Source organism: Methylicorpusculum oleiharenae (assembly GCF_009828925.2).
In the GTDB taxonomy this organism is placed as follows: domain Bacteria; phylum Pseudomonadota; class Gammaproteobacteria; order Methylococcales; family Methylomonadaceae; genus Methylicorpusculum; species Methylicorpusculum oleiharenae.
In genome coordinates this window covers 978,936-1,094,278 of sequence record NZ_WUTY02000001.1, presented here as the reverse complement: position 1 = coordinate 1,094,278, position 115,343 = coordinate 978,936, and the positions used below count along the sequence as shown (strand labels likewise).

The window sequence follows — 115,343 nt, the reverse complement described above, 5'->3', positions numbered from 1 at the left end:
TCTGCCACGTTTGACTGGATTCGCCCGGAAACCTTAACCATAAAGTCGCCATAAGCACCTTTAAATCGCCATTGGTCTCTTGGGGGTATGGCCCAGTTGATCAGGCAGCTATGCTCGGCCAAATCTTCCGGTGATTTTGGTTCTCCATGTTTTTCAAAATAAGCCGGTGAACCACAGATCACCAAAGGCGAACTGGCAAGTTTCCTGGCAATCATGCTGGTATCTTCCACGCCACCTAAATGTATTGCCATATCGATGCCTTCATCAATCAGATCACCTATATTCCCCTGTAAAATCATTTCTACCGATAAATCGGGATGCAATTTAAGAAACTCAGCGATAGCCGGTGCGATTTGAGTTGCACCAATGACCTGTGGCGCACTTATTTTAAGTAATCCTCGGGGCTCAGTCTGCAAATGTGTCACCGCAGCTTCCATTTCTTCGACTTCCTCAAGCACCTGCTGGCAACGCTCCAAATAAGAACCGCCTACTTCAGTCAAACTTAGACTGCGCGTTGTTCTATTGAATAAGCGTGTACCTAAATGGCCTTCCAATTGCATAATATGTTTTGTCGCCATAGCTCTGGAAATTCCCAGATCCCGAGCACCACCCGCAAAACTTCCTGCTTTTGCTACTTTTACGAAAACAGTCATGCTCGTTAGCTTATCCAAATTCCACTCCTAAATTTAAAGATCAGTCCAGCCAAAGTTTAATTTCTGCGGCTAGCAATTCAGACTAAACCTCTCAGCGGCACACAAATTTTAAACCTTTAAGCTTAAACCGTTTCAAGTTAACAAAAACCATAAAAACTTATTGACATTATGGTTTATTTAATCACAAGAAACAATCCATTTATCTTTTGGACTATTGTAAGCAAATTATATGTCTGTATAGTAGCCAGCAAGTGTTGATTGATCGTTTTTTTTCTTAGCAGCCATTTCGAACTAGAAACTATTGATTTACCCAGTATTATCCAGGTTAAATTTATAAGACCTAAATTAAAAACTTGATAGTATGGATTAAAACCCTAAATAGGGAATATTTAATCAAAGAGATGTTTTTTACCTTCTGGTGTAGTACCTGCAAGCAGTTCCTCCTCATAAACTCTGCTTGATCTTTCGCCTCCCCTTGCTGCAAAAAGCATTGGGAGGTTTTTTTTGGCCTGATATTCAGTTGATCTGATTTAGTTTGCGGATCTTTAACTGATTTACCCCGGACAGCTTGCCGGTCGTTTCAGTCCAAATCCAATCCTCTATGGTGCATTGTGGCGCAAAACCCGACACAACATCCTTAAAGATCTTTCTAACCTGTTCGTAATCATCTGCCAGAGTCGCTTTCTCCAATTCCTGCAGTTTTTGGTTTAGCATTTTCCACGGCACAATCTCTTCCTGCGCACGCATAATGCGGGGATGACTTGTCTCAGAAACATTCTCGCCAATCAGTAGCTCCTCATACAACTTCTCGCCGGGCCGTAATCCGGTAAACACAATCTCTATATCACCTGATGGCTGGGTATTGTTTTTTTCTGTAAGCCCACTCAAATGGATCATCCGCCTGGCAAGATCCAGAATACGGACAGGTTCGCCCATATCAAGCACGAATACATCGCCACCCCGCCCCAAAGCCCCTGCCTGAATAACCAGCTGAGAGGCTTCAGGAATCGTCATGAAATACCGGATTATTCTGGAATCAGTAACTGTAACGGGGCCTCCTCGTGCTATCTGTTCTCTGAACAAAGGCACAACTGACCCTGAAGAGCCCAATACGTTGCCAAACCTGACCATTGTGAAACGTATTTTATGATTTTCAACATTATCCACGCTCAGCGCTTGTAATATTAACTCGGCAAAGCGCTTCGTTGCCCCCATGGTATTGGTGGGTCTTACCGCCTTATCTGTGGAGATGAGCACAAATGTCTCCACTTTTGACTGAATTGCGGCCTTAGCCAGGCTTAACGTACCAAATACATTATTTAACACCGCCTCGCCCGGGTTCTTTTCCACCATTGGCACATGCTTGTAGGCGGCCGCATGATAAATAGTCTGAACACCGAATACCGTACAAATTTTCTCCACCCGCTTTTGATTAAGCACCGAACCTAAGACCGGCACAATGCGAAGCTGCGCATTCAAACGAGTTAAGCTGCTGAGTAGTTCCTTTTCAAGTTCATACAGCGAAAATTCGCTCATTTCAAACAGGATAAGTGCGGACGGCTTGAGGGCAAAGATTTGCCGGCATAATTCAGATCCAATCGAGCCCCCGGCACCGGTTACCATCACCACTTTGCCGGAAATATTAGCTGTCAACAGTAGGGGATCCGGCGTTACAGCATCCCTGCCCAACAAATCAGCAACATCAACTTCTTGCAGCTCATCAAATGTAACCTTGCCTTGCGCCATGTCGGCCATGCCAGGCATTGTTCTGACGTGAACAGGATAAGGTTCCAATCGTGAGATTATTTCGCTTCTCCGGGCTCTGGTCGCAGAAGGAATAGCCAATAACAAATCGGCAGCTTTATGGCGCTCAATCAAGTAGGTCAGCGCACTTAGAGGATAAATTCTTATTCCATTGATTTTTTGCTTATGCAATTTACTGTCGTCATCAATAAACGCAACTGGCCTATATTCTCTGCCATTGATTAATGCTGCCGCCAACTGTGCGCCGGCGCTCCCTGCACCGTAAATGATGACATTTTTTCTGCGGGTATTTTCCTTTTCAGTATTTGCCGTAAGACGGGCATATAAATCGCCAAACCACCACCTCGCCATGAACCGGCTTCCCGAGGCAAAAAACAACATGAGTAGCCAATTCAATGGCGGGACAGTTCTAGGAACAAGACCGAGTCTTAATTGGAAAACCAATGCGGCAAATATCAAAGCATAAAGCGTAACGGCTTGCGTAATGGTCGCGAGTGCCCTAACCCCGATATAACGAATAATTGCCCGGTATAAACCCATCCTGATAAAAATAGGAATAACAGTACACGGTGCTAAAACAAACAAAATCCAAATATGATCCGTGGGCACATAAAACACCCCGAGTCTTAACGAAAAAGCCAGCCACAGCGCAAAGACCGAAAAAAACACATCCGCACTCATCGTGATGACTGCCTTTTTGGGCCGGGACAGCATAAGAAACCAATAAGCTAGCCGTTCCATTTTCAATTCATTATCATAAAAAGATCACTCATTTCCTTATCATTAAAAGTTTAAAACTGACCGCCCAATGTATGCTTTGGAATTCCAAGCAAAGCTAACAATCGGTAGAACTGCACAAAACCTCAATCAATCATTCGTCGTCCCGGCACCCGCTGTATATGCTAAAAAAAACAAAGGGGTCATTGCCAGCAAACAAATTAATGGCGCCCATACCTCAACTTTCAAAGTTAAATAAGCCAAGGGTAACAGCCAGAAAATATTGATTAACAACACGCCAAGAGTCACTTTTTTATGCGAGGCCAAGCGCCTGGATAAAATTTGATATGCATGACTTCTGTGCGCCTGATGCCAAATTTCACCTCTTAACATTCGTATGATCAGCGTTGTTGTTGCATCCACTATAAATACCGCCAATAAAATCCACCAGCACCAGATATTCAAAGCCCCATTTATTGAGGTCATAATGGCCAGCAAACCTAACACAAACCCTAAAAATCCGCTGCAGGCATCACCCATGAATATTTTTGCCGGAGGCCAATTCCACACCAGGAAACCGCTTACGGAAACGAGCAATAATAAAGGGATCAATACCCAATCTATCTGGCCTTGAAACCACAACAGCAAAACAGCCGAACCAGCTGTTGTAAGTGCCTCAACGGCCGCAATACCGTCGATCCCATCCATAAAATTATACAGATTCAAAATCCAAACCAGCATCAATACATAGAGCAAAAACAAAACTACCTGGCTTTTTAAGGCAAACGAAAAAAAGTGAATCACAGGCAGTTCAGGTAAATAAAGCAATGCGCCCGTTCCCGCCAGAAAATGCACCAAAAAACGCCACTTAGCAGACAAAGGACGGTGATCATCCCAAAACCCGATGCCAGCCACCAATGTGCCGGCAAGTATCAATATGGGTATGAAAGCTGGATTAAATTCGGGTGAATACGTTAAAGCCAACCCGCCAATTCCCGACAAAAACACAATTACAACAGCTAAACCGCCGCCTCTTGGAGTAGCAACAACGTGTGAACTCCTCGCATTCGGAATATCCATCAGGCGTTGATTTATAGCATAACGCCTGATTATTCCGGTCAATAGGTAACTAGCTGCAAACACCAATAAACACACCGTTATTATTATATTCATGGTATGCCTACGATAAGGAGATCAGGTTTAGAGTTGCTAATTGCACAATGGTCATGCCCTTCGAAAAATTTTCAGCCCGCCTCAATGAAGCCATCTCGCTCACAACACATTTAAAATGACGCACTGGAATCTTATGGCTTAAGGAAACGCACTATCTCGGGTAACGCACTGAGCAAATCATGAACGGGTCTAAAACCCAATTCACGCTCAATTTTTGCCGATGAATACCAAGCCGAGCCGATTAATTTGTCCAGCGTATCAGAATCAAAGAAAAACCGGCGCCCGCGCAATCGACCTAACCCACCTCCAGCCTGAGCCAGAACTTGCAGCAAACCCAACGGCACGTTGAATGACGGCGATGATTGACCTAAAGCCTCACAAATCCAATCATATATTTCTCGGGTTGAATAGGGGCGGCCATCTGAAACAATATAAATCTGGCCTGCAGCTTGAGGATTTTCAGCTGCCAATAATGCCGCTTGCACCACATCCTCGACATGAACCATCGACCGCTTGTTATGCACCTCCGGCAATGGCGGAAAATAACCGCTCCGGATAGCGTTAATCATACGTGGCAAATTGCCTTTTTGCGTGTTGCCGTACACCATGCAAGGGCGAATGACGACAGGATGCGGCACATACCCGCCATGTAAAACGAGCTGTTCTGCTTCATATTTGGATCGACCGTAAGGGTCATCAGTTAGTTCTGTTATCGTTTCATCCATTGGCTGATTGAAACTGTTTCCTACTGCCTTGACGCTACTGAAAAACACAAAACGCTGAACACCTCCCCGCTTGCCCGCTTCTAGCAACTTGCGAGTACCTTCGGTGTTGATTTGGAAATATTCGGCTTTGTCTTGGTTAGTTTCGGCAAGGGAGTGAGCTTTACCGGCCAAATGAAATAGGGTGTCAATATCGGCACATAAACTGGATGGAAAGTTATCCTCAGCCAGATCGATTCGATATGACTCAATTGTATCGCCTGTCTCTCGCCGATTCAAAGCCCTGACCTTAAAGCCATTTTTCGATAAGTGCAGAGCGATTCTTTCACCGATAAAACCACTGGCCCCGGTTACCAAACAAATCCTCTTCATAAATCTCCATGTAACGATTTAGCCAGTTTCTTTAATGCACCCAACAAATCGCCCCTTATTGGTGATGCCTGCTACAAAGCTTTATAACAAACAACTGAAGACAGAAAAATACAAAAAATGTGATGAGTCGATTATCGGTTCGCAGCCAATGACTGTCCCATTAACACTGACAAATGTTCCAGCACTTTTCGCTTATCCGCTATTGGCTCATCAAGCAAGCGCCGGTTAACTAGATGCCGCACCTCGCCTAAAGCAACTCGGCACTCATCAAGCAATCGATGTGCAATTTTAGCCGTCAAACCACAACTCTCTACTGCAAAACGCAGCAAATAAGCCTGCGACCACCATCTTTTACTCCCCAACAAAGTCAGAGCAGCAATATCCTGTTTTAGATATACCGTGGTGCTCACCACATCATAGGCTGGAGCCAAGCGGATAGAGCTTAAATCATCATAGAGCAGGCCGAAATTTTTCAAATGCGCATCGCCATTTTGCAAACAATTATTTAACACCACCATTTTAAAAAACTGCTGCAACGAACGCATCTTATTAACCGGGCTGCAAAACAGCTTGATTGTTTTGGCGATTTGTTCATAACTGCCAACATATTTATCATCTCGCTGTTTACCTTGTAACACACACATATCCTCGAAACCGATACACTCACCTTGATCTGTCAAATCGAAGCGTTTCATCACAAACAACGCATCATCATCAGACAAATAAAACTCCGGCACATCAACACCAGCATGCTTTAAGACTTGCATGCAAAAATACTCATTTAAGGCCAACTGAGGATAATCCGGCCCCCAAGCTTTAACAATATAATCATTCAACTTTAGTGAGGCTTTATCAACCACCTTGGCCAAGACCTTGGGCTGGACCCCACTCAAGGCACTTTGCAAAGCAAATCGGCTAACCAGTTCGTCAAACAGATCGTCCAGTTGACTGTGCAACAACTCATCTAGATGTAATGGCACAGTCAAAGCAGATGACTCTCCCGGGTAATGAACCCTGCCCCTAATCGATGGCGACAGCAGACGTAACAATCCAAAATCGTCCGTGGCAGTTAACTTGGTGAAGTGTTTTTTGATGATTGATAACAAATAACCTTCAGGTAAATGCATCTCAAATATGGGATGTAATCGAGGATGTGCATAACTTTTATTCCGGACAGGCATTGTAAGAGATACAAAGTAATCGCTATCCGCATCGAGGTAATTAAAAATAAACTCCGAGCTTTCTTTTAACAAAAAACCAGCTGGTTGATTTTGCACATAGACACGCAAGCCATCATTCACCGGCCAGCTCCTCCAGAGTCGGAAAGGGGGACTTTTCTCTCAGCTTTACCTCATAACCAAGATAATCCAAAATACTCAGCACTTTCCGAACCCCAACATCGCCAGAACGCCCTTTTTCTAGCGCATTAATAGTTGCCCGGGAAATCCCCAAATCATCAGCAATTTGCTGTTGAGAAATGCCTCGTAGGCGTCTTAATTGTCTTATTTGCCGCCCAAGCTCGTAAAAATCCATGCTCAATGGTAATGACTAAAATATTTTACATATTAATAAATTTATTCTCATATGTAAAATATATTGCACTAAATCATACCGCGAGCAAAGTAAATTTGTTCAACCACTGACTGTAACCTAACGTAAGTATTCAAATAGTTTGAAAGGATATTTTGAAAGAATTTTAAGCCAATTGGTAGTTATTCCATTCTCACTACAAGCACGTAACACTTCCCGGTTTAGCAACATTGTATTACGCCATCCTCCCGTGCTAATTCCCCCTGTGCGCATTTTAACCACCACTTCCGGTAAATAACCATAGCGCAGGTTACCCTCCTTAAATATTCTAGCTACAAACTCGTAATCACCAGCTATTTTAAAATCGGTTTTATAAAAGCCATATTGTTCGAATACTGATCGTCTGATAAAAAGTGATGGATGTGCCGGCATCCAACCCCAGGCAATTTTTGAAGGTGAGAATTGCGCAGAACTAAAGCGGCGTTTGATAACATCCGGCTTATTAGGCGAAAAAAAAGCGATATCGCCATATAACACATCAAGGCTATCTCGCTCCATCTTTAGCGATATTCGTTGTAATATTTCAGTATTAGCATAAACGTCATCGGCATTTAATATTCCTATCACATTCCCTGTAGCCATAGAAATACCCTTGTTCATAGCATCGTAAATCCCTTCATCTCGCTCTGAGACATACCGGGTTACACTCCGTGCATTTTTTACGATATCCAGGGTGCCATCAGATGAGGCACCATCTACAATGATATGTTCGTAGTCACTGTATTGCTGAGATGCAACTGAAGCTATCGTATCCGCAATGGTTTCTACACTGTTGTAGCAGACTGTAATAATTGAGATTGTTGGGTAGCCATTCGTCATAATAAGCTGCTATATAAAGCTTTATACTTTTCAGCAATCACTTGGTAAGAAAAATTTTCCTCCGCATAAATCCTGCAATTGATGTTAATTGATTCCACTTCTGATTCACAACTAACTGACTCGTTGTTCAATTTTTTTTGTTCTAAGACCCAAACTATGCCAGCCGCCAAATCGCTGCAGTCAAATGCGCTTGCTAGGTAACCTGTCTTTTTGTGAACAACAATGTCTGACAAGCCCCCAATATCAAAAGCAACAACGGGTACGCCACACGCAATCGCTTCAAGCCCTGTATTAGGGAGATTATCTTGCCTAGAAGGAATTACTAACAGATCAGCGGCATTGTAAAAATCTCTTAATTCATCCTGGGAAGATAGGTGCCCTGTAAATATTGTCGGTATCTGCCAATGAACGTCCTTAGATGGCTTGACTTCCCCTACTACCACTACCGTCAAATTATTAATAGCACTGTAGTTTTGATCTAGCCTCTCTATAGCATCAATCAGTAGATCAAAGCCTTTCCTGGGGTCTTTGCCGCCACCAACGGCTCCAAACATTAAAACATCTTCGTCAGCTGACAACCCTAAATGCTGTCTACATCTTGATTTAGATAAAGGCTTCCAGAAATTAATATCAATCGGATTATGAATTACGCTTACTGGCCAATTAGATGTCAACTTAGATTTTTTTACGCATCTCGCCAACCAATTACTTGGGGATACAATATGAATCGGCTTTTTCCAAAATTTAATTTTCCTGCCCAACGTCCACATTTCTAAATCGAATTGCTTATTGGATGCACGGGCGTCACAAGAATTTAGTTCTAGCTCTTTTTCATCAAAGTAGTGACTTGCCCCAGATACTAGCCACATATCATGCATGGTCCAAACCAAAGGCTTAGTAATTCGAGATATATCTTTTATTGACATCATTTCGCCATTAATCCAATGAAGATTAATGACATCCATATCTGAGTCATTCAGGACATCTGGCCAGCAAGAAGGAATCACTGCGGGTGAAAGAGTTGTTGAATCGTTACGTTTGACCAGCCGGGCAAACCCTGTGCCAATCGAGTTTCTAATGTATGAAATGAACTCAGAAAAACGCACACCAGATAGTCTTTTTTTTATATTTGGATTATCAATTTCACCGGAATCTATATATTTAAGTACGGTAACGCCATCTGAGAGCAAAGCCTCAAACAAACGATCAGCAGCAATAGCTGCACCGCCTTTTTTGTGATGCTTGTTAACAATACCAATTTTCATCTGACGAATATTCTTCTTTTAACCTTAGATATCAAAGTGCTCAATGGCGAATTAACCATTCCGCCAACTTTGCGGGAAATATTCTCAGCTGCACGGGCTCGATCAAGATTTGGTTCAGCAACTTTCCTATAAACCTGGGCGTGATATGCCCCTTTAATAACACCAAGATATTTCAGACCCAGATTTTTAGACACAAATGAAAATGTATGTCTTAAATGAAATGTGGATGGAAGGTGACAATTGATATACGGATAAAAGCAGTTAGCAAAAACAATTATTCCACTTTTTTTTACTGCTTCGGTTAACTGAAACGCAAGTAATACTGGATCTTCAACATGCTCGAGCACGTCCTGTGCAATTACCGCATCATATGAATTATTGGTTATCTCTTGAACTTGTCTAACCCTTGTAAAATTCTGGAGTCGGTAAATACCCAACTTGGACGGATATGGCTCTATTATTGAAATATCAGCATTTGGCAAGACTTCACTAAGTGTAATAGCCATTTCACCAAACCCGCCACCATAATCAGCAATGTTAACTACTCCTTGCTTTTCAAGAAATTTAGCAATTGCAAATCTATGGTCTTTAGAGACCTTATCAAATTTTGTAAATAATCCATTAACTATCCATATTGGATGACCATAATAATCAGCTATCCGCTGGTCGGATAGGGGCTTGGTATTATCTAATTTGAGATCATTCCATACACGATCCATTTCCGACCAAATCCAATGGACGTCAGGAATATTTTTAGAGAATGTAGCCAGATAATCAATCTCATACTGGGATAGGACTGAACGAGGAATTTTTTCTCCCCAAATATCAATCGTTTCCATCTAAAAATAAGTCTCGCTGATCATTTGAATTTTTCTTAACCAATATATAGCTAGGTTTTGCCTTGCGTGTTTATCCAAAAAGCTTTTTATACGACATATAGCATCATCTGAGACGCTAACCAACTCAGGCAAGTCTATATCTTGTTTTTTATTAATTATCTGATGCATCGAAAAATGATCAGAATTTCGGCAATTTTCGCCTGTGCCATCATGACCAACATTCATGACATATGAGGATGTAGGATTAAGACACAAACCACCATGCGAAAAAATCGTCGCATACCAGAAAACTGCCCAAGTATTAATCTTACCTTTTCGATTCAACTTTACTTGACGCCAAAAGTTGTACGTCCCATCCAGGTTAAATGCATTGATTTTTTGCGGCGTCCAGCTTCTGATCATCTCGTCAGGTTTTTTGGAGAATTTATTCCATCTATTTGCCCATGTAGCCCAGCCCCAGCAATTCATTGTTTTCCAGAAAAATGCATCACCTAGTCCAGATGGCTCAATAGGGTAATTCCACCCACTTATATGCCAAACCAGTTGATTATCTTCATACATATTCAGCGCTGAGTTCATGTAGCCAAGAAAATGCTCACTAAAAATCAAGTCATCTTCAAGTACAATAGCCCTACCATACTTATCACATATCGCTGTCACACCGTCTATGATTGAGTTTGCGAGACCCCAGTTTTTCTCGCGCTCTATAATCGTGATAGTCTTAAACCCGGTTATCTGGTGTATCAACGCCCTAACCTCATTGACTGCCGATTGAGCACCTTCATGCTTTGCTGCATCTGAGAAAATAAACAGATCAGAATGCACAGCCTCGGCATTCTTGAGCAAAGCCTCGACTGTTTCACGGGTATGTTTAGGCCGGTTGTAAACAAATAATGCAATGGGTGATGTATTAGTTGCCACAATATCTAAACTAGTTAAGACTTCAAAATGGCGACAATATTTTGATAAGCAAATATTTCACAAAAAACCGGCTTATATTTTTCTATTTTAACCATGTCATTAGGCAGAAGACGATAAAAATCAAAATTCGGCAACAAATCCCAGAAATCCCAGAAATATGTTCTGCTTGCCACATTCATCTCATTAAACTCAAAATGGATTGCCGATATCTTTCCTGCTTCCAACTGTTTAGTGACACCTTTAAGCACATTGAGCTCATTACCTTCAGTATCAATCTTGAGCAATGCAATTTTATCAATATTGTTTGATTCAATAAAATCACTAAGCGTAATAACATTAACTTTATGTTCAATAGCTTTAGAATTATGAATATTCTCAATTACATCCTGGTAAAGAGAGGCATGAGAAGAGCCATCATTATCTTGATAATCATATAGCGACAACACGCCAGTCTGCGCACCAACAGCAGCATTAACAGCATGAAAGTTTTCGGCATTTATGTTTTCTTTTAACTTTAGAAAAGTCAATGGATGCGGCTCAAACGCATAGATAGAAATGGCCGGATTTGTCGCCAAGAGGCTCTTTGAGTAATTGCCTATATTGGCTCCAACGTCCAATACGACACCGGCCGGCCTATTCTTAAAATATCTTTTAACAAATTCAGCTTCACCGCTAACTTTATCGTTACTGGAATTCAATACTCCCAAACCACTTAGACTGCAGTAATAAAGCAGCTTATGTAATTTATAAAATGATTTTCTTGCGAATAAGTAACTGTATAATTTAAGCAGTAACATCATCTTGACAAGCTCTCCTTCGAATTGCTGGAATAAACGGTAACATTGCCGCCGATTTAAGTAAAAAAGAGCGTCTAGTATTTTTATTGATACCATCAAACAAATAAGCTGCTGTCACTTGCGATATTAGCGACGCAATAGCAGCTCCCTTGCCTCCGTATAAAGGTATCAAGAGAAAATTTGCGGCAATATTTACGATTAAACCTAGCGTTGTTCGATAAAAAGCACTAGTTTGCATATTTTCGATTAAAAACCATTTACTGCTGGTTACTCCGAAAAAAACAAAAACACCTGTCCATATATGAATCGCAAGCACGGTTCCAGCTTGCGCGTAAGCTTGACCAAACAAAACTATTACTAGCCAATCAGCCATAAAGGTCATTGGAACCGACACGATCAAGGCCAGGAATACCATTAAATCGTAAAGTTTTTGTAATCGCTGAAAATACAGTACATTGCTCTGTTTTTTCGTTTCTATCAGCGTAGGAAATACCGAATTAACAATGGCTATCGGTATGAAATACCAGACTTCGCTGATACGGACAGCGGCGCTATAAATGCCGACAGTTTCTTCTCCCAGCATTTGCCCCAGCATGATCTGATCAACGCGCATGTACAACGATATGGTTAGGCCCGACAGAATAAGCGGCCAACTATCGTTGAGCAGCTCTTTGGCTCTCTGGAAATTATTTTGCCAGGTCCGCAATCGACCAATCCGAATGGCGAACATGACCATTAAGCCAACTGCAATGGCTATACCTTCGCCAAGGATGATCCAAACAAAAACAATCAACTGCGCATGATGGACAATGAGTACCACTCTCGCGACTGCAAAAATCAGAAAAACACTGTTCTCAACCCAAACAGAATATTTTGACTCAACTTGAGCTTCAAAATAGAGTTTCACTACATCGGCGGCTTTGAATAGCATCGATAAACTAAGTATAGTCACCATGAGTTTGATTAATTCGTCACCAGGTCTAACAAAATCAATAGATACTATTGCAAGAATCGCCGCTAAGAAACCACCGAAAACCTGCAGCATGAATGCTGTACCCATGGTTAAAACAGCGGTTTCCGGAGTCTTGATTAAGTCTCTCACCACTATGCTATTAAGACCCAATCCGGCAATCGCTCCGAACAACGCCACAAATGCCGTGGTATAATTAATTAAACCAAATTGCTCCGGCCCTAAATAACGCGCCACCCATATACCAACCAGCAAGCCAATCCCCATGCGCAAAAGACGGTCGACAAAAAGCCAGCTGGTGTTGGCGAGTATTTTTTGCAGTTCGGGACGATGCACTATCCTATTCCTTAAAAACGCGGGTAAACACAGCCACCAATTAAATGTAGTAAATGTCATTGCCTAGCCATTCAATAACACATCCTGAAAAGAACAGATGGGGTCTGATTTAGGAGCTTGTCCGAGAATGGGAAACTTGAATAAACTAGCATAATTAGTAGTATCTATTTTAAATTTTGGCACTATATACTGTGTTATAAATTTTGAAACTCGTATTCTCGTACAACCTCCCTGTAATCATGCATTTTGATATTACAAATGCGCAAGCTATTACAGTAGTTGAGGATAGATTTTTAAAAATTATGCCGTTTTTTAAAGCTATTTAGTTAATTAATTCAGAGCTATAGTCAAATCTGGTGTATCACCCATTTGAATTAGGCGGCCATCTGCTGCGTTTCTTCTATTTTCTCTGCCTCCGTAATAATGGCAATGCCGTCCTGGAAACGGATGCCCTCAATCACTTCCGGTATTCGTTTAAAACCCTGTATCTTGCGCCAACTCTTCTCGGCCGTCAGCGCCAATTGAAACACCAATCCCATCAAGGTAGTGCGCGAGACGCAGTTTTTAGTGCGCGTGGTCCGATGGCGAAACGTCGCAAAGCTGGATTCAATCGGATTAGTCGTCCGAATGTGTAGCCAATGCTCAGCGGGAAAGTCGTAAAAAGCCAAGAGTGATTCGCGATCTTTTGCCAGCACTCCCACTGTCTTGGGATACTTGGCTTCAAAGTTACGCTGGAAGCTGTCGAAGGCTGTTTCCGCCTGAACTTTAGTTTCGGCCATCCAGATTTCTTTTAATCCGGCATTGGCTTTACCTTGGATAGAATCGGGTAGCGCCGCCAACACATTCGCCGTCTTATGCACCCAACACCGTTGATGCCGTGTCGTCGGCCAAGCCTCGTTGATGGCCGCCCAGAAACCCAATGCGCCGTCGCCGGTGGCCAGTTTCGGCGCTTCCTATAAGCCGCAAGCTTGCATATCTTGTAAGACACTCAGTCAGGACGCTTTTGATTCCCGATAACCGTCCGATAAGGCCAGCAAGCGCTTTTCACCTTGTTCGTTGACGCCGATGATGACCAATAAGCACAGTCGATCATCCTCGCCGCGCAGGGTCGAATAAATACCATCCGCCCACACGTAGACATAGCGTTCCTTCGCTAAATCTCGGTTATTCCAGGTTTTGTAGTCCTCAGCCCATTGGGCTTTTAAGCGACTTACCACCGCCGGCGACAAACCTTTGGCCTCGTCACCCACCAGTACCGACAAGGTCTCTTGTATGTCGCCGGTGGAAATGCCATGTAAGTACAGCCAAGGCAAGGCCGCTGCCACGCGTTGAGCTTTGCGCACATAGGGTGGCACGAGGGTTGAGTTGAATTTAACCCCGCCGCCGGAGCGATCCCGCACTTTGGGAATTTTGACCGTCACATTACCCACACCGGTGACGATCCCCCGTTCGGGCAAATAACCATTGCGCACCACAGTTAAACGGCCCTGCAGATCAGTGACCTTAGTATAGTCACTCAAAAACGCTTGCAACTCGGCTTAAATCGCCTGTTGGATCAAGGCCTTGGCCCCGGTTCGCAACAAATCAGTCAAAGGATCGATAATTGCCTCTGTATTTCCCCACTCTTTTGCTTTATCTTTGTTAATGGCGTTTTTCATTAGTGCTGTTATTCAATCTCGGTAATCTTATTTCAGCAGAGAACGCCACCTCTCTTCAAGCCGGGCTGTACACCAGATCTAGTTATAAAATTGATACCCAGCTCAAACGAAGCCTGGATAAAGCGAATTGTAATCCGGAAAAGAATGCTCAATATGTCTACTTGCCGCTACTTGTCAATCCTAACAGGCTGTTGATTTTATCTCCTCAGCAAGCCGCATTGCTTCGTTAAATTAATCGCGAGATTAATTCATAAGGCATTGTTATACATGGTAAAATAGTTCTATCATCAATAATTTGCATTGATTCCATGCGCGGCACCGACATCACTCAAGAAGAACTATTCAGTTACCGAACCCTGGAAGCGAGGATTCCGCAAAAGCATCCGCTCCGCAAGCTGCGCAAAGTGGTCGATCTGTTGCTCGCCACGCTGGATGACGAGTTCGACGCACTCTACGCACGCCGCGGCCGGGATTCCATTCCTCCGGAGCGCTTACTCCGCGCCAGTTTGTTGCAAGTCCTGTTTTCCATACGCTCGGAGCGGCAGTTGGTAGAGCATATCGACTTCAACCTGCTGTACCGCTGGTTCGTCGGCTTGACCATGGACGACGCCGTATGGGATCACTCCACCTTCAGCGCCAACCGCGACCGCTTGCTGAACGAGCGCATCACCCGTTTGTTTTTCGAGCGGGTTCTGGCCTTGGCGGACTGGAAGAATTTGGTCTCCGACGAGCACTTCTCTGTGGACGGCACCCTGATTCAGGCCTGGGCCTCGCACAAGAGTTTCGTTAAGAAAGACGGCTCGACCCCGCCGCCGGAAGATGGCGGTCGCAACCCCACGGTCAACTTCAAGGGCGAGAAGCGTAGCAACGAAACTCACGCCTCGACCACCGATCCTGAGGCTCGGCTGTACAAAAAGAGCGAGGGCGACAAGTCGCAGTTGGCGTTCCTCGGTCATGCCTTGATGGAGAATCGTAACGGTTTGGTGGTCGACGTCGAAGTCACCCAGGCCACCGGCACAGCGGAACGCGAGGCGGCCGAAACCATGGTCAAGCGGACAATCCATAAACCCGGCGCAACCTTGGGTGCCGATAAAAACTACGACACCCAAAACTTTGTCGCCGCCATGCGCCAGCGCAAGGTCACCCCGCATGTCGCCAGCAAGGACAAAGGCTCGGCCATCGATCGTCGTACCACGCGGCACGACGGCTATCGCAAAAGCCTCAAAATCCGTAAGCGGATCGAAGAAGTCTTCGGCTGGGCCAAAACCGTCGGCCCGCTACGGCAAACCAAATTTCGGGGCTTGAAGAAGGTCGCCGCGCAAACAATATTTACTTTTGCCGCTTATAGGCGCCATTTTCGGCTGGCGTTACAGTACTGCTTAGGCGGTAGTGTGCCTAAAATCCGCCAAAAGGCGGAGTTTAACCCCCTTCGGGGCGAATATAACCGGCTAAAACCGGTTTTTGAGGCTTAATCAGGCTTCCAGACCACCCGGCGCTTCAAAAAATGGCGTCGAAACCGAAGGTATATCGGCAAATTTCAACAGCCTGCTAAACGGATGGTCATTGCTCCGAACAACCTGGATTCCATCTTTACTCCATTCAGGCTGCTTGCTTATGCCTGATTTATATCCATATTTTGGAAAAATCGAACTGAATTCCACATTTTCCTAGGTCAAGCTCAATGCTCTCTTTGCTGGCATCCAGCATCTTGATGTACCGGCCCTCCTGCAAGTGATAGACCTTGGCAATTGAATCAATGGGATCTACGATCACATAAAATTTAACGCCTTCCCGCTCGTACAGTTTGAATTTGGTAGTACGATCCTTGTGTGCGGTGGCTTTGGAAAGAATTTCGAAAATCAAGATAGGAGCTTTGCTTAAATAAGCGCTTTTTTCCAATTCTCCGCAAACTACCAAATTATCTGGCTGGACCGTGGTTTCCTCGTCAATTTTCCAATCAACAGGCAGTAATGCATGACATTCCTGGCAATATTCCAAAGCACGCTCTAACTGACTGGCAATGTGTTGACTGATTGCCTGATGGGCAATGCTGGGTGAAGGACTCATAGCGTGAGCCAGTCCGTAAATGAGCTCCCATCGGCCTTCCCATTGCACATAGTCATCGTAAGTGTAATGAGGCAAATCTTCTGCGCTTGGCGTGCTCATAAGTTGGTTATTTTTGGAGACTGAGATCGAACAACCCGGGTTCCGTTACACTTCATTCAGGCAACTTTCTGGATTTTTTGCAATACGCACTTTTCTTACTGGTACTTATCAAAATCATCTAAAGATTTAACTATTTCGACTTCTTTAGTCAATAGTTCAATCTCTTGCTTCAAACTTTCGTATTCGGCTAGCTTGATATCGAGAAACCGTTTGGTCAGCAACCCTTTTTGCGCAATTCCCATTGGCGTTAACAAATACACATAGGCCATGCGGTTTTGACTATTACGAAAGTTTTGCATTTTGATAAATCCGCGATCAAGTAATGCCTTGAGGCAATAATTGATTTTTCCTACGCTCACACCCAAATTTTCAGCTAACTCGCGCTGATTCATCTGCGAATTGTTTTCCAATAAACGGAGTACGCGCAAATGGGTTTCTTCGTTTAAAGAACCTGACGGTTTATCGTCGTTTTCCATTGTAGTTATAAAATGTCGAACGAGAATTTGGCTTAAGATGATCTTACATTGTTTTACAAAAAACACGCTACCGCCCTACTGTGTCACGATCAGCAAGCGCGGCAATCTGTTCAACTATTGAACGCACTATACCACTGAATTTCCTTAAGGGAAATATTGGGGATAATCAATACGGATAGAAGTTAATTGAGTTCTGAATTGGGGGAGTAAAAGACCTATGATGGAGAGCACATAGGCTTATTGTTATCCGGAACTTAGCAGGATTTCTTTAAATGTACGATGTCAAATTTTGCCTTGGTAGGCTTACCGAGAAACTCCATCAAAACCAAAGCCCGTGACTCTCCGTCTGACATCTGATAAATGGCCTCCATACCGGAAAAAGGGCCTGTGATGATTTGTACTTTTTCACCCTGATTAAATAATTTATCAGGCTCACCCGTCTTCAAATTATTTTCAACATTTTGCAAAACATCAACTAGCTGATCGTCGACTTTTGCAATTTCTCCACCGAAAGAAACCAATGCCTGCACGCCTTTGGTAGATCGAATGGCGTTCCAATTCAATCCATTATCCGAACAGATAAACAAATAGCGGGGAAACAAAGGTTCGATACCAATGTATATTTGCCCTCGCCTAATTCGTTCAGCTTTAAATGTTGGCAAATAACACCGAAATCCTTGCCTTGCCAAGTTTTCAAGCGCTCGATTTTCTTGCCGAGGCTTGGTATGTATGACATGCCACGTCATGTTATTGGGGAGTTATAAGAAACCTGATGCAATGGGTTTACTTAAAATTGATGACGAGCAGGGTAGCGGAAACGACTAAGCCTAATGTCCAATACATCAATCGATCCAACCTTCGATTCATTTCCATAAAACCTGTATTCATATCTTTGCGCATTTCTTCAAACCGTTTATCCACAAGTTCGAAACGCTTATCAACTTGCTCAAATCGCTTATCAACCTGTTCAAAACGTTTATCGACCTGCTCAAATCGTTTATCAACTTGCTCGAAACGTTTTTCCATCTGTTCGAACCGCTTTTCCATTGCATCGAAACCTTTTATCATCAGGTCTCGCTGGTGTTTCAACTCTTCTTCAACTCTTACGGTCCGCTCTCTGAGGTCTAACTCATATCGTACGTTGGCATTATTTTTTACATCAGGCTGCCTGGCAATTATTTGCTCCACCATCCGCTCAATTTCCAACAGGTCTTCTTTGGCCAACATAAGATGTTATTCCTGATATTTTTAATGACTTTTACCACAAAAGAAGAATTTCAGACAAATGACTTATATATGCCCGAGATGATTTATCTATTTCTCTCAACAACAAACCGTTTTTTAATAAACAAAAAAACCAGACAGCTTTCCAGATGTCTGGTTTTCGTTTTGACGCTATGCTTTTATTTTTTTGGTGAGCTCGTCAATATAATATCTGCTTTATTTTTTTCTACAGTTTTTTCACCGATTCCCTTGACCTTAGCAAGATCATCAACCGATTTAAAATCACCTTCTTTTGTTCGATGTTCGATTATTGCCTCGGCTTTCTTGATTCCAATACCATTAAGTGAATTGGCAATGGTCTCTGCGTCTGCGGTATTAATGTTAACGGGTTCAGCAAAGGCGTTGAATGTAATGAGTGCGAATAAAGCCAATAAATATTTCATTTTCTACTCCAGGAGTTTTGATTGATACACCACAGCATTTAGTGATTGATGCTCGCTCAATGCCGCTCAATTAAAACTCTAGACATTCCTTCAGAAATTACAATTCGCCACAGAGTATTTACTAGATAGAATTTCAAATTATTGACTAAGTTCACACTCTAAATTTGCTCAACGGCCAATGGCGTAATAGCTCAGACCGCTATTTCTAACAATGTTAGGCTCATACATGTTACGGCCGTCGAAGATAACTTTATCTTTTAAATGGCGGCTGAGTTGATCAAAATCAGGACTACGGAACTGCTTCCACTCCGTCACAATAACCAGAGCATCTGCGTCAGTGAATGCATCGTTTTGAGTTTTGGCATAAACAAGCCCCGACTTATCGCCGTATATGCGCTCCGCTTCTTCCATGGCTTCGGGATCATAGGCTTTGACTATGGCACCGGCATCAATCAACGAATCGATCAATACCCGACTGGGGGCTTCTCTCATATCATCGGTATTAGGTTTGAATGACAATCCCCATAAGGCAAATACTTTACCCTTCACATTCCCTTGATAATGATCATTAATTTTTTCAAATAACCGCTGCTTTTGGCGATCATTGACATTTTCTACAGCGGACAAAAGCTCGGCATGGTACCCAACTTCCTTGGCGGTTCTTTCTAATGCTTTAACATCTTTAGGAAAACACGAACCGCCATAGCCACAGCCAGGATAAATAAAGCTGTAACCTATTCTGCTGTCGGAACCTATACCTTGTCGCACATGCTCGATATCGGCGCCTAATTTTTCAGCCAGATTGGCCAATTCATTCATGAAACTGATCTTAGTCGCCAGCATCGCGTTAGCGGCATATTTGGTCAACTCTGCAGAACGGACATCCATCGCAATGACTCGTTCCCTACTTCTATTAAAAGGCGCATACAACGCTTTGAGCAATTCCGCAGTTCTAGGATTGTCTGTACCGATGACGATACGATCCGGTTTCATAAAATCGTCAATAGCTGCACCTTCTTTCAAAAACTCGGGATTGGATACGACGTCAAACTCATAATCCTTACCACGGGCTTTTAATACCTCCAGCATTCTGTTTTTTACTTTATCTGCGGTTCCAACCGGTACTGTCGACTTATCTATGACAACTCGATAACCTTCCATGTGTTCTGCGATGCTTTTGGCTACCGCCAATACATATTGCAGGTCTGCAGAACCATCTTCATCCGGCGGTGTGCCAACGGCAATAAACTGAAACAGACCGTGTTCAACCGCTTCCTTTGCATCTGAAGTAAAACGTAATCGCCCGGCTGCTTGGTTTTCCTTTACCATGGCGTCCAATCCAGGCTCAAAGATAGGAATAATTCCTTGTTTCAGCTTTTCTGTTTTTACCTGATCCACATCCATACAAATAACATCATTGCCGACTTCCGCCAAACAAGTCCCCGTTACCAAGCCCACATAGCCACTGCCAAATACGGTAATTTTCATAACTGATATCTAACCCTTATCAATCCGGTTTAAAGTTAAAAACATATTTTAGTAATAAAATGGCTGTAGACTAACATGATTGCCAAGTTTTTCGAATCCGTTAAAATCTGACCATGGACAAAACTATAATTTCAGTTCAGCAATTGATGAGCGGCTTTTCGCAAACCGATTCGCTGAAAATAGAGAAGGCTCTCGCCATTGTCAGTCAGACTGATGCGAGCCCGCCCAGCCTCAGGCCCAGAGGGATTGATGTAGCCATGATATTGATGGCAGTACACATCGATGTGGAGACCATTTTGGCCGCTCTCCTTAGCGACTCGCGTATCGCTGGACGTATTAGCGAACCTGACATTGAAAAAAAATTCGGCTCGATCGTCGCCGCCCTTGTTAAAGATGTCAACTGGCTTAACAAATTAACCGTATACAACCTGGAAATGGCCAATCAGCCCAATCAGGCAGAGATATTACGGCGAATGTTGCTGGCCATGACCCATGATGTCCGGGCGGTACTGATTAAACTTGCATACCGTATTCAAAGGTTACGTAATCTTCACAGTGAAGATTACGATATGCGCCGTTTTATTGCGCAAGAATCACTGGATATTTACGCGCCACTGGCAAACCGGCTGGGGATAAATCAATTCAAATGGGAATTGGAAGACCTGGCTTTCCGTTATCTTGATCCTCAAAACTACCGCTTCATTGCAAAGTCTCTGGCGGACAACAGGAATCAGCGGGAAGCCTGTATTCAATCCTTCAAAGAAACATTATCTCAAGCGCTGGAAAATGAACATATTAACGCCAAGGTTTATGGAAGGCCTAAACACATCTACAGCATTTGGAACAAAATGTTCCGGAAAAATCTGGCGTTTGAAGATTTGTACGACCTGTTGGCCGTGCGCGTTATCGTTGACAATATGGCTACCTGTTATTCAGTACTAGGGCTGGTGCACAGCCTTTGGCAATACATCCCTAAAGAATTTGATGATTACATAGCAAACCCCAAAGAAAATGGCTATCAGTCTTTGCATACTGTCATTCTTGATACTCAGGGAAACCGGATAGAAGTCCAAATCCGGACACGCGATATGCATGAATTTGCTGAACTCGGTGTGGCAGCCCATTGGCGTTATAAAGAAGGCAGTCAGCACAATGCTGCAACCGCAAAAAACATTGCTTCATTGCGTAAGCTTCTCGATGAGCGTGATAATAATGCCATTCTGATCGAAAATTTCCGTACTGAATTATTCACCGATAGAGTGTTTGTATTAACTCCAGCGGGAAAACTGGTTGACCTGATCAAAGGAGCCACACCACTGGACTTTGCTTATGCCATCCACACGGAGATCGGGCATAGCTGCCGCGGAGCTAAAGTTGACGGCCAGATAAGACCGCTTACCTATCAGCTTAAATCCGGCCAACGGGTAGAAATTATCACCGTCAAAAACGGTTACCCCAATCTGAACTGGATAGATCCCAGCTTGGGCTATCTGAAAACATCCCGTGCCATCAGTAAAGTAAAAAGCTGGTTTAAGCAACAAAAGCAATGCGAAAACATCACTATCGGTAAACAGCTATTAGATAAGGAAGTGAAACGTCTGGGGGTTAAAGCACTGAACCTCGACGAATTGATTAAGCATTTCAAAATGGAAGATAGCAACTTCTTTTTTGAATCCTTGGGCCGCGGTGACATCAGTGTTCAACAAATCGCTCATGCGCTGCAAATACCTGAACTGGAACCCGCACAGCTAAGATACAGTCCCCAAAAAAACCTGCCCAGGTCACAAATAACTGTCGGCGGTATCGACAACATTGAAACATCGCTTGCAAAATGCTGCTCTCCTGTCAAAGGAGACAATATTATTGGTTTTATTTCTCATAAAAGAGGTATTACCATCCACCGCCGCAATTGCCCTAATATCTTGGCACTTGATCCGGAAAAGAAGTTACAGCTCATTGCTGCCGAGTGGAATAGTGGGCAGCAAACCCGCCATATCGTGCCCATCGTTATCCATGCTTATAATAGCCAAACCCTGTTAAACGATGTCTCGCAGATTTTGTTCCAATCAAAAGTTCATATTACTGATGCGTCATTGAGAACTCATACCGATTTATCTGCGATATTGTATATGTCAATTCTGATTGAAAATACCGCTCAACTGAGCCAGGTGCTGAGCAGGATCAGTCAATTGCCCACCATCACTGCAGTTAAGCGCAAAACCTGATTCCGCCGGCTTAGCATCGAGCCCCCCCTGAAACCTTCATACGCCATGTCTCAACAGCAATCACCCTATCTAGTTCTTATCGACGGTTCCTCATTTTTGTTTCGCGCTTATCATGCGGTACCGCCATTGACCAGTCCTCAAGGGTTACCGACCAATGCGATTTACGGTGTGACGAACATGCTGCGCAAGTTAATGAATGATTACCCAACCGAATACATTGCGGTAATTTTCGATGCCCCGGGAAAAACCTTCCGTCATGACTTATTTGATCAATATAAAGCCCACCGGCCGACTATGCCTGATGATTTAAGGGTGCAAATCGAACCGCTGCATCGGCTGATACAATGTATGGGCTTACCGTTAATCATGGAACCGGACGTTGAAGCCGATGACGTTATCGGAGCGCTTGCCCGGCAAGCTGAACAGCGCGATTTCAAAGTCGTCATCTCGACGGGCGATAAAGACATGGCACAATTAGTATCGGACCACATTACGCTGGACAATACCATGTCCAATACTCGCACCGATATTCAAGGGGTGATCGAAAAATTCGGCGTAAAGCCTGAACAAATCATTGATTATCTAGCGTTAATGGGGGACAGCGTTGATAACATTCCAGGCGTACCCAAGGTGGGTCCGAAAACGGCCGCCAAATGGCTGACTGAATACGGAACACTGGAAAACCTGGTAGCCCATGCCGATCAGATAACCGGAAAAATCGGTGAAAATTTGCGCGCCAGTATCGATCAGCTGCCTCTTTCAAAAGTGCTGACGACGATAAAATGCGATATTCCTTTGCATTATGAATTGGATGATTTGAAAATCAGGCCCATTGACAAAGACGATTTAAAATCTCAACTTACTGAACTCGGTCTTTTGTCCTGGCTTAAACAATTGAACAACACCAGCGATGTGAGTCGAGCCAGTCCTGAAACTTTAATCGAGGATTGTCCGCCTGTTGAACGGCACTATGAAACTATTTTGACTGATCAGGATTTCAACCGCTGGTTTGAACAATTGAATCAGGCTTCTCTGTTTGCATTTGATACTGAAACAACCAGTCTGGACTACAGTCAGGCAGAAATTGTCGGTGTGTCTTTCGCAATAGAATCCGGCAAGGCGGCTTATGTACCCTTAGCGCATGATTATCCGGATGTTCCAGAACAGCTGGATAGAGCCACGATATTGGAAAAATTGCGTCCGCTCCTCGAAAACCCTGAAAAATCCAAGCTAGGCCAAAATCTGAAGTATGACGCGAATGTACTCGCCAATTACGACATAGAACTGAAAGGCATCACTGAAGATACGATGCTTGAATCTTATGTGTTAAACAGCACAGCAACAAAACACAACATGGACGATTTAGCAAAAGAGTATCTGGGCTTAACCACCATTCATTATGAAGATGTGACAGGAAAAGGCGTCAAACAGATTTCATTCCGGGAAGTGACGCTGGAGCAAGCCACGCCTTATGCCGCTGAAGACGCCGATATCACCCTGAGACTGCATCACGTTCTCAGCGCTAAACTGAAAGAGCAACCCGCGCTGCTGGCGTTATATAAGGACATAGAAGTCCCGTTGCTGAGTGTCTTGTCCCGCATCGAAAGAAAGGGTGTTCTGATTGATTGTGCGATGCTGGCTCAACACAGCCTGGAACTGGCCGGTCAGATTACTTCCATTGAACAACATGCTCACAATCTGGCCGGTAAAACCTTCAACCTGGGCTCCCCCAAACAAATACAATCGATCATTTATGATCAGATGAACATACCGGTTATCAAAAAGACGCCCAAAGGTCAACCATCCACTGAGGAATCGGTGCTGCAGGAACTCGCAATTGACTACCCGCTACCCAAACTGATTCTGGACTACCGTAGCCTGAGTAAGCTCAAATCCACGTATACCGACAAATTACCGCAGCAGATCAACCCCAAAACTGGCCGGGTTCATACCTCATACCACCAGGCGGTAGCGGCAACAGGAAGGCTATCTTCCTCGGATCCTAACCTGCAGAATATCCCGATCCGCAGTAGCGAAGGCCGCCGAATCCGCCAGGCATTCATCTCACCTGACGGTTATAAAATCGTCGCAGCAGATTACTCCCAAATCGAACTGCGCATTATGGCCCATTTATCGGCTGACTCGGGATTACTGGCAGCATTCTCGCAAGGACAGGATATCCACAGTGCCACGGCGGCTGAGGTTTTTGGTGTTTCATTGGAACACGTAACATCGGATTTGAGGCGTTCCGCCAAAGCCATCAATTTTGGGCTGATTTACGGCATGTCTTCTTACGGCTTAGCGCAACAGCTCGGCTTGTCGCGTGGTCAGGCCCAATCGTATATTGATTTATATTTTGCCCGTTATCCCGGAGTAAAACAGTATATGGAAAGAATCAAAGCAGTTGCCAAAGAACAGGGCTATGTAGAAACCTTGTTCGGCCGCAGGCTTTACCTGCCCGAAATTAATTCTCGCAATGCCGCTCGCCGTCAATACGCCGAGAGAACGGCCATCAACGCACCTATGCAAGGTACTGCTGCCGATATTATTAAACGCGCAATGATATCGGTGGATGAGTGGCTTCAACATGATAAGCCTGATGCCAAAATGATTATGCAAGTACACGATGAATTGGTTTTTGAGATAGCGGCGGCCGATCTAAATCAATGCGTAGACCGGATTCGCTCGATTATGTGCTCGGCGGCTCAACTTGATGTTCCGCTGATTGTCGATATAGGTAGTGGGAATAATTGGGATGAAGCCCATTAGTAAAAATAAAATATTTTTTGGAACTTTTTTAAAAACCTTTTATCTCACCGTTACGCGTTACCCATACGCTGAACCGGATCAGACGTTCCCCCCTCAATGATCCGGTTCCTTTCCTCTAGCCCCCAGCACTATTACTCTGGGGGCTTTTTTTTGATCCCTCAATTATCTTATTCATTTAATGGATCCGGATTGAACCATTGATCCAGCAGCCCGTGAATTTCATCAATCCCAACTTTTTTAAGTGCTGAAAATAGCTGCACGGAAACTTGTATTTCAGAATTCGCTAGCTCTTTTTGAACACTCAATAACGTATTTTTGGCCGCGCCATAATTTAATTTATCCGATTTGGTCAGCAAGATATGCAAAGGTATTTTGGCGTGCCTGCACCAGTCAACCATCTGCTTATCAAATTCCATCATGGGATGCCGAACGTCCATAACCAAAACAATGCCGCACAGCGCCTTGCGACCGGTTAAATAACTTTCAATCATCACATGCCATTTCTTTTTGACTTGGACCGGTACCTTGGCATAGCCATAACCCGGTAAATCGACAAAGCGTTTATGCTCGTCAATAGCAAAAAAATTAAGCAACTGGGTACGGCCTGGTGTCTTGCTTATTCTTGCTAAAGATTTTTGTGAAGTGAGCGTATTGATCGCACTTGATTTTCCTGCGTTTGAACGGCCTGCAAATGCTATTTCGAGGCCTTTGTCCTCAGGAGCACTGCGTAAATCCGGCGCGCTGTTAATAAATTTTGCTTGATGATAAACTGGATTCATCGTTGTCTCGCTAAGCCTTACTAATTAGAGTAGAATTTCGACCAAAACAAAGAGCTTGAGCGCCTATAAGCCTTGTAATTCATACCTTTACACTTATCAAGACTAACATCACTGATTATTTTTTCCGAAGGGGAATCTGATGAAGAAAAAACTGCTGGCACTTTCAATTTCTCTGGCATCTGCGTTAACACCCAACTTGTTACATGCCGAAGCCAATAGTAACGCGGGTAAAGAAAAAGCCGCCGCTTGCGCTGGATGCCACGGCGAAGACGGTAACAGCATGGTATCAACATTCCCCAAGCTTGCACAGCAGCATTCTTCTTACTTGATTAAAGAATTAAAAGCTTTCAAGGCCGGTACTCGGGTTAATGCCATGATGAATCCTCTGGCTATGGGTTTGAGTGATGAGGATATCGAGGACATCGCGGCTTATTACAATTCAAAAAAGATTTCGGCAAATACCTTACCTACTCTCGAAGTAAATGAAGATGATCAAGCCGAAGCGGATCCCAACAAAGCAGCTGAGAGCGACATCAACCAATTGATTGCCGAAGGCAGCGATTTATACCGTAATGGCGATATTAAAAGAGAAGTCTCCGCATGCATCGCTTGCCATGGCCCCTTTGGTGAAGGTAACAAACCGGCTGCTTTTCCTGCGATTAAATCGCAACATGCTGATTACCTGATAAAAACCTTGAACGATTTTAAATCAGGGGAGCGTAGCAATAACCCTGACAATATGATGCATATGATTGCTAAAAAAATGACTGAAAAAGAGATCAAATCGGTATCCTATTATATTTCCATGATGAAACCTTAAAAAAGCCCGAGCTCTTTTAGAATATAGCCTGCTGTACCCACGCTGAGATTCAAGCACTGTTTGAATCTCAGCAATAAATGTATTTGTTATTAGCACTAATATTTTTCTTGATTATTATAAAGCCGCCCATTTACTTTGCTCCGTCGAATACAGACCCAACCTAACGCTTTTCTTTAACATACCAGCCCGGTCAGTCAGTTTGATAAATCTGGATTTTCTATAAATTCAACACCTTTAATAAAAGCTTAGTAGCTAATAATCTGCCCCAACTAAACAACTGGAGATCATTCAATGCTTATTAAAAAAACTCGTAACATACTGCTTATGTTTTTTTTGTTAGGTTTTTCAACATTACTGCAGGCTGAAAATCAGGGCTACGAAGTAATAAGTCCGGCACAGCCCACTCAAAATCCTGACAAAATAGAAATCATTGAGTTCTTTTGGTACGGCTGCCCTCACTGCTACCATTTGGAGCCCGATTTAAACAAATGGCTTAAAAGCAAGCCCGATAACGTTGAGTTCATCCGTATGCCTGCTGTATTTAGCAGCTTATGGGAAAAACACGCAAAAGCTTATTTCACGGCTGAAGCGCTAGGGGTTGTTGACAAAGTTCATGCCGATTTTTTTGATGCCATTCAGAACAAAAAACAAACTTTAGATACTGAGGAAGCGTTGCTTAAATTTTTTACTTCTCATGGCGTTAGCGAAGCGGACTTTAAAAATGCATATGGCTCTTTTCTTGTCGATGCCAAAGTTCGGCAAGCTAAAGCTTTAGCCCCTCGTTATGGTATTACTGGCGTACCTGCTATTATTATCAATGGTAAATATAAAACGAATGGACCTCTTGCCAAATCGCAAGAGAACATGATCAACGTAATGAATCAGTTGATTAAACAGGAAAGCGGGCAGTAGTTTTTTAATAAAGATTAAGCTGAACCTCCTCTTTACCATAATAAACAAACGGCAAAAAGGTATTTACCATCCGGATTTAACAAATAATTGTAATTCATTGAGTATGGCAACGTGTCCCTATACCACTCAAAATGCGCCTCATCATTTCAACTGCCGAGCTTACGTAAAAGCTTACTATTGCAGAGGTCAGCTTTATGAACTTTTTTAATAAAAGTGATGAAGATAAATGGAAAGAGAAGTACCTAAACCTTCTCGATCAGCAAGAATTAGCCGAAAAACTGAGCGTTGAGAATGAAGAACTTCTCTGTAAAACAGTTGTAAGACTGGCTTTAATCGCAAAGGGCTTCCAAAAGCCCCTTGATCCCTACATCGACAAGATTTATAACGCTGTTAAATCCGGATTACAAAATACCCAGCTAAAACAAGATTTAGAAGCACTGACCAGAGCAGTTTTAACGCTGAATGAAATTGAGGAGCCGGATAGTGCGGAAGTCACATCCTTGCTATTCGAATTTCTGGTTACGCTTTATTCAGATGAAACGAAAGTTGAAGCATTCAGGCAAATTGAGAAGAAACAACATCATAATGAGTTTAAATCTCGCAATGATTTGTTCAATGCACTATTGGCAGTCACAGAACCCACCAGCGATAGCAAAGAACTACATGCCCCGGAATCTGTAGATTCAACGGAGAGAATTGCAACAAAAACGGTATGCAGCCAATTGTTGATTTTACTCAACGACCTTGAAGTTCCCTTTGAGTTTGAGGCACGAGCACAGCTTCTGCGAGATCAGCTACAAACATCTCATAATGCTGCGTCGCTTAAATCACTGTTAAATCAGTTTGTGTCTTTATTGGTTTCCATCAAAAATCACATGGAATTGGAACAAAATGATATTCAGGAGTTTTTGTCTTATATCACCGATCAACTGACTGAACTGGGCTTACAAGCCAGTGATGCCAATGCCGCTTCACACCAATCCACATTAAGCCGAAACAAACTGGATCAGTTTGTCGCCGAGCAGATGCAAGACTTGCAAAAAACATCCGCAAGTGCAACCAATCTTGATCCATTAAAACAAATCATTAGTATGCGGCTTGAAGCCATAGCTCAACAAATAAAGCTGCATCGTGAACAAGAAGAACAACAGAGGCTATTTGCAGAAAAGCAATTGGATGAGCTTAGCTGCCGTATTCTGAAAATGGAAACCGAAGCTGTAGAACTCAAATCAAGTTTAGTGATGGCTCACAATAAGGCATTACGAGACCCGCTTACCGGCATAGGTAATCGTATTTCTTTCGATGAACGCATGGAAACCGAATTTTCACGCTGGCTTCGTTATAAAACACCGCTGTCACTCATTATTTGGGATATCGATAATTTTAAAAAAATCAATGACACATTCGGACATAAGGCTGGTGATAAAACGCTTAAGATCATAGCGCAATTATTGAGTGAAAATTGCCGTAATTCTGACTTCCTATGTCGTTTTGGCGGAGAGGAGTTCACTATGTTGCTGCCAAATACTGACAGTGAGTCAGCACTAACTCTCGCCAATAAATTAAGAATGATTATAGAAAGGACTCGTTTTTTATCGAGTGGTAAAACAATTGAAATTACCATTTCCAGCGGCATCAGTGATTTCAAAGATAACGATGTCCCGGAGACCGTCTTCGAAAGAGCAGACCAAGCTTTGTATCAGGCAAAAAACAATGGCCGAAACCAATGCATTATTGGCTAAGCCATAGCAATGTAGTGCGAATTAAATAACGTGCCTAAATCATAAATAAATTTTTTCAACTTTTTCAATATCCCCAGGCATCATAGGTTTACCGAACAAATACCCTTGATAAAATTGACAACCTAACTGCTTGAGTATGTTGAGTTGCTGAGTTGTCTCTACACCTTCCGCCAATGTTTTGATTCCAAGACTGTGGCCCATTGCGATTACTGCTTTTACTATCGCCTGATCATTTTCGTCAGTTCCCAAACCATCAACAAAACTCCGGTCAATTTTGAGCTTGTCCAAAGGAAAACGCTTCAGATAAGAAAGTGATGAATAACCTGTTCCAAAATCATCCACAGCAAGACTTACGCCTAATGTCTTTAAATTTGCCAGGGTTATCAGAGCCTGATCCGCTTGCTCCATTAAAATGCCTTCTGTAATTTCTAGTTCCAAATATTCTGCCGGCAGTCCGGTTTCATCCAGTGCTTTTTTTATCAGACAGACCATATCCTGATTTCTAAATTGAACCGGTGATAAATTTACAGCGACATACAGAGGAGGACGACCGTTATCCAGCCATGCTTTAGCTTGTGCGCATGCATTAAGCAGAACCCACTCGCCTAATATGATGATCAGCCCGGTTTCTTCAGTCAACGGAATGAATTGATTAGGTGAAATAATCCCAAACTCTGGATCATTCCAACGCAATAACGCCTCAACACCGACAATTTCATGCGTCAAATCGGCAATTAAAGGCTGATATTGTAAAAAGAACTCTTTTCTTTCCAGCGCACGTCTTAAACGGCTTTCCAAATTAAGGCGTTCATTTGCCAAGCGCGTAAGATCTTCCGTATAAAACCGGTAGGTATTTCGCCCCTGATTTTTAGCCAGATACATCGCCGAATCGGAATGCTGAATCAACTCAGTCACAGAGTCCGCATCATCCGGAAACAAACTGATACCAATACTTGCGCCAATAAAAACCGTCTGGCCATTACTTAAGGTAAAAGGTTCCGCAATACGATCTAATAGCGATAAAGCCAATTCGACGGCATCCAGCGTTTTTTCCATTTGTTCAATGACCACTAAAAACTCGTCTCCACCCAATCTCCCTAAACTGTCTTCCTCTCTGAGCCGCTTATTTAATCGTTGTGCGACCGTTGCCAGTAATTCATCACCTATCGGGTGACCCATGCTGTCATTAACCGTTTTAAAATGATCCAGATCAATAAATAAAACCGCTATGCGATTATCATGACGCTGAGCAACTTCAAGTGCATGTTTTAGTCTTGACTGTATCAACAAGCGGTTAGGTAAATGCGTCAGTGGATCATAATGAGCTAAATGTTCCAGGCGTTCTTTTGACTGTTTTATTTGGCTGATATCAGTAAAAACACCCACATAATTCGAAGCGTGGCCTAACTCGTCATGAATAGTGCTGATACTTAGAAACTGGGGATATAGCTCGCCATTTTTTCGTCGATTCCAAATCTCCCCCTGCCAGTGACCATTGTTAATTAAATCTTCCCATAAATCATGGTAAAACTTATTGTCATGCCGGCAGGACCTAAGGATACTCGTGCACTTACCCAAAACCTCTTCAGCCTTGTAACCGGTGATTTCACAAAACGCCGGATTCACGGCCACAATGATCGATGAAAGATCCGTAATTACTGCACCGTCCTTGGTATTTTCAAAGACCGCAGCAGATCGCTTTAATGCCTCTAGCGCCAATTTTTGTTCAGTTATGTCCAACCATGCGCCTAAAATCTCGACCGGCTCACCGTTATCATCATATAAAACATTAAAGTCGTCGCGAACCCAACGAAACTCACCTTGTTTATTAAAAAACCGGTATTCAAGAACAGAGTGACCTTCAGCAAGAAGAGAATCAACTTTTACTATCACTCTTTTTCTGTCGTCCGGATGAATTTTTTTTATCCACCAATCCTGGGCTAACGCCTCTATCTGACTATAACCGAAATCCTTAACAATATTTTCGCTTATCCAACTGGTGCTGTACGTTGAATCGTTAATCTTCAATGTGTACAAAACAATCGGGCTGGCAGCCAACAAATTCCTCAGCCTATCAGGCGAAGCTTTTAATGTCTGTTGTTCAAGTGATAATTCAGATTGATCTTTTACTTTTTTCAGAATTTCCACCTTCTTTTCATAAAAATAACTTTCATCTTTACGCTCATTTGATCGTGTCAACACGGCTTTTAGCTTAACCGGAAAATGAGTTTCAAAGTCTGTATCATTTGATAAATAATCATCTACACCGGCTTTAAATGCAGTTATTACTGATTCAAAATCACTTGTTTCGGTTATAACAATCACTGCTAGCGGTATGCCGTTTGATCGTATATAACTCAATAATTCCAAACTGTCTTTAGCTGGAAGTTTAAAATCAAGAAGAACTGCCTGATAACGCGGATATTGCTCAAGACGTTTTATTGCATCAACCAGCGACGTAACCCTATCAATCAAATAGACTTCGTTTATGTTTGCATTTAATACAGGAGGCACATTCGAATTAACCGAGCTATCTTCTAGGTACACTATTTCCATAAGACTCATAGTTATTGGTTAATTAACAAACACAGGACAATGTCATTTTCGAGGTAAAACTCTAGTGCTTTATTTCGTAAAAAAGACATTGGTAACTAGCTTATTCAAATATCTAAAACCACAAACCAACTGAATGAGTTGTCTGATAAATACAACGGTTGTTTGTTACTGACTCTATAGATCTAATTTTAGTTTGTAATCAACAAAGTTTCGCAAAACATATATAAACTCCTCTTTATAAACGTTATTTATCAACTTTTAAACCTTTTTGAGTTTGCCCGTTTTAATTTCTGTTTGGAATTTATTGGGCGGAATTTGCTGTAAAGAGCATGAGGAGAGAAATGTTTATTTGTAAATTCAATGTGATTTAATCCCTGCCGGTTAAACAAAAAAACACAGTTAATGACCAAAAAATACCATTAGCTCAGAACTCTTTCGAAGACTGTCATAAGCGTGAGGCGTTGATCGTAGCAGGTGCGTCTACCGGCAGGGATTGCCGGTATCCAGGGCATAAGGACGTGTTACAGCCTTTGCCATCCATGGCTTCTGGACCCTGGCAATCCCTGCCGGAACGACGGCATCTATTCATTCACACATAGCTTCAAATAATCCCGCGGATTCAACTAACAAGTGCAATTCATTTTGAATGATTAAGAAGGGGGTCAACTGTTGTAGTGCCACCCCCTTCTCAATCCGACCAAAGATGGATAAGCGATGACAGACTACAAACAGTTGACCGAAGCACAAAGATACCAGATTGCCGCCTTATTGAAAGCGGGACAGACAAATCCGAGATCATTGGCGTCTCTGAGGGTACGGTCAGCCGTGGTGAGCTAACCCGTAATCGCGGGTTACGTGGATATCGTCCTAAACAGGCCCAGATCAAATCGGACAGACGCAAACAGCAAGCCGTTAAGGCAGTTAAAGACTGCGCAAGTGATTAGCTTAATTGAAGCCCAAGTGCGCCTGGATTGGAGTCCTGAGCAAGTTTCGGGATGGCTGGACAAGGAGCACGGCACTCGCCTCAATCATGAACGGATCTATCAGCATATTTGGACGGACAAACGAGCGGGAGGCGATCTGTATAAGCACCTGCGCCAAGCCCACAAGAAGCGCCGCAAGAAATATGGCTCGAAAGACAAACGGGGGCAGATTGTCGGACGTGTCGGCATTGCAGAAAGACCGGCGATTGTTGACGAGAAGAGCCGTGTCGGCGATTGGGAGATTGATACCGTAATCGGTAAAAATCATGTGGAAGCCGGGGTTAAATATGTCAAACAGAATGGCTTCTATGGTGAAGAATTCAACGATTGGCAGGCACTGGAAAACTATTTAAAGGATTGGCTGGATACCCTTGCTAATCAGCGTCTCCATGGTTCAACACAGCAACAGCCTCAAGTGCATTATGACCGGGAAGAAAAAGACAAAATGCAGTCTTATTTGACGCCTGCCTGCTTACCGCATCAGGCGGTAGCCTCCGAAACCCGACAGGTTGATAAAACCAGCCTGATTTCCTGGCAATCGAATAAATACTCGGTGCCCATGGCCTATCAATCCGCCAAGGTAGGTGTAGCGGTTCATGCAGGGCAACTGCTGATTACTGATCTGGCCAGCGGTGACAGGATTGCTGAACACGTTATCTGCCTGGAGAAAGGTCACAGCTCATTAAAAACACCCATCATTACCGGGATAGGCAGCAGCGTGTTGAGGCGCTGGAAGCCGCACTAGAACAGCAGTTGGGCGCGCGTGCCAGTCAGCGGTTATGCGCGCTATTGAAGGCCACCTCACCGAAAATCTACAAGGATCAGTTAGTGGGCGCCAAGCAGATCATCGCCGCCCATCTGGTGAACTACGGTGCTATAAACGCTGATTTGTTAGCGCGTATTCTGACGGCACCGCGCTTAACGGCGACTCAGTTCCGCGCGCTGCTCGATGCTTACCAATTGAATCCTGAACGCGTGTCCGCAGCAAGGGTGGGGCACAACCTGACCCTGCCCAGGCAGCCAGCGCCTTGGCGCATTAAGCTGTCCTTAATGGCCAATTAACCGGTCAGGGAGGCAGCCATGTCGTCCATTGATAGCGTTGCCCATAAATATCGCGGCTTGTACCTATCGGCTATTGCCCAAGGTTTGGAGACGGTGCTTGGCCAAGCTGAAACCCATGCGGTCTCCTATCTGCATTTTGCAGAGACCTTGATAGAGCTAGAGCTACAGCAGAGGAATGGCAAGCGTATTGAACAAAACCAACGGCGGGCGGGCTTTCCCGTGCATAAAAGCCTGGATGACTTTGATTACGTCTTTCAAACCAGCATCAGCAAACGGGAGGTGAACAGTCTTTTAGACTTTGGTTTCCTTGATAACAGGGAAAACGTCGTGTTCATTGGTTCACCGGGCGTCGGTAAAACACATCTGGCTATTGGCCTGGGCCTTAAGGCCATAGCGTCCGGTTACAAAGTGTATTTCAGTACGGCGCTGACCTTGATTGAAGCCCTGGAATTAGCGGAATTAAAAGGCGAGCTGAAAAAGAAGATTAATCAGCTACTGAAATTTGATTTGTTAATCATCGATGAACTCGGCTATCTGCCTATGAACAAACAAGGCATGCATAACCTGTTTCAACTGATTAACGCCTTGTATGAATACCGGTCCATCATCTTGACGACGAACAAGGAATTTACCCACTGGGGAGAGTTCTTCTTTGACGGTAATGTCGCCGTAACCATCGTGGACAGAATCATCCATCATTCACACATTTTTATGCTGGGAGGGGAAAGCTATCGACTGAAATCAAAGCTGAATAATTAATTTTTCTCTGGAAAAGTGGCTCAAAATTAATGGCCGAAAATGGCTCAATTGTGTTGGCCATTGACAAGACAACACGATTAAACCACGGGTTAAGCTTTGAAACCAAAAGATCAGTTTTTTCAACTGTGAATTTATTGTTCCCAATAGTTTCACCCAGTTCTACGCCATAGGTATTTGTTGCATCGAAAACTGGAATGCTAAAGTGCTTAAATGATTTTTCCTGGGTATCTGCGGGATTAAGAGAGTCATTGCTGACATTGGTTATAGATGACAAAGGCGTTGCATTCCACCCCTCGGGGATTTCCCGTTTTAGGGTTGGGTTGTAGACCATTTTGCCGCCGGAGGATTTGTAGGGTTTGCCGTTGGAGGCGGGCTTGCCTTGGGCGAAATCGTAGGGAAAGTCGAACTGCACAAACCGAAAGTCATACAAAGTCTTAGCTATCGCTTCCAACTCGACGTTGATGCGGTTGTTGAGTTCGATTTTGGCATCTATCGTCGAGAGAACACCAGCAATGATTTTTTGTTCCATAAGGGACGGTAAGTCAAAATAAAATTCTTTAATTTGCCTACTACTTATATGAGGAACAAGAGAACCAGTGGTTATTTTTTGGATGTATTTTGAAAACCGAGGACTACCAACAACACTTGGATTCAAGTTATAAGTACCGATTATCTAAGTTATTTCCACCACGCATTCTTGCGGTACGTTGCACCAATAAACAAGGTAAATCACTTTTAGAAACTGCCGAAAACTTTAATCCTGCACCAGTCCAAGGCCGATCTATTGCAAGTACAATGTCATTAGCTTGTAGTTGGTAAGATTGATAGTTTGATAAATCAGTCTTAGGCCAACGCTTTACATCGTTCCAGCGCTAATTGCCTTGAATAATATTGTCTTCACCCAAAAGCTTAATATCGTCAGTCCGGTTTGAGTAATTTTTGCTTTCAAACGGAAACCCAGTTAAAAAATCGACTTCATCTCCTAATTTTACGGTACGTCTTTTATTCATACCGCAAACCCGCCAACTGCCTTTTAATTTGAGCTTCCAACTCCCGCGACAGACTGAACAAACTGTCCAAATTGTCATTAAACATCCGCATCTTAGCCGCAAACTGCTCCGGAGTTATATCGACTTATTCAATCTTCACATCAAAATACTGCCCGGCGCTGAGTGAGTAATTTTTGGCGATGATGTCGTCGTAACCAACCACCACCGAAAAATCTTCTTCCGCCTGCTTGACATTGAAGACGTTGATGATGCGCTGCTCTTCTTCCGGGCTGAGAACGGTTTTCTGGTTTTTACCTCCTTTAACTTTCTGCCCCAGATTGGAAGCGTCGATCAGCACGACTTTATCTTTATTGCCGGCGTCAATAAACAGAATGGAAACATTGGTACCGGTAGTCGCGAAGATATTACTGGGCATGGACACCACGCCGGCCAACATTTTATGTTCGACCAGATGCCGACGAATACCTTTGTCGATGCCGGCTTGGGCAGTGATAAAGCCGGTCGGCACTCCCACGGACGCCTTGCCACCTGTATTAAGCGAGTAAATGATGTGCTGCAGGAACAATTGGTAAATTTCCATCTTGTCCGTGGCTTTGGCTTTGACCTTGGGGATGCCGGCAAAGAAGCGCTGCTGGTTGGCTTTGCTATCCAACTCGTCGCGGTAATCGCTGAAAATCCAGCTTGAAGGGCGGGTTGGAAACGATGTAATCGAAACGTTTTAGCTCGCTGCCATCCTTATGGTAGGGATGCAGCAAGGTGTTGCCCTGGATCACTTGCGGAATGGAGTGCACCAGGTTATTCAGGATCAGGTTCAGGCGTAACAGATTGGAAGATTTTTGCGAGATATCCTGAGTGTAAATGCTGCACCGGTTTTCGCCGATGGCGTGGGCCACATTCATCAGCAGCGTGCCGGAACCGGCGGAAGGGTCGTAAACGCTGACGTTTTTGATCTGACCTTGCTGGGCTTTGGGCACCTGAATTTCCGCCATGATCCGCGCCACCGCATGCGGAGTAAAATATTCGGCATACTTGCCGCCGCTGTTGCTGTTGTAGTCCTTGATCAGGTATTCGAAGATCGTGGCGTAGAAGTCAAACTTCTGGGTGAAGATACGCTCGAAACTAAATTCCACCAGTTTGTTGATAATTGCGCGACAAAAATTATCACGTTTGGAATCGTCGGCGATATAGTTACTGAGGCGATCGAACAGCACTACCTTGGCGCCGCCGTCGGTTTTGACCGCGAATACGTCGTTATTGCTGATGGCGATATCCATCAGAGTGTCGTCGAACAGCTTGGCGAAATCCGGTGCGTTTTGCTGGCTGAACAGGTAATTGATGAAATGGCTGGGTTTCAGGAGCGCGGTATCCGGGCCCATGCGCATTTGCAGCATTTCCAGATTGTCTTCGCTGAGTTGAGTCTGCGCGGCTTCCCATTGATCAGCATTAGCGATGGTTTCATCGAGCTTTTTGGCTTCCAAGGCGAACTTGTCGTTTAAGAATTTATAGAGAAACGTTTGGGTAATGATCTTGAATTCATTGCCGTCATTGCCCAGGCTATAGTTGGCGCAGATGCTTTTCAGGCTGTCGATCAGGGCTTTGGTTTTTTGTTGAAATCTCTGCTCTACCAATGACTTGCTCCGGTATTAAATTCTTTCAGATAATCCGCGACAACCAGATGATTGATGAAACGTGAGGCGTCCGGGTTGAGTGTGATGTGTTGTTGATCCATAAAGCGACTAATGACCAACGGCATCATCGCCCGCTCGAAATAGCTTTCGTTATCCAATATCCGGGTATTTTGCAACACTTGCTCGTCGGCATCCTGTTTTATGCCAATCAGCGCTTCGAAAATTTTGCGTTCGGAATCTGAAATGCCACCGCGCTCGGTTAGACGTTTGTGGATCCGGGTGTATTTGGCATCGCCTTGGTATTTCTGCCGCAGTTGATTATTCTGCCGGTTCAGTTCTTTGATGCGCTCATGGATTTTGTTGAGGGCATCGATGTTGGCGGTCATTTCGTCTTGGGTGACTTCGGATAGATTCTTTTTCTTGAACAAGCGCACCAGCTCTTCTTTTAAAGTGACGAACGTGGGGTCTTGCTGGTCGATATTGCTGGCCAGCGCTTCGCGGGTGCGGCGCAGGGTGTTTTTTCAGCTTGTCGGCCAGTACCAGCTCTTCTTCGCCGATTATGATGAAGTTGAAGATCACTTCTTCAAGCGCCACGTTCAGCAGATTAGTGGTGTCTGTACCTTGTTCCAGGATTTCCTTGAGATTGAGTAAATCCAGGTGGTTGCTCGTTTCCCGGTAGAGTTGATTGAGTTTTTGAAAATCCAGCGTTTCCAAAAAGCCGTATTCACCCTGCAAGCGGATCAGGTTGTACAGACTTTTGGCATCGGCCAGGGCCTTTTTCAAAGCCAGTACGGTTTCCCGATCATGGATTTCATTGAGCTGCCGGGAAAACACTTCAGCGTTTTCGGTATCGTAACGGAACAATACGTCCTTGATGTGTTCGATTTCGGTAGCGATTTCTTGCTGGGATTTGAACAAGTGGGAGTAATGCTCCATCTCGTCGCCGAGTTCGGCTTGCAATTCGTCGAAATAGGCTTTGTTGGTGGCATCGAACTCCTTGCGGATGTCGGCAAAGTCCACCACGTAGTCGTAGCGAAAGTCTTTGTAGGTGCGGTTGACCCGCGTCAAGTCTTGTAACAGGTTGTGTTTGCGTATTACCCGTCCCAGGTAGAGTTTCTTCAGGCGGTTGGCATCAAAGCCTGTCAGCAGCATTTTATACACGAACAAGAAGTCGATCTTGCCCGCCTTGAAGTCTTCCACCCAGACCTTGCGTTCATCCTTGCTGCCGACATCATGCAGAATCAAGGCTGCCGATCTGACCTTGTTGTCTTGTTTGTGTTTGACACGATAAATGCCCGTCTCTTCTGCCGCCTGTTTTAGCCTGGGAAAGTCGGAGTCATTGGCAGCTGCTTCTGCCGGAATTGGGGCTTTTGCGTATTGGGCATTGAATAGCTCGAACAATTGCCGGGCCTGTTCCGCACTGTCGCAGATCACCATTCCGCCGATGCTGGCATAGCTCAAGGCGCCACGACTTTTTTCGAAGTCAGTGACGATGTATTCAAGCATTGGTTCAACGAAGGCGGGATGGGATGGGCATAGACCCGTTTTTTGTCGACGTCGCCTTGCATTACTTCCGCTTCCGCCAGTGCCTTTTGCAGGGCAATTTTATAGTGGGTTGCAATCTCTTCCCGAATCAATCGCAAGTTGTAACCAACCGTCGGCAATCGAGGCGTTGTAGTAATACTAGTGAATGTAGTCGCCGAACAGAGTGCGCGAGTTGTAATCGTCTCCTAGCAGCAGTGTGCCCGTCAGGCCAATTTTGACCGCATTGCGATCGGAATGATCCAGATTGGCCAAGAAGCTGCCTTCGGATTGTAGCTGCGGTGTACTTCGTCCAGAAAGTAAACCCGCTGAATGGCGACGTCATAATCCTTGCTAGATACTACATCCGGGTCATCCTTGAATTTTTGTATATTGACGACTGTGATCTCAGGCTTGCCGGAATGGTTGTGAATGACTTGTGTCGCTTTGATGTCGCTGCTGAAAGCTTCGCGCGAGTTGATGGTATGCACGGTCAAACCGGGACTGGTAAATTCCCGGTGCGCCTGAGTCAACAGATCAATCCGATCGACGATGAAATAGAACTTGGGACGATTTGCCGCTGTTGAAAGTAATCGGTCAAAATGCGTACGTTAAAGTAGGCCAATGCTGTTTTACCGCTGCCTTGGGTGTGCCATGATGCCTTTTTTAATCCCTACGTTAAGTTTACCGCTCAATGGCTTTGGTGGTGAATAACTGCGGGTAACGCATGACATGTTTTTGTACGCCTTCGGTTTCATGCGCGAAGACCACTGCGTAGCGCAGCATGAAAGCCAGCCGCTCGCGGCTTAGCAACGAGGTGCAAGTGCGATTGGTCTGCCCGTTGGGGTCTTTGTTGGTGATGAATTCCAGATTGCTAGGGATGACTTCAAGGTTATTGTCTTTCAAGACTTTGTGTTCCATCTCGTCTGATATGGGCTTGAGCAATGCTGTTAAATTCAACTTTTCTTCTTCGCGGAAGTAGTTGAATTTGGCCTCTTGATAAGAAGGAGTGACATAAAACGCACCCTGAATTGGTTGGACATCGGCGTCGTCATACTCCATGTTGTTAGAGAAGATCACCAACTGGGTGATGTTTGCAAAGCACTTGAATTTGGGGTTTTCGAACCGTTTATTGATACGGTCTCGTTCCGTCACTATACCCCTCACGGTTATTAGGTTTTTTAACCTCAATGAACACCAAAGGCATGCCGTTGATTAGCAATGTGATGTCAGGTCGAAACTCTTCATCACCGTTTTGGTAGGTCAGTTCGGTCACGACATGAGAGTCATTATTGTTGATGTTCTCGAAGTCGATCAGCCTGGTACCGGAACGGTCCGTAAGCTTGTTGTAGAAAGCTTGACCAAGATCATCGTTGTCTAAAGCGAGTTTCACATCTACCCACATACGATCAACATCGGCATCGGCCACGCCGGGATTGATCTTGCTGATTGCGGATTTAAACAAATCGGGAAAGAGGTTGGATTCCAAATCCCATCGCTGTTCCTTCAGCGATAAGTATTGGTAACTGAGGCGAACCAAATGCAGGATGACTGGAATCTTGACGCGCGTGTCTTCAGTGAACTTCATGTAATCCCTTATAAGAAAGTTAAGCTTATTTAACCAGCGCCGTCTAAATCAGATGTGGTCAGCAATTTTGGGTCCATTTCAAAACACACCCAATACATTATGAATCTGACATGATAATTCATTTCCTAAACATCTAAATTAGTCACGTCCAATGCATTTTTAACAATAAAATCTCTACGAGGCTCAACAACATCACCCATCAAGGTTGTAAAAATCTCATCCGCAGCAATAGCATCTTCTATTCTTACTCTGAGTAATCTGCGACTGTTCGAATCTAACGTCGTTTCCCAAAGTTGTTCGGGGTTCATCTCTCCCAACCCTTTATAACGCTGTATATGCTGACCTTTTTTTACTTCCCTCATCATCCAATCAAACGCTTCTTTAAAACTATTTATATTCTGTTTCTTCTCACCCATCTGAATGAAGGAGTCATCGCTGAACATACTGTAAGTATCTACTGCATATTGGGCAAATTTTCGATAATCATTACCTGTGAAAAAACTATTCTGCAAAACAAATGTTTTGGTATTGCTATGTAGCCTTTTATTCACAATGATTGAAAAATCATCCACGGAACGGTAATCCAATTCAATATTAAAGAGTGATTTTTCAACTGATTTTAATAATAGCGATTCCAGCTGTCCTATCCATGCAACTAATTCTCCTTTGCTTTGCTTGATTTCATCGGTAATGACAGGCATATATACAATATTTTCCAGAAAAATATCGTCGTACTTTCGCGATAATCGATTGATTATGCTAACCACCTCTACATACTGTTTAGCCAGTTTTTCAAGCCCTTGCCCTTGAATTGGCGGGGCATTTGGGACGGTAAACAACTGTGCTTTATCCAAAGCCATTTGGATTAAATATTCATTTAAACCGGCGTCATCTTTAACGTAATGCTCCTGTTTTCCCTTTTTAACTTTATATAAAGGGGGCTGAGCAATATAGATGTACCCTTTTTCAATTATCTCGGGCAATTGTCTATAAAAGAATGTCAGTAATAAGGTTCTGATATGAGAGCCGTCAACGTCTGCATCTGTCATGATGATGATGCGGTGATACCGAAGTTTTGCTAAATTGTATTCATCCTTGCCTATTCCACAGCCTAAAGCTGTTATCAATGTCCCTACTTCTTCTGAAGAAATCATTTTGTCGAAACGGGCTTTTTCTACATTTAATATTTTACCCTTCAAAGGCAATATCGCTTGCGTACGCCTGTCTCGCCCCTGTTTTGCAGAACCGCCCGCTGAATCTCCTTCCACTATAAATAATTCTGATAATGCCGGGTCTTTTTCCTGACAATCGGCTAATTTACCTGGCAAGCCGGCTATATCCAATGAGGTTTTTCGGCGTGTCATTTCGCGTGCTTTTCTTGCTGCTTCCCGAGCACGCGCAGCTTCAATAATTTTTCCTATAATTGTTTTAGCGGTTTGAGGATGCTCTAACAGAAATTCCTGAAACTTTTCATTCATAGCAGATTCGACTAATGGTTTTACTTCCGACGAAACCAGCTTATCTTTTGTTTGCGAAGAAAACTTGGGATCCGGAACCTTAACTGATAATACAGCTGTCAATCCTTCTCTTGAATCATCGCCGGAAGTTGCAACTTTTTCTTTTTTTGCAATGCCACTCGATTCAATATACTGATTGATAGTTCGAGTTAATGCTCCTCTAAATCCGGCTAAATGGCTTCCACCTTCACGTTGAGGAATGTTGTTGGTATAGCAAAATACATTTTCCTGGTATGAGTCATTCCATTGCATTGCGACTTCAATCGTTACGCCTTCCCTTTCTGCTATAAAATGAAATACATCTGGAAACAAAGGTGTTTTATTTTTATTCAGATGCTCAACAAATGCGCCTATTCCACCCTCAAACTCGAACACATCTTTTTTATCTGTGCGTTCGTCTTCCAAACTGATTCTTACCCCTGAGTTAAGAAATGATAGCTCTCTTAGCCTTTTCGCCAAAATATCATAATGAAACTCAACATCTGCGAATATTTGTGGACTAGGCTTAAAATTAATTTTTGTTCCGCTTCCCTCTGTTTCGCCGACTGCAGCTAATGGAGCAACCGGTTCACCCAGAATGTATTTTTGTTTATACAACTGTCCGTTTTTCCTGACCTCAAGATTTAGCTCTTCTGATAATGCGTTTACAACAGAAACCCCTACGCCATGTAATCCACCTGATACTTTGTAGGAGTTGCTATCAAATTTACCACCCGCATGCAAAACCGTCATAATAACTTCCGCAGCAGAACGACCCTCTTCTTCATGAATATCAACTGGGATGCCTCGTCCATCATCAGTAACTGTCACTGATCCATTGCTGTGAATAATGACTTTAACTTCTTTACAATGTCCTGCCAGTGCTTCGTCGATTGAATTATCGACTACTTCAAAAACCATATGATGTAAACCCGATCCATCGTCAGTATCACCTATATACATACCTGGTCTTTTTCTGACTGCATCTAAACCTTTGAGAACCTGAATACTCGTACTGTCATATTGCTGATTATTATTTTCTGTCATGTTTTATACTTTTATTATTGTAATGTTTCACGTGAAACCATTAACTTCATCAATTTCGCCCTGTTCCACGTGAAACATTTTGAAATTGATAAGTCTACTAATGTCACCAAATTCATTAACTTCAGAGGCAGTTAGAAAAACTTGAAAACTAAGTTGCGAGAGATAGCTAAGTAATTTATTTCGATTCACCCAATCTAATTCAGCAGTGAAATCATCAATTAAAATACAGCCATTATTTTTATGTTCCATAACCATAAGTTTAATTTGGGCCAGTTTAAGAGCCAAAACAATACACTTTAGTTGCCCTCTTGAAACAAAGTCCTTGGCCAAACGTTGACCAATCATCAATAACAAATCTGACCGATGAGGACCGCTATGTGTAAAACCATAGCGTATATCTTTTTCAAGATCATTGTTAAGACTCGATAAAAAACCTTTACTTTTATCCCAACCTAATTGAAACGAAAAGGTTAAATCATCAAGAGCAATGAATTGAGTTAAAACGTCTTTAAAAACGGGCAATAAATTCTGAACATAAAGTTGTCTATATTCGTTTACGATAGTGCCGTAATTAACTAATTCATTATTCCATATTTCCAATTGCTTGAAGTTTCTCATTTTTAACAAGGCATTTCGCTGTTGCAAAGCACGCTTGTAGTTACGCCAAGCGATTAAAAAATGTTCATTCCTATTGAAAATACCCCAGTCAATAAACTCTCTTCTAATTTGCGCTCCAGCATCAAGCAAACGATAACTTTTAGGATCAATCAACAAAATAGGTAAGGAATAAGCCAAAAGATCTCTAGATTGTTGAGACTGATGATTGATTCGTATTTCACTGGATTTTCCATCCAGTCGTATGCCTAGTTGACAATTAATCCCGTTTTTTAATAAGACGTTTCCGCTTACGGTGAGTTGATTTTCGTCATGCTTGATGGCGTGTCTAATCGTTGAAGTCCTATATGACCGGGCACGACCCAGCAGAAAAATAGCTTCAAGTAACGCACTTTTACCACCAGCATTTTTGCCAAATATCAGATTAAGGCCAGGTGAAGGTATCAGTGTGGCTTTTTGAATGTTTCTAACATTGTAAATAGTGAGTTTCTGTAAACTCATAAATTACAAATCTATCCACTTAGAGGCGCATGGGCATAACAATATATCGATAAGGCTGAGCTACGGGTTCTTCAAAAATGCAACTACTCAAGTTGCTTGCTATTGAAATAACAGCTAATTCAGAATCCATATTACTTACGGCATCAAGTAAATATTGCGCGTTGAATGAGATGGTTAGCTCATCTTGATATTCAATAAATAATTCTTCTTCAGCCTCTTCATGTTCTGGGTTATGCGCTGAAATCTTTAAACTGTTAGGCGATATCTCTAAAGAAATACCTTTGTATTTTTCATTAGACAAAATAGCAACGCGGGTTAGTGCATCTTTGAGAATTTGCCTTTGGACATAAATGGGGTTACGAAAATCCTGGAGAAATACTTTATTAAAGTCGGGATAACGTGCGTCAACCAATTTTGCAGAAAAAACAATATTTTTTATGGCAACTTTAATATTGTTTGAAGAAAATTGTACTAATAGATCCGTTTCAGGATCATCCAGTAGACGCAGCAATTCCATTACGCCTTTTCTAGGAATGATTATTCTTGCCTCATATCCGGTGGGCGACTGTAATTCATTTTCATAAACAGATAAACGATGCCCATCTGAAGCAACTATCCGAATTTTAGAATTAGAAATATTAAGCATCAAACCATTCAAGTAATAACGCACATCTTGATTAGCCATGCAAAAAACAGTCTTTTCCAAAGCCACTTTTAGCAGGCCGGCATTGATATCAAATTGATTTTCAAGAGGGGTTTCAGAAAACTCAGGATAATTTTCTGCGGGCAAAGTACTTAACGAAAACCGGCTTCGCCCAGAAAGAACTTTCATTTTGTCATTTGTAAGCTCAAATTTTATCTCAGCCTGACTAGGTAATAAGCGACAAATATCCAACAACTTACGGGCGGGAATTGTTGTTTCGCCAGGCTCTGTCGAAATATCAATTTTTATATTTGCCATAATTTGAATTTCGAGATCTGTCCCTATTAATTCCAAATTATCAGATGTTAATTTCATAAACACATTTGACAGAATTGGCATAGTCTGTCTTTTTTCAATAACACTGACAATTTGCTGCAATGGAATAAGTAATTGTTCTCTATTAATAATAAATTTCATATTCTTAAAATATTTTATTATTACTATTAAACCATTGAATTTCTGTTACTAATCTCATAATATATTTTATAATCAATAGTTTATGTAACTTAATAAGTTGTATAAAACCCTGTGTATAACCACTTAACAAACAATGGTTAAAAATCAATGCATTTTTAAATCACAAATAATCACAGCTTGTTCACAGTTAATGAGACAAAGTTCTCAACAGGTTCAAATAATCTTCTTCTATTTTTGAATCCGAATCTCTTAACTCGGCAATTCTCTTGCAGGCGTTAATGACAGTGGTATGATCACGGCCGCCAAACGCTTCACCAATTTCAGGAAAACTATGAGAGGTAAGCTCTCTTGCCAGGGTCATCGCAATTTGTCTTGGCCTGGTTATAGATTGCCTCCTGTTTTTTGAAGATAAATCAGCTACACGGATTTTAAAATATTCAGCCACTGTTTTCTGAATATTTTCAATGCTTACCAATTTATCTTGAAGCGATATGAGGTCATGTAAGGCCTCTTTAACAAACTCTGTTGTAATTTCCCTGCCGGTGAATTGGGAATTTGCAATAACCCTTCTTAGAGCCCCTTCTAAGTCTCGTACATTGGATGGAATTCGCTTACCAATAAAAAACGCTACATCTTGTGGTAACTCAACATTGACTAAAGCTGCCTTTTTCATAAGAATAGCAGCCCTTGTTTCGAGATCAGGCGGCTCAATAGCAACAGGTAATCCCCAACCAAACCTTGATTTTAGGCGATCCTCAAGACCTACTATTTCTTTGGGGTACTTGTCACAGGTTAAAACGACTTGGTGCTTATTTTCCAATAACGTATTAAACGTATGGAAAAATTCTTCTTGCGAACGCTCTTTTCCGGCAAAGAATTGTATATCGTCGATCAGCAGAGTATCTACTCCACGATAATATTCTTTGAATGTATTAATTGCATTTTGCTGCAAGGCTTTAACCATGTCCTGCACGAATTTTTCTGAGTGCAGATAGACAACGTTAGCCGATGGATTTTTCAATAATATGGCATTGCCAATGGCATGCATCATATGGGTTTTGCCTAATCCCGATGCGCCATAAATGAGAAGCGGATTGTATGCTTTTCCAATATTTTCAGAAACCTGAATGGACGCAGCTTTTGCCAGCTGGTTTGATTTTCCTTCTACAAAATTATCAAAGGTAAATGCGCGATTTAAAAAATTTGGTCTGGCTTTTTTTGTTTCACTTGATTTATTAGATTGCAATGGTAAAGATGTAAGGGTTTTTTTTGATCCTATTTCAAGCGTTAAGGTCAAATTACCATTTGAAAATTCATCAATTGCATTTTCAAGTTTATTTAAATGATGTTCTTTAACCCAATCAAGAACAAAACGGTTAGGCGCCAAAAGTTTGATATGATCGTCGCTTTCCAGCGCTTGTAAAGGCCTGATCCATGTGCTGAACTCGGAAGGTGCTATTTCGTTTTCAAGTTTGACTAGACAGTTATTCCAGATGGAGCTCATTAGTAATTTTGATTAACAGATTAAGTGTTGTGACGACAAAATATGGGTCATTGTAACATGAAACAAAGTCAGTTTAATTGACAAAATAGGTCAAGCTGATTTATTATCCCGAATCTTTTTATCCGTTTTTAATTAACAACCACTTCTTCAGGATACAGACCAATGAAAAGAACTTATCAACCGAGTAAAATCAAACGTGCAAGAACTCATGGTTTTCGTGCAAGAATGGCAACAAGAGGCGGTCGTAAAGTTCTCAACGCTCGCAGAGCGAAAGGCCGTGTCAAATTGTCTGTCTAGTCTTTGAATAAGATATTAAGTTTCCCTCCCTATTTAAGGTTAAGGAAGCCAGCAGAATATAAAAAGGTATTTGCCAATCCTGTAAAGTCAAGCGATAGCTATTTTACGCTACTAGCAATAAGCAATCAGACTTACTCCCCAAGGCTTGGCTTGGCAATTGCTAAAAAAAACATTAAGCGAGCTGTAGATAGAAACAGACTTAAAAGAACAGTTCGCGAGAGCTTTAGAATGCAACAGCATAAGTTATCCAATATTGACATAGTTGTTTTAGCACGAAGAAGTGCAGTTGATGTTTCTCCAGAAGTATTGAGAAAGTCATTGGAAAAACATTGGCTTAGGTTGGTAACCCGATGCGAATCTTGCTCATAGCAGTCATAAAGTTTTATAAATACTTTATAAGTCCGTTGCTAGGGAATAGCTGTCGTTTTCATCCAAGCTGTTCAAGTTATGCCTTAGAGGCGCTTCATGTGTATGGGGCGGCCAAAGGCTCCTATCTTACGATCAGAAGATTACTCAGATGTCACCCTTTTCATGAGGGTGGATTTGACCCAGTTCCAAAAAATTTTGGTAAAAAAAATGGATAACATAAGATTTATACTGATTGTCATTTTTGCAATGATAAGTTACATGCTGTGGCAAGCATGGCAAATTGATTACGGTCCAAAGCCTGCTGTAGCAATCTCTGATCAGCCTGAAGTAGCAACTAAGGGTGATTTACCAGCAACAGTAGATTCGTCTGATTTGTCTCAAACTCAAGACAGGAGCGACGTAAACGCGCCTTTGGCCTCTATTTCCACTGCCGGACAAATCATTAAAGTAAAAACGGATGTCTTGGCACTTGAGATCAATACTCAAGGCGGAACTTTACAAAATCTTGATTTAATCAACTATCCTTTAGAAAAATATAATACTGTTGTTCAAAGAATCAGAGAAACATTTGGCTTGTCTCCTTCTGTAAAAGACACCACTCCTATTCGTCTTTTCAATACTGATAAAGAAAAATTATTTCTGGCACAAAGTGGTTTGATTGCCGAAAACAGTACTTTAAGTGCTGCCAATCACCATAGTGTGTTCACGGCCGAAAAGAATAATTATGAAATGACAGAGGGGCAAGACACTATTGAAGTCCCTCTGACATGGACTGACGGTAAAGGCTTGGTCGTAACAAAGACTCTGGTATTAAAAAGAGGAAGTTACGAAATAAGCTTACTTCAAAATGTAAAAAATAATGGTGCAACTCCCTGGTCTGGCCGGCAATACAGCCAATTATTGAGAACCCCTTATACTGATGCATCTGCTAATAGCTTTATCAGAACATATGCAGGAGGAGTGGTTTACACGGACGAAGATAAATATCAAAAAGTCGACTTCGACGACATGGCTAAAGAAAATTTAGAGATCAAAACTTTAGGCGGTTGGAGCGCTATGATTCAGCACTATTTTGCTGCTGCTTGGGTACCCCCTAAAGATGAAGAAAATAATTTTTATACCAAAGACCTTAAAGACTTTCGCTATGTCATAGGCTCTTACTCGCCTATTAAAACAGTTGAACCTAATCAGCAAGTTGAATTTGCCGCACAATTGTTTGCAGGTCCTAAAATTCAACCTATGTTAGAGAAAGTTGCTACGGGTCTTGAGCTAACGGTTGATTATGGCTGGCTGACAATTGTAGCTAAACCTATTTACTGGTTATTGAACCAAATCTACGGGTTTACCGCTAACTGGGGTTTTGCAATTATCGGCGTAACACTTACTATTAAATTACTGTTTTTTAAACTGTCACAGGCCAGTTTTATTTCAATGGCCAAAATGCGCAAAATCCAACCTCGATTGAAAGAACTTCAAGAGAGATTTGCTGATGACAGGCAGCGGTTTAACAAAGAAATGATGGATTTATACAAGCGGGAAAAAGTGAATCCATTGGGCGGTTGTTTGCCAATTCTTGTTCAAATACCGGTATTCATTTCGTTATATTGGGTATTAGTAGAAACGGTGGAACTTCGCCAAGCCCCTTTTGCAATGTGGTTGCAGGATTTATCTGCTCAAGATCCATTTTATATTTTGCCAATTTTAATGGGCATCACGATGAAGATTCAGCAGAGTTTGAATCCAGCTCCCATTGATCCATTACAGGCAAAAATTATAAAGATGTTTCCTCTTGTATTTACAGTATTTTTCCTCTTCTTCCCATCCGGGTTAGTAATGTACTGGGTCGTTAACAATACGTTATCTATCATTCAACAATGGTATATAACCAAAGGAATAGAAGAAGCCAAGTAATACTGTGTGGATATTATAACTGTTGATACCATTGCAGCAATCGCTACACCGCCGGGAAACGGCGGTGTAGGCATCATTAGAGTATCAGGCTCTGATGTCACAAAAATAGCCCAACAAATCATCAACAGGCCCCTAAAGGCCAGATTTGCGCTATTCACAACCTTTAGTGATCAAGACGGATCCATCATTGATTCGGGTATCACTCTGTATTTTCCCGCCCCGGCCTCTTATACAGGCGAAGACGTTTTAGAACTTCAAGCTCACGGCGGCTCAATAATTTTAGATATTTTGCTAAAAAGAGTTTTATCGCTTGGTGCCCGTATTGCGAGGCCTGGTGAATTCACTGAACGCGCATTTTTAAATAATAAAATTGATCTGGCGCAAGCTGAAGCGGTTGCTGATTTGATTGAAAGCAGCACAGAGCAATCAGCGCGTTCAGCACAGAAATCCTTACAAGGATTATTTTCCAGGCAGATTAACGAAATGGTTGACCAACTGACTGAGTTGAGAGCCTATGTAGAAGCCGCCATCGATTTTGTTGATGAAGAGATAGATTTTCTATCAGATGGTATGGTGGAAAGTAAGATTGAGAATATAGCCAATCAAATTCAAACCATATTGAATACAGCGTATCAAGGAAGGCTATTAAGAGACGGTTATACGATAGTATTAGCAGGTAAACCCAATGCGGGTAAATCCAGCTTGTTGAATGCCTTAGCAGGCCACGATGCGGCAATAGTGACTGACATTGCCGGTACTACACGTGACGTGTTGAGAGAGAAAATCCAAATTGATGGTATGCCGTTACATATCATCGATACTGCCGGTTTAAGAGAAAGCGATAATCCCGTCGAAAAAGAAGGCATACGAAGAGCTCATGAAGAAATCAAAAAGGCAGATGAAATATTGCTTTTAATTGATGTAAAAGATCCCGAACACCAATCTATAGTAGCCAGCTTTTCATCTGATGCCCACATCACAAAAATTTATAACAAAATAGATCTGTTAGGCGTTGACCCTGAAATTAGTCATTCCACACAAGGTACACAGATTTATCTATCCCTTAGAACAGGTCAAGGAATGGAGTTATTGAAGCAACACTTAAAGGAAAGCGCCGGTTTTAAAGGCAATAATGAAAATGTATTTATAGCAAGAAGAAGGCATATAGAAGCTTTGCAAAAAAGTTTAAATTTTGTGCAATCCGCTTTAATGCAATTAAAAAACAGCAAAGCAGGTGAATTAGTCGCAGAAGACCTAAAGCTGGCTCAACAAGGTCTTACTGAGATAACCGGGGAATTTAGTTCGGATGACCTATTAGGAAAGATTTTTTCCAGCTTCTGTATAGGAAAGTAAAGCCTGTTAAACAGTGAAAACAAAGACTAAACAAAGAGCAATAAAACGATAATAACAATATTTATAACAAAGACTTACACAATATCAACACCCTTCTTAGTTTCTTTTCTTTATCCTTTACTTATCCTTTCTTTACACCCATACTACACCCAGGCATATTTTAGGTGTAAGAGGTGTAAACCCCATGAAGATTACCATTGAAAAGCGTCTCAACAAAACCGGCGACAAGCTAAACATTCGACTTGTTTACTGGTACGGCTCCTATACAGATGAAAACGGCAAACTCAAGCACACTCGAAAGCTTGAGCAGTTAGAACAATTTCTCTACTCAAAACCTAAAAATCCACTAGAAACGCAGTACAACAAAGACACCGAAAAGCTAATTGAAAATATCCGCGCCAAACGAATAACCGAGGCAGCACAAGGCCAGCACGGCTTTACTGATGCAGTAAAAACAAAGACTCAATTCTGGCCGTTTTTCGACGGCATCATGAAGGATAAAACCGGTTCTAATCATTCAATATGGCTTGGTTGTAAAGTCCACCTGAAAAAATACGCACCTGATGAATCATTATCATTTGAGCAGATAACCGCCGAATGGATAACGGGAGCGCGTGACTATTTAGAAAAGAAGGCCACCGGCAAAACTGGCAACAAGCTAAGCAAAAACACAGCAAGCACCTACTTCAACAAATTACGCACTGTAATCAACACGGCAGCGACTAAGGGCATACTGCACCGAAACCCATTAACCGAAATTCCAGGCATCAAGGCCGAAACATCTGAGCGGGTTTATTTGAGCATTGAAGAGGTGCGCGCGCTGGCTGTTACCGATTGCCGCTATGAAGTTTTAAAACGGGGCTTTTTATTTAGCTGTGTAACCGGCTTACGTTGGAGTGATATTCAAAAATTGGATTGGGAGCAGGTGAGCATTTTAAACGGCGGCCACAGGATAACATTCAGTCAACAAAAAACAAAAACCCTTCAATACTTGGATATCACCCCCCAGGCTTTTAAATTGATGGGCGAGCAGCAAAAGGCCGGACGTGTCTTTGAAGGCTTGCGTTATTCAAACTGGATGAATGTCGCACTCCTTCAATGGTGCATGGCGGCAGGGATAAGCAAGCACGTTACCTTTCATGCTGGTCGTCATACTTTCGCCGTTTCACTTTTAAGCAATGGCACCGATATTTACACCGTATCAAAGCTTTTAGGCCATTCTGAGGTAAAAACAACACAGATTTACGCTGATGTTATCGACAGTGTACGCCGTGACGCCATGCACAAGATACCGGACATAGGGCTTAATTATGGCGGATAACAGCTCTAACTATTACGATATTGAAGCAATAAAGGGCTTTGTTGATAAGGTCAGTGCGAATCACGACAAAGCCTATAACAATATGATTCAGGCCAAAAGGCTAGGCACTGAGCCACCAATAGATGATCTTACGGCTGATATCTCAAAAGATGAAATGCTGGCAGCTATGCGCGCATTAGCGGCGGTTGTTTATGCTGGGGCTGATTTAAAAAAAGAGCTGGGCCTAAGAAAAAAGAAGGCCAAAAAGCGAGCCAAAGCACGACTTCATGATGAAACAATTCACTCTGAAGAGTTTGGCATTGTTTGCGCGTACGTGGCAAAAGAGATACGGCATAAGCAAGCAGTCCAAGAAATTATTAGCCTTCGCCATGTTGGGGAAAGGGCAGCAGAAGAATTTATTGCAAAGATGAAGCCAGTGGCGATTCAAGTTAATGAGTTGCGGCGAGATGTAGAACGGCAGCTAGAGAAACCTGTTTAGTAAAATTGTTACCGCAGAGAAAAACGAAAAAACTAGCTCGTTTTTTAAATTCCATACAAGCATTAATTTACTGACTCCTTCAAATAAATGAAACCGGAGTCAATAAATGTCATCCCTCACTTTGCAAGATATCGCGTCCAGGCTAGATATTTTAACCACCGCGGTATTATCAAATAAATCAGCACTCACCATTGAAGAAGCAAGCGCCTACATGGGCCTAAGTCTTTCTCAAATTTACAAACTCACTTCAACGCAGGCTATCCCGCACTATAAACCGCGCGGAAAAATGCTGTACTTCGACAGAAACGAGTTAGATTCATGGTTACTACAACGAAGAGTTAAAACAGTTTCAGAAATTGAAGAGGCGGCAATCAATCACGTTAACGGATTGAGGGCTTAATCATGGAGAGAATAGGCACCACCCACGCGGCAAACGTGGGCAGCACAACAACAGGCAGAAAACATTCTACAGACGCAGCGAGTCAGCGGCAACGACTTTTAGAATGGTTGCGCCAACGTCCAATCACTACGATACAAGCAAGGCAGCGTCTCGACATCATGTCACCGGCTCCGAGAATTTTAGAGCTGAGACAGCAAGGCTTTAACATTGTCACGCACTGGACGACCGAAAATAACCACCGAATTGCAATGTATGTTTTGCTTGATGGGGGCTCTGATGAATAGTTTCATACATGGCGACATCATCGAGCAATTCAAAAATGCAATGCAAGAGTTTGGCATCGAGCCGCCAACAAACATTGTTGCAGATGGTAATTTGCACCGATTCAAAATAGATTCAAAATTAAACGGCGCTTATGTCCTGCATTTGGACAGTAAACCGGCTGGCTTTTTCCAAGATTTCAAAACCGGAGTCAAACAAACTTGGAAGGCGGCGGGCGGCTATATGCCTTTAAGCGAGTTTCAGAAACAACAGCTCACCAAAAAGCGATTGATTGATGAGCAATCACGGCAGGCGTTAGAAGTTTCAAAACATCGTGATGCAGCAATCAAGGCCAATACTATTTGGCAATCAGCTCCGGCAGCAACAGCAAGCAAAACCTATTTGGTAAAAAAACAGATTCAACCACATAGTGCACGATTGGGGCGTGACAATACGCTGATTATCCCGATTTACGCACCTAACAAGTCACTGGTAAACCTGCAATTCATTTCACCTACTGGAGGCAAGCGATTCTTAGCAGGTGGCAGAAAAAAAGGCTGTTTTGCTGTTATCCGAGGCACTGCCGAAAGGATATTGATTTGTGAAGGTTGGGCGACCGGAGCAAGTCTGAATGAGTCAACAGGTCATCAAGTCTTTATCGCTCTTGATGCTGGAAACCTTGCACCGGTTGCGGTCGAAATCAGAAAGCTTTTTCCTGATTCTGAAATAGTTATTTGCGGCGATAACGATCTATCCGGAGTTGGGCAAAAAGCCGCTCATGATGCTGCACTGGCTTGTAATGGCCTGTATCTGCTACCTGATACGGCTGGACATGACTTTAACGATGAAATCAATGCGGGGCGTATCTAATGGATGAAGCGCCACAAACAGATGATGTTATTGATTTCTCGAAAGCTGAAAAGCCAAACGACACTGATGATGCCACTAAAGAAAGTGACGACCAGGCCATAAAGCGATTATCGGCACTCACACCTATTGAATATGAGCGCGTAAGGGCTGAAGAGGCCGCAAAACTTGGTATCAGAGCGGCGATGCTAGACAGACTGATTAAAGGCTCACAAAAAGCGGACGAGTCAACCAACACGATGCAGATTGAGAGCGTTGACGCGTGGCCTGATTCGATAAACCCGGACGCTTTATTGACTGAAGTCTCAGATTGCATCAAGAGATTTATTGTTTGTCCACCTGAAACGGCAACGGCAGCAACGTTATGGATTGCAATGACACACTTTATTGAAGTCATACACGTAGCACCGTTAGCCGTTATCACGGCACCTGAAAAGCGCTGTGGAAAATCTCAACTTCTTACCCTCATAGGCAAGCTGGCTGATAAGCCGTTGGTTGCATCAAACATCTCACCGGCTGCACTGTTTCGCTCTATTGAGAAATGGGGGCCAACTTTATTGATTGATGAAGCTGATGCGTTTATGAAGGATAACGAAGAGCTTCGAGGGATTATTAATTGCGGACACACCCGGGACAGCGCGTTCATTATCCGCACTGTTGGCGATAATCATGAGCCTACAATTTTTAATGTGTGGGGGGCAAAGGCGATATCAGGAATTGGTCATCTACCAGGTACCATTATGGATCGGGCTGTAATTCTGGAATTAAGGCGCAAGCTACCGGGCGAGAATGTAAGCAGGTTACGCCATGCAACAGATTCATTATTCAAGACACTGGCGGCAAAACTGGTTCGTTTTTCGAATGACTACAGCGATAAAGTTAAAGCGGCACGTCCACACTTACCACCGCAACTGAATGATAGAGCGCAGGATAACTGGGAGCCATTACTAGCGATTGCTCAGGTTGCTGGTGGGCGCTGGCCTGAACTAGCAAAAAGAGCAGCTATTCAACTTTCAGAGACGGAAACATCACCTAGCGTTGGCGTGGAATTGCTATCCGATATTGAAGAGATATTTGAAATACAGCTTATCGATAAGATATTTACTTGTGACTTGATAGCGTCTCTTTGCGCTGATGATGAAAAATCTTGGTCGACTTATAACCGTGGAAAACCGATATCACCACGACAAGTTTCAACTCGGCTCAATGGCTACGGGATTAAGTCTAAAGATATTAGAATCGGATGTGACCATAAGAAAGGATATTACAAGGCACAATTTGAAGAAGCATTTAGCCGTTACGTCCATGGCAACAGCGTTACGTTAGCCGACCCCCCCTTTTCAAGCGTGACAACGCGACACTCCACGAATGACGCGGCTTACAGTGTCACGGATAGAAAACCTGTCGCGCGACATCCCGACTTATCCGCGACAACGCGACAAGTTGAAAATGTCACGGATAACCAGAATGTCACGGATAAAACGCGACAGCACGGATATGAAAATCTATCCGCGACACCCCAAGCCACGAACGGCGCGGGTTGTCACGTTGTCACGGATAAAACACCCCCACAGAGCAATGAAGCGTATGACGAAATGGAGTTTTTTTGATGAGCGCATTATCCAAAATCAGAAAAGAGGGTTTTAGCGTTACTTTGGTGGATGGCCTTATAGGGCTCGCTCCAAAAGAAAAGCTATCAGATGAACAGCGTAGTTATCTGAAAGAGCATAAAGCGGCAATCATTGAAGAGCTGCAACGAGAAACCAGTGAATTAGATTTATGGGTTGATTGCTTCACGCCAAACGGTGATTTGCTGAGAGTAAAGGCCGATAGCCCGGAGCATGCTCTTTGGTTGGCGAGAGTAAACCCCAGGCCAAAGGTTACGCATGAAGCGCAAGATTTGCCCTGATTGCGGCAGGACGTTTAACCAGGCTGGCAAGTGGCAAGTAATTTGTAGACGCTGTTATGCGATTTCAAAGTCTGGCGATTCTTTCAAGAAAGACGGTGTGCATATTGAGGTTGACCTACTAAAAAAGATTCGATTGCTTTGTCATCCAGATAAGCATGATGGTTCTGAATTATCAACCAGCGTCACGGCAGAGATTAATTTGCTGATGAACAAGATTAAATCGTTACACGATGGAAAGATTAAAAACGGACACGCGTGTCCGATTTGAGAATGACAGGGGCTATACCCCCCCTACCAGGGTAAAAAATCAAAGAGTTGTTTTATCCTGACCACGCCCGAAAGCTTTCTCATGCAAGGCTTAACTTTTCTGGCAATTTCGCCATAGTAAAAAACCAAGAGGTTATTGAAAATGATTAGAAAAACACCACGCCAATTGAGGCAAGAAAAACTGTTTATACCGTTAACAGTCAATCAAGAGGATATTGAAACAGCCGAAAGATTAAAACCCGACTGGCTAGATGCTGAAGAGGGCGCTATATGGGACAGGCTTGCACCGTTAGCCAGTTTTACCGGGCGACTAACTGAGCAATATTCCGAGGCATTTGCAGAGTATTGTTGCTTGCGAGTCAGAATCATAAACATCCGGCGCGAATTGAATAAAACAGGTTGGTTTTACGTGACAGAGGGCAGGCATGGAGAGCAAAGAAAGTTGAAACCGGAGGCCATGCAATACAACGACGACTACCGAAAATGGCAAGCCTTATCATCCAAGTTTGGCATGACACCCGGAAGCGTTAAAAATCTAAAGGTTGTTGAGCCTGAAGAAGATGACGGCTTTGATGCGCTGTGATGTGCAAGATTTAGTAAATAATCGATGATGCGCACATAGTCGCCAATAGGCTTGATGGGCGAGATTATGAATTTGTTGAGCTGGGATTTTGGGGCGGCCTAATCTTTGCGGCTATTGATTTTGAAAATGCCGAGCGCACAGATTGCACCAATGACGACTTTGATAGTGATATTCCATTCTAAGAATCTCTAACCACATTAAGGCCGGGATCATACCCCGGCTTTTTTTTGTCCGAAATTCAGTGAAACCCAGCTTTAAGCGAGAGCAGACCTACACGTTGGCATTGCTTTTTAATTGTCGTGGCGTGGTGGTGATATTTGGCGGCTGAGTTCTGCAATGGGGCGGCTTTTACACCTATATTACACTCAAGAATAAGTAAATGACGAGTAAGTTATTGTTTATTATTGTTATTTTTAAACTCTTCACTTAATGTATAGGCAAGTAAGCGGGAAACATAACTTTCAGAAGAAATCGGGACGTCTGAAAAAAACGTCCCGATATTTTATGACTTAAAGCATGCCTTTTAAGTCTTGAAATGCTTTTAATGCCATTTCAAGATGTTCTTTAGCACCTTTTATATCATCAACTTTGCCCGCTGAGCGAGCTTTTTTGAGGTGAAGGTTTGCACGTGAACGAGCGACATCCACTTTATCATTAGCGTTGATTTCCTTGCTCATATCAATTGCTTCTTTAGTGAGTTCGGTAACAGCAGGAGCATCACTCGCTTCAGCTGCAGTAATAGCAGCTTTGATTTTTTCAAGAGTCAGATCAATAGCTTTACCAGGTGCATAGGTAATTCTTCCAGCGTCCGCTTCTGCCATGACAGCTGTTGATACTGCGCCCATTGAACAGGCGATTGCTAAAGAAAGCACTAATTTTTTATAATTTTTCATTTTTTTATTTATCCTCATAATTTATTTAAAAGAGATTATTTTTAGCAGTTATGCAGCCTGACACTTCCACAGGGCATGCCGCCCACCGCCGAACATTCTTGCATCAGTCGATTAAATTCCATCCACACGGGTCATGGCCGAACTTAATCTAAAACCCAGGTAGAATGCGAGAGTTCGTTTATTAGGAAAATGTAAAGAATATGCTGGGTACCGCATAGTAATTATAAGAAGCAAATCCACTTACATTCCGCGCCGATTCTAACACAGACGTAATTAATAACAACCGAATAAAATAGGGTTTTTATTCATTATCGCTTTTTATAACAACATCGACACTATCACCGTTACAACTGATCAACAATAAGATTGGCGAGCAGCAAACCGGGCAATCTTCATAATAATCCTGATAATCAACGGAAGTATCGATAAGAATGGAAATATTTTCACCGCAATGCGGACAGTCAATTAAACATTCATCTAACAAAGACATGCTTAGACTTTTCTAAGTAATGCATCAAGCCAGCTAATTGGCAAAACGCGTTTCAAAAATGCAAATAGATAGGTAGGAAAAGTCACATAATAACGGAGTTTAGGTCTTTTAGATTCAAGAGCGTGTATCACTTTTTCAGAAACAGCTTCAGCAGGCAAAGTAAAGGGAACAGCAGGCCCTTCTTTTTGCAATCTAGTTTCCATTTTTAAGTACGTTTTTTGATGGAAACTCTTTGAAATATTGATATTTTTTTTGTAGAGAATGAAAGCGTTCTTTCTAAAATCGCTCAGAATCGGACCGGGTTCAATTATCGATAAATGGATTCCAGTTCCGTGAAGCTCTAATCTTAAAGTATCGGCTAGACCTTCCAAGGCAAATTTGCTGGCATTATAGGCTCCCCTATAAGTCATAGCGACAAGCCCTAATACTGAACTGTTGTAGATAATTCTTCCTGAGTTCTGTTGACGCATGAGCGGGATTACACGATTAGTCAATTCATGCGTACCAAACAAATTCGTTTCAAATTGCTCTCGTAATACTTCTCGTGATAAATCTTCTACTGCGCCAGGTTGGCCAAATGCACCGTTATTGAATAATGCATCCAGCTTTCCATTAGTCAAAACAATGATTTGATCTATCGCTTCCTGAATACTTCGACTGTCTGCCAAATCCAGTCTGACTGATTCAAAGCCCTCCTGAATCAATCGATCCACATCCTCTTGTTTTCTTGCTGAGGTAAAAACACGATGACCGCGCATCTTCAGTTGGGTGGCTGTTGTATAACCAATTCCAGTCGAGCACCCAGTAATCAGAATTGTTTTTTTGTCATTCATCTAAAGCGGGTAATCAAAGATAGACAATTTATTTCAATTCATCTTCAGTTAAAAAGATGCCTCTTCCCGTGCTGCAGTCCACTAAAATAACCAGTTTTTCTAATGTACTTTTGATGTTTAATTCAGAAGATTCAACTCGTGCACATTGTCCTGTGCTTAAGACTTTTTCAGCAGCCAGCCTTCTTAACTTTTCTACATCATTTAAACGGGTTTCAAATTTTTTAACCAAATCAGGCAGATTGTCCGAATCATAAGGCGGGATAGCGTAAGCTGAATATTTATCGGGATTATCCCTGATTAATTGCTGATTTGCTTCACTCTCAATTTTGGCTTCAATCAGTAACTGCTGTTTTTTTTGCTGACGCTCAATTTCCTCAAGTTCCTGTGATTCCTGAAGTTCAGCCTGTTTAGATTTTTCGGTATTTTTATCAATGGACGCGCCGGTTTTAAAATTTATCTCTACCGCATTTTGGCTATTAGCGCAAGGTTTGGACTGATAAGCCGTTTTACCGTTCTCATCAACACACTTGTAAGCACCCGCTTCACAAAGATTCGAGCATATGATTCCTAGAATCAGAACAGTGAATCGCATTGATGTAATCTCGTTAGCCAGTAATAGAATGAATTTCTAAAATTAATGGACCAATTATAAGCTAGTCTCGTAACTTTTGCCCGCCTTGATAAAAAGATGTTTCTTCATACTTGCTGTTGTAAAGCATAAATGTCACTGACGTTAACAACATCAGTGCGGTGAAAAACCAAAAATAGTTTGCACCTTCCAAATAATTGCTCACGCTGGGATTACTGATAAAAAAATTAACGGCGCTCGTAAATAGATTACCTACGGCAATAGAGAGGGAATAAAAAGCCATAATAAAAGATTTCATGGAATTTGGTGCCTGTGTGTAAGAAAACTCCAAACAGGTAACCGATACCATTACCTCTGCTGCGGTCAATAAACAATAGGCCAATAATTGCCAACCGATTGAGGGCTGCAAACCAGTATCAATCTGCATTTGCAGTACTGCAGGAATTGAGAATGCAGCTGTTGTAAAAAAAAGCCCCAACTTGATTTTTGTCATGGCAGACAAACGAATGAAACGGCTCATGAAGGGATAGAAGTAATAGTTGAAAAGCGGTACCAGAATCATGATTAATAATGGATTAGCCGCCTGGATTTGGGACGGTAACAACTCTATCCCCAGAAGGTGGCGATCCATTTTTTGGGCTTGCAGCACCCAGGAAGATCCAATCTGCTCGAATAAAGCCCAAAACACTGCGATAAATAAATAGACCGGAAACAGCTTGATAAGTGTTTTACGGCCTTGAGGACTAAAAACATCCTTTAAAAAAGAAACGCCAGCTGGAGGAATATGGACGAACCGGAATCGGCCTGACCAAAAGATGACCGTTGCCGCTCCCATCACAATACCGGGTAGTCCAAAGGCCCATGATGGTCCATAGGTTTTCAATAACCACGGGATTATCAGCATCGAAGCAAAAGCGCCCAGGTTAATGGAAAAATAAAACCATCCGAATGTTTTATTAATCAAATAGCTGTTACTTGAGCTGAATTGATCCCCTACATGCGCTGAAACACAAGGTTTAATTCCGCCTGCACCGATAGCAATCAATCCCTGACCCAGTAACATTCCAAAAAGCGTGTGATCAAAAGCCAAAGCCAAATGCCCAAAACAATAAACAACTGACAAAAAAAGAATTGTTCGATATTTCCCTAACAGGCCATCCGCCAACACAGCTCCTAAAAGTGGCATGAAATAAACAGCCGATACAAACAAATGAAAATAGGCTTGGGCCTCCTGTTCACTCAGCACATCAGGTTGATCGGATGCATCGAGTAAATATTGAGTCATGAACACAACCAGAATTGCCCGCATTCCGTAGTAACTGAAACGTTCAGCCGCTTCATTGGCAATGATATAAGGAATTCCCGATGGCATTGTCCTTATGGATTCGGGTTTTATTAAATATTTAGCCATCAAAATGTCACCGTTTGGCTTGATTTGTCTTTTGTAATAACAATAACACTATGAAATCTTTTAAAGAACTTATTACTATTAGCAACCGCTTTTTCTGTGTATAAGCGCTTTTAGCTTATTTCTATCAACAGATTAGATGTTCGCATAACTTGTTGGTGAAAACTGTTTTATATGTGACTGGATTGTGGATAACAAAAAATTTAAAACTTATACACATTTGTCAACAGGAATGAACACCTGTTACCCACAAAGTTACTCGCTATCGATGAAACCTGCATACCGTTAAAATAATGAACCTTTAAGCCGTTTTATGGTATATCGTTGCGGCGGGATAGAAGACCGCAAAATGACTGTGCCGGATTAAACAATTGGATAACGTGGAATATGACTGAGGAAAATACAAATCAAGCAGCGTTGCTAAAACTCAAGCACTTTATTAACCAGGAGATTATTGGTCAGGAAGTTTTGGTTGAAAGAATGTTGATTGCCTTGCTGGCTGATGGTCACATATTGGTCGAAGGTGCTCCGGGTTTGGCAAAAACCAGAGCCATAAATGTATTAAGTCGAGGGGTTGAAGGCGATTTTCACCGTGTTCAGTTTACGCCTGATTTATTACCTGCCGATTTGACAGGTACTGAAATTTACCGGCCACAGCAAGGTACATTTGAATTTCAAAGAGGTCCGTTATTTCATAACTTAATTTTGGCCGATGAGATCAACCGGGCGCCCGCCAAAGTTCAGGCTGCATTGCTTGAAGCAATGGCTGAACGGCAGATTACGGTGGGTGGTGCAACCTATGCCTTACCTTCATTATTCATGGTGATGGCAACTCAAAATCCAATTGAGCAGGAAGGCACTTATCCTTTGCCTGAAGCACAGCTGGATAGATTTTTGTTGCATATCAAAATTGATTATCCACAGTCTGAACATGAAAAAAGTATTCTGCATTTAGCCAGAAAAGAGGCGGGTCAAGCGCTGGATGCAAAAAAAACAGCCATCCAACCGGTAACCCAACAGATACTATTTCAGGCGCGCAAGGAAGTGCTCGATATATTCATGGCTGATAATCTTGAAGACTATTTATTACAAATTGTTTTGGCTACCCGTAATCCGGGTGTTTATGGCAGTGATTTGGCCGGATGGCTGCAGTATGGCGCCAGTCCAAGGGCCAGCATTGCACTGGATCGTTGCGCAAGAGCAAAAGCTTGGCTTGATCAGCGGGATTTTGTGGGTCCTGAGGATATTCAGGACATTGCTTTTGATGTTTTACGCCATCGGCTTATTCTGTCTTATGAAGCCGAAGCTGAAGGCGTTACAGCCGATCATATCATTAAAGAATTGATCGCCAGAATTGCTGTACCGTAATGTTTTTTAAAGAAAAAAAATCATCTCAGCAGGCACCAGCGAGTGATGATCGAGTGAGTGTACAACTGAAAAACCTGATCAATTTGTCTCAGTCGGCCGGTGTTCTAAGGTTGCATCATGCATCTATTCGTTCACTGCAGAGCGGTGGTTATGTTTCAAGGTTTAAAGGCCGGGGTATGGAATTTGATGAAACACGGCTTTATCAACCGGGAGATGATATTCGCAGCATTGACTGGCGAGTGACTGCCCGGACAGGGAAAACTCATACTAAATTGTTCAGGGAAGAGCGTGAGAAGCCGGTTTTTGTGTCAGTTGATTTCAGGGCAACCATGCGTTTTGCGACACGGGGTGTGTTTAAATCGGTACAAGCCGCGCGTTTGGCAGCGTTGATTGCCTGGGCAGCGCAACAGCAAGGCGATAAGATTGGCGGGCAATTATTTGAGGATAACCGGTGCGTCGACATCAAACCCCAAAGCGGACGCCATGGAGTCTTACGTTTGTTTCATGAGTTAATCAAGCCGGTAAAAAACGAACTCAGTGAATTTACTCTTGAAAAAGCGCTCACCCGATTAAATCATCATACCCGGCCGGGCAGCCTGATCTATATCATCAGTGATTTCAGGGGTCTAAATCAAAATGCAGAAAATCACCTGAGACGATTAACCCGGCATTGCGATGTCGTGCTTGTGTTTGTTTACGATACATTGGAACGTGATCTGCCGCGGCAAGGTCGCTACAGACTGACCGATGAAATAAATGAAGTCGTAATTGATACGTCGGATAAACAGCGCGTTGTAAACTACCATAAAAGATTTATTGATCACAGCCGGCATCTTGAAAACTTAGCCAAGAAATGGGCGATGACTTTAATTCAGTGCAGCACGACGGACGATCCGGTTCAGAGTTTACGTTAAATGGAATCAGCCCAATTACCGCTTAAAGATATTCATTTACCCGATGCTATAGGCTGGTGGCCTCCTGCATTGGGTTGGTGGCTGTTGGTAATTTTGATACCGCTTATGATTTTATTGCTTGTTAAGCTGATGAGGTATATCACGCGATCGACTGCGATAAAATCAGCAAAAAGAATACTAACGGAGATAAAACAGGATGCCGCTAAAAATGAAGTGGACAAACTAAGGGATATTTCAATTTTATTGCGCAGAGTCGCAGTCAGTGTAGCGCCAAGGCAAAATATTGCCGGCTTAACCGGGCAAGCCTGGCTAGACTTTCTGGATCAGGGTATGAAGGATAAACCTTTCACTCAAGGTATTGGTCAATGTTTGATCAACACACCTTATCAAAATAAAACATCCATTAATGTTGATATCAACCAGTTAATACTGCTGTGTCAACAGTGGCTGAAAGTGCAGGCAAAACGAAAAAAATGATCGATTTTGAATGGCCCTGGATGCTGTTGAGCATGCCTTTACCTTTTATCATGCGTTGGCTATTGCCGCCTGTTCAACCCGCAGAACAAGCCGCATTAAAGATTCCTTTTCTATCTGATTTTGCAGATGAAAGTTTGCATGGACCGATGCAACCCGCAAAATGGCATTTGTTATGGGCCGTCATTGCCTGGGTGCTGCTGGTGATTGCATCAGCCCGTCCCCAATGGCTTGGAGAGCCCATTGAGCAAGGCGTAAGCGGTCGTGATCTGATGTTGGCGGTCGATGTTTCCGGCAGTATGTTGGCCGATGATTTTATCGTCAATAAAAACAGATTGGACCGATTAACCGCAACCAAGTGGGTGGTCGGTGAGTTTATCAACCGACGGGTTGGTGACCGGGTCGGATTGATTTTGTTTGGTACACGCGCTTTTTTACAAACACCGCTGACTTTTGACAGAAATACCGTAAAAACATTATTGGATGAATCCTTTATAGGCATCACCGAGGATGATCCCAACACATCCATAGGCGATGCCATAGGTTTGGCCGTCAAAAAACTGTCCAATGAACAAGCCGATAGCCGGGTGTTGATCTTGTTAACTGATGGCGTCGATACCTCTAGCCAAGTTCCACCTTTGAAGGCAGCAGAATTGGCCGCTGCCAGTCAATTAAAGATATATACGGTCGGAATAGGATCTAATCACCCTTATTACCGGTCTCAATTTCCAATGGATGAAAAACTGCTGGCTGATATTGCCGAAATCACCGGCGGTCAGTATTTTCGGGCCAGAAATACAGAAGAGCTGGATACCATTTATAAAGTACTCGATCAACTGGAACCGGTGGAAAAGGATAAGCAATACTTTAGGCCCCGAACTGAGTTATTTTACTGGCCTTTGGCAATGGCTTTATTTCTTGCAGCAGGTTTGTTGGGTCTGCGATTGAGGTGAGTATGTGGCTGTCGGAATTTCACTTTATTAGACCGCTGTGGTTATTGGCATTGCTGCCGTGGTTCGCGATTTTGATAGGTGTTATCAAACGGAAATTGGCGAAAGGAAATTGGACATCCGTATGCGATGAAGCGCTTTTGCCTTTTATTTTGAAAGATAAACCGTTACAAAGCAGCCGAATTCCTCTCTTGGCAGGTGCTTTAGCCGGTTTTCTTGCTGTAGTTGCACTGGCTGGGCCGACTTGGGAAAGAATGCCGTCACCGGTATTCAGGAATGATTCAGCGCTAGTGATAGCTTTGGATATATCACGATCAATGGATGCAAATGATATAACGCCCAGCCGACTCATCCGGGCTCGTTTTAAAATTGCAGATATCCTGAACCGGCGCAAGGACGGACAAACAGCCTTGCTGGTTTACGCAGGCGATGCATTTACCGTGACACCTTTAACGAATGATACAAACAATATAGCCAGTCAGCTGTCTGCATTAACGACCGATATTATGCCGGAGCAAGGCAGCCGTGCGGATATCGCCGCAAAAGATGCAGTAGCTTTACTTAATCAGGCGGGATTGCAGCAAGGTCATGTGTTATTGGTTACTGATGAAGTCGATACCGCTCAATTTTCAGCGGTCAAAGCAGCACTGGGTTCCTATAAATTGTCCGTTTTAGGTGTGGGAACTGCCGACGGAGCCCCGATCAAAGCGCCTGACGGCGGCTTTTTAAAAGATAATCAAGGCACGCTCATTGTTCCACAATTAAATGCTGCCGATTTAGCCAGTCTAGCCAAACAAGGCAGCGGTATTTACGAAACCATGACTGCAAATGATAGCGACAGCGACCGGCTTCTTGCTTTTTTTGACAGCCGCTTACAGAACGAAACGGCACAGAAATCTGATTTGATGCTCGATCAGTGGCGGGAAATGGGGCCTTATCTGCTGATGTTGATTTTACCATTAGCCGCGCTGAGCTTTAGAAAAGGCTTACTCAGTATCTGCCTGGTATTTATGTTGCCTTGGCCTGGAACAAGCGAAGCATTCGAGTGGCAGGATTTGTGGAAAACCAAAGATCAGCAAGCCCAGCAGGCATTTCAAAATCAACAATACGATGCAGCAGCCAGTCAGTTTGATCAATCTGACTGGAAAGCGGCGGCGCATTACCGTGCCGGACAATACGAACAAGCGCTGGAATCTTTAAAAGATACGAATGAGCTGAACGGTTTATACAACAAGGGTAATGCGCTAGCCAGACTGGGACGTTTTGATGAGGCTATTAAAGCCTATGAAGAAGTCCTTAAGCGTAAACCAGATCATGAAGACGCCAAACATAACAAGGAACTTGTAGAAAAAGCAAAGGAACAACAGCAGAACCAGCCGCAGGATCAGCAAGACAATAAAGACGACAAGCAACAAGACTCCGAAAAAGAATCCAAGCCGGATAAAAACGAAGATTCTTCTGAAAACGCTGAAGATAAATCCCCATCCCCAGATTCAAAACAGCAGGAAGAACAACAAAAAAGCGAACAAGAGCAACAGCCTTCGGATTCTGAGCAGAAAAATAAAGAGCAGCAAAATAAAAAAGCCAATGAAGAGCCTCAATCTGAATCGAAACAGAACGAAGGTCAGACAAAGCCGGATGAAAAACCATCAGCCGCAAAACCGGCAGAGGAAGGTGCTGCGAAAGATGAAGCAGAGTTGGCTAATGAACAGTGGTTAAAAAGAATTCCAGATGATCCATCCGGTTTACTTAAGCGTAAGTTTAAATATCAATACGGTCAACGTGGCAGACAACCCGTTAATAAAGATGAGTGGTAAGTTATGTTTCTAGCAAAGACACGTAGGAATGGATGTTGGGTTATAACGTTGTTGATGGGTTTAATCAGTACGGCCTTTGCCGAAGAAATTGAGGTTTCTGTCGATCGCAATCCTGTCACTCTCAACGAATCCTTCCAATTATTGTTTACAGCCAATGAATCGCCGGATGGACGGCCGGATTTTTCTCCATTGGAGACCGATTTTGAGATTTTGGGACAAAGCCAAAGCAGCAGCACATCAATCATCAATGGACAGTTCAGCAAAAAAATTCAATGGAAAGTGGATGTCTTAGCGAAAAGTGCAGGAGAGTTGGTCATACCGGCCATTTCTTTTGGAAATGATAAAACCGGGCCGTTTCCTCTGACAGTCAATGACAAAACAATTGCCAGATCCGTTCCGGGTGATGATGAGATCTTTCTTGAAGTGGAAGCAACGCCCGAAAAACCTTATGTTCAATCACAAGTGCTGTATACCTTGCGCTTTTACCGCAGAGTCGATATCGCTCAAGCCCGGTTGAATGAGCCGGAAATGGAAGATGCTGTTATCGAAAAAATGGGGGAAGACAGTAATTACAGCACCCAGATCAATGGTGTTGACTATACGGTGACTGAACGCAGATACGCTATTTTTCCGCAAAAAAGCGGAGTCATTACCATCAAGCCATTGACGCTGGATGCTGAAGTTCTTGTCACGGGCAGACCCCGGTTTAATGGCTTTTTTTCCCGGCAAATTACAAAAACAAAACGCGTCTCGTCTAAAGCCGTCACGTTGGACGTGCAGCCCCTCCCCCAGAACTTAAAAGGTCAGCATTGGTTGCCTGCAGAAGCAGTCAGTTTGAGTCAATCATGGTCGGGTGACATCAGCCAAATGAAAGTCGGTGAGCCGGTTACGCGCACGTTAACGCTGCTGGCCAAAGGCGCGGCAGTAGGCCAATTACCAGAGCTTAATAATGCAATCGATCAAGAAAGTGTAAAAACTTATCCGGATCAACCCGTTTTACGGGAAGAAAAAAAACCGGAAGGCATGATTGCCTTTAGGGAGGAGAAAATAGCATTTATACCGTCGAAACAAGGCACATTTGAACTGCCGGCAATAGAGATTCCCTGGTTCAACATTAATACAGGAAAGTTGGAAGTTACGAAGATTCCAGCCGCTGTTATAACGGTTCTTTCGGCATCAGGTTCGCAGACTCAAGATGCCCCACCCAGGACGGAAGAAACCATAGCGAATTCCATAGAATCGTCTAAGCCGGCTCAGGTGCCGTCCGAGGTGCAATCTTCTTACTGGATGTGGCTGGCGCTGTTTTTTGGCTTGGCATGGCTTTCAACTTTGGCTTATTTATTAATCAAGCGTAAGCCTGAGCCAGTCGATAGCTTACCGGAAGTTGATGTTAAAACGGCTTCCGAGCGAGAATCAATAAAAGCATTGAAGAAAGCCTGTGCTGAAAATGATCCTCAGGCAGCAAAAGAGGCTCTTTTGGTTTGGGGGCGAATTAAGTTTCAAGCGTCCAGTTTGGGTCAACTGGCTTCTTTTTGCGATGCCAGACTCAGGGATGAAATTGACACTTTAAACCGTTGCCTGTACGGCAAAGAGGATGTGATATGGGTTGGCAAGCGCTTATTTCAGGCCTTTTCAGAAAACCAGGCGCGAAAACAATTAAAGGTAGAGAAAGATACCGGTTTGGAACCCCTTTATCGATTATGAGACTGATGCTTGAGTCAAAACTAATTTTTAAGGTAATTTAAAGCCAGATAAAGTGCCGCGATTGACCGTGCTTCGGTGCATTCCCCGGTAGCAACCAAGCCGCTTATATCATTAATATTCCAGGGGACGACTTCAAGCTCTTCGGGTTCATCGCCCACGAGTTTTTCATGGTAAAGATCCTGCGCGACAAGGATTTCTGTCATATGCTCCAGATAAGAGGGGGCTAGGGAGAAAGAGGTTAAGTGGTGTAAATGACGTGCACCAAAGCCGATTTCTTCTTTAAGCTCGCGGTTTGCGGCTTCCATAAACGTTTCGCCCGGATCAGCTTTGCCCTTAGGTAAACCTAATTCATACCGGTGAACGCCAGCTGCATATTCTCGGATCAACAAAACAGTTTCCTTATCAATCATGGGCACAATTAAAACGGCGGCATCGGTGCCACCGCGTGCCAGTCGCTCATAGTTGCGCTGCTCCCCGTTGCTAAAAATAAGGTCCAGTGATTCAATCCGGAACAAGCGCGTTTGCGCTAGAATACAACTGTTTAGAAGTGTCGGCTTTTTTGGCATGATTGTTCAACAGAATTTCAATATTTTGAATATATCTTACTCTTATGATCGAATGGAACAAAATTGATACCATTTTATTGGATATGGACGGTACTTTGCTGGATCTGAATTTTGATAACCATTTTTGGCAAGAATTCGTCCCTCAAAAGTTTTCTGAAAAGGCTGGCATTTCTGTTGAAACTGCAAAGCATCAGCTTGAGCCCCGCTTTAAAAGCATGGAAGGAAAAATAGAATGGTACTGCCTGGATTATTGGAGTGAAGTGCTGGAATTGGATATTACCGGTTTAAAAGCGGAAATTGCAGGATTAATAGAGGTGTTGCCGCATGTGATCGAGTTTTTGGAAAAGGTAAGTAATTCGTCAAAAAAAGTAATATTGGTGACTAATGCTCATAGGGGGAGCTTGGGTTTAAAAATGGAAAAAACCTGTCTGCAGCCTTTTTTCGATGAAATTATCAGTTCGCATGATTTCGGAATTCCCAAAGAGCATCCCGGTTTCTGGCCATCACTGCAGCGCAGGCAACCTTTTGATAAAGAACGAACCTTGTTGGTGGATGACAGCCTGGCCGTTTTAAATTCGGCCAGGCAATACGGTATACGGCATTTAATTTCTGTCAGTAAACCGGACAGCACCCGGCCCAGCAAAAAAAACGATGGGTTTCAGTCTATTGAGGATTTTCGGGTTTTAATGCAGGGCCTTTGTTAGGAGGCTCGGGGCTGAATCTTCGCTTGGCGGGTTCCCGCTTATCATTTTTAAAATCACGCGTTTTTGGATTATGTGGACGGGGCTTTCGTTCCGGCTTGACGATCTCGGCTAATAATTCAGCGGTGATTGGACTGACGGGAACTTTTTGGTTGATAAACGTTTCAATGTCAGGCATGGAGTACGCATACTCTTCGCATATAAAGCTGATGGCTTCGCCGCTTGCGCCAAAACGCGCGGTACGGCCTATGCGATGCACATAATCTTCAGCATCCTGGGGCAGATCGTAGTTGATGACATGAGAGACATCGGTGATATGCAAGCCGCGTGCAGCGACATCGGTCGCGATCAGTAGTTGAAGTTTATTGTCCTGAAAATCACCCAGTAAGCGTTGACGCTTTTCCTGGGGCACATCCCCACTGAGAACCGCTGTTTTATACCCGTTAACATTCAAATAATCATCGAGTTGTTCAGCACATCGCTTGGTGTTGACGAAAATAATGCTGCGTTGCGGTTTATATTTATTCAAAATTCCAATCAACAAAGGAATTTTTTGCTCGTTAGACGGACAGTAAGCACTTTGCTTGATTGCCGAGGACGTTACCTCTTCCGATTCTATTTTGATTAATACGGGCTGGTTCATATGTTCGTAAGCCAGTTCCGTCACTTTGTAAGAAAGCGTTGCGGAAAACAATAAATTAAGCCGCTTGTCGGCTTCCGGCATGCGTCTCAACAGGTAACGAATATCCTTGATAAAACCCAGATCAAGCATGCGATCGGCTTCATCCAGAACCATGACCTGAACATGATCCAGAGTGAACACATTTTGCCGATAGAAATCAATAATTCTGCCCGGTGTGCCAATTATTATGTCGACATTTGATTTCAATGTATTCTGTTGCTTCTGGTAATCCGTACCCCCGTAAACCAGCGCAAATTTAAAATCCAGGTATTTGCCCAGCAACAAAGCATCTTTATGAATCTGAATCGCTAATTCCCGAGTTGGAGCAAGAATAACGGCGCGCGGGTTCTTGATTGTCTCGTTTTCATCATTAATCAGCTGCTGGAAAGTAGCGAGTAGAAAGGTCGCGGTTTTACCGGTACCGGTCTGCGCCTGGCCTGCGATGTCTTTGCCGCGAAGCGACAAGGGCAAAGATTTATCCTGAATGGGCGTGCAATAGTCGAAACCGGCTTCATTTAATCCTTTAAGGATAGAGTCGGATAATTCAAGATTACTGAATCGAGTTTGGGTTAGATGCGTCTTTTTCATAGGCGCATAGCATAACCTAAAATTGGCTGTGGCTAAAATTCATTGACAAAGTGATTGACTCCCTCCTATAGTTTAGTCTTTACAAATTTTGGAGATGAGTGTGAGTGAGTCAGTCCTGCATGTAACCGATGCTGAATTTGATGAAACTGTTATTAAAGCCGACGGCCCGGTACTGGTTGATTATTGGGCAGAATGGTGTGGACCTTGCAGAATGATTGCTCCGGTACTGGATGAAATCTCCAAAGAATATGCCGGAAAATTGACAGTGGCCAAAATTAACATTGATGAAAATCCTGAAACACCACAACGGTATGGCGTGCGTGGTATTCCAACTTTAATGTTATTTAAGGGCGGCGAAGTGGAAGCCACTAAAGTTGGGGCACTTAGTAAATCTCAGCTCGCTGATTTCATCGACAAAAACATATAATCGCCAAATACTTGCTGGCCCGTCATAATTTATTTGGACGGGCCGGTTATCTGGAGTGTATAATCTCGGCGTGCATTCCAAGCATATCCCAACAGTTCCTCAAGAATTATTTTTTTCCAAAAATTGAACACCTTTCTCTTGATCTTGCGGCTTTCTGCTGTAATTTACTTTCTTTCGAGTCCCCTTTAATATGAATCTAACCGAGTTAAAACTTAAACAAGTTGCTGAACTTATCAATATCGCTGAGTCCCTGGGACTTGAAAACGTCGCAAGAACCCGCAAACAAGATCTGATTTTTGCTATCCTGAAAAAACAGGCGAAAAGCGGCGAGGATATCTATGGCGACGGTGTATTGGAAATTCTTCAGGACGGCTTTGGTTTTCTTAGAACACCCGGATGTTCGTATTTGGCAGGACCCGATGACATTTATGTTTCACCCAGTCAGATTAAGCGATTTGGCCTTAGAACAGGCGATACCGTCAGCGGAAAAATAAGACCGCCTAAAGATACAGAGCGTTATTTTGCGATGCTCAAAGTTCAACAAATTAACTTTGAAGCGCCGGAAAATACAAAAAACAAAATTCTATTTACCAACCTGACACCGTTATTTCCCAATAAAAGATTCAGACTTGAGCGAGGCAATGGAACCAGCGAGGATCTCACTGGACGGATTATCGATCTGATTGCCCCCATCGGAAAAGGTCAGCGCGGCTTGATCGTATCACCGCCAAAAGCCGGTAAAACCATGATCATGCAAAATCTTGCCCATTCTATTGTTGAGCAAAATCCTGAATGTTATCTGATTGTCCTGCTGATCGACGAGCGTCCTGAAGAAGTCACGGAAATGGAGCGTTGCGTACGTGGAGAAGTTATTTCCAGTACTTTCGATGAGCCGGCAACACGCCATGTTCAAGTGGCTGATATGGTCATCGAAAAAGCACGTCGGTTGGTAGAGCACAAACACGATGTAGTTATATTGTTAGACTCGATCACTCGTCTGGCCAGAGCGTTTAACACCGTGGCACCCTCTTCCGGCAAAGTATTGACCGGTGGTGTTGATGCCAATGCTCTGGAGAAGCCAAAACGCTTCTTTGGTGCGGCCCGAAACATTGAAGAAGGCGGCAGTTTGACCATTATTGCTACCGCATTGGTTGAAACCGGTTCAAGAATGGATGATGTCATTTACGAAGAATTCAAGGGAACCGGTAATATGGAATTACATCTGGATAGGAAATTAGCCGAAAAGCGCAGTTACCCCGCAATCAATATCAATCGTTCCGGTACCCGTCGCGAGGAATATCTGGTTGATCCGGAAGAATTACAAAAAACCTGGATTTTACGAAAGATTCTCCAGCCTATGGATGAAATGGCCGCGTCTGAGTTTTTGTTGGGTAAGCTAAAAGACTTTAAGACCAACGCTGAGTTTTTTGAATCGATGAAACGGTAAAAATGAGGATCTTGAGTTATCCGGTCAAATAGGCTGAATAAAAAATCCTTTATCCTCTTCCCGGATTTCGCTAAGCTTCATCCGGGCAAATCTGTGTGAAATTTATTGCGGCGGTGGAACGTAACCTTCCGGCATTACCGTTTCGCTGCTGGATAGAAACTTTGCTCGTTCTTCTTCCAAAAACTTCTTGGCTTTGGGGTCGAAACTGGTCAAGCGGTGTTCATTAAGCAACATGGTCTGCACGCTGAGCCATTCCTGCCACACCTGTTTGGAAATATTCTCATAAATATATTGGCCTTTAGGTCCAGGGAATGGCGGCGTATCAAGACCTTCCGCTTCTATACCCAATTTTGCACATTTAACCATTCGGGTCATGCTGTATCCTCGTGAGTTGATTCCAATAGCCGCTGTATCGGTGCGGCTAGTCCAAGTAATTTGATTTGCGGGTTTTTATACCAGACTAACCGATTAGCTTCCATCACAAAATGTTTGTGGTTATCGGTGGTAATTCTCAGTGGAATATAATTCAAATGGAAGTGGGAAAAAGTATGCCTTTGTTCGGGCAGGCACTCGCTTTTTATTATCGAAATTTGTTGGCACAAGCACCACTTATGCGCTGCAGTTACAGACTCAAATTCCGGAAAACTCCATAATCCCCCCCAAATTCCGGATAAAGGGCGTTGCTCCAGCAATGTGTGTCCAGAGCCATCCGTCAAATACAGAAAATAGAGGTGTTTAACCGGCAGTTTTTTTGCAGGTTTCGGAGCAGGAAGCAAGGCAACGGTTCCATTAAGCCGGGCATAACAATCGGTATGCAAGGGGCATCGAACACAGTCAGGTTTACTGCGGGTACAAACGGTTGCCCCCAAATCCATAATGGCTTGCGTGTAATCGGCAACCCGTTCCTTAGGCGTATAGTAAGCGCTCACCGTCCATAATTGTTTGGCGGTAACTGACGTCCCCGGCCATCCTGAAACACCTTCAAACCGGGCCAGAACACGCTTGACATTGCCATCCAGAATGGGATGACTGTTTTGAAATGCAATACTTAAGATCGCTCCTGCTGTGGATTGCCCTATCCCTGGAAGTTGAATGAGCGAATCAAAATTATCCGGGAAACGACCGGAAGCCTGAATGATCCGGGCACTTTGATGGAGGTTTCTGGCTCTGGCGTAATACCCCAATCCGGACCACATTTGCAAGACACTATCGAGTGAAGCGGAAGCGAGATCATCTACTTCAGGGAAACGATCAACAAACTTTAAAAAGTAGGGAATAACTGTGCTGACTTGCGTTTGTTGCAGCATGGTTTCCGAGAGCCAGACCCGATACGCTGTGACAGGCTGTTGCCAGGGGAGATCTTTGCGGCCGTTTAGATCAAACCAGTCCAATAGTTTTCTTTGAAAAACACTCGCTTCTACACGCATCATTACTTTTAAATGGAATCAGAAAAACCGTTTGAGCAAATCGCTGGCACCAGGGCCGAATTTTTTATCCAGTTTTTTTAGTAACTTATCTTTTTTCTTTTCAATTTTGTCTTTATTTTGCTCAATGAGAAATTGAGCAACATCAAAAGTCATGACAGGCTGATCCACTGTCCCGGTAATGAAAACAGTAATGGGTGGATTTTCGCCCGATTCAGAGGTTTTATCCTGAGACTTACTCTTTAGCAGCTTGGCATTGATTTTATAATTCACTTGTTCAGAGTTTAAATCGATAGTGCCTGAGCCTTGCGCATTGAGTTTTGATGATTTGGCGCTCAGATCCTTATTGGTAATCACACCTTTTGCAATCTGTCCTGAGCCGCTGATTTCAGAAAAAAGGGTTTGATCCTTTGGGTGATCGGTTCTAACCGGTGAACCCTTGATTGCTGTTTTAGCATTGTCGATTAGTGCTTGCAGGTTAAATCCTTTGATCACGCTATCTTTCACCAAAAAATCAAACTGGCCTTTCAACGTCGATAGCAGCAATGATTTCTCTAAACTTTGGCTTTGGAGTTGGGTTGTAAGATTTAACTTGCCGCTGAATTTCGCTTGGCCTTTTAAATCGGTCAGCAAGGGTTCAAGCTGAAGATTGACAATGCTCTCTTGAATAGACATTTTCGGGGTACTGGCAGACTCTCCGTTAAAGTCCATAGAACCGTGATATGCGCCTTGATAGAGACCGGAAATAGCTTGTTTTGTTTTAACATGCCCTTGCCGGGCTGACAGATTCAAACTTAAGCCTGTTAACTTGAGTTTTTGAATGGTCAGTGAATCTACAGTCAAACTGCCTTCCGCATTGATTTTTTTCAATGTTTCAGCGGGCAGGGCTGACATTGCCACTGCTAAGGCGGCTGCAGGACTGGCCAGTGTTGTTGACTTTTCTTTGGAGTCTTTAGCGGGTAGATAGTTGTCTGCATTTAATCGGTCAATGTTGAGATTAAAATGAGTAACAGGGGTGGTTGAAATTGTATCGATTCGGGCGCTGCCTTGAAGCACGCTATCATCCAGCTGGATTTTCAAGGGGTCTATCAACACATTAGCCGGCGTGGTTTTAAGCGAGAATTCGGCAGAGGCCTGCGTCAATGCGTTGTTATTTTGCATAACGGGTAAGGAGAAGCCCCAGCGGGTTAATAATTTGGCGAGGTTGAAGGGTTGTAATTTAAAACGGCCTTCGGTTTGAGGTGCCTTTAACAGGTCACTGATGACCAGATCGCCAGATAAGCTTAATTCTTCCGCTTGAAGATTAGAGTCGTTTATTTTCAACCGGTTTTCATTCAGATCCAATGAGATGTTTGCTGTCAGACCCATTGATAATTCGCCTGCCGGTACTGAAGGACTTTTAATCTTGGTCTGTAGCGAAGTCTTCTCTAAAATGAAAACTTGAAAGTCAGGTTTTATCAGCAGGTTGGCCGATAAGTTTGTTGAGTTGGTCAATTGAGCCGCAGGGTTAGAAAATTCGAATGAGAGCTTTACCGGAACCGGTTCATTGATGATTAACGCCTCGGTATTCAGTGTGAAATCAGTTATTGTCCAATGATCATCTTTTGCCTGACCCACCCAGGAAACCTGGCTGCGCTCAATGGTAAGCCCTGCGATAGCCAATGCGCCGATTGCCTGCACAGTATCCTGCGCATAACTGTCCGCGGTTTTTGCGGGTTCCGATCTAGGCAGGGTTGGGTCAGTTTTGAGAGCCTTGCCGGAACGCTCCCAGTTACCCTGGCCCTCAGCATTTTTTTCAAGATTCAGATTTAGACCCACCAGAGTAATACGATCGATTTCAACCGATCTTGACAGTAATGGGAGCAGTTTAACTCTGATATTAAGCCGGTCAAGTTGAGCAAGGACTTCCTTTCTAAAACCCGGCGCATTACTCACACTGATTTTTTCAGCGGTAAAACCAAGCCAGGGAAAAAATGAAAGCTCAACCGGCCCATTGATACTAACGTCTCTATCCAGTTGTTCATATGCTACTTTTTCAATGTGCGGCTTTAATTGCTCCGTGTCGAAGGTTAAAGCAAATAGTACGATTCCTAACGATAGCAGCAAAACAAATCCAGCGAAGAAGATCCCTGCAATTTTTAGATATTTTCCCATGACTTCCTCATGAATAAAGATGCGACAACCGGGCTATATCGATTATCATTGAAAGAGCATTTTAATGCTTAACAGTTGCAAGACGATAAGATAAATTGCATGCCTATTAAAATGTTCATAAATAGTAACCTACTCACCCACTTAGAATTGAGGGTGCCGGTGATTGATTTCAAAGGAAGCGTGAATACGTCCCTGTAGCTCTCTGCAACATCCCTGTTACAGAAGCCTTTTCAGTCAACCACCGACACCCAATAAAATTGGAGCGGGGAGCAGATATCATAAATAATAAATAAAACGGGGGAGCTTATGTTATTTGCAAAAATTGCCGGAATATTAATCATGGTGTGGTTTTATCAAACGGCTAAAAAACAACAGGAAAATGGCATGAAATGGGCAATAACCGGTTTGGTGGGTTATTGGCTGGTATGGTGGATCGTCACCTTATCGATAGCCAATCCTTTGCTGGAAACGTTTGAAAGAAGCTCGGCGCTGATTCAGATGTCGATCGGAATAATTCCGGCAATAGCGGCTATTATCGCAGCGCTATTTATTAGAAAGAAATTTCTGGTAGATGCTTTTGAATCAAAAAATCAGTAAAAGAAATTTTTAGTGGGTGTGGAGCTGTTTGACAATCAGCGGTTTAGCCAGGTTTAAAGACCAACACGGCTTGGATTTTTGTGTGCCGCAACGAATTCACAGCCTTGAGGTTTGTTTGAGTGTGCCAATGACAAAAAGCCTTGGCACACTTTAAAACTACTTCGAAATCGATTCTTTACAGCTTATCTGCGTTTTTATCTAAATAATCAGCAACACCGTCGGGACTTGCTTTCATTCCGGCATCGCCTTTATTCCAGCCAGCTGGGCACACTTCCCCATTTTCTTCAAAAAATTGCAGGGCATCGACCATGCGAATCATTTCATCCATGTTTCTGCCCAGCGGTAAGTCATTGACAACCTGGTGACGAACAAGACCATCACGATCAATCAGGAAACTGCCGCGGTAGGCCACACCCATAGGCGATTCTACATCGTAGTCTTTACAGATTGAGTGAGTTATGTCGGCTGCTAAGGTATAGCGAACCGGACCGATACCCCCTTTATTGACTGGCGTATTACGCCATGCGTTGTGAGTAAAGTGAGAATCGATAGAAACACCGATTACTTCAACACTGCGGCTTTTAAAGTCGTCGATGCGGTGATCCATTGCGATTAATTCGCTAGGACAGACGAAAGTAAAATCCAGTGGGTAGAAAAATATTACTGCATATTTGCCTTTCGTGGCTTCAGAAAAACTGAAAGCATCCACTATTTGACCGTCACCAAGTACCGCTGGGACTGTGAAATCAGGTGCTTGCTTGCCAACTAATACGCTCATCGTTTGTCTCCATTACTTAGTTAAAACAAAGGGTTATAAATCAGTCAGGACCACATGATTCTGTGGAATAGCGGCATTCTACACTAAAACACTAGGAAATTGTTAATCAATCTAAAATTTTGGCTTGATTTTATCTCAGGTTTCAGGATAATTTGTAAGTAAGGGCTTACACGTATATGGGAAATTCTGGAAAGTTTGAAGCAAAAAGCTTACGCCTAAGCGGCCTAAGGTAGCTGTTATTGACTGGGTAATATGAACTATATCAGCTAATCACAGCCCATAAGCTCAACTGCATTGTGTACGCAAGCCTTGTTCAATGTTGCTTTGGTTTAATTAGTCAATAGGTTCTACAGCTATGGAAAAACATAAACAGATAACCGAGCCCGATGTATTCGGTTTTCAAGTCCGAATCGTAAGGCGAGGCAAAGAAACCAGCCGTTATTTCTCACATAAGTTGTGGGGTAATAAAAATAAATCGCTAAAAGCCGCAATCACATGGCGTGATCAGATGCTGGTGGTTCTGAAAGGCAGTAAAACGCGCTTTCTCAAACCCCCCAAAAATAAAACGACAACCGGATTGACTGGGGTGTCAAGAACTATCAAATACGATCACCGTAAAGATAAAAGCTATCTTTGCTATACGGTTTTTTGGGTTAAAAACGGCAAATCCAGAAATAAAACCTTCCAAGTCGGTAACGTAGATAAAATCACTTCCGATGAAGAGTTGCATGCTTTCAGAACGGCGCGTCTGTTTCGCAGCTGTTATGAATTTGCCATCGATAATGACTTGGAATTTGATGACAGTAAATTTAATGGCTGGAAAAAGAAACGGATCTATGACGACCCTCATTTAAGAGTAGTCGGCGCGTAGTACTTTTTAATCCTTAAACCGCTGGTCAGTCCACGAAAAAGACGAAACTCACTAAAAACACAAAATACTGAAGAAATCAGCCATTTCCCTTGCATTCACGTTCTGCAAAGGGGTATTTTTTTGAATAATTTGGTGTTTTTTGTGGATTAAATGATATTTCGAAGTTAATAGGTGTGATCTGGTCTTCAGCAGAAAGTTTTATCGAACCCGTTATCGGAGAAGCTAATCGCCAACTAAGACGCCTGATTACTTTTCAGGTAATTTAACCATTTGTTTGCTGCATCAGAACTGTTCGCGTTTTGTCTGGCCTGTTCAAAAGCTTGGCGCGCCTTGTCAAGCTGTTTGCTTTCGTAATAACTGGTTCCCAACAATAGATAAGCCTGGCCCGGTTGATTTAAGCCTCCTTTTGCCAACGCTTTTTGAAACGCGTTAATCGCAGCATCCCATTTGCGCTGTTCAAAATAAATGCGCCCAACTTTAAGATAAAGATCGCCCTTGCCATTTAACTTGGATGCCAATTCGAAAGCCTCTAATGCTTTCTCGTATTCGCGCGCCTGCATCCAGGTATTAGCCAGTAATTCCCACTGTTTTGAATCATTTGAGACGCGGTTATTATTGATTTCCCTGGCAAGAATTTCTCCCGCTTTATACGGTGAACCCACCAAAATATAAAGATTGACCAGATCAAGAATCTCCTTTTCAGAGTTCAAAAGCCCTTTTTTATAAGCGAGATGTTTAACCGTAACGGCTTTGGTTGGGTCTTTGTCGAGTTGGTAAACCGATGCCAGTTGTTGCCAGTATTCTTTGTTATCGGGATAGATAGACAGCAAATTTCTCAACACTTCAGCCGCTGCATCATAATCTTTAAGCTCGTAACTTAATGCGAGCTGTAATTGATACCAGGCCTGATCGGGTTTATTGCTGGTCTGAATAGCCTGTTTGATGTGCCTGAGTGCCTCGTTATACTGCTTTAACTGTGAATAGGCGTTGGCCAGCATTACATGAGTTTCACTGTCCAGTTTGGGATTTTTGGCTAGCCAGGGTTTGAGGGTGTCGATGGCTTTGGCGTATTGACCGGCCCCCATAAAATGCTGGCTAAGATTAAACAAGGCCGCTTGCCGCTGATTTTCCGGCAGAACGTTTAAGTTAACCGCTTTCGATAGCGCCTCGGCACCTTGACCATACTGGCCCTGCAAGGCATAAACAGAGGCCAGACTTCTTAAGACTGCAGCCTCTTCATAACTTCCTTTTTTAACCTCGGTAAGCAGTGACAGCAGCGTCTGCTGAGCATTGCTGTAAGACTTGCCTTTAATCGATTGTTCAACAAGCTGAAGTTTCTTGAAAACTTCCGGAGAAACTTCGGTGGCTTTATCCGGGCTGCTCAGAGCGGGGATGGAAACCAGCAAAAGACCGCTGAATAGCAAACGGAGAAGACGATTTTTGATCATTTGGATAACTTGAATTGGAGTATTTGTAACGCGCGTTGTTCCACCGCTTTGCCTTCAACGATTTTGGCTTTGAACTTCCATTTTTTAATAGCATCCAGTGCCGCACGATCAAACATTGCAGCAGGTTTGGAATCAACGACCACCGCATCCGTCACCGTACCGCTAGTGGTGATGGTAAACTCGATTTTAACCCAGCCTTCGACACGCCTGTTTGCAGCGCGTTGAGGGTAAGCAGGAGGAATTCTAACCAAAGGGATGACATCCGTGCTGACGGTTCCGGTGCCTTCAGGAACGCCCTCAGCTGTTTTTGGGCCTTGAGCAGCAGTAGCAGAAACAGCTGATGGAGGTGCGGTTTCTGCCGCTACCGTCAATCCAGCAACAACGGATTGATTGAACTGGGCGGTATCAATCGGGATATCCAGTTTAGGTACTGCCAGATTCGGTTGTGATACTGGCTGCACTTGTGTCTGTTGCATCTGCATTTTAGGTGGAGGCGGCCGTTTTTCCGGAGGTGGCGGAGGTTTTTTGATGGGTTTTCGTTCATGAACATTCGGCTGACGCTCATTTTTTAAGCGAATAAATTCAACCATCTGAATATTGTCAGTTGGTTTTAAACTGCGCGAGTTATCCATAACCATGGCTTGCATCAACCAGAACAGACCAAAGGTGACCAGCAATCCGATCATGGAGGAGACAATCAGACGCTTCACTTGGATTCCGTTTCCGTTGCAATAGCTGCATTTGTGATACCGGCTAAACGGATCTGATCCATCACCTGAACCAAATCGCGCGTTTTGGCTTCCTTGTCGGCCGCGATGATTACGGTGCCCAAGGGGTTTTCCGCATGCAGTCTGGCAATATTTGCCCTGACCGCGCGAACATCGACAGCGCGCTTATCGATCCAAATTTCACCATTCGGTTTAATCGAAACGATGATATGGCCCTGTTCCTTTTTTTCAGCGGTCTGGGCGCTTGGCCGGTTGACATCGATGCCGGATTCTTTGACAAACGAAGTAGTCACAATAAAAAAAATGAGCATGATAAAAACGATATCGAGCATCGGGGTCATGTCGATATCGGATATTTGATCAGACGTGGATCGACTGGCAGTTCGGCGCATGAAAATCTCGTTATTGATAGTTTAATAAATCGGCCAGGTGATGGGTTTCATCACTGACACGTTCTTCAATGACTTTGTGGAAATAAAGTCCTGCGATGGCAATCAACATACCCGCCATGGTGGGCATCGTTGCCATCGAAATGCCCGAGGCCATAGCTCTTGCATTGCCGGTTCCGGTAACGGCCATGATGTCGAACACATGAATCATACCTGTAACAGTCCCTAATAAACCCAGTAACGGGCATAAACCCACCAGCATTTTTATCAGAGGAACGCGTTTGCTCATCGACAATTTTGCTTCTGAAATAATCAGGTTACGGATGGCCAATGAATGGGGCGAATGCTTGTGGGTGCGTTCCTGCCATTGCTTGAACCATTGTTCACGTAATACCGGATAATCAAATTTAAAATAGTACAGCCGTTCGGCAATGGCACACCATAAAACAATAGAAACAAACAGAATGACTTTTAATACCGTGCCTCCGCTCTCCAGAAAAGTTTCTATCGATTCGAAAGCCGTGAACAAGGCATCCATTGCTACTTGCCTGCTCTGCGGCTGATAATTCCGGCACTTTGTTCATCCAGAATCTGGATCAGCGAACGGCTGCGGTAAGCCATTAAGCTGTGCAGGAATAACAAAGGAACAGCCACACACAAGCCGATCATGGTTGTCACCAACGCTTGCGATATGCCGCTGGCCATCAGTTTCGGGTCGCCTGTACCGAATAAACTAATGGACTGAAAGGTGGAAATCATGCCGGTTACGGTACCCAATAAGCCAAGTAGCGGAGCCACCGCCGCGAGAAGTTTGATCATCGACAAACCTTTTTCCAAAACCGGGACTTCACGGGTAATGGCTTCATCAATGATTAACTGCAGCGTATCAACGTCAACAGCATGATTCAGTTCGGCTGCCGCAATAATTCGGCCGAGCGGGTTTTCTTCAGAAATGGTTTTATCGTTAACTTGCGCGTTGACGGCAATATCGGTTTTGGACAGAAAAATCAGTCTATATATCGCGTAAATCAAACCGAAAAGACCCAAAATAATGGTTACATAGCCGACAGCGCCCCCTTGATTAATACGCTCAAACATATTCGGTGTTTGAATGAGCAAACTCAAGATGACGCCGCGCGTCGGATCAATGCCAATATCGGCGATTTCGCCGCTTTTGGCATCAGCAAAATCCTCTGCTAGACTCGTATATTCGCCATCGGGCTGGCGAGCGAGTTCAGCCAGTTTGCCGGTTTCCGGAAGATAGCGTAAATACTGGCCATCAGTGACTGCATTAAAACTGCCGATACGCACCACTTGCGCTTCTCGCGGTTCTCCGGAACCGGTCAGAATGGTTTTGTTGAATCTGACGATTTTTCCGGATTCTGTCATTTCCTGTTGCAGAAAAAACCATAACGATTCCAGTTGCTCCAAGCTTGGTAGTGCCTTGCTGGTGGCCATCTCCGCCAATTTTTCTGTTCGCCCTGGAAATTGAGCTGAGATCAATGAGTTTTCAAAATCAGCTTTAAGATCGCCGGCGGCCTGTTTGGCAACGCCCGATAATTCCTTCAATATACCGCTGCGATTATCCAGTTCGGTTTGCAACTGATTCAAGGCCTGTTCATTGGCTTCAAGCTGTTGTTTAAGCTGGGCGCTTAAGCGTTCTTGAGTGCTCAGGTCAGCGCGAGCGCCAGCCAACAATGATTGTTGTTTAGCTTTTTCAGCTAAAAACCGGGCTTCGCGCTCCTGGTTGATTTTTCCTTCGATACCTTGATTGCGTTTGACTTCGTTCAGAAGTTGATCCAATGCAAGAGGATCTGCTGAAACAGTAGAAACGGAGAAAACAGTCAGCAAAATGATCAGTAATTTATTCATTGTGCTGTCTCCGGGGCAGCCACGGGAAGCGTTAACATATCCGGTGCCATCTCTTTACGGGCAATGCGTAATCCGTTGCGAAGCGCCGTTCTATAGCTGGAGGGCAGCGTTTCCCACTGCTTTTTTTCTTTATTCCAAAAACCGCCTTCGCTGCCGTCTAAACGTTGATAATAAAGAGCTATCCGACCCAGACGTAAAAAATCCACGGAACTGGTCGTGCCGTTTAAATCAATATCCGCCCGGTAGGCTTCAATCGTATTGCCGTAATCGTTTTCTACCTGAAAGGCTTCGAGGATACGGCGGAATTTCTCTGCTTCGGTTACATCGGCCCGGTTAACCAGCTGTTTTAACTGGGTCAGCCGTTCTTGACGTTCTTCCGGTAAAAAAGGCAGGTCCAATTGGATAAATTGTTCCAGACTGCCCATCATTTTCAGAATCAAAGGCACAATTTCCCTTTCGGTCACCTCGATTTGAGTTAACTGAGTCTCCATCGAGGCTTTTTCTGCCAGTTGAGAATTAAGCAGTTCCTTCAAATGGGCATTATAGGTTTGCAGGGTTTCCGCGTGTCGGGTCGCTGATCGGTATTCCTCCAGCATTTTTTGAGTTTGATCGCTGGCATCATCGATTGATTTTTGCGAGCTCACAGCCGCTTTGTTGGTTGTCAGATCTATATCTAGAGCTTGGTTTAACGGATCACTAAAAGCCGTGGACGCGGATAAGCTGAAAAGTCCAGCCAGGCCAATTAAGGATCGGCGCAAAAAAAACATAAAATTTCCGGATAAATAATAATGAAAAGGCTGTGCTACTTTATCACAGCGGTAAATGCAAACAAGTGTCATTTGTAAAAGAGTAGTATTGAGGTTTTTTTATTGCATTTGCGAATAAATCCGTCTGAGAAAGCAATTTATGTCATTTTAATAACGTTGTTCAGAGTTAAAGCAAGTGAAGAACAAAAATCCAGGTCATTAAGGTTTCGCCCCAAAAGCGGTTGCTGACGATTTCTGCTGTATACGGATTGATCCAAGTCGTGTTAAATCACCGAATATTTTGATAAATCGATTAGTTTTTGCGTCTATTGGTATTGCAGTTTATTTTTTGCTATCCGCAAGCAATGTGCTGCCATGCTATTTTCAATTGGGCGCTTCGCCATTCAGGAATTCTATGCTTAACGCCATTCCGCGCCATTATTTATTCAAAACACTTTGCATGCTGTTCATTGCGGGTTTGGGGCCTAAGCCCGGAGTGCTTATCGCCGGAGAATACAACCTCGCCATTGATGAAAAAGCCATCAATGTAATAGGTCAAACGCAAAAGGCCTATTTGGCGGATGATTCACTTCCTGCCCCGACTTTGCGTTGGCGAGAAGGTGAGTTAATCACATTAAATGTGACCAACCGGTTAAAGGAAACGACCTCTCTGCATTGGCACGGCATCATTCTTCCTTATGAAATGGATGGTGTGCCGGGTATCAGTTTTTCCGGTATTAAACCCGGCGAAACGTTTACTTACCGGTTTCCGGTCAACCAAAGCGGCACATACTGGTATCACGGTCACTCGGGCATGCAGGAGCAAATGGGCTTGTACGGTGCGTTAATCATCGATCCTGCAGAAGAGCCGCATCCGGTTGACCGCGATATCGTGATAATTTTGTCCGACTGGCCGCAAGCCGATCCCCACAGGACAATGGCGAGGCTGAAAAAGCAGAGTGATTATTACAACTTCCAAAAAAGAACAGTGCCTACTTTCTTTCAGGATATCCAAAATAATGGGTTGAGCGCAACGCTTTCGGATCGCTGGGACTGGGGATGGATGCGGATGGATCCAACCGATCTGGCCGATGTTAACGGCTCAACTTACCGGTTTTTGATTAACGGTCAAACACCTGAAACTAACTGGACCGCCTTATTTAAGCCGGGCGAGAAAATCCGGCTGCGCTTTATCAATGCGTCTGCGATGACCTATTTCGATGTGCGCATTCCGCATCTAAAAATGCGTGTGATCGAAGCCGATGGACAGGCTGTAGTTCCGGTCGATGTTGATGAATTTCGTATTGCTGTGGCCGAAACCTATAATGTTCTGGTTGAACCTCAGTCGGATCAAGCCTATACCGTATTTGCCGAAGCCATGGATAGAAGCGGCTATGCGCGGGCGACACTGACGCCGCACAAGGCTTTACAAGCGGAAGTCCCCGCGTTACGGCCCATGACTTTGCTTACGCTGGCTGATATGGGCGGCGAGCATGGTGAACATGCAGGGCATAAGGATTATCAACAGTCAGTTGATGCGGATGAGCTTTCAGAAGGACATGGCTCACACCAAGCCGAAACCGCGGCAGCTGAAAAAACCGATGAGCATGCCGGTCATAATAGGGAGAGCATGCCGCATGAACAAACCCAGACCAGCGATCATCAAGAGCCTGTTAATGGCAATGCGTCTGAACAAAACCATGAACGGCATCAAACCGAAACGCCTCTTTCTGAAAATGCTGATGAACATGCCGGCCATCAAATGAATGTACATCTTCAGCCTATGAACCAGCAGCATCAACAGCCAGAGGCGATTTTATCTACAGATGTCCTGAAGTACGAGCATCTTAAAGCCGTAGCACCCAACCCTGAAGGGGGCGAACCTGACCGGGAAATCACGCTGCGTCTGACCGGTAATATGTACCGGTACATCTGGTCATTCGATGATATTGCTTACAAGGATGCGGAACCGATCAAAGTGCGCTTCGGAGAGCGGATCCGGTTTAAATACGTCAACGAAACGATGATGAACCACCCCATTCATATTCATGGACTGTGGCAGTATCTGGTCAACGGACAGGGCAATTACAAGCCCAAAAAACATGTGATCAACGTCAAGCCCGGCGAAACTGTTGAAGTTGACGTCATTGCCGACGCGGTCGGTGATTGGGCGTTTCACTGTCATTTGCTCTATCACATGGACACGGGCATGTTTCGTAAGTTGACTGTGGAACAGGCGGAGGACCGGGTACCATGACGGTTATTCAGCCATTCACAGCACATGACACCGCCAGAATTTTTATCATTGCGGTGCTGGCCGGGGTTCTGGGTATCAGTACCGCCATGGCCGAGGAAGACGCCCTGTTGATTAACCACTTTAAAGCCGAACGGCTGGAATATGAGAGCAACGGCAAACTGCAAATGTTCAAGTGGGATATTCAGCACAGAGTTGGCAACGACGAGCATAAGTTATGGATAAAATCAGAAGGCGATTATTCGGGAGACCAGGGTATTTTTGGCCGTGCCGATTTACAAGTGCTCTACAGCCGCAACATTTCCACTTTCTGGGACTTTCAAGTCGGGGCAAGGCGCGCATTTGAACCCGAACGTACGTTTGATGCGGTCATCGGATTTCAGGGGCTTGCACCTTTTTTCATCGAAGTCGACAGTGCCATGTTCATCAATGAAAAAGGGAATGTGCTGGGTCGATTAAGTCTTTCGAAAGACTTTCTGTTAACTCAGCGTCTGATTCTGCAGCCCAGAATGGAAGTCAATATTGCTGCCGATGACGTTAAAAACCGGGGTGTTCAATCCGGTATTACCGAATTTGAAACCGGCGTCCGGTTGCGCTACGAAATTGAGCGAGAATTTGCGCCCTACTTGGGTTTTGATTATGTTGAAGAGGAGTCACTGTTGGAACACCATCATTCTCTGCGTTTTGTGCTGGGTTTGAGAGTTTGGTATTGATGAATGCTTGCCTTAAGAGTGGATGCCGGTATCGGTCATTGGTATCTGCCCATATATGGACTCCTCCCCAATTGCAAGCCAAGATTGCTTAAAAAATGATGTTTCCAACAGAGATCGAGATTGCCGCCATATATTCGGCCTCTTTGTGAAGGCACTTATTGGCCTTCGGGCCCTGATGAATCTATCCGCGTGCTTTTGTCTCAACCACCCTAACGATTTCCAAGAATCTCTGGGTAAAACGGACTTCAAAAGCACCGGTCTGACCTGTTGATCGTCATCACATTAAGTTCTCTTGCCTCCGCAATCTGTTGAACTCTTTTACATCACCGGTTTGAGGGTTATCCACGCTTGGCCCAGCGCCGGAACCCTTCCATCGCGTGGAGGCGGTGGGGCAAGGGTGGATAACCCGGTCTTTCAGTTACTAGGCCGTTTGCGGTACATAGTCCCCGTCGCGCGTTGCCAAGGCCCAGATGATCCGGGCATTCTTGTTGGCTAGCGCCACGGCTGCTTTATTGAAACCGCGCCGTTCGATCAGGCGTTTGAGCCACAGGCTCAAGGGATCGCTTTTATCGCCGCAGTATTTCAGCACCGACCGTGCGCCGTGAATCAACGAGGTCCGCAACGACCGATTGCCGCGCTTACTGATGCCCAGCAAGACCTGTTTGTCCCCACTACTGTGTTGCCGGGGCACCACGCCCAAGCTGGCCGCGTAATCACGGCTCGAATGATAGTCCTTGCCGTCCCCGACATCGGCTGCCGCCAACACGGCGGTCAAAGGGCCGATACCCGGTATATCGACCAAGCGACGGCTTAAGGCATGTTGCTGACAGACCGCGCTAATTTCCCGTTCCAGTGCTTTGATTGCTTCGTCCAAGTCTTTCAGGGCCTGATACTGCGTGGCCACAAGCCGGCGGCTTAGCGCACTGAGCTGATTATCGCCATCCTCCAGTATCTCCGGTAGTTGTTTTCTGAGCTGATTTACGCCACGCGGCAACACCATGCCCCGTTCGGCCAAATGCCCACGTATTTGGTTGGCCAAGGCCGTTCGTTCGTCGACCCTGCCTCGGCGAATACCGTGTAACATCGTTAAATCTTGTTGCTCGATCGTTTTTACTGCCACGGTGCGTTTGTTCGGCTGACAGGCTGCGGTGAAAATCGCTTCGGCGTCATTGAAATCGTTTTTGTTGCCGACTCCGAAGGCCTTAACGAAGCGGGCGTTCAATAACACCACTTCGTGGCCCAAGGCTGCAAACTCCCGAGCCCAATGATGCGCTCCACCACACGCTTCCATCGCGATCAAGCTCACTGGCAGTTGTGCGATAAACGCCAACAACTCAGAACGCTTCAACTTCTTTTTCACGGCTTTGCCATCTTTCATCGAGAACAAATGAAATACTTGCTTTGCAATATCCAAACCCATTACGTTACGATTCATGACAGGCTCCTCTTTCTTCCGGTTAAATTAGTCGGTGTATTTTGACACCGTTTAGGGGAGAGGAGGAGTCCATATCATCACCCTACTCCCATTTTATTGAGTGTAGATGCTTGATTTCAAAGGACGCAAGAATACATCCCTGTTGCAAAAGCCTTTTCAATCACTCACCTACACTTTCTATTCCAAGCGGGAGAATAAATTTCTTATTTTCCCTTGTTCTGAGAAGGATTTGTCGTTGCGTCGCCGTTTTAGCGTTGTCTGAGAACCCATCTTGAATGCAAGCAGATTAAAGCTTGTTTAAATACTATTGGGCCAAGACGCTGAAAAATTACAACGATTTTTAAGTATGAAAAAATAACGATCAAATCTTGGATCTTTTTGGAGTAGCGAATTAAATGACTACTTTATTCGACAAGGCTTGTCCTGTTGGGAAGCATTTGGGCGATCAAAAAATATAACCGGGGTTATCGGGTGTTAAAGGGTTGTTTAGTAAAGTAACTATTTAACGTAAACCTGTATAATCGCCCACTTTCAAACTTAGCGGGTTGTTTTGCAGTGCAATTCAATTTATTAAATACAGATGGACGGGCGCGGCGCGGGCGGCTGATTTTCGAAAGAGGTGTCGTTGAAACTCCCATTTTTATGCCGGTCGGCACTTATGGTTCGGTTAAAGCACTGACGCCGGAGGAACTAACGGGTCTGGGCGCTCAAATTATTTTAGGCAATACCTTTCATCTGATGTTGCGACCCGGTGTTGAAGTGATGAATGCCCATGGCGATCTGCATGATTTCATGCACTGGGAAAAGCCGATTTTGACGGATTCCGGCGGATTTCAGGTGTTCAGTCTGGGTGCATTGCGAAAAATCACCGAGAAAGGCGTGACATTCAAATCACCCATCGACGGCAGCAAAATTTTTATGGGTCCTGAAGAATCCATGGCCGTACAGCGCCATCTGGGTTCTGATATTGTGATGATTTTCGATGAATGTACGCCCTATCCTGCCACAGTAGATGAGGCCGCTGATTCGATGCGGTTGTCATTGCGCTGGGCGCAGCGTAGTAAAGCCGCTCACGGTGATAATCCGTCGGCATTGTTCGGCATTGTTCAGGGAGGAATGTATGAGCATTTGCGCCGCGAATCGATAGCCGGTCTGGTTGATATCGGCTTCGATGGTTATGCCATCGGCGGGCTATCCGTTGGGGAACCTAAAGATGAAATGATGGCGGCTCTGGATGTTGTCGCGCCGATGATGCCTGTCGATAAGCCACGCTATTTGATGGGAGTGGGTACGCCGGAGGATCTGGTCGAGTCGGTCAGGCGCGGAGTGGATATGTTTGATTGCGTGATGCCGACCCGAAATGCGCGGAACGGTCATTTGTTTACGCGGTCCGGCGTCATCCGTATAAGAAACAGTCAATATCAGTTCGATACCCATCCGCTGGACGATAGCTGCGATTGCTATACCTGTCGGCACTATTCACGATCCTATCTCAGACATCTGGATAAGTGCGGTGAAATGCTTGGGGCACGACTCAATACAATTCATAATCTTCATTATTATCTGCAGCTCATGCAGGAATTGCGTGAAGCCATTGAAAGTCAATCGCTGGAAGCTTATGTCAAGCTTTTTTATCAACAACGAGGAAAAAGCGTTCCTTCTGTGGCATAATGGCAAAATTTTTTAAATAACAATAACTACGACAGAGGTTAACTATGAGTTTTTTTATTTCTGACGCATTAGCTCAGGCTGCACCGGCATCTCAGCAGCCCGGTTTGGAGGGATTGATATTCCCGTTAGGCGTTCTGGTATTTTTTTACTTTTTGTTTCTGCGTCCGCAGTCCAAACGCACTAAAGAACATAAAGAGATGATCGCGTCTCTGAGCAAAGGCATTGAAGTGGTTACCAATGGCGGCATTTTAGGTAAAGTCGCTGACATGGACGACAATTTTGTCAAGCTGGAAGTTGGTGACGATACGTTTATACAAGTCCAGCGCCATGCTATTGCTAATTTGATGCCCAAAGGCACTTACAAAGCCGTCGCAAAAAAACCAAAAATCTGAGCTCAAACCTGTTTTAGCGCGTGATTGAAGGCGTGTATGCCTCTCATTAGTTCGCGGTTTACGTTGGAATAATAAAATGCAAAATCATTTCCCATTATGGAAAAACGGGCTGATCCTGATCATACTCGTCGTTGCTTCAATCTACGCCTTACCCAATTTATACGGTGATGATCCTTCGGTTCAAGTCTCATCGAGTTCGACGCCATTGGCGCAGGCTCAAGTCAAGCAGATTGAAGACCATGTGAAGCAGGCGGGTTTAAACAGCAAATCCGTCGAATATACAAATGGTCAGGCTCTGCTGCGGTTTGAAAATACCAATGACCAGTTAAAAGCAGCTGATGTCTTGCGCGATAAAATGGGCAACGATGCAACGGTTGCACTAAATTTGGCGCCGGCTACGCCTGCCTGGCTAAATGCATTCGGTGCCAAACCCATGTATCTGGGTCTGGATTTACGAGGCGGCGTTCATTTTTTGCTTGAAGTGGATATGGAAGCTGCAATCAAACAGGCGCAGGAGCGCTATACCGATGATGTGCGTACGGCATTAAGAACCGCTAAAGTGCATTATGTGTCTGTCGGCAGAGATAAAGACAGGATCAAGGTTCAGCTTAAGTCGGCCGAAGAAGTGGAGGCCGCAACTCAGGCCATTAATAAAGACCTTTCCAGCTTGAAGTTTGAATCGGTAGAAAATTTAAATGAACTGATTTTAACTATCCCTGAAGTTGAGCAAAGGGAAATTAAAAAGTTTGCCCTGACTCAAAACATCACGACCTTACGTAACCGGGTTAATGAACTGGGTGTTGCCGAACCGGTTATTCAACAGCAGGGCGATAATCGTATCGTGGTGCAATTGCCGGGTGTTCAGGATACCGCGCGTGCCAAAGATATCTTAGGCACTACGGCAACCCTGGAATACCGGCTGGTTGATGTCGAGCACGATGTTCAAAAGGCGGTTCAGGGGCGCGTGCCTATCGGCAGCCGTTTATATTATGAGAAAAATGGCAATCCTATCTTGCTGGATAGTCGGGTCATCGTGACCGGAGACCAGATTGTCGACGCCTCGTCAGGCCTTGATCAAAACAATTCTCCTGCAGTTTTCATCACACTCAATGGTGTGGGTGCCAAGAAAATGGGCAAAGTCACTCAAGAGAGTATCGGTAAGCCCATGGCCGTTGTATTTATTGAATACAAAATTAAAACCAGGGAAGTTAACGGCGAAAAACTGCGTATCAAAGAAAAAGTCGAAAAGGTGATCAGTGTGGCCACTATTCGAGATGCGTTCAGTAAACGGTTTCAGACGACCGGACTCGATAATCCGCAGGAAGCCAGAAACTTGGCCTTGTTGTTACGTGCTGGCGCTTTAGCGGCACCGGTCGATATCATTGAAGAGCGGACCATCGGTCCAAGCTTGGGTCAGGACAACATCAATCAAGGTATGAATTCCGTTATTGTCGGCTTTGTGGTCGTGATGGTTTTTATGGTGTTTTACTACAAGGTTTTCGGTTTGGTTGCCAACTTTGCACTGACGTTCAATCTGGTATTGATTATTTCCCTGCTCTCGCTGTTACAGGCTACGCTGACCTTGCCGGGTATTGCCGGTATCGTGTTAACGATAGGTATGGCGGTGGATGCCAACGTACTGATTAATGAGCGGATTCGAGAGGAAATCAATAATGGCAACACGCCTCAAGCCAGTATTTTCGCAGGATACGAAAAAGCGTTCGGCACCATTTTTGATTCAAACATTACCACGTTACTGGTCGCGTTAATTTTATTCGGATTTGGTACAGGCCCGGTTAAGGGTTTTGCCGTCACGCTGTCTATCGGCATTTTATCGTCCATGTTTACCGCCATAATGGGATCACGCATGCTCATCAACTGGATATACGGTAATCGTCGCGTCGAAAAATTGTCCATTTAGGCTGGGAACGAGGAAAAATTCATGATAATAAAAGATATCGATTTTTTAGGAAAGCGTACGCTGGCTTTTGCTGTCTCAGGTCTGTTAGTGCTTATTTCAATCATTTCGCTGGCAACTCAAGGGTTGCAAATGGGTATTGATTTTACAGGTGGTACGATCGTTGAGGTCGGCTACAAGGAATCAGCCGATCTGTCCGTCATTAGAAATGCGTTAGCAGAAGGTGGTTTCAGTGATGCTTCGGTGCAACATTTTGGTAGTACCAAAGATGTATTGATCCGTTTAAAACCTCAGGAAGGCATCAGCAGTTCGGAACTTAGCAATAAAGTTTTAGACGTGATTAATAAAAAAACCTCAGAGCGGGCAGAATTGCGCCGGGTTGAATTTGTCGGTCCGCAAGTCGGAGACGAATTAGCTGAAGATGGTGGCCTTGCGCTGCTTTACGCCATGTTCGGTATTCTGATTTATGTGGCCTGGCGATTTGAGTATAAGTTTTCTGTGGGTTCGGTTGTGGCATTGATTCATGATGTCATCATCACCATGGGTTTCTTTTCATTACTGGGCCTGGAATTTGATTTGACGGTCCTTGCAGCGGTTTTGGCCGTGGTCGGTTATTCGATCAACGATACGATTGTGGTCTTTGATCGGATTCGAGACAATTTCAAAATGCTTAGAAAGGAAGAATCGATAACCATCATAAATGTTTCGATCAATGAGACATTGAGCAGAACCTTGATGACTTCCTTCACGACCATTATTGTCGTCGTCGCATTGGCCGTTTTGGGCGGTCAAACCATACATAATTTTGCGCTTGCCCTGTTGGTGGGGATTTCGGTCGGAACGTATTCGTCCATATTCATAGCCAGTGCGATTGTGTTATCGATGGGTGTGACTCAGGAAGATTTGATGGAGCCGGTTAAAGAGGGCGTTGATATTGATAACATGCCTTAATAATTAACCGATTGAGGCGTCTGCTCATATATAATCAAAAACTTAACTACAAACATTTAACACAATAATTAAACGGGAGTTTATACAGAATGGCAGTCGAGCGTACTTTTTCAATCATTAAGCCTGATGCAGTAGCAAAAAATGTAATCGGTGAAATAGTCAGCCGTTTTGAAAAAAACGGTCTGAGAATTGTCGGTTCAAAGATGTTGCATTTAACGCGTGAGCAGGCCGAAGGCTTTTATGCCGTTCACAAAGAGCGTCCATTTTTTAACGATCTGGTTTCATTTATGATTTCAGGTCCGGTTGTGGTTCAAGTATTGGAAGGCGAAAATGCGGTTCTTAAAAACCGTGATCTGATGGGCGCAACCAACCCAAAAGATGCAGCTCCTGGCACTATTCGCGCTGATTTTGCGGACAGTATCGATGAAAATGCGGTTCACGGTTCGGATGCGCCTGAAACTGCCAAAGAAGAAATTGCTTTCTTTTTCTCTGCTGATGAACTCTGTAATCGCACCCGATAAGCCTAAAAGCATCAATCTGCTCGATTTTGACAGGAAGAGCCTTGAGGCTTTTTTTGTCGAAATCGGCGAAAAAGCCTTCCGGGCCACACAGTTGATGAAATGGATTTATCAGGAAGGCGTTGATGATTTTGATGAAATGACCAATTTCAGCAAGTCATTGCGCACATATCTGAAAGAACATTGCACGCTGTCACCCCCTGAGGTTGTTGTCGAACAAGTTGCGACTGACGGCACCTGTAAATGGGTGCTGCAGACCGCTTGCGGCAATCGCATTGAAACGGTGTTTATTCCCGAGGAAAGCCGAGGCACTTTGTGCGTATCCTCGCAAATTGGCTGCGCATTGGCCTGCACGTTTTGCTCAACGGCACAACAGGGTTTTAACCGAAATCTGAGCACCTCGGAAATTGTCGGGCAATTGTATTTTGCGCAAAAACGTTTGGGACTTGAGAACAGAATTACCAATGTGGTGATGATGGGCATGGGCGAACCCTTGCTCAACTTCGACAATGTAGTTCGCGCCATGCGTTTGATGATGGATGATTTTGCCTATGGCTTGTCCAAGCGTCGGGTGACGATCAGCACTTCGGGAATCGTGCCGGCGATGTATCGTCTGACGCAGGAATGCGATGTCAGTGTGGCCGTTTCTCTTCACGCCGTGAACGATCAATTAAGGGATGAGTTGGTACCGATCAATAAAAAGTACCCACTCAAAGAACTGTTGGAAGCATGCCGAGATAATGTCAAATTGGCACCGCGGCGACGGATTACATTCGAATATGTGATGCTGGCAGGGATTAACGATTCGGTTGAAGATGCACGGGCGATGATCAAATTACTCAAGACCGTGCCTTCCAAGATTAATCTGATTCCGTTTAACCCGTTTCCAAACTCGCGTTATGAGTGTTCCAGTGCCGAAGTGATAGACCGCTTTCGTGCCGTGCTGCATAACGCCGGCATGGTGACCACGATAAGAAGAACGCGCGGTGAGGATATTGATGCGGCTTGCGGCCAGTTGGTTGGCCGGGTAGCGGATAAAACCCGAAGACATTTGAAGCTGGCCATGAAAGGATCAGAACGTGCGGCATAGGTTGAACGGGCGCGCTTTAAATGCGGTTGGCTGGCTTTTGATGCTCACTTTAAATGCCTGCAGTTCGTCAGGTCCTGAGCGTAGCGACGAAGAGTCATCAGCTATTCATCTGCAATTGGGCCTGCGTTATCTCAACCTGGGTCGCTTAAGCGAAGCAAAATCGAATCTGAAAAAATCCTTGTCGCTCGATTCTCATAACGCCGAGGCTCATAATGCGCTGGCTGTATTGTCCGAACGTCTTAAACAATACGATGAAGCGGAAGAGCATTACGAAGACGCGTTGAACATCGATTCCGGGGATTTGAGCGCGCTTAACAACTACGGTCGTTTTCTCTGTGAGCGGGGCGAGTATGACAAAGGTATGTCTCATCTTAAAGATGCGCTCGCCAATCCACTCAACGACAGGCTTTGGCTGGCATTAACCAATGCCGGGCGCTGCGAGAGTGAGAAAGGTAATTTATTAGAGGCAGAAGCCTATTTCAGGCAAGCCTTGCAGTATCAGCCCAATTACGCACCGGTTTTACTGGAAATGCAGAAGTTGAGTTATAAGAAAGGTGATTACTGGGCCGCTAAAGGTTTTATGGAACGCTATCTTGCGACCAGCCAGCATTCGTCGGAATCATTGTGGTATGCCTACCAAACGGAAAGAGCTTTGGGTAATGCGGCTGCGGCAAATGATTTAAAAAAACAATTGTTCGATAAATTTCCCTTGTCAGATGAAGCCAAAAAACTCATCACTGACCAAACAGCACACTAATTAAGACATGGTAAATAAAATTCAAGCCATCCGCGGAATGCATGACATTCTGCCGGATCAATCGTCCCTATGGCATTATGCGGAAAACCTCATCAGAGAGGTGATGGCGGCTTATGGTTATGATGAAATCAGATTGCCGATAGTTGAAAAGACCGAATTATTCAAGCGATCCATCGGTGAAGTGACCGATATCGTCGAAAAGGAAATGTATACCTTTGATGATCGCAATGGCGATTCATTAACTTTGAGGCCTGAAGGCACTGCGGGCTGTTTGCGTGCAGCGCTGGAACACGGTTTATTACATAATCAGATTCACCGCTTATGGTATTACGGACCGATGTTCAGGCATGAACGCCCTCAAAAAGGCCGCTACCGCCAGTTTTATCAGCTCGGTATTGAAGCCTACGGTATGGCGGGTCCTGACATTGATGCCGAATTGATCATGCTGACCTATCGCTTATGGCAAAAATTGGGTATTACCGCTAAAGTTCAACTCGAAATTAATTCGTTGGGCACTATTGATGAGCGGACTGTTTATCGGGCCGCATTGGTGGACTATTTCAGCCAGCATCTGGATAAACTGGACGAGGACAGTCTCCGCCGGCTTAATACCAATCCGCTCAGAATTCTGGATACCAAAAATCCTGAGATGCGCAGTGTGGTAGCCCAAGCACCTGAATTGATGGATTATTTGGGCGATGACAGCAAGGCACATTTCAACGGGTTTACCTCGTTTTTAGATAGCCTGGATATTCCGTATGTTCTGAATACGCGGTTGGTTCGCGGGCTGGATTATTACAGCAAAACTGTTTTTGAGTGGGTTACGGATGAACTCGGTGCTCAGGGGACCATTTGCGCCGGTGGCCGCTATGACAGCCTTATTGAACAATTAGGCGGTAAAGCCAATTATGCCGTGGGCTTTGCGATGGGCATGGAACGCCTGTTAGCGCTGCTTGAAACATTGCCCCAGCCGCCTGTTTTGCCGTCATTGGACGCTTACATGATTCGGGTCGGAGATAAAGCTGAAGCTGTGGGTATGCGTTTTGCCGAACAGCTCAGAAATGAACTGCCTCTTATCAGGATGCAAGTTAATTGCGGTGGCGGCAGCTTTAAAAGCCAGTTTAAAAAAGCGGATAAATCCGGAGCTGCATTTGCGTTGATTTTTGGCGATGAAGAAGCCGAACGAGGCGTGGTGGCTATTAAGTCATTGAGGTCTGACGACGAGCAGAAAAGTCTGTCTTTAATCGAGGCGGTGAATTATCTCCAGACTGCATTCAAAGATGCAAATGACGTAAAGCGCGTTTTGCATGAACTGAATTAATTACTCGGTTATAGCCACATAGCTAAAAAATCATCTTACCCATTAGTATCTTTAAACCTAACCTGTAAAGACTCATCATGGAAATTTACGAAACAGAAGAAGAACGCCTCGCAGCCGCCAAGCGTTGGTGGACAGAAAACGGCCAATCAACCATAACAGGTGTTGTGATTGGCATTGCCTTGATACTCGGTTGGAATTTCTGGCAAAACTACAAGCAAGATCAGGCCTTGCAGGCTTCAGTCCAGTATGAATCACTGCTGGTTGCCATCAAGGAAGAAAAAACCGAATCAGCTGAAAAAATTGCTCAATTAATCAGAGATCAGTTCAAGGGAACACCCTACGCAACTTTCTCAGGCTTGACGCTTGCCAAAATCAAGGTCGAGCAAGGCCAATTGGATGAAGCAAAGTCTGTTCTGCAATCGGTGGTCAGTTCAGCCGATGATGAGAATTTGGCGCATGTAGCCAGACTCAATCTGGTCCGCGTGATGCTGGCTAAAGGCGAGAATGAACCAGGATTGCAAGTGATTGCGGATGTGACAGCCAAGTCAATGGGAAGCTTTTCCGGAAGTTATGACGAATTGAAAGGTGATTTATATGTGGCTCTGGATCGTTTGGATGAAGCCAGAGCGGCCTACCAATCGGCGCTAAGAAGCGGGCATAAGTCGCCCCTCTTGGGATTCAAACTGGATGATTTAACTGAAGCAGCCATCGTACCCAGCCAGCCTTAATGAAGTATTTTCTAATTGTTCTGATCGCGCTGACTTTGACGGCATGTACTGCGCTGGAATCGTTTAGCGGAATCACTGATTATTTTACGGGCGGTGAAGATAACACGGATCCGCCTAATGAATTGCAGGAGTACAACGCTGAGATCGAGATTGAAGTGCTCTGGAAAGAGAGCGTTGGCGTTGGCTCAGAAGATTACTTTCTCAAGCTGGTACCTGCCTTCAAAGATGGCAGAATCTTTGCCGGTGATAAGGAAGGCGAAGTGGAAGCATTTGAATTGCTTAGCGGCGATTCTGTTTGGGATGCCGATTTTGAAATGCCTTTTTCAAGCGGTCCGGGTGTAAGCACTGGGACTCTGGTGTTTGGTACCAGCGATGCGAGGGTGTTGGCTTTGAATGCCGGGAATGGTGAAGAGCTATGGAATTTTCCCGTATCCAGTGAAGTGGCAGCCGTGCCCGTTATTGCTCAAGGCGTTGTGATCATCAGAACGACGGATGGTAAAGTCACTGCGCTGGATGAGTCTACCGGACGTATTTTGTGGGATTATGAACTGATCATGCCGGCGCTCAGCATTCGGGGTACAGGGAATCCGGTGGTAGTAAATAACAATGTGATTTGCGGATTTGCGAACGGCAAGCTCGTTTCCTTGCGTCTGAACGATGGTAAACATGTCTGGGATGCCAGTATTGCAATACCGGGAGGACGTTCAGAAATAGAACGTCTGGTCGATTTATCCGCCGATCCCTTGGTGGCTGATGGCATTATTTACGTGTCTAGCTACAAAGGGGGAACCAGTGCAGTGATCGAGCAGCAAGGCGAGGTTATTTGGCGAAACCCCGATATTTCCTCTTACCGGGGAATGGGATCCGACTGGCGCTACATTTATGTAACCGATGTCAACGGCGATATTTGGCAAATTGATCAGCGTAACGGGGCTTCGTTGTGGAAGCAAAGCGATTTACATCAGCGCAAGTTAACTGCACCCGCGGTCCTGGAAAACTATGTCGTGGTAGGTGATTTTGAAGGCTATGTCCATTGGCTTTCAAAAACCGATGGCAGGCAGTTGGCAAGAATAAGAATTACTGACGAACCGATTGATGCCCAGCCCATTGTGGTTGATGGTGTCATTTATGTGTATGCAAAAGACGGCACTCTGGCCGCACTCAAGGCGAAAACTTTATAATCATGTTACCTGTAATTGCCCTGGTCGGGCGCCCCAATGTTGGCAAATCTACATTATTCAATTATCTGACTCGCAGCCGTGAAGCGCTGGTAGCAGATTATCCGGGTTTAACCCGGGATAGGCAGTATGGCCGGGTCAAGCGGGGAGAGCGTGATTGCCTGGTGGTTGATACCGGCGGTATTCCGGATGAAGCCGAAGGGATAGAGAGTCTGGCCAAAAAGCAGGTTGATGTGGCTTTGAATGAAGCCGACGTTGTGTTCTTTATTGTCGATGCCAGAGAGGGACTTAGCTCTACTGATCAAGTGATTGCCGATTCGCTACGTAAACTGGATAAACCGGTTATTCTGGTTGCCAATAAAGTCGATGGTATTCATGCCGATAATGCCATTTCGGATTTTCATGCCTTGGCTTTGGGCGAACCTTTCAAGATCGCTGCAGCGCATGGGCGCGGTGTCAGTGAGTTGCTGGAAAAAGTCGATGAATTATTGCCGGAGACTGAGCCTTTGGAAGGCGAGGGTGTCAATGCAGGCGGCATAGGTATCGCGATTGTCGGCCGTCCGAATGTTGGAAAATCGACACTGGTCAACAGAATTCTGGGTGAAGAACGTGTGGTTGTATTTGATGAGCCGGGTACCACGCGCGACAGCATCTACATACCTTTTGAGCGCAACGGACGTGAGTTTACCTTGATAGATACTGCCGGAATGCGGCGCAGGGCCAAAGTCTCGGAGACGGTCGAGAAATTCAGTGTCATCAAGTCATTGCAGGCCATAGAAAAAGCCAATGTGGTTATTTACCTGATCGATGCCAGCGAAGGCGTGACCGATCAGGATGCGCATCTTTTAGGGTTGATTTTAGAAGCGGGCAGAGCACTGATTATCGGTTTGAATAAATGGGACGGATTGACGTCCGAACAAAAGGTAACGGTCAGACGGCAACTGGATATCAAGCTGTCTTTTCTTGATTTTGCCCAGAAACACCCAATTTCGGCTCTACACGGAAGCGGTGTCGGTAAATTGTTCGATGTTGTTCATGAGCTTTATGAAGCGGCGATGATCGATATGTCGACGCCCACGTTGAGCCGAATTTTAATCGATGCAGTGACGACACATCAGCCACCTTTGGTTAGCGGTAGACGAATAAAGCTTAAATACGCGCATCAAGGCGGAAGAAATCCTCCCATTATCATCATTCACGGGACTCAGACTGATTCATTGCCGGGATCTTACAAGCGTTTTTTAATGAACTATTTCCGTGAACAGCTAAAGTTAAAAGGCACACCGATTCGTTTGGAATTCAAATCGCCGCCCAATCCTTTCCAGGGCATCAAAAACAAACTTTCGGACCGGCAAATTGAAAAACGAAAACGCTTGATGCGGCATCATAAGAAAGATAAAAAATCTTCTAAGGATGCTCGGTAGTTAAACTTAATAACGCAATGAGAGGAACGCATGGCCAGCATTAATTTTCAAGGCAAATCAATCAATACCTGTGGCGAACTACCTGCAATCGGTTCGCACGCACCGGATTTTTCATTAACCGATGGCAAGCTGGGCCAGATTTCTTTGAGTACCTACGCGGGAAAAAAGAAATGCCTTAATATTGTTCCCAGCCTGGATACGCCAACGTGTGCTGCATCGGCGCGTAAATTCAATCAAAAAGCGGCCAGCCTTGAAAATGGCGTCGTATTGGTCATCTCAGCCGATTTGCCTTTTGCGCAGTCACGTTTCTGCCAGGTTGAAGGGATAAGGGACGTCGTGCCATTGTCGACGTTTCGCTCGTCATTTGCGCGTGATTATGGCGTAGAACTGGTTGACAGTGTGTTGTCCGGTCTTACGGCCCGGGCCATTATTGTCATTGATGAGAAAGACAGGATTGTTTATAGCGAGCTGGTCGATGAACTGACGGATGAGCCCGACTATGAATCCGCATTGGCTGCTATGCGTGAAATGGATTGAACACCCGGATAAGACGTTATCAATGATAAGCTGACTAACTCAGTTTTGGGTCTTTTAACAAGAGCTTGACTGGTTGGTTTTAGGCCACGGTTTTTGCTAATGGATTCAACGTTTGATCCGGTAGATGAACTGGGTTTTATGATGCCGCCGGTTCTTCTTTGATTGACAACTTCCATGACTGTTTCATATTCCACTTTTGAGTCATTTGCAAAGGCAAATACCATCGCCATATCAGCGATATTGTTAATGACTCTGGGAATGCCGCCGCTGTGTTGATAGACAGCGAGTAAGGCTTGCGGGCTAAAAATACCGGATTGAGCGCCTGCCACTTTCAGTCGATGTGCTATATAGCGTGCAGTCTCTTCATGGTTTAGAGGGTTGAGATGATATTCGATTGCAATCCGCTGAGCGAATTGAGTTAATTCGGGATCATTCAGTTTTTTCAGCAGTTCGGTTTGACCGCACAAAATGATCTGCAGGGTCGTTTCTTGGCCGTCATTAAGATTGGAAAGTAAGCGAAGTTCTTCTAATTTAGAAATGGTCATATTCTGGGCCTCATCTATGACCAGCACTGCCCGCCGGTTTTTAAGTTTTTGTTTGGCAATAAATCCGCAAAACTGTTGATATCGCTCGGCTTCGCTATCCGCCACATTTTTCAGATTGAATGCGCACAATACCCATTCAAGCAAATGACCAAAAGAGGCGTGCGTATTAGTGATAACGCCCACCTCACACGTTGAATCAAGGTCATTGACCAGATTTCGAAGCAACGTGCTTTTTCCGGAACCAATTTCACCCGTAAGAACGCTAAAACCGGATTGCTGAAGAATGCCGAATTTGAGCGAACTTAAAGCATCTTTATGCTGTTCACTCAGATACAAAAAATTCTGATCAGGAGTCAGTGAAAAAGGGGCTTTTGTTAAACCAAAAAACTGTGTGTACATGCTCGTTTAATTTGAATAGAAGGTTTCAGTAAAATTGAAAAGCGGGATTATTCTTGGAGCGATCATTAAATAGCACAGGGATTAAGCTGAACTGAATCATACTCAACACAGTCGGTGATTTCTGAGGGTGATTTCACAGCGAAGGAGTGGAATAGTGACATCGTTTAAAAATGACGCCCCGCTCCTTGTTTGTATTTTTTATGTAACTACTCGCCCGCTTGAAATTGAGTGTGTAGGTGATTGATTGAAAAGGCATCTTCAACAGGGACGTATTAATGTGTCCTTTGAAATTAAGCACCTCTACCGAATATAACAGGAGGGGTGAGCAGATAAGTTTGTATTTGAGACTTGTAAGTAGTTCTTGCTGGCAACTTAGCTACAGTCATTTTTAAACCGGTTTAACGATTTTGAGTGCAGGAGTGATAGTTTATATTCAGGATTATCCTATGCTTTTATACAGTTTTAAGGACTTATATTCAGACATATGAAATTATTGCAGTCAGTCAGACTGGTTTTTTTGCTTTTGATAATAACTTCGGCGCATCTTTCATTCGCTGATGTAACAAATGAATCCGTGGCCGGCATTCAATTGACCCAAGCAGAGAAAAACTGGTTGAAACAGCATAAAACGATACGGATAGCCTACGATGGTGACCTGCATCCTTATAGTTTTGTCGGCCGAAAAGGGGCTCTAAGAGGCTCTGCCGTAGAGATTATGAAGTTGCTTAGTCAGCGGTTGGGTATTAAGTTTGTAACTTATCCGAGTACTCATTGGAAAACGCTGTTTAAAGCAGCCGTAATGGGTAACGTGGATGTCATTGCTACTATGGTTAAACGGCCGGAGCGCTTGCTTTGGTTTAATTTTACCGAACCTTATTTAACACAGTCACTGGTCGTTGTTTCAAGAGAAGATGATGACCGGTTTAGTGATCGTGAATCAATCAAAGGCAAAAAAATAGCATTAATTGCCAATTATCAATACAGCTATCAGGTTCGGGAAGATTATCCCAAAATCAAGCCTGTTTTGGTTTCATCACTTAAAAATGGATTAAAAGCCGTTCAAGCGGGTAAAGCCGATGCGGCAGTGCTGTTTTCAGGCGCACGTTACTTTTTGTTGAGTGATGCGCGTTTTAATAATTTAAAAATTGCTTCTGTTTACGATCATGAAAACATGAGACAGAGTATCGCAATCCGCAAAGATTGGCCGGAGTTGGTTTCAATCCTTGAAAAAGGCCTGGCTTCTTTGAGTGAAGAAGAAAAGCAAAATTATATTGATAAATGGGATCCTCCCGAAGAAGATGAAAAGACAGTAAGTAATACAACGGTCAAAGTGGTTGTTGTAGAACCGGAAGTCCATCAGGATGCCCCTGAAAAGTTAGAGCTAGGAGACGCATTCTATGTCGGGTTAACGGTGTTCGCATCACTGGCTTTAATAATAGCCGGTGGCGGTTACCTGACACTCAAGTCTGGAAAACCGAAAAAGAGTCGATACAATAACGCGACTAACCCTTTGGACGAGCCGGAACATAAAGACTTGGAATGATGTTACAAGTCAGTTAAGAAAAGGTAACTATTCAGAGGAGCAATTAAACCAAGGTGATGCACCGGGTAGGTTGGATTAGCTCGGAGAGTCTAACCCAACAATCGAAACAAACAGGGTCTGGACTGACAATCAAAACAAACCGGTTATTACACCTTCATCGGTAATATCGATACGCTCGGCGGCGGGAGTTTTTGGTAAACCGGGCATCGTCATCATATCGCCCGCGATGGCAACAACAAATCCAGCACCGTTTGCCAGACGCACTTCGCTGATTTCAACGGTATGCCCGGAGGGCGCACCTTTGGTGTTGGGATTGGTTGAAAATGACATCTGCGTTTTAGCGATGCAAACCGGAAAGTGACCGTAGCTGGTTTGCAAGGCTTTGATTTCTGCTTTTATCTTGGGACTGGCTGTAATGCCTGCTGCACCATAAAGCTTTGTGGCGATGGTTTCAATTTTTTCCCAAAGAGGGGTTTCAGCTTCGTAGACATAGCTGAAACCGGGTTCACGGCTGTCGGCAATTTCGAGTACCTCTTTCGCCAGTTCCTCTGCACCCGCCCCACCTTGGGCCCAATGCCGCGATACCACGCATTTTGAGCCCAGGGCTTCGCATTTTGCTTTGAGTAGCGCAATTTCGGCATCGGTATCGAACGTGAAATGATTGATACAAACGATGCAAGGTAATCCGTAATGCCGGGTTATATTAAAAATATGGCGCTCAATGTTCGCAAAGCCTTTTTGTAAAGCCTCCAGGTTTTCGGTATTGAGTTCGTCTTTAGCAACGCCGCCGTGAAATTTAAGCGCACGCACGGTTGCAACCAGGACGACTGCCGAGGGTTTTAAACCGGACATACGGCATTTGATATCAATAAATTTTTCAGCGCCCAGGTCAGCGCCGAAACCGGCCTCGGTAATGACGTAATCGGCCAGTTTTAACGCCGTTTTTGTTGCCGTCACAGTATTACAACCATGGGCAATATTGGCAAAAGGGCCGCCGTGAATGATGGCGATATTATTTTCCAGCGTTTGAACCAGATTCGGTTTGATCGCATCTTTCAATAATGCTGCCATTGCGCCTTGGGCGTTCAGGTCGCTGGCGTAAACCGGTGTCACTTTATCGGTTTTATAGGCGATGACGATACGGCCCAAGCGTTCTTTCAGGTCCTTATGGCTGGTGGCCAGGCACAAGATGGCCATGATTTCGGAAGCCACGACAATGTCATAGCCATCCTCACGTAAATAGCCATTAGCCGGCCCGCCCATGCCCACCGTGATTTTACGTAATGCCCGGTCATTCATGTCGACTACGCGTTTCCATTGGATGCGACGGGAATCAATATTCAGGGCATTGCCGTGATTGATATGATTGTCAATCAATGCAGAGAGTAAGTTATGCGCGACACCGATGGCATGAAAATCGCCGGTAAAATGCAGATTAATATCTTCCATGGGCACGACTTGAGAGTAGCCTCCACCAGCGGCTCCGCCTTTGACACCGAAACAGGGGCCTAGCGACGGTTCACGTAAACACATGATGGCTTTTTTGCCTAAGCGGTTTATGGCGTCGCCCAAGCCTACCGTTGTCGTCGTTTTGCCCTCACCGGCCGGTGTCGGGCTGATAGCGGTGACGAGAATCAGTTTGCCGTCTTGTTGATCGGCCAAACTGTTGACATATTCCAGCGATAATTTGGCTTTGTAATGGCCATAAGGGTCCAAATGTTCGGCTGGAATGCCGAACTTTTCAGCGGCGAGGCCAATGATCGGTTGCATCTTCGCTTGTTGGGCGATTTCTATATCTGACATAAAGGGTTCCTGATCGAAAAAGAGTGATAAATGAGTGGTTAGGCCTGCTCAAAGGCGGCAACATTCATTTGCCATCACAATTACATAAGTAAGTTTGGAAAAAGTCATACCGTTATTTAATGTCTTCAATGACTCATGTGGCTTGTAAACTTTTTCAATGGTTTAGGGGCAATCGCAAGGCTTTTTCATAAAACAGGCTTGAAAAGAACCGGATTTTTTATCTCTTCAAGCACGGCACTCAATTTTCATCTTCGGTAAACCGGACAGTTTGAATCAGCGCCTCGTGTTTAAGCACAACGAAAAACCGGTTGCAAAAAATGCTTACTGACATTGATTTCTATGAGTATTTCTCAAGGATTGATTCTGCCCCGCTTGCTGTAAGGCATTTACGGGACAGTTTTACTTGTTAAAGCTTGCAGCGATGGCAAGGCTGCCGGTTTACAGCAGTGCCTGATTAATCAGCATAAACCGGGAAGCGGGAGCACAAAATACTGACCTTATCGCGCACGGCTGAAATTAAGGTTTCATCTTCCATATTTTCCATTACATCGCACATCAACCCGGCAATTTCCCGCATTTGCTCTTCCTTGAAACCGCGAGTAGTGGGCGCGGGTGTTCCGACGCGAATGCCGCTGGTGACAAAAGGTGATTCAGGGTCATTAGGCACTGCATTTTTATTGACAGTGATATGTGCCCTGCCCAGAGCGGCATCGGCCGCTTTACCGGTAATGCCTTTGGGAATTAAAGAAACCAGCATCAGGTGGTTGTCCGTTCCGCCGGAAACGACATCAAAGCCGCGATTGACAAAGACTTCGGCCATGGCCCTGGCATTTTTGATGACTTGTTCCTGATAGGCGCGAAATTCCGGTTGCATTGCTTCTTTAAAAGCAACCGCTTTGGCCGCAATCACATGCATTAAAGGGCCGCCTTGAATGCCGGGGAAAATGTTTGAATCAAACTTTTTCTGAAGTTCCGGGTTGCTCTTGCATAAAATCAGCCCGCCTCTGGGCCCGCGCAAGGATTTATGGGTTGTACTGGTCACAACATCGGCAATGGGCACGGGATTTGGATATAAACCGGCCGCAACCAGTCCGGCAACGTGGGCCATATCGACAAACAAATAAGCGCCGACCTTATCGGCAATTTCGCGAAAACGTTGCCAGTCCCAGATGCGGGAGTAGGCAGAAAATCCGGCGATTAATACTTTAGGCTTGTGTTCGATTGCAAGGCGTTCGACCTGATCATAATCGATCAAGCCGGTTTCAGGATGCAATCCATACTGAATCGCATTGTAGATTTTGCCGGAAAAATTGGGTTTGGCGCCGTGAGTCAGGTGTCCGCCATCAGCCAGGCTTAAACCCAAAATCGTATCGCCGGGCTGGATCAAAGCCATGAACACGGCCATGTTGGCTTGAGAGCCGGAATGCGGTTGAACATTGGCGTAATCTGCGCCGAATAATTCCTTGGCGCGATCGATAGCCAGTTGTTCGGCTTTATCAACAAATTCACAACCGCCGTAATAGCGTTTGCCGGGATAGCCTTCTGCATATTTGTTGGTCAAGACAGTGCCTTGCGCTTCCATTACCCGTGGGCTGCAATAATTTTCCGAAGCAATCAGTTCGATGTGATCTTCCTGGCGCTGACGCTCCTCTTCCAACGCGTGGAAAAGTTCATCGTCGAAACCGGCAATTGTTTGTGATTTGTTGAACATAGCTATCTCCAAATGAAGCGTTATAGTTTTATCTTTTTATGGGGTGCGATCAGCAAAATTTGTAAATCGGCGACATTAGTACCGGTAGCGCCCGTAATAAGTAAATCCTGCGAGCCTTGCAAGGCATGGTAAGCGTCATTGTCGCTTAGCCGTGCCAGTGGATCAATACCGGCTTTGTGCAGACGATCCAATGTAGTGTTGTCAACCAGGCCGCCGGCGGCATCGGTGGGGCCATCCCGGCCATCTGTGCCGCCGCTCAGAAAAACCCAGCAGCCTTGCAAGTCATGATGTTTCGCGGCTAAAGCAAAAGCCAGAGCCATTTCCTGATTACGGCCGCCCTTGCCTGTGCCTTTCAGTGTCACCGTTGTCTCTCCGCCAGCCAGTATAGCGACGGGGCGAGCATGATTGATGCTCATCTGTTGTTTGGCAAACAGGACTAGCGCTTCGGCTTGATCCTTTGCCTCACCCGTTAGATGGTCGCTGTACAAAATCGTTTCATAGCCTTGTTCACGAGCCGCCTGATGGATGGCAGCAACACTGATACTGTTACTGCCTACCAAGGTATGCGACGTATTAACAAAAATCGGGTCACCGGTTTTGGGTGTCTCCGGTATGGCACCTTGCAGGCCAAGGATTAAATGCGCTTGTACAGGTTTGGGTACTCGTTCCCAAATGCCTTTGGTTTTTAAAATACTGACCGCATCGGAAAAAGTACTGTCATCCGGGACGGTAGGTCCGCTGGAAATTGCGCTTAAATCATCCCCCAGGACATCGGAAAGAATCATCGCATGCAGATCAGCGGGTGCAGCAAGCCGGGCAATGCCTCCGCCTTTAATCTGCGAAAGATGCTTACGCACACAATTGACCTCATTGATAGTTGCGCCGCAGGCCAGCAACAACTGTGTGGTGGCGATTTTATCATCCAGGGTGATCGGGGCAACGGGCAAGGGAAGCAAAGCCGAACCGCCGCCGCTAACCAAAATAAGGACTAACTCGCCTTGTTTGGCTTGCCGGATACGATCAGCAATCAAGTTTGCGGCCTCAAGACCTGACTGGCCGGGCAGCGGATGCGAGGCGGCAAGAACGGTAAAGTGGTCGATAGGCCGAACATTCTCATCGTTGGTCACTGCAATGCCGGGGCCAGCCCACAGACTGAAAGGAATGCTGTTCTGCACTGCCTGAGCCATGGCGCAGGCCCCTTTTCCGAAAGCAAAGACATGGACAGCTGACCACGGTTTTGTTCGCGTTAATGACGGATCTGTTAAATCCAGGCCAATCACCACATCTTGGCCGGCAATTGATAAACAGCGCTTTACGGCATAATAAGGGTCGGCTGCTTCAACACCGGCCTGGAATATTCTGGCGGCGCTATTTCTCAGGCCGGATAGGGAGCCATCAATAGGATTCAGCATTAAGAGCTTCTGATATAAAGGGTCAAAGCGAGGATCAGGCCATTTCTTTGGCGAGACTTAAAATGGTCTCGGCATCAAGCACTTGATCGTTACTTTCAAACAGTTTTGCAATGCAAGCCCGGTGTAGCCCCAGTTTCAGCGTGCCGAAACCTATCGCGCCCCAGATGATTTTGCCGAAACGCTCTGTACCTTTATCCATCATGTCAGACCCGCCAATGCCTAGCGGCGGCGTTGCATTGGCATCAGCGATCAGTTCCAAGGTCATATTGTCTTGCCAATGCTGCAGATCGAGCAAATTGACTCCGGCTGCACCTGTTGCGAAAACAATGTGCGCGTTTTGAATGGCTTTGCCTCTGGCTTCGTTATCCACTGCTTCCAAAGGCGTCAGGTCAACGCCAAATCGGTTTTTCATGTCTTCACAGGCGTGTTGAGCTCTGGCGAATTGACGTGAGGTGATGCTGACGTGACAGCCTTCTTGAACCAGCATGACAGCGACACGCTGACCCACAGGGCCCGTGCCAGCCAAAACAATCGCATTTTTTCCCTGCAAAGCACCGCTACCAGCCAATTTGGCAACGCCGGCGGCTGCGGTAGTGTTACTGCCGTTACTGTCCAGCATGATAGACACACGGAAATTTTGAAAAAAATGATTTTGTACGGCCGTGAATAAACGTTGACCGGCCACCATATCGCTACCGCCAATAAAAATCGCTGTATTTTTTTTGTCTTTGGGCGCGCGGGTAAATATTGTTCCTTCTACCAAGGCTTTGACATTATCAGGTCTTACTCCGCCATAACCGATAACATGATCCGCGCCGCCATCATAGGCAACGACCGTGTCAAAAACGGAAGGGTGGATATCGGTATCAAATTGGAACAACAGTTTTTTCATTCGATTATTCGCGGAGCGGGGTTAGTGTAAAAATCTAAAAGTAAAATACAGCCAGACTTGATGTTTCAGAATCAGTAGGCCCGGCCTAATAAGCTAATTTTTGAAAAATCCTTGCGGGGCTCTTTTGGGGCTTCATTCAGGCGCAAATTATACCGTATTAACCTACGCCGTGTCTCATTGGTGCAAGGCTTAAAAAAGCTGAGTCTGCTTCAGCGAAATGGCTAGCTGTATATATTCGAAAGCCTGAATTTAAACATAAGAATGGCGGGAAAAAGGATATTTAGATTGCCTGCCCGTATCTTTAAAATGGATGACGGGTAGCTATTTTGCGGAGCAACAACACAAAGGTGATGCATCGTGTTGGTTAAGGTGGGCGCGATAGCCAGCCCAACATTCAGCTCCATGGCATTCATGATAGGGTTGTTAATAACATGTACCCATTTTGCTGAATAATTACGCCGAATTAATAGATAACCATATAGTTCGAAAATTTGAAGAGCGAAAGATATAACCTGATTAAGTTATTAAGACTCCTCGACACTGATGAAGAGCAAGCGTTAATAGTCTTGGCGCTTGTTGACAAGCTTGCAGGAGTTACCCGATGTGGCTATCATTGATCGCTAAGCCTTTTGATTATTCATGCATAGATAATGCCCCTACGGCAAAATCGCTGAGTGGACCCGCATGAAAAACAAAGCCTATGGCCAAACCGAAAATTTAACCAAGGGGAACCTATGAAAGCGCCAGTCAATATTGCTGTTTCCGGAGCGGCGGGACAGATCAGTTATTCTCTGTTATTCCGGTTGGCGGCAGGAGATTTATTAGGACAGGATCAGCCAATCTCTCTGCATCTTCTGGAAATTCCGGCAGCGATTCCTTTTTTGAAGGGCGTGGTCATGGAGTTAAATGATTGCGCATTTCCACTCCTCCACAAAGTGGTGGTATCGGATAACCCGGAAGTTGCTTTTAAGCAGGCCGATTATGTTTTTCTGGTTGGCGCGACGCCCCGTGGTCCGGGAATGGAGCGTAGTGATCTATTGACAGCCAATGCGGAAATATTTTCAACACAAGGAAAAGCGTTAAACAAAGTGGCAAGCCGGGATGTAAAAGTCTTGGTAACCGGAAATCCAGCCAATACCAATGCCTTGATTGCATTGAATAATGCACCGGATTTGAGTCCGGATAATTTTTCAGCCATGACAATGTTGGACCATAACCGCGCTAAAAATCAGCTGGCTGAAAAATGCGGGGTTTTGTGTTCGGATGTTAAAAATGTCATCGTTTGGGGTAATCATTCTGCAGGCCAGTATCCTGACATTCACCATGCCCGGGTAAAAGGACAGGAGGCACTGTCTTTGGTTGATGAAGCCTGGTTTGTGGATGAGTTTATTCCTGTTGTTCAGCAACGAGGTGCGGCGGTGATTCAGGCGAGAGGTAAGTCCAGTGCCGCGTCGGCCGCCAGTGCTGCCTTGGATCTGATGCGTAACTGGATTTACGGTACTGATGAAAATGACTGGATCAGCATGGCCATTGCTTCCGATGGCAGTTACGGCATCGAGAAAGGTCTGGTTTTTTCATATCCTGTCACTATTGAGGACGGTAAGGTCAGCATTGTCAAAGGCTTGCCGATAAACGACTTTAGTTTGCAACGCTTGAGAAGCAATGAAGCTGAATTAAGAGAAGAGCGGAATGCGGTCCGACATTTGTTTGGCAGCGAAGGGTAGTTAGTTTGATAAGTAGCGCTGATTAAATTCAGCGCTACTGACTTAAACTAAGACAATTCGACAAAGGCCTTCAATAATTTCGCGGTTTTCGCCATGCCGTGGTGCAGATGCTGCTCAATTTCAGCCATGGTGATTTCCCCTTCCGATTTTCCCGCCGCCCAATTGGCAACAACGGAAATTGCGGCATAGCTCATTCCCAATTCTTTTGCCAAAGCGGCTTCAGGCATACCCGTCATGCCGACTAAATCACAGCCGTCTTGCTCCATGCGCCGGATTTCGGCAGGTGTTTCCAGTCGGGGTCCTTGCGTGCAACCGTAAGTACCTGTTTCGGTAATGGCAATATTGGCGTGATTTGCTGCTTTATGCAGTCGGGTTCGAAGTTCCCGGCAGTAAGGGTGGGTAAAATCGATATGAGTGACTTCGGTTAGATCGTCTTCGAAAAAAGTGTGCTTGCGGTCGTAGGTGTAGTCAATGATCTGATCGGGAATCGCGATATGTGCAGGTTCCATAAGCGGTGTAATGCCGCCTACTGCGGCAACGGCCAGAACTTGCCTGACCCCCAGTTTGTGTAATGCCCATAAATTGGCCCGGTAATTTATCCGGTGGGGTGGAATGGTATGCGGATTGCCATGTCGAGCGAGGAAGATAATTTTTTTTCCGTGCAGTTCACCGGTTACAAATTCTGCGGAAGGGTCTCCATAAGGCGTGGTAAGGTGTTCCCTATGAACGATAGTGAGTTCACTCAGCTGGGTAAGGCCCGTGCCGCCAATGATTGCAAGTTGTGTCATGTTTTGTATTCCGGAAGGTGAGGAACGGGCATTTACCGGCAGGCATAAATGCCGGGGGCATTACGCAGATAACCTTTGTAATCCATGCCGTTGCCGAACAAATAACGGTTTTCTACTTCAAGTCCCACAAAATCGGCTTGTATGGGTTTTGTCTGGTCAATCATTTTATCAACCAGAACAGCGCTGTAAACCGACGTTGCGCCCTCTTCCTTGCAATATCGGCCGATAGCCGCCAGCGTCAGTCCTTCGTCCAGAATGTCGTCAACAATCAGCACCGTTCTACCTTGCAAAGGTGTCTTGGGTTTTAGAATCCATTCAATGGTATTACCAACCGTCTTGTTCTGATAACGGCTGGCGTTAATGGCATCTAAAGTCAACGGCATCGTGAGGCGAGTCAACAGTTTGCCGCCAATGACCATGCCGCCATTCATGACACATAAAAAGACCGGATTCCGGTCCGCCAGCAGCAGGTTGATTTTTTCCGCCATAGTATCGATTGCGGCATCGACCTCATGTTGATTATGCAATAACTCGGCAGTTGCTTTTACGTGTTCGATTTCTTCAAGCAGGTTCATGGGTCATTTGATTGATTTGTTGCGAAATAGTCTGCCATTGAGTGTTGGCTTTCAGTGTTTCAGCATTCATTTGCGGTTTGCCGAGCATGGCTATTAAGCGGTGTTCACGAAGTGGGTCGGTTTTAATCGGCAACGCATCCAGGACTTGTTCTGCACCTTTTGGATTATTGCAGACCAATATCATATCGCAGCCGGCTTCTTGAGCCAGAAAAGCGCGATCTGAAATACTACCGGCAAAAGCGGCACCTTCCATGCTCAGATCGTCACTGAAAACAGTGCCGTTAAACTGTAATTCCTGTCGCAATATCTGCTGAATCCATTTGACTGAAAATCCGGCCGGTTTATCGTCCACAGCCGGATAAACCACATGGGCGGGCATAATGCCTTCTAGTCCATCCGCAATGAGCTTTTTGAAGGGCTGAATATCATTTTCCCAGATTTCGGAAAAATCGCGTTCGTCCACCGGTAAGGCAAGGTGCGAATCGGCTGCGACCGCACCGTGCCCAGGAAAATGTTTGCCAACAGCCGCCATGCCGGCTCTGTTCATTCCAGACCGGAATTCACCTGCCAGTTGTGTGGCGAGGGTTGAGTCTTCGGAAAAAGAACGATCACCGATGACTTCGCTGATACCACAATCAATATCAAGTACCGGTGCAAAACTCAAGTCGACGCCAACAGCCAGTAATTCAGCGGCCATCAGCCATCCGGCCTGTTCGGCCAGATCCGGATGGTTTTTATAACGGCAAGCTGGGGGCAAACGGGTAAAACCCTCTTTGAATCGCTGAACCCTGCCACCCTCCTGGTCCACCGCAATAAGCAGGGGACCTTTGCGTGCGGAACGGATTGCGGTGATCAGTTCCACAATTTGTTTTGGGTGCTCATAATTTCTTGAAAAAAGAATCAGGGCTCCGGTATTCGGGTGGCTCAGTTTTTCTCGATCGTAAGCTGTCAAATTGATGCCTTCAACATCAATCATGATAGGGCCGATGGGAATGGGTTTTTTCATGTGCTTAGTGATGAAATCGTCAGTTGGATGGAGTTAGCCTATACTTAGGCTCATTGAATTAATATGTTTAGGAGTTCGTTGTGCACATTTTTTTGTTACTGTTATGTTTTTTTATCGTGCCCGGTTTTGCAGTTGCCGAAGATGAAGAAAAAGTAGAGCCTGTCCTTGAATATTTGGAGATGACGCCCAAGTTTACCGTGAATTTGGCCGGACAAAAAAAATATTTGTTGATCAATGTTCAGCTACTGGTCGAAGGCAAAGAAAATGTAGAGAAAATAAAAAAACATATGCCGGCTTTGAGGCATGAGCTGATTATGTTGTTTAGCGGCAGAAATGAAGCAGATCTTGCCACCATGGAACAGCGTGAAGCCTTAAGAAAAGAAACGCTTGATGCGATCAGGGCCGCGCTGGATAAATACGAAAACAGTGACGGTTTCCGTGATTTGTTTTTCACCGAATTTTTACTCAACTAGATCAAGACGTTTTCGATAGTCATCGTAAATCAAGCTGACGGAATCTGTAGTGGCTGTTTATAACCGTCACTGCAGAATCTGAACAAAACCGGAAAGTGAAAGACCTCTTAAAAAGAAAACCCCAGATCTTGCCTTACAAGTGTTATTAATTCCGCTTTTCTCTCCGGATTATAAGGCACTGCATCATATTTACCCCATACCGGTGAAGGCCAGGCCTTATCGGTCCGGTACCTGACGATATGATGAATATGCAGTTGCGATACTACGTTGCCAATTGCTGCGATATTCATTTTGTCCGCTTTAAAATGATCTGCCAAATACTCGGCAACCCGGCATGATTCGTCTTGCAATAGCGCTCTTTGTGCAGGATTGAGTTGATAGATTTCCTGAATACCGGCACTTTCAGGTACCAGAATGAACCAGGGATATTGACTGTCATTCATTAATAAAATCTGGCATAGATCAAGACGGCCAATAAAAAAACAGTCGCGATTCAGTTGCGGGTGTAATTCAAAATTCATTTTTAAACTTGATAGCGTCCTGGAATTGGGTGTAAGTTTAAACTTCATTCTAATCAATCGTGGCAAAATTATTTAAGAAATTCATCCTCGATTGCTTTTTCTTTCATCATTAGAATCAGGTTAAACATCATGTCGGCTCAAGGTCTTTACGAAAACGCGATCGCCGTTCAAGAAAACGTGGCGGTGTCATTCCGTCTTCTGTTAGGTTTATACCTGATTATCCCTTTATGCCTTTCCCTGCAATTTTCGGATGCGTTGTTTTGGGGTCATTATTTGCGAGATAACCTGCCCAGCAGTCCCACACACTTTATTCTGTTCTCACTTTTTTTTGGTACTCCACATATCATTGCCAGTGCGCTGTTGCTAACCACTAACCGGGAGTATTTTGGATTTTACAAACACAAAATCCTTTGGATGACAGCCTTTGTTGCGGTATTTTTCGGGTTGGGCAGTTTGTATTTACCCTATAAAGCGCTTTATGTCATGGTAGCGGCCTGGACTGTTTTTCATGTGTTAAAACAGCAGCATGGAGTAGCAAGAGGCATTTGCAAGCTTCCGTCTTGGGCTTTTCATGTTTTATTGGGGTTGAGCGTGGCGGCCGGTGTTTTGATTTATATAGGCATTTTTTTGAAAAACAGCCTTACCGGACAACAGTCTGAATGGCTGCAATACTCATCCGGTGCGCTCTGTGCCGGGTTGATATTAGTAACGGCCATTTGTCAGCGCTATGTTCAGACCCGCTTCGGCTGGCTTTTTCTATGGGCCAATACCTTGCTGGTCGTCAGCAGTTTTTATCTTTTCGTACACCAGTATTTTCTTTTAGCCATTTTAGTGCCGCGCCTGGTCCATGACATGACTGCGTATCTGTTTTACGTGACGCACGATTACAATCGCCATAACCTTGAGCCTAAGAATTCAATTTACCGCTGGGCGAAGCGGTGGAATATCCCTGTGTTTGTCGTGTTACCGTTATTGTCGGTACTGATTACTTTTTTCTTGCAGCAATACGGTGATGCGTTTGTCAGTGTGCTGAGTGAATACCTGTTCGGGTTTGAAATTCGAAAAGCCGTTACGCTGGGTTTGATCGGTTATCTGGGGCTTTTGCATTACTACACGGAAGCCTTCACCTGGAAAAATGATTCGCCTTATCGTCAGTATAT

At 44.3% G+C, this 115,343-nt stretch carries 110 protein-coding genes and 3 pseudogenes (2 of these 113 cut by a window edge); 52 read left to right on the top strand and 61 right to left on the bottom strand.

Features of this window, described 5'->3' with window-relative positions:
- The 13 genes and pseudogenes from GO003_RS05140 to GO003_RS05080 form a co-directional block, all read right to left on the bottom strand.
- On the bottom strand, positions 1 to 671 hold the 5' portion of the coding sequence (locus tag GO003_RS05140) for a LysR family transcriptional regulator (protein ID WP_159655683.1). 250 nt of this gene lie to the left of the window's left edge; 671 of the gene's 921 nt are visible here — the first part of the coding sequence; it begins with the start codon at positions 669 to 671; its stop codon lies beyond the left edge, outside the window.
- A gap of 498 nt (positions 672 to 1,169) precedes the next feature.
- A complete protein-coding gene (locus GO003_RS05135; protein WP_159655681.1) occupies positions 1,170 to 3,158 on the bottom strand; it encodes a polysaccharide biosynthesis protein in 1,989 nt (662 codons plus the stop codon).
- Positions 3,159 to 3,284: 126 nt separating this feature from the next.
- On the bottom strand, positions 3,285 to 4,307 hold the full coding sequence (locus GO003_RS05130; RefSeq protein WP_159655679.1) for an MraY family glycosyltransferase: 1,023 nt from the start codon (positions 4,305 to 4,307) through the stop codon (positions 3,285 to 3,287).
- A 131-nt stretch (positions 4,308 to 4,438) separates the two neighbouring features.
- Positions 4,439 to 5,401, bottom strand: a complete 963-nt coding sequence (locus GO003_RS05125) for an NAD-dependent epimerase/dehydratase family protein (protein WP_159655677.1) — start codon at positions 5,399 to 5,401, stop codon at positions 4,439 to 4,441.
- A 131-nt stretch (positions 5,402 to 5,532) separates the two neighbouring features.
- On the bottom strand, positions 5,533 to 6,702 hold the full coding sequence (locus tag GO003_RS05120) for a type II toxin-antitoxin system HipA family toxin (protein ID WP_159655675.1): 1,170 nt from the start codon (positions 6,700 to 6,702) through the stop codon (positions 5,533 to 5,535).
- Positions 6,695 to 6,934, bottom strand: coding sequence for a helix-turn-helix transcriptional regulator (locus GO003_RS05115; RefSeq protein ID WP_159655673.1), 240 nt, complete (start codon positions 6,932 to 6,934; stop codon positions 6,695 to 6,697). Before GO003_RS05115 ends, GO003_RS05120 begins: the two co-directional genes overlap by 8 nt.
- A gap of 117 nt (positions 6,935 to 7,051) precedes the next feature.
- Entirely contained in the window at positions 7,052 to 7,810 is a 759-nt protein-coding gene (locus GO003_RS05110) for a glycosyltransferase family 2 protein (RefSeq protein ID WP_159655671.1), read from the bottom strand.
- Positions 7,807 to 9,075 carry a glycosyltransferase gene (locus GO003_RS05105; protein ID WP_159655669.1) on the bottom strand — a complete coding sequence of 423 codons (1,269 nt, stop codon included), beginning with the start codon at positions 9,073 to 9,075 and terminating at the stop codon, positions 7,807 to 7,809. The genes GO003_RS05110 and GO003_RS05105 overlap by 4 nt, the downstream gene beginning before the upstream one ends.
- Positions 9,072 to 9,914, bottom strand: a complete 843-nt coding sequence (locus tag GO003_RS05100; protein ID WP_159655667.1) for a class I SAM-dependent methyltransferase — start codon at positions 9,912 to 9,914, stop codon at positions 9,072 to 9,074. The genes GO003_RS05105 and GO003_RS05100 overlap by 4 nt, the downstream gene beginning before the upstream one ends.
- A complete protein-coding gene (locus GO003_RS05095; RefSeq protein WP_159655665.1) occupies positions 9,915 to 10,835 on the bottom strand; it encodes a glycosyltransferase family protein in 921 nt (306 codons plus the stop codon).
- 14 nt (positions 10,836 to 10,849) lie between these two features.
- A complete protein-coding gene (locus GO003_RS05090; protein ID WP_231088829.1) occupies positions 10,850 to 11,533 on the bottom strand; it encodes an FkbM family methyltransferase in 684 nt (227 codons plus the stop codon).
- Positions 11,534 to 11,618: 85 nt separating this feature from the next.
- Positions 11,619 to 12,938 (bottom strand): flippase, encoded by a 1,320-nt coding sequence (locus tag GO003_RS05085; RefSeq protein WP_206444656.1) that lies wholly within the window; start codon positions 12,936 to 12,938, stop codon positions 11,619 to 11,621.
- Positions 12,939 to 13,312: 374 nt separating this feature from the next.
- Positions 13,313 to 14,596: pseudogene (locus GO003_RS05080) on the bottom strand (IS256 family transposase).
- A gap of 308 nt (positions 14,597 to 14,904) precedes the next feature.
- On the opposite strand from GO003_RS05080, the pseudogene GO003_RS05075 reads away from it, so the two are divergent.
- Positions 14,905 to 15,942: pseudogene (locus tag GO003_RS05075) on the top strand (IS5 family transposase); the annotation flags it as partial.
- Between the two features lie 277 nt (positions 15,943 to 16,219).
- Here the strand turns inward: GO003_RS05075 and GO003_RS05070 are convergent.
- The 6 genes from GO003_RS05070 to GO003_RS05045 form a co-directional block, all read right to left on the bottom strand.
- Positions 16,220 to 16,762 (bottom strand): Uma2 family endonuclease, encoded by a 543-nt coding sequence (locus GO003_RS05070; RefSeq protein ID WP_159655659.1) that lies wholly within the window; start codon positions 16,760 to 16,762, stop codon positions 16,220 to 16,222.
- A gap of 95 nt (positions 16,763 to 16,857) precedes the next feature.
- On the bottom strand, positions 16,858 to 17,304 hold the full coding sequence (locus GO003_RS05065) for a MarR family EPS-associated transcriptional regulator (protein WP_206444655.1): 447 nt from the start codon (positions 17,302 to 17,304) through the stop codon (positions 16,858 to 16,860).
- Between the two features lie 188 nt (positions 17,305 to 17,492).
- The gene (gene rfaH / locus GO003_RS05060; protein ID WP_159655657.1) at positions 17,493 to 17,984 is read right to left on the bottom strand and encodes a transcription/translation regulatory transformer protein RfaH; all 492 of its coding nucleotides are present in this window, start codon (positions 17,982 to 17,984) and stop codon (positions 17,493 to 17,495) included.
- Between the two features lie 37 nt (positions 17,985 to 18,021).
- Entirely contained in the window at positions 18,022 to 18,465 is a 444-nt protein-coding gene (locus GO003_RS05055) for a hypothetical protein (RefSeq protein ID WP_159655655.1), read from the bottom strand.
- 176 nt (positions 18,466 to 18,641) lie between these two features.
- Complete coding sequence (locus GO003_RS05050) at positions 18,642 to 18,905, bottom strand: ComEA family DNA-binding protein (protein WP_159655653.1); 264 nt, start codon at positions 18,903 to 18,905, stop codon at positions 18,642 to 18,644.
- Between the two features lie 168 nt (positions 18,906 to 19,073).
- Positions 19,074 to 20,393 (bottom strand): UDP-glucose dehydrogenase family protein, encoded by a 1,320-nt coding sequence (locus GO003_RS05045; RefSeq protein WP_159655651.1) that lies wholly within the window; start codon positions 20,391 to 20,393, stop codon positions 19,074 to 19,076.
- Between the two features lie 113 nt (positions 20,394 to 20,506).
- Here GO003_RS05045 and GO003_RS05040 point away from each other — a divergent pair, with 113 nt between their 5' ends.
- Positions 20,507 to 22,618 carry a RelA/SpoT family protein gene (locus GO003_RS05040; protein ID WP_159655649.1) on the top strand — a complete coding sequence of 704 codons (2,112 nt, stop codon included), beginning with the start codon at positions 20,507 to 20,509 and terminating at the stop codon, positions 22,616 to 22,618.
- A 45-nt stretch (positions 22,619 to 22,663) separates the two neighbouring features.
- A complete protein-coding gene (gene polA, locus GO003_RS05035; protein WP_159655647.1) occupies positions 22,664 to 25,387 on the top strand; it encodes a DNA polymerase I in 2,724 nt (907 codons plus the stop codon).
- A 167-nt stretch (positions 25,388 to 25,554) separates the two neighbouring features.
- Here polA and yihA read toward each other — a convergent pair whose 3' ends face one another.
- Positions 25,555 to 26,166 carry a ribosome biogenesis GTP-binding protein YihA/YsxC gene (gene yihA, locus GO003_RS05030; protein WP_159655645.1) on the bottom strand — a complete coding sequence of 204 codons (612 nt, stop codon included), beginning with the start codon at positions 26,164 to 26,166 and terminating at the stop codon, positions 25,555 to 25,557.
- 139 nt (positions 26,167 to 26,305) lie between these two features.
- On the opposite strand from yihA, the gene GO003_RS05025 reads away from it, so the two are divergent.
- From GO003_RS05025 to GO003_RS05015, 3 genes are all read left to right on the top strand, one after another.
- Entirely contained in the window at positions 26,306 to 26,986 is a 681-nt protein-coding gene (locus GO003_RS05025; RefSeq protein WP_159655643.1) for a c-type cytochrome, read from the top strand.
- 291 nt (positions 26,987 to 27,277) lie between these two features.
- A complete protein-coding gene (locus tag GO003_RS05020) occupies positions 27,278 to 27,898 on the top strand; it encodes a thiol:disulfide interchange protein DsbA/DsbL (protein WP_159655641.1) in 621 nt (206 codons plus the stop codon).
- Positions 27,899 to 28,092: 194 nt separating this feature from the next.
- Positions 28,093 to 29,640, top strand: coding sequence for a GGDEF domain-containing protein (locus tag GO003_RS05015; protein WP_159655639.1), 1,548 nt, complete (start codon positions 28,093 to 28,095; stop codon positions 29,638 to 29,640).
- 39 nt (positions 29,641 to 29,679) lie between these two features.
- Here the strand turns inward: GO003_RS05015 and GO003_RS05010 are convergent, their stop codons facing one another.
- Positions 29,680 to 32,196 carry an EAL domain-containing protein gene (locus GO003_RS05010; protein WP_231088828.1) on the bottom strand — a complete coding sequence of 839 codons (2,517 nt, stop codon included), beginning with the start codon at positions 32,194 to 32,196 and terminating at the stop codon, positions 29,680 to 29,682.
- A gap of 855 nt (positions 32,197 to 33,051) precedes the next feature.
- Between GO003_RS05010 and GO003_RS05005 the strand changes: the two genes are divergently transcribed.
- The 3 genes from GO003_RS05005 to istB are packed head-to-tail and all read left to right on the top strand — an operon-like array spanning position 33,052 to position 35,000.
- Positions 33,052 to 33,924: an IS30 family transposase gene (locus GO003_RS05005; RefSeq protein WP_407942074.1), complete on the top strand. Its 873-nt coding sequence runs from the start codon at positions 33,052 to 33,054 to the stop codon at positions 33,922 to 33,924.
- A gap of 44 nt (positions 33,925 to 33,968) precedes the next feature.
- On the top strand, positions 33,969 to 34,241 hold the full coding sequence (locus GO003_RS05000; RefSeq protein WP_231088826.1) for a hypothetical protein: 273 nt from the start codon (positions 33,969 to 33,971) through the stop codon (positions 34,239 to 34,241).
- 18 nt (positions 34,242 to 34,259) lie between these two features.
- Positions 34,260 to 35,000 (top strand): IS21-like element helper ATPase IstB, encoded by a 741-nt coding sequence (istB, locus tag GO003_RS04995; protein WP_231088825.1) that lies wholly within the window; start codon positions 34,260 to 34,262, stop codon positions 34,998 to 35,000.
- Here the strand turns inward: istB and GO003_RS04990 are convergent.
- From GO003_RS04990 to dnaA, 13 genes and pseudogenes are all read right to left on the bottom strand, one after another.
- Positions 34,951 to 35,655, bottom strand: coding sequence for a restriction endonuclease subunit S (locus tag GO003_RS04990; RefSeq protein WP_231088824.1), 705 nt, complete (start codon positions 35,653 to 35,655; stop codon positions 34,951 to 34,953). The two genes, istB and GO003_RS04990, sit on opposite strands and share 50 nt — an antisense overlap.
- A gap of 479 nt (positions 35,656 to 36,134) precedes the next feature.
- A complete protein-coding gene (locus tag GO003_RS26125) occupies positions 36,135 to 36,662 on the bottom strand; it encodes an N-6 DNA methylase (protein ID WP_206444839.1) in 528 nt (175 codons plus the stop codon).
- A complete protein-coding gene (locus GO003_RS26120) occupies positions 36,655 to 37,488 on the bottom strand; it encodes an HsdM family class I SAM-dependent methyltransferase (protein WP_269144340.1) in 834 nt (277 codons plus the stop codon). Before GO003_RS26120 ends, GO003_RS26125 begins: the two co-directional genes overlap by 8 nt.
- 143 nt (positions 37,489 to 37,631) lie before the next feature.
- Positions 37,632 to 38,024, bottom strand: coding sequence for a hypothetical protein (locus GO003_RS04980; RefSeq protein ID WP_159659514.1), 393 nt, complete (start codon positions 38,022 to 38,024; stop codon positions 37,632 to 37,634).
- Complete coding sequence (locus GO003_RS04975; protein ID WP_206444837.1) at positions 37,987 to 39,144, bottom strand: type I restriction enzyme subunit R domain-containing protein; 1,158 nt, start codon at positions 39,142 to 39,144, stop codon at positions 37,987 to 37,989. The genes GO003_RS04980 and GO003_RS04975 overlap by 38 nt, the downstream gene beginning before the upstream one ends.
- Positions 39,096 to 39,281, bottom strand: a complete 186-nt coding sequence (locus GO003_RS04970) for a hypothetical protein (RefSeq protein WP_206444836.1) — start codon at positions 39,279 to 39,281, stop codon at positions 39,096 to 39,098. Before GO003_RS04970 ends, GO003_RS04975 begins: the two co-directional genes overlap by 49 nt.
- A 105-nt stretch (positions 39,282 to 39,386) precedes the next feature.
- Positions 39,387 to 39,743, bottom strand: a pseudogene (locus GO003_RS04965) (DEAD/DEAH box helicase family protein); the annotation flags it as partial.
- A gap of 100 nt (positions 39,744 to 39,843) precedes the next feature.
- The gene (locus GO003_RS04960) at positions 39,844 to 40,314 is read right to left on the bottom strand and encodes a hypothetical protein (protein WP_206444835.1); all 471 of its coding nucleotides are present in this window, start codon (positions 40,312 to 40,314) and stop codon (positions 39,844 to 39,846) included.
- Complete coding sequence (locus GO003_RS04955) at positions 40,289 to 40,747, bottom strand: type I restriction endonuclease (protein WP_206444834.1); 459 nt, start codon at positions 40,745 to 40,747, stop codon at positions 40,289 to 40,291. The genes GO003_RS04960 and GO003_RS04955 overlap by 26 nt, the downstream gene beginning before the upstream one ends.
- A 125-nt stretch (positions 40,748 to 40,872) precedes the next feature.
- Positions 40,873 to 43,290 carry a DNA topoisomerase (ATP-hydrolyzing) subunit B gene (gyrB, locus tag GO003_RS04950; RefSeq protein ID WP_159659513.1) on the bottom strand — a complete coding sequence of 806 codons (2,418 nt, stop codon included), beginning with the start codon at positions 43,288 to 43,290 and terminating at the stop codon, positions 40,873 to 40,875.
- A gap of 27 nt (positions 43,291 to 43,317) precedes the next feature.
- Positions 43,318 to 44,406: a DNA replication/repair protein RecF gene (recF, locus tag GO003_RS04945; RefSeq protein WP_159659512.1), complete on the bottom strand. Its 1,089-nt coding sequence runs from the start codon at positions 44,404 to 44,406 to the stop codon at positions 43,318 to 43,320.
- 19 nt (positions 44,407 to 44,425) lie between these two features.
- A complete protein-coding gene (gene dnaN / locus GO003_RS04940) occupies positions 44,426 to 45,526 on the bottom strand; it encodes a DNA polymerase III subunit beta (protein ID WP_159659511.1) in 1,101 nt (366 codons plus the stop codon).
- A 187-nt stretch (positions 45,527 to 45,713) separates the two neighbouring features.
- The gene (gene dnaA, locus GO003_RS04935; RefSeq protein WP_159659510.1) at positions 45,714 to 47,030 is read right to left on the bottom strand and encodes a chromosomal replication initiator protein DnaA; all 1,317 of its coding nucleotides are present in this window, start codon (positions 47,028 to 47,030) and stop codon (positions 45,714 to 45,716) included.
- Between the two features lie 162 nt (positions 47,031 to 47,192).
- Between dnaA and rpmH the strand changes: the two genes are divergently transcribed.
- From rpmH to GO003_RS04865, 14 genes are all read left to right on the top strand, one after another.
- Positions 47,193 to 47,327, top strand: a complete 135-nt coding sequence (rpmH, locus tag GO003_RS04930) for a 50S ribosomal protein L34 (protein ID WP_159659509.1) — start codon at positions 47,193 to 47,195, stop codon at positions 47,325 to 47,327.
- A 3-nt stretch (positions 47,328 to 47,330) separates the two neighbouring features.
- A complete protein-coding gene (gene rnpA, locus GO003_RS04925) occupies positions 47,331 to 47,696 on the top strand; it encodes a ribonuclease P protein component (RefSeq protein WP_159659508.1) in 366 nt (121 codons plus the stop codon).
- Positions 47,678 to 47,911, top strand: coding sequence for a membrane protein insertion efficiency factor YidD (gene yidD, locus GO003_RS04920; RefSeq protein ID WP_159659507.1), 234 nt, complete (start codon positions 47,678 to 47,680; stop codon positions 47,909 to 47,911). The genes rnpA and yidD overlap by 19 nt, the downstream gene beginning before the upstream one ends.
- The gene (gene yidC / locus GO003_RS04915) at positions 47,904 to 49,607 is read left to right on the top strand and encodes a membrane protein insertase YidC (protein WP_159659506.1); all 1,704 of its coding nucleotides are present in this window, start codon (positions 47,904 to 47,906) and stop codon (positions 49,605 to 49,607) included. Before yidD ends, yidC begins: the two co-directional genes overlap by 8 nt.
- A gap of 6 nt (positions 49,608 to 49,613) precedes the next feature.
- A complete protein-coding gene (gene mnmE / locus GO003_RS04910; protein ID WP_206444833.1) occupies positions 49,614 to 50,960 on the top strand; it encodes a tRNA uridine-5-carboxymethylaminomethyl(34) synthesis GTPase MnmE in 1,347 nt (448 codons plus the stop codon).
- A gap of 184 nt (positions 50,961 to 51,144) precedes the next feature.
- Positions 51,145 to 52,281 carry a site-specific integrase gene (locus GO003_RS04905; protein ID WP_159659505.1) on the top strand — a complete coding sequence of 379 codons (1,137 nt, stop codon included), beginning with the start codon at positions 51,145 to 51,147 and terminating at the stop codon, positions 52,279 to 52,281.
- Complete coding sequence (locus GO003_RS04900; RefSeq protein ID WP_159659504.1) at positions 52,271 to 52,759, top strand: hypothetical protein; 489 nt, start codon at positions 52,271 to 52,273, stop codon at positions 52,757 to 52,759. Before GO003_RS04905 ends, GO003_RS04900 begins: the two co-directional genes overlap by 11 nt.
- 106 nt (positions 52,760 to 52,865) lie before the next feature.
- Positions 52,866 to 53,159, top strand: a complete 294-nt coding sequence (locus GO003_RS04895) for a helix-turn-helix domain-containing protein (RefSeq protein WP_159659503.1) — start codon at positions 52,866 to 52,868, stop codon at positions 53,157 to 53,159.
- 2 nt (positions 53,160 to 53,161) lie between these two features.
- Positions 53,162 to 53,443, top strand: coding sequence for a helix-turn-helix domain-containing protein (locus tag GO003_RS04890; protein ID WP_159659502.1), 282 nt, complete (start codon positions 53,162 to 53,164; stop codon positions 53,441 to 53,443).
- Positions 53,436 to 54,290, top strand: coding sequence for a toprim domain-containing protein (locus tag GO003_RS04885; RefSeq protein WP_159659501.1), 855 nt, complete (start codon positions 53,436 to 53,438; stop codon positions 54,288 to 54,290). Before GO003_RS04890 ends, GO003_RS04885 begins: the two co-directional genes overlap by 8 nt.
- Positions 54,290 to 55,897, top strand: coding sequence for a DUF3631 domain-containing protein (locus tag GO003_RS04880; RefSeq protein ID WP_159659500.1), 1,608 nt, complete (start codon positions 54,290 to 54,292; stop codon positions 55,895 to 55,897). The genes GO003_RS04885 and GO003_RS04880 overlap by 1 nt, the downstream gene beginning before the upstream one ends.
- A complete protein-coding gene (locus GO003_RS04875; RefSeq protein WP_159659499.1) occupies positions 55,897 to 56,196 on the top strand; it encodes a hypothetical protein in 300 nt (99 codons plus the stop codon). Before GO003_RS04880 ends, GO003_RS04875 begins: the two co-directional genes overlap by 1 nt.
- A complete protein-coding gene (locus GO003_RS04870) occupies positions 56,174 to 56,464 on the top strand; it encodes a hypothetical protein (protein WP_159659498.1) in 291 nt (96 codons plus the stop codon). Before GO003_RS04875 ends, GO003_RS04870 begins: the two co-directional genes overlap by 23 nt.
- Positions 56,465 to 56,605: 141 nt before the next feature.
- A complete protein-coding gene (locus GO003_RS04865; protein WP_159659497.1) occupies positions 56,606 to 57,046 on the top strand; it encodes a P27 family phage terminase small subunit in 441 nt (146 codons plus the stop codon).
- Positions 57,047 to 57,555: 509 nt separating this feature from the next.
- On the opposite strand, the gene GO003_RS04860 is transcribed toward GO003_RS04865, so the two are convergent.
- The 5 genes from GO003_RS04860 to GO003_RS04840 all read right to left on the bottom strand — a co-directional run bounded on the left by GO003_RS04860 (position 57,556) and on the right by GO003_RS04840 (position 61,262).
- On the bottom strand, positions 57,556 to 57,939 hold the full coding sequence (locus tag GO003_RS04860) for a hypothetical protein (RefSeq protein ID WP_159659496.1): 384 nt from the start codon (positions 57,937 to 57,939) through the stop codon (positions 57,556 to 57,558).
- A gap of 301 nt (positions 57,940 to 58,240) precedes the next feature.
- Positions 58,241 to 58,429: a CPXCG motif-containing cysteine-rich protein gene (locus GO003_RS04855; protein ID WP_159659495.1), complete on the bottom strand. Its 189-nt coding sequence runs from the start codon at positions 58,427 to 58,429 to the stop codon at positions 58,241 to 58,243.
- Between the two features lie 2 nt (positions 58,430 to 58,431).
- Positions 58,432 to 59,262, bottom strand: a complete 831-nt coding sequence (locus GO003_RS04850; RefSeq protein ID WP_159659494.1) for an SDR family oxidoreductase — start codon at positions 59,260 to 59,262, stop codon at positions 58,432 to 58,434.
- Between the two features lie 28 nt (positions 59,263 to 59,290).
- A complete protein-coding gene (locus tag GO003_RS04845; protein WP_159659493.1) occupies positions 59,291 to 59,854 on the bottom strand; it encodes a DUF4124 domain-containing protein in 564 nt (187 codons plus the stop codon).
- A gap of 61 nt (positions 59,855 to 59,915) precedes the next feature.
- Positions 59,916 to 61,262: a POT family MFS transporter gene (locus GO003_RS04840; protein WP_159659492.1), complete on the bottom strand. Its 1,347-nt coding sequence runs from the start codon at positions 61,260 to 61,262 to the stop codon at positions 59,916 to 59,918.
- Positions 61,263 to 61,646: 384 nt separating this feature from the next.
- On the opposite strand from GO003_RS04840, the gene GO003_RS04835 reads away from it, so the two are divergent.
- The 6 genes from GO003_RS04835 to GO003_RS04810 are packed head-to-tail and all read left to right on the top strand — an operon-like array spanning position 61,647 to position 68,486.
- Positions 61,647 to 62,627, top strand: coding sequence for an AAA family ATPase (locus tag GO003_RS04835; protein WP_159659491.1), 981 nt, complete (start codon positions 61,647 to 61,649; stop codon positions 62,625 to 62,627).
- Positions 62,627 to 63,541 (top strand): DUF58 domain-containing protein, encoded by a 915-nt coding sequence (locus GO003_RS04830; RefSeq protein WP_159659490.1) that lies wholly within the window; start codon positions 62,627 to 62,629, stop codon positions 63,539 to 63,541. Before GO003_RS04835 ends, GO003_RS04830 begins: the two co-directional genes overlap by 1 nt.
- Positions 63,542 to 64,018 carry a DUF4381 domain-containing protein gene (locus GO003_RS04825; RefSeq protein WP_159659489.1) on the top strand — a complete coding sequence of 159 codons (477 nt, stop codon included), beginning with the start codon at positions 63,542 to 63,544 and terminating at the stop codon, positions 64,016 to 64,018.
- Positions 64,015 to 64,968 (top strand): vWA domain-containing protein, encoded by a 954-nt coding sequence (locus GO003_RS04820; protein ID WP_159659488.1) that lies wholly within the window; start codon positions 64,015 to 64,017, stop codon positions 64,966 to 64,968. The genes GO003_RS04825 and GO003_RS04820 overlap by 4 nt, the downstream gene beginning before the upstream one ends.
- Before the next feature lie 2 nt (positions 64,969 to 64,970).
- Positions 64,971 to 66,782, top strand: coding sequence for a VWA domain-containing protein (locus tag GO003_RS04815; protein ID WP_159659487.1), 1,812 nt, complete (start codon positions 64,971 to 64,973; stop codon positions 66,780 to 66,782).
- Between the two features lie 54 nt (positions 66,783 to 66,836).
- Positions 66,837 to 68,486: a BatD family protein gene (locus GO003_RS04810; protein WP_231089174.1), complete on the top strand. Its 1,650-nt coding sequence runs from the start codon at positions 66,837 to 66,839 to the stop codon at positions 68,484 to 68,486.
- A gap of 20 nt (positions 68,487 to 68,506) precedes the next feature.
- Here the strand turns inward: GO003_RS04810 and nudE are convergent, their stop codons facing one another.
- Complete coding sequence (gene nudE, locus GO003_RS04805; RefSeq protein ID WP_159659485.1) at positions 68,507 to 69,052, bottom strand: ADP compounds hydrolase NudE; 546 nt, start codon at positions 69,050 to 69,052, stop codon at positions 68,507 to 68,509.
- 44 nt (positions 69,053 to 69,096) lie between these two features.
- Between nudE and yrfG the strand changes: the two genes are divergently transcribed.
- Positions 69,097 to 69,756 (top strand): GMP/IMP nucleotidase, encoded by a 660-nt coding sequence (yrfG, locus tag GO003_RS04800; RefSeq protein ID WP_159659484.1) that lies wholly within the window; start codon positions 69,097 to 69,099, stop codon positions 69,754 to 69,756.
- Here the strand turns inward: yrfG and GO003_RS04795 are convergent.
- The gene (locus GO003_RS04795; RefSeq protein ID WP_159659483.1) at positions 69,716 to 71,023 is read right to left on the bottom strand and encodes a DEAD/DEAH box helicase; all 1,308 of its coding nucleotides are present in this window, start codon (positions 71,021 to 71,023) and stop codon (positions 69,716 to 69,718) included. The two genes, yrfG and GO003_RS04795, sit on opposite strands and share 41 nt — an antisense overlap.
- Before the next feature lie 100 nt (positions 71,024 to 71,123).
- Between GO003_RS04795 and trxA the strand changes: the two genes are divergently transcribed.
- Entirely contained in the window at positions 71,124 to 71,450 is a 327-nt protein-coding gene (gene trxA, locus GO003_RS04790) for a thioredoxin TrxA (protein ID WP_159659482.1), read from the top strand.
- Between the two features lie 190 nt (positions 71,451 to 71,640).
- Positions 71,641 to 72,897, top strand: coding sequence for a transcription termination factor Rho (rho, locus tag GO003_RS04785; protein ID WP_159659481.1), 1,257 nt, complete (start codon positions 71,641 to 71,643; stop codon positions 72,895 to 72,897).
- 102 nt (positions 72,898 to 72,999) lie between these two features.
- Here rho and GO003_RS04780 read toward each other — a convergent pair whose 3' ends face one another.
- From GO003_RS04780 to GO003_RS04770, 3 genes are read right to left on the bottom strand one after another with little or no spacing between them, the layout of a single operon-like run.
- On the bottom strand, positions 73,000 to 73,272 hold the full coding sequence (locus GO003_RS04780) for an oxidative damage protection protein (RefSeq protein ID WP_159659480.1): 273 nt from the start codon (positions 73,270 to 73,272) through the stop codon (positions 73,000 to 73,002).
- Complete coding sequence (gene mutY, locus GO003_RS04775; protein WP_159659479.1) at positions 73,269 to 74,327, bottom strand: A/G-specific adenine glycosylase; 1,059 nt, start codon at positions 74,325 to 74,327, stop codon at positions 73,269 to 73,271. Before mutY ends, GO003_RS04780 begins: the two co-directional genes overlap by 4 nt.
- A 15-nt stretch (positions 74,328 to 74,342) precedes the next feature.
- Entirely contained in the window at positions 74,343 to 76,475 is a 2,133-nt protein-coding gene (locus tag GO003_RS04770) for an AsmA family protein (RefSeq protein WP_159659478.1), read from the bottom strand.
- A 306-nt stretch (positions 76,476 to 76,781) separates the two neighbouring features.
- On the opposite strand from GO003_RS04770, the gene GO003_RS04765 reads away from it, so the two are divergent.
- Positions 76,782 to 77,072 (top strand): hypothetical protein, encoded by a 291-nt coding sequence (locus tag GO003_RS04765; RefSeq protein ID WP_159659477.1) that lies wholly within the window; start codon positions 76,782 to 76,784, stop codon positions 77,070 to 77,072.
- A gap of 175 nt (positions 77,073 to 77,247) precedes the next feature.
- Here the strand turns inward: GO003_RS04765 and GO003_RS04760 are convergent, their stop codons facing one another.
- The gene (locus tag GO003_RS04760; RefSeq protein WP_159659476.1) at positions 77,248 to 77,850 is read right to left on the bottom strand and encodes a peroxiredoxin; all 603 of its coding nucleotides are present in this window, start codon (positions 77,848 to 77,850) and stop codon (positions 77,248 to 77,250) included.
- Between the two features lie 355 nt (positions 77,851 to 78,205).
- On the opposite strand from GO003_RS04760, the gene GO003_RS04755 reads away from it, so the two are divergent.
- Positions 78,206 to 78,721 carry a hypothetical protein gene (locus tag GO003_RS04755; RefSeq protein ID WP_159659475.1) on the top strand — a complete coding sequence of 172 codons (516 nt, stop codon included), beginning with the start codon at positions 78,206 to 78,208 and terminating at the stop codon, positions 78,719 to 78,721.
- A gap of 233 nt (positions 78,722 to 78,954) precedes the next feature.
- Here GO003_RS04755 and GO003_RS04750 read toward each other — a convergent pair whose 3' ends face one another.
- From GO003_RS04750 to GO003_RS04725, 6 genes are read right to left on the bottom strand one after another with little or no spacing between them, the layout of a single operon-like run.
- The gene (locus GO003_RS04750; protein ID WP_159659474.1) at positions 78,955 to 80,169 is read right to left on the bottom strand and encodes a tetratricopeptide repeat protein; all 1,215 of its coding nucleotides are present in this window, start codon (positions 80,167 to 80,169) and stop codon (positions 78,955 to 78,957) included.
- On the bottom strand, positions 80,166 to 80,879 hold the full coding sequence (locus GO003_RS04745; RefSeq protein ID WP_159659473.1) for an energy transducer TonB: 714 nt from the start codon (positions 80,877 to 80,879) through the stop codon (positions 80,166 to 80,168). Before GO003_RS04745 ends, GO003_RS04750 begins: the two co-directional genes overlap by 4 nt.
- Positions 80,876 to 81,289 carry an ExbD/TolR family protein gene (locus GO003_RS04740; protein ID WP_159659472.1) on the bottom strand — a complete coding sequence of 138 codons (414 nt, stop codon included), beginning with the start codon at positions 81,287 to 81,289 and terminating at the stop codon, positions 80,876 to 80,878. The genes GO003_RS04745 and GO003_RS04740 overlap by 4 nt, the downstream gene beginning before the upstream one ends.
- 10 nt (positions 81,290 to 81,299) lie before the next feature.
- On the bottom strand, positions 81,300 to 81,824 hold the full coding sequence (locus GO003_RS04735) for a MotA/TolQ/ExbB proton channel family protein (RefSeq protein ID WP_159659471.1): 525 nt from the start codon (positions 81,822 to 81,824) through the stop codon (positions 81,300 to 81,302).
- Positions 81,825 to 81,826: 2 nt separating this feature from the next.
- Positions 81,827 to 83,158 carry a MotA/TolQ/ExbB proton channel family protein gene (locus GO003_RS04730; protein ID WP_159659470.1) on the bottom strand — a complete coding sequence of 444 codons (1,332 nt, stop codon included), beginning with the start codon at positions 83,156 to 83,158 and terminating at the stop codon, positions 81,827 to 81,829.
- On the bottom strand, positions 83,155 to 83,925 hold the full coding sequence (locus GO003_RS04725; RefSeq protein ID WP_159659469.1) for a DUF3450 domain-containing protein: 771 nt from the start codon (positions 83,923 to 83,925) through the stop codon (positions 83,155 to 83,157). Before GO003_RS04725 ends, GO003_RS04730 begins: the two co-directional genes overlap by 4 nt.
- A 394-nt stretch (positions 83,926 to 84,319) precedes the next feature.
- Between GO003_RS04725 and GO003_RS04720 the strand changes: the two genes are divergently transcribed.
- Positions 84,320 to 86,161, top strand: coding sequence for a copper resistance system multicopper oxidase (locus tag GO003_RS04720; RefSeq protein WP_206444832.1), 1,842 nt, complete (start codon positions 84,320 to 84,322; stop codon positions 86,159 to 86,161).
- Positions 86,158 to 86,871, top strand: a complete 714-nt coding sequence (locus tag GO003_RS04715; protein ID WP_231088822.1) for a copper resistance protein B — start codon at positions 86,158 to 86,160, stop codon at positions 86,869 to 86,871. Before GO003_RS04720 ends, GO003_RS04715 begins: the two co-directional genes overlap by 4 nt.
- A 421-nt stretch (positions 86,872 to 87,292) precedes the next feature.
- Here GO003_RS04715 and GO003_RS04710 read toward each other — a convergent pair whose 3' ends face one another.
- Positions 87,293 to 88,306, bottom strand: a complete 1,014-nt coding sequence (locus tag GO003_RS04710; protein ID WP_159658909.1) for an IS110 family RNA-guided transposase — start codon at positions 88,304 to 88,306, stop codon at positions 87,293 to 87,295.
- A gap of 555 nt (positions 88,307 to 88,861) precedes the next feature.
- Between GO003_RS04710 and tgt the strand changes: the two genes are divergently transcribed.
- From tgt to tpx, 12 genes are all read left to right on the top strand, one after another.
- Positions 88,862 to 89,977 (top strand): tRNA guanosine(34) transglycosylase Tgt, encoded by a 1,116-nt coding sequence (gene tgt / locus GO003_RS04705; RefSeq protein ID WP_159657982.1) that lies wholly within the window; start codon positions 88,862 to 88,864, stop codon positions 89,975 to 89,977.
- 44 nt (positions 89,978 to 90,021) lie between these two features.
- Positions 90,022 to 90,369 (top strand): preprotein translocase subunit YajC, encoded by a 348-nt coding sequence (yajC, locus tag GO003_RS04700; RefSeq protein ID WP_159657983.1) that lies wholly within the window; start codon positions 90,022 to 90,024, stop codon positions 90,367 to 90,369.
- 76 nt (positions 90,370 to 90,445) lie between these two features.
- Complete coding sequence (secD, locus tag GO003_RS04695; protein ID WP_159657984.1) at positions 90,446 to 92,290, top strand: protein translocase subunit SecD; 1,845 nt, start codon at positions 90,446 to 90,448, stop codon at positions 92,288 to 92,290.
- A gap of 21 nt (positions 92,291 to 92,311) precedes the next feature.
- Positions 92,312 to 93,238 (top strand): protein translocase subunit SecF, encoded by a 927-nt coding sequence (gene secF, locus GO003_RS04690; RefSeq protein WP_159657985.1) that lies wholly within the window; start codon positions 92,312 to 92,314, stop codon positions 93,236 to 93,238.
- Positions 93,239 to 93,327: 89 nt separating this feature from the next.
- Entirely contained in the window at positions 93,328 to 93,759 is a 432-nt protein-coding gene (gene ndk, locus GO003_RS04685) for a nucleoside-diphosphate kinase (RefSeq protein ID WP_159657986.1), read from the top strand.
- A complete protein-coding gene (gene rlmN, locus GO003_RS04680; RefSeq protein WP_159657987.1) occupies positions 93,734 to 94,846 on the top strand; it encodes a 23S rRNA (adenine(2503)-C(2))-methyltransferase RlmN in 1,113 nt (370 codons plus the stop codon). The genes ndk and rlmN overlap by 26 nt, the downstream gene beginning before the upstream one ends.
- 40 nt (positions 94,847 to 94,886) lie before the next feature.
- Positions 94,887 to 95,603, top strand: a complete 717-nt coding sequence (pilW, locus tag GO003_RS04675) for a type IV pilus biogenesis/stability protein PilW (protein WP_159657988.1) — start codon at positions 94,887 to 94,889, stop codon at positions 95,601 to 95,603.
- A 7-nt stretch (positions 95,604 to 95,610) separates the two neighbouring features.
- Positions 95,611 to 96,924, top strand: coding sequence for a histidine--tRNA ligase (gene hisS / locus GO003_RS04670; protein WP_159657989.1), 1,314 nt, complete (start codon positions 95,611 to 95,613; stop codon positions 96,922 to 96,924).
- 77 nt (positions 96,925 to 97,001) lie between these two features.
- Entirely contained in the window at positions 97,002 to 97,652 is a 651-nt protein-coding gene (locus GO003_RS04665) for a YfgM family protein (RefSeq protein ID WP_159657990.1), read from the top strand.
- Positions 97,652 to 98,833, top strand: coding sequence for an outer membrane protein assembly factor BamB (bamB, locus tag GO003_RS04660; protein WP_159657991.1), 1,182 nt, complete (start codon positions 97,652 to 97,654; stop codon positions 98,831 to 98,833). Before GO003_RS04665 ends, bamB begins: the two co-directional genes overlap by 1 nt.
- 2 nt (positions 98,834 to 98,835) lie before the next feature.
- Positions 98,836 to 100,254, top strand: a complete 1,419-nt coding sequence (gene der / locus GO003_RS04655; RefSeq protein ID WP_159657992.1) for a ribosome biogenesis GTPase Der — start codon at positions 98,836 to 98,838, stop codon at positions 100,252 to 100,254.
- A 30-nt stretch (positions 100,255 to 100,284) separates the two neighbouring features.
- Positions 100,285 to 100,791, top strand: a complete 507-nt coding sequence (tpx, locus tag GO003_RS04650) for a thiol peroxidase (RefSeq protein WP_159657993.1) — start codon at positions 100,285 to 100,287, stop codon at positions 100,789 to 100,791.
- On the opposite strand, the gene GO003_RS04645 is transcribed toward tpx, so the two are convergent.
- Positions 100,752 to 101,735, bottom strand: a complete 984-nt coding sequence (locus GO003_RS04645) for an ExeA family protein (protein WP_159657994.1) — start codon at positions 101,733 to 101,735, stop codon at positions 100,752 to 100,754. The two genes, tpx and GO003_RS04645, sit on opposite strands and share 40 nt — an antisense overlap.
- A gap of 484 nt (positions 101,736 to 102,219) precedes the next feature.
- Between GO003_RS04645 and GO003_RS04640 the strand changes: the two genes are divergently transcribed.
- The gene (locus tag GO003_RS04640; RefSeq protein ID WP_159657995.1) at positions 102,220 to 103,278 is read left to right on the top strand and encodes a transporter substrate-binding domain-containing protein; all 1,059 of its coding nucleotides are present in this window, start codon (positions 102,220 to 102,222) and stop codon (positions 103,276 to 103,278) included.
- 129 nt (positions 103,279 to 103,407) lie between these two features.
- Here GO003_RS04640 and GO003_RS04635 read toward each other — a convergent pair whose 3' ends face one another.
- From GO003_RS04635 to GO003_RS04620, 4 genes are all read right to left on the bottom strand, one after another.
- On the bottom strand, positions 103,408 to 105,081 hold the full coding sequence (locus tag GO003_RS04635) for a formate--tetrahydrofolate ligase (protein ID WP_159657996.1): 1,674 nt from the start codon (positions 105,079 to 105,081) through the stop codon (positions 103,408 to 103,410).
- A gap of 454 nt (positions 105,082 to 105,535) precedes the next feature.
- Positions 105,536 to 106,792, bottom strand: coding sequence for a serine hydroxymethyltransferase (gene glyA, locus GO003_RS04630; protein ID WP_159657997.1), 1,257 nt, complete (start codon positions 106,790 to 106,792; stop codon positions 105,536 to 105,538).
- Between the two features lie 20 nt (positions 106,793 to 106,812).
- Positions 106,813 to 108,204: a glycerate kinase type-2 family protein gene (locus GO003_RS04625; RefSeq protein WP_159657998.1), complete on the bottom strand. Its 1,392-nt coding sequence runs from the start codon at positions 108,202 to 108,204 to the stop codon at positions 106,813 to 106,815.
- Positions 108,205 to 108,238: 34 nt separating this feature from the next.
- Positions 108,239 to 109,096, bottom strand: a complete 858-nt coding sequence (locus tag GO003_RS04620) for an NADP-dependent methylenetetrahydromethanopterin/methylenetetrahydrofolate dehydrogenase (protein ID WP_159657999.1) — start codon at positions 109,094 to 109,096, stop codon at positions 108,239 to 108,241.
- A 734-nt stretch (positions 109,097 to 109,830) separates the two neighbouring features.
- Here GO003_RS04620 and GO003_RS04615 point away from each other — a divergent pair.
- Complete coding sequence (locus tag GO003_RS04615) at positions 109,831 to 110,820, top strand: malate dehydrogenase (RefSeq protein ID WP_159658000.1); 990 nt, start codon at positions 109,831 to 109,833, stop codon at positions 110,818 to 110,820.
- A 47-nt stretch (positions 110,821 to 110,867) separates the two neighbouring features.
- Here the strand turns inward: GO003_RS04615 and GO003_RS04610 are convergent, their stop codons facing one another.
- The 3 genes from GO003_RS04610 to nagZ are packed head-to-tail and all read right to left on the bottom strand — an operon-like array spanning position 110,868 to position 113,189.
- Entirely contained in the window at positions 110,868 to 111,608 is a 741-nt protein-coding gene (locus GO003_RS04610; protein WP_159658001.1) for an S-methyl-5'-thioinosine phosphorylase, read from the bottom strand.
- Positions 111,609 to 111,640: 32 nt separating this feature from the next.
- Positions 111,641 to 112,183, bottom strand: a complete 543-nt coding sequence (locus tag GO003_RS04605; protein ID WP_159658002.1) for a hypoxanthine-guanine phosphoribosyltransferase — start codon at positions 112,181 to 112,183, stop codon at positions 111,641 to 111,643.
- Positions 112,170 to 113,189, bottom strand: coding sequence for a beta-N-acetylhexosaminidase (nagZ, locus tag GO003_RS04600; protein ID WP_231088821.1), 1,020 nt, complete (start codon positions 113,187 to 113,189; stop codon positions 112,170 to 112,172). Before nagZ ends, GO003_RS04605 begins: the two co-directional genes overlap by 14 nt.
- 80 nt (positions 113,190 to 113,269) lie before the next feature.
- On the opposite strand from nagZ, the gene GO003_RS04595 reads away from it, so the two are divergent.
- Positions 113,270 to 113,662, top strand: a complete 393-nt coding sequence (locus GO003_RS04595) for a flagellar basal body-associated FliL family protein (protein ID WP_231088820.1) — start codon at positions 113,270 to 113,272, stop codon at positions 113,660 to 113,662.
- Positions 113,663 to 113,769: 107 nt separating this feature from the next.
- Here the strand turns inward: GO003_RS04595 and GO003_RS04590 are convergent, their stop codons facing one another.
- Entirely contained in the window at positions 113,770 to 114,231 is a 462-nt protein-coding gene (locus GO003_RS04590) for an HIT domain-containing protein (RefSeq protein WP_456238215.1), read from the bottom strand.
- 81 nt (positions 114,232 to 114,312) lie between these two features.
- Here GO003_RS04590 and GO003_RS04585 point away from each other — a divergent pair, with 81 nt between their 5' ends.
- Positions 114,313 to 115,343: the 5' portion of a hypothetical protein gene (locus GO003_RS04585; RefSeq protein WP_159658003.1), read on the top strand. Its footprint extends 16 nt past the window's final position; only the first 1,031 of its 1,047 coding nucleotides appear in the window; its start codon is at positions 114,313 to 114,315; its stop codon lies beyond the right edge, outside the window.

Coding starts and splice junctions, on each gene's coding strand:
- GO003_RS05135 (WP_159655681.1), bottom strand. CDS start 3,158: ATGGAACGGCTAGCTTATTGGTTTCTTATGCTGTCCCGGCCCAAAAAG.
- GO003_RS05130 (WP_159655679.1), bottom strand. CDS start 4,307: ATGAATATAATAATAACGGTGTGTTTATTGGTGTTTGCAGCTAGTTAC.
- GO003_RS05125 (WP_159655677.1), bottom strand. CDS start 5,401: ATGAAGAGGATTTGTTTGGTAACCGGGGCCAGTGGTTTTATCGGTGAA.
- GO003_RS05115 (WP_159655673.1), bottom strand. CDS start 6,934: ATGGATTTTTACGAGCTTGGGCGGCAAATAAGACAATTAAGACGCCTA.
- GO003_RS05110 (WP_159655671.1), bottom strand. CDS start 7,810: ATGACGAATGGCTACCCAACAATCTCAATTATTACAGTCTGCTACAAC.
- GO003_RS05105 (WP_159655669.1), bottom strand. CDS start 9,075: ATGAAAATTGGTATTGTTAACAAGCATCACAAAAAAGGCGGTGCAGCT.
- GO003_RS05100 (WP_159655667.1), bottom strand. CDS start 9,914: ATGGAAACGATTGATATTTGGGGAGAAAAAATTCCTCGTTCAGTCCTA.
- GO003_RS05070 (WP_159655659.1), bottom strand. CDS start 16,762: ATGAGCACGCCAAGCGCAGAAGATTTGCCTCATTACACTTACGATGAC.
- rfaH (WP_159655657.1), bottom strand. CDS start 17,984: ATGACGTGGCATGTCATACATACCAAGCCTCGGCAAGAAAATCGAGCG.
- GO003_RS05055 (WP_159655655.1), bottom strand. CDS start 18,465: ATGTTGGCCAAAGAAGACCTGTTGGAAATTGAGCGGATGGTGGAGCAA.
- GO003_RS05050 (WP_159655653.1), bottom strand. CDS start 18,905: ATGAAATATTTATTGGCTTTATTCGCACTCATTACATTCAACGCCTTT.
- GO003_RS05045 (WP_159655651.1), bottom strand. CDS start 20,393: ATGAAAATTACCGTATTTGGCAGTGGCTATGTGGGCTTGGTAACGGGG.
- GO003_RS05040 (WP_159655649.1), top strand. CDS start 20,507: ATGGACAAAACTATAATTTCAGTTCAGCAATTGATGAGCGGCTTTTCG.
- polA (WP_159655647.1), top strand. CDS start 22,664: ATGTCTCAACAGCAATCACCCTATCTAGTTCTTATCGACGGTTCCTCA.
- yihA (WP_159655645.1), bottom strand. CDS start 26,166: ATGAATCCAGTTTATCATCAAGCAAAATTTATTAACAGCGCGCCGGAT.
- GO003_RS05025 (WP_159655643.1), top strand. CDS start 26,306: ATGAAGAAAAAACTGCTGGCACTTTCAATTTCTCTGGCATCTGCGTTA.
- GO003_RS05020 (WP_159655641.1), top strand. CDS start 27,278: ATGCTTATTAAAAAAACTCGTAACATACTGCTTATGTTTTTTTTGTTA.
- GO003_RS05015 (WP_159655639.1), top strand. CDS start 28,093: ATGAACTTTTTTAATAAAAGTGATGAAGATAAATGGAAAGAGAAGTAC.
- GO003_RS05010 (WP_231088828.1), bottom strand. CDS start 32,196: ATGGAAATAGTGTACCTAGAAGATAGCTCGGTTAATTCGAATGTGCCT.
- istB (WP_231088825.1), top strand. CDS start 34,260: ATGTCGTCCATTGATAGCGTTGCCCATAAATATCGCGGCTTGTACCTA.
- GO003_RS04980 (WP_159659514.1), bottom strand. CDS start 38,024: ATGACCGCCAACATCGATGCCCTCAACAAAATCCATGAGCGCATCAAA.
- GO003_RS04975 (WP_206444837.1), bottom strand. CDS start 39,144: ATGCTTGAATACATCGTCACTGACTTCGAAAAAAGTCGTGGCGCCTTG.
- GO003_RS04955 (WP_206444834.1), bottom strand. CDS start 40,747: ATGAAGTTCACTGAAGACACGCGCGTCAAGATTCCAGTCATCCTGCAT.
- gyrB (WP_159659513.1), bottom strand. CDS start 43,290: ATGACAGAAAATAATAATCAGCAATATGACAGTACGAGTATTCAGGTT.
- recF (WP_159659512.1), bottom strand. CDS start 44,406: ATGAGTTTACAGAAACTCACTATTTACAATGTTAGAAACATTCAAAAA.
- dnaN (WP_159659511.1), bottom strand. CDS start 45,526: ATGAAATTTATTATTAATAGAGAACAATTACTTATTCCATTGCAGCAA.
- dnaA (WP_159659510.1), bottom strand. CDS start 47,030: ATGAGCTCCATCTGGAATAACTGTCTAGTCAAACTTGAAAACGAAATA.
- rpmH (WP_159659509.1), top strand. CDS start 47,193: ATGAAAAGAACTTATCAACCGAGTAAAATCAAACGTGCAAGAACTCAT.
- yidD (WP_159659507.1), top strand. CDS start 47,678: ATGCGAATCTTGCTCATAGCAGTCATAAAGTTTTATAAATACTTTATA.
- yidC (WP_159659506.1), top strand. CDS start 47,904: ATGGATAACATAAGATTTATACTGATTGTCATTTTTGCAATGATAAGT.
- GO003_RS04905 (WP_159659505.1), top strand. CDS start 51,145: ATGAAGATTACCATTGAAAAGCGTCTCAACAAAACCGGCGACAAGCTA.
- GO003_RS04900 (WP_159659504.1), top strand. CDS start 52,271: ATGGCGGATAACAGCTCTAACTATTACGATATTGAAGCAATAAAGGGC.
- GO003_RS04895 (WP_159659503.1), top strand. CDS start 52,866: ATGTCATCCCTCACTTTGCAAGATATCGCGTCCAGGCTAGATATTTTA.
- GO003_RS04890 (WP_159659502.1), top strand. CDS start 53,162: ATGGAGAGAATAGGCACCACCCACGCGGCAAACGTGGGCAGCACAACA.
- GO003_RS04885 (WP_159659501.1), top strand. CDS start 53,436: ATGAATAGTTTCATACATGGCGACATCATCGAGCAATTCAAAAATGCA.
- GO003_RS04880 (WP_159659500.1), top strand. CDS start 54,290: ATGGATGAAGCGCCACAAACAGATGATGTTATTGATTTCTCGAAAGCT.
- GO003_RS04875 (WP_159659499.1), top strand. CDS start 55,897: ATGAGCGCATTATCCAAAATCAGAAAAGAGGGTTTTAGCGTTACTTTG.
- GO003_RS04870 (WP_159659498.1), top strand. CDS start 56,174: ATGAAGCGCAAGATTTGCCCTGATTGCGGCAGGACGTTTAACCAGGCT.
- GO003_RS04865 (WP_159659497.1), top strand. CDS start 56,606: ATGATTAGAAAAACACCACGCCAATTGAGGCAAGAAAAACTGTTTATA.
- GO003_RS04860 (WP_159659496.1), bottom strand. CDS start 57,939: ATGAAAAATTATAAAAAATTAGTGCTTTCTTTAGCAATCGCCTGTTCA.
- GO003_RS04855 (WP_159659495.1), bottom strand. CDS start 58,429: ATGTCTTTGTTAGATGAATGTTTAATTGACTGTCCGCATTGCGGTGAA.
- GO003_RS04850 (WP_159659494.1), bottom strand. CDS start 59,262: ATGAATGACAAAAAAACAATTCTGATTACTGGGTGCTCGACTGGAATT.
- GO003_RS04845 (WP_159659493.1), bottom strand. CDS start 59,854: ATGCGATTCACTGTTCTGATTCTAGGAATCATATGCTCGAATCTTTGT.
- GO003_RS04840 (WP_159659492.1), bottom strand. CDS start 61,262: ATGGCTAAATATTTAATAAAACCCGAATCCATAAGGACAATGCCATCG.
- GO003_RS04835 (WP_159659491.1), top strand. CDS start 61,647: ATGACTGAGGAAAATACAAATCAAGCAGCGTTGCTAAAACTCAAGCAC.
- GO003_RS04830 (WP_159659490.1), top strand. CDS start 62,627: ATGTTTTTTAAAGAAAAAAAATCATCTCAGCAGGCACCAGCGAGTGAT.
- GO003_RS04825 (WP_159659489.1), top strand. CDS start 63,542: ATGGAATCAGCCCAATTACCGCTTAAAGATATTCATTTACCCGATGCT.
- GO003_RS04820 (WP_159659488.1), top strand. CDS start 64,015: ATGATCGATTTTGAATGGCCCTGGATGCTGTTGAGCATGCCTTTACCT.
- GO003_RS04815 (WP_159659487.1), top strand. CDS start 64,971: ATGTGGCTGTCGGAATTTCACTTTATTAGACCGCTGTGGTTATTGGCA.
- GO003_RS04810 (WP_231089174.1), top strand. CDS start 66,837: ATGGGTTTAATCAGTACGGCCTTTGCCGAAGAAATTGAGGTTTCTGTC.
- nudE (WP_159659485.1), bottom strand. CDS start 69,052: ATGCCAAAAAAGCCGACACTTCTAAACAGTTGTATTCTAGCGCAAACG.
- yrfG (WP_159659484.1), top strand. CDS start 69,097: ATGATCGAATGGAACAAAATTGATACCATTTTATTGGATATGGACGGT.
- GO003_RS04795 (WP_159659483.1), bottom strand. CDS start 71,023: ATGAAAAAGACGCATCTAACCCAAACTCGATTCAGTAATCTTGAATTA.
- rho (WP_159659481.1), top strand. CDS start 71,641: ATGAATCTAACCGAGTTAAAACTTAAACAAGTTGCTGAACTTATCAAT.
- GO003_RS04780 (WP_159659480.1), bottom strand. CDS start 73,272: ATGACCCGAATGGTTAAATGTGCAAAATTGGGTATAGAAGCGGAAGGT.
- mutY (WP_159659479.1), bottom strand. CDS start 74,327: ATGATGCGTGTAGAAGCGAGTGTTTTTCAAAGAAAACTATTGGACTGG.
- GO003_RS04770 (WP_159659478.1), bottom strand. CDS start 76,475: ATGGGAAAATATCTAAAAATTGCAGGGATCTTCTTCGCTGGATTTGTT.
- GO003_RS04765 (WP_159659477.1), top strand. CDS start 76,782: ATGTTATTTGCAAAAATTGCCGGAATATTAATCATGGTGTGGTTTTAT.
- GO003_RS04760 (WP_159659476.1), bottom strand. CDS start 77,850: ATGAGCGTATTAGTTGGCAAGCAAGCACCTGATTTCACAGTCCCAGCG.
- GO003_RS04755 (WP_159659475.1), top strand. CDS start 78,206: ATGGAAAAACATAAACAGATAACCGAGCCCGATGTATTCGGTTTTCAA.
- GO003_RS04750 (WP_159659474.1), bottom strand. CDS start 80,169: ATGATCAAAAATCGTCTTCTCCGTTTGCTATTCAGCGGTCTTTTGCTG.
- GO003_RS04740 (WP_159659472.1), bottom strand. CDS start 81,289: ATGCGCCGAACTGCCAGTCGATCCACGTCTGATCAAATATCCGATATC.
- GO003_RS04735 (WP_159659471.1), bottom strand. CDS start 81,824: ATGGATGCCTTGTTCACGGCTTTCGAATCGATAGAAACTTTTCTGGAG.
- GO003_RS04730 (WP_159659470.1), bottom strand. CDS start 83,158: ATGAATAAATTACTGATCATTTTGCTGACTGTTTTCTCCGTTTCTACT.
- GO003_RS04725 (WP_159659469.1), bottom strand. CDS start 83,925: ATGTTTTTTTTGCGCCGATCCTTAATTGGCCTGGCTGGACTTTTCAGC.
- GO003_RS04720 (WP_206444832.1), top strand. CDS start 84,320: ATGCTTAACGCCATTCCGCGCCATTATTTATTCAAAACACTTTGCATG.
- GO003_RS04715 (WP_231088822.1), top strand. CDS start 86,158: ATGACGGTTATTCAGCCATTCACAGCACATGACACCGCCAGAATTTTT.
- GO003_RS04710 (WP_159658909.1), bottom strand. CDS start 88,306: ATGAATCGTAACGTAATGGGTTTGGATATTGCAAAGCAAGTATTTCAT.
- yajC (WP_159657983.1), top strand. CDS start 90,022: ATGAGTTTTTTTATTTCTGACGCATTAGCTCAGGCTGCACCGGCATCT.
- secD (WP_159657984.1), top strand. CDS start 90,446: ATGCAAAATCATTTCCCATTATGGAAAAACGGGCTGATCCTGATCATA.
- secF (WP_159657985.1), top strand. CDS start 92,312: ATGATAATAAAAGATATCGATTTTTTAGGAAAGCGTACGCTGGCTTTT.
- ndk (WP_159657986.1), top strand. CDS start 93,328: ATGGCAGTCGAGCGTACTTTTTCAATCATTAAGCCTGATGCAGTAGCA.
- rlmN (WP_159657987.1), top strand. CDS start 93,734: ATGAACTCTGTAATCGCACCCGATAAGCCTAAAAGCATCAATCTGCTC.
- pilW (WP_159657988.1), top strand. CDS start 94,887: ATGCTCACTTTAAATGCCTGCAGTTCGTCAGGTCCTGAGCGTAGCGAC.
- hisS (WP_159657989.1), top strand. CDS start 95,611: ATGGTAAATAAAATTCAAGCCATCCGCGGAATGCATGACATTCTGCCG.
- GO003_RS04665 (WP_159657990.1), top strand. CDS start 97,002: ATGGAAATTTACGAAACAGAAGAAGAACGCCTCGCAGCCGCCAAGCGT.
- bamB (WP_159657991.1), top strand. CDS start 97,652: ATGAAGTATTTTCTAATTGTTCTGATCGCGCTGACTTTGACGGCATGT.
- der (WP_159657992.1), top strand. CDS start 98,836: ATGTTACCTGTAATTGCCCTGGTCGGGCGCCCCAATGTTGGCAAATCT.
- tpx (WP_159657993.1), top strand. CDS start 100,285: ATGGCCAGCATTAATTTTCAAGGCAAATCAATCAATACCTGTGGCGAA.
- GO003_RS04645 (WP_159657994.1), bottom strand. CDS start 101,735: ATGTACACACAGTTTTTTGGTTTAACAAAAGCCCCTTTTTCACTGACT.
- GO003_RS04640 (WP_159657995.1), top strand. CDS start 102,220: ATGAAATTATTGCAGTCAGTCAGACTGGTTTTTTTGCTTTTGATAATA.
- GO003_RS04635 (WP_159657996.1), bottom strand. CDS start 105,081: ATGTCAGATATAGAAATCGCCCAACAAGCGAAGATGCAACCGATCATT.
- glyA (WP_159657997.1), bottom strand. CDS start 106,792: ATGTTCAACAAATCACAAACAATTGCCGGTTTCGACGATGAACTTTTC.
- GO003_RS04625 (WP_159657998.1), bottom strand. CDS start 108,204: ATGCTGAATCCTATTGATGGCTCCCTATCCGGCCTGAGAAATAGCGCC.
- GO003_RS04620 (WP_159657999.1), bottom strand. CDS start 109,096: ATGAAAAAACTGTTGTTCCAATTTGATACCGATATCCACCCTTCCGTT.
- GO003_RS04615 (WP_159658000.1), top strand. CDS start 109,831: ATGAAAGCGCCAGTCAATATTGCTGTTTCCGGAGCGGCGGGACAGATC.
- GO003_RS04610 (WP_159658001.1), bottom strand. CDS start 111,608: ATGACACAACTTGCAATCATTGGCGGCACGGGCCTTACCCAGCTGAGT.
- GO003_RS04605 (WP_159658002.1), bottom strand. CDS start 112,183: ATGAACCTGCTTGAAGAAATCGAACACGTAAAAGCAACTGCCGAGTTA.
- nagZ (WP_231088821.1), bottom strand. CDS start 113,189: ATGAAAAAACCCATTCCCATCGGCCCTATCATGATTGATGTTGAAGGC.
- GO003_RS04590 (WP_456238215.1), bottom strand. CDS start 114,231: ATGAAGTTTAAACTTACACCCAATTCCAGGACGCTATCAAGTTTAAAA.